Origin of the sequence: Prochlorococcus sp. MIT 1307 (assembly GCF_034092395.1) — a bacterium.
Lineage (GTDB): Bacteria > Cyanobacteriota > Cyanobacteriia > PCC-6307 > Cyanobiaceae > AG-363-K07.
Genome location: NZ_CP139301.1, coordinates 1,322,081 through 1,437,423, shown reverse-complemented (window position 1 = coordinate 1,437,423; position 115,343 = coordinate 1,322,081). Strand labels below are relative to the sequence as shown.

Genomic DNA, 115,343 nt, shown 5'->3' with positions numbered 1-115,343 from the left:
GCGTTCCTCCATCAACAGTTCGAATATTATTTGCAAACCCCAAAATGCTATCTGAATAAGCATCAACGCACCATTGAAGAGCAGCTTCAACCTGCACATTATCCTTCTCGGAATTAACATATATAATTTCTGGGTGCAATGCATCCTTTTCTTTATTCATATAAGTGACATATTCTTTTATTCCACCCTCATAAAAGTAAACCTCCTCATAAGGCTTCCCTTCAGAGTCCAAAGAAGAAGTTCTTTCATCACGAAAAATAATTTTTACGCCGCCATTTAAATATGCAAGCTCTCGCAGTCGTGATGACAACGTGACATAGTCAAAATCAATGCCCCCGGTAAAAACTTCTATATCAGGCTTAAAACAAACAGTTGTGCCGGTTAAACCCTTCTCTGAAATAGGTTGAGCTTCAGAAAGCAAGCTTCCAATGGGAGCACCTTTTTCAAATCGTTGTTGATGAACTTGTTCTTGGCGGCGAACTGTAACTTCGACCCATTCACTAAGGGCATTAACTACCGAGACCCCCACTCCGTGGAGTCCTCCTGAAACTTTGTACCCACCACTTCCAAACTTACCCCCCGCATGTAAAACCGTAAGAACAGTTTCTAGCGCACTCTTCCCAGTACGAGGGTGAACATCAGTGGGAATCCCTCGACCGTTATCTGTAACAGCTGCAGAGCCATCATTACCAAGTACAACAACAATCTGATCACAATGGCCTGCTAAAGCCTCATCCACTGCATTATCAACAACCTCATAAACAAGATGATGCAGCCCTCTAGGACCAGTCGAACCTATATACATGCCAGGTCTTTTCCTGACAGGCTCCAGGCCTTCAAGTACCTGAATCTGTTCAGCGCCATAGGCGGCTTGAACCTTCTGGACCTTGGAGTCTTCGCTCATTCGGGGAGGCAGCAACCAGGAAGGCTTGTTCTAAGAGGCCTCATTTACCAGAAACCTATACCCAGCAATCACAATTTACCACTGGCTTCCACGAAAGTCTCTATTTTCCAAATGCTTCTGTCAATCGTTTATGGCAGGACACAATTAAAAGAAATTAATGCAAGCCACTAAGCCACTAATCATTGTTCTTCTAGGACCAACCGCTAGCGGCAAAACTGAAATCTCGATTGACCTCGCAGCGAAATTAAAACTAGGTATCCATAACATCGATTCTCGTCAGCTGTATGCCGGCATGGACATAGGGACAGCGAAACCATCCAAAGAACAGATGAATAGAGTGAGGCACTACCTGATAGACATACGCAAACCAGATGAACCAATCACCCTTAAGGAATTTCAAGAAACAGCTCAAGCAAGCCTGAAAAACAGCCTAAAAAACAATCCCATGGCGTTCTTAGTTGGGGGAAGTGGGTTATACCTCAAAGCACTTACATCTGGACTTCGTCCTTCAGCCGTTCCTCCAATCCAGGATCTTCGCAAACAACTCTCTGAAATAGGGCAACAAGAGTGCTATCAAATTCTTAAATCCTCTGATCCGAATGCTTCTAAACGTATTGCACCAGCTGATGCAGTACGAACTCAAAGAGCACTCGAAGTACTTTTTGCGACTGGAAAATCAATCACCCAACAAGAAAGTGCTGAACCACCGCCCTGGAAAATTCTTGAGTTAGGGTTAAACCCGAAAAATCTTCGCGAAAGAATTGCCAAACGCACCACTCAGCTATACAAAAATGGCCTAATAGAAGAAACAGAGCAATTAATTCATCAATACAACCAGGATCTTTCTCTTTTACAAACAATTGGTTATGGGGAAGCTTTGAAGGTTATTCAAGGGAAGTTAACACGCACAAAAGCCATTGAAATCACCAATCTTCGCACCAATCAATTTGCAAAAAGACAACGGACCTGGTTTCGTAGGCAACACAATCCAATATGGCTGAACGATGAGGAACCACTGAGAGAAGCACTATCTTTGATCAAGACCGGTCTAGACTCCGTAAAGCAGACATGAGCTTTGATTTCTTTTTGGTCTGCATTGTTCCTTTAACCCACTGAATGCCACCACGTCCTCGTTTTGATCGTCGCGCCCCAGTACGGGAGCTCCCAAACATTAATGATCGCATCAACTATCCCAAACTGAGGGTAGTAGACGCAGACGGAACGCAACTAGGAGTCATCAATAGAGAAGAAGCTTTAGAGGTAGCAAAAGAAAGAGAACTAGATCTAGTTCTTGTTAGCGAAAAGGCAGACCCACCTGTCTGCCGAATCATGGATTACGGCAAGTACAAATTTGAACAGGAAAAAAAAGCGAAAGAAGCCAAGAAAAAATCACATCAGACTGAAGTCAAAGAAGTCAAAATGCGGTACAAAATTGACCAACATGATTACGACGTTCGAATAGGGCATGCAGTGCGCTTTCTAAAAGCCGGTGACAAAGTCAAGTGCACAGTTATTTTTAGAGGCCGTGAAATTCAGCACACTGCTCTAGCCGAAACACTTTTAAGGCGAATGGCTAAGGACCTAGAAGAGCAAGCTGAAGTTCAACAAGCTCCAAAACGCGAAGGCCGAAATATGATTATGTTTCTTACGCCTCGTAAGACACCTCTGGTGAAAAAGGAGCAAAACAACTCTGGGCCTGTTCGGACAGTAAGAACAATTAGTACTCCACCCAGAGTAGGGTCAACCAAAGTGGCTAGTAGCACTAAGGTGAGAGAAATTTAAGGTTATAAAAGATACAAGCCAAATAAACTAAAAAGAAAATAACCCATCAAAAGATAAATTTTTCCAAATTGTTGGATAACCCCTAATCGCAGTCCCCAACTATGATCCTGGAACTGTCACAGTTTCTTGGGACAAAGGGGAGATTGTCACCAGTGCCTCCAGTCCTTATCGTAGCCACATTGCGACCTGGCCCTGCTGCGTGCGATTTCATATTCAGCAAGAAAGCGACATCCCTGCATCGAGCCAGCTCTACAACCAGATCTGTTTCGCAATAGCAGCACGCCATTACCCTCCTGGTCACCGTCTGCCAAGTACTCGACAACTTGCAATGCAGACAGGCCTCCATCGCAACACCATTAGCAAGGTTTACCGCCAACTAGAAACTGATGGCGTAGTTGAAGCAATTGCTGGATCAGGTATTTATGTTCGAGATCAACAAAAACAAAGAGAAGTACGTATCTCTCCGCATATACGAAATAAAGGCGTAAAAGATCTAGATCAAGAAGTCCGCAAATGTGTAGACGGATTATTAAATGCGGGCTGCACCTTGCAACAAACAAGAGAACTTTTAACTCGCGAAATTGATTGGCGTCTCCGTTGTGGAGCAAGAGTTTTAGTAAGCACACCAAGAGAAGACATTGGAGCCTCAATGCTTATAGCGGAAGAGCTTTCTCCAAATTTGGATGTTCCCGTAGAAGTTGTTCCCATGGAGGAGCTGGAAAGCGTACTAGAAAGCTCAACTAACGGAACAGTGGTAACTAGTAGATACTTCCTAAAACCTTTAGAAGAACTAGCTAAACGTCATTCAGTCAGAGCAGTAGCAGTAGACCTCAGTGACTTTAGAAAAGAATTATCAATGCTCAAAGAACTTCGAGCTGGCAGCTGCGTGGGGCTTGTAAGTATTAGTCCTGGCATTTTGAGAGCTGCAGAAGTCATTTTGCACAGTATGAGAGGCAATGAACTGTTACTCATGACAGCAACACCAGATGTTGGCAGCAGATTACTAGCCCTACTTCGCGCTGCTAGTCATGTGCTTTGTGATAGCCCTAGCCTGCCTTTAGTTGAACATTGCCTTCGTCAAAATCGTTCACAACTAATACGCATGCCTCAAGTTCATTGTGCTGAAAAATATCTAAGCGACTCCACAATCGAACAATTACGTAAGGAGATAGGCCTACTTGCTTAATCAGACTTAGTAATCTAAGACCATGCTGTTCAAAACCCTCAAGAGCGATTTAGCCATCATCAGAGAAAGAGATCCAGCCGCAAGAGGGCTACTGGAGATTCTGCTCTGTTATCCAGGGTTTCAGGCCCTTTCTCTTCATCGCTTTAGCCACAATCTTTGGAAATATCACGTTCCACTTGTTCCGCGATTACTAAGTCAATTCACAAGATCACTAACTGGTATAGAAATTCACCCTGGAGCAAGAATTGGGAAAGGAGTCTTTATAGATCATGGCATGGGTGTAGTTATCGGTGAAACAGCAGAAATTGGCAATCGCTGCCTTTTATATCAAGGCGTAACACTGGGAGGGACGGGCAAGGAAAGTGGGAAAAGACATCCCACATTGGCTGAAAACGTTGTTGTTGGGGCAGGGGCTAAGGTTCTTGGAGCTATTAAAGTTGGAGCTAATACAAGGATTGGCGCAGGTTCAGTAGTTGTACGAGACGTAGAAGCAAATAGCACAGTCGTCGGAATACCTGGGCGTGTAGTCCATCAAAGTGGGGTAAAAATAAACCCGTTAGCTCACTCTGCCCTGCCCGACGCTGAAGCAAATGTCATCCGTAATCTCATGGAGCGAATTGACCAACTAGAAAATCAACTCTGTGCTCTACAAATTTGCTTTGAAGATGTCACACAAGGACGTATCCCTCAAGATGTTTTATCAGGGGAATCTCAAAACTTAAAGGATAGAGAAATTATAGAATTTATAGGCGAAAACCCATAAAATCACACCTCTTTAACATTGTTCTCTGTAGGAGCTGGTTGAAACATAAACATAGAGTAAATTACATTTCGACGCATATTTGTCATCATTTCTAAAAACATATCATATCCTTCATTTTTATATTCAATTAAAGGATCTTTTTGTCCATAACCTCTGAGCCCAACTGATTCACGCAGTGCGTCCATTGCTTGCAAATGTTCACGCCATAAAGTATCAATTTGCTGCAATATAAAAAAGCGCTCCGCTTCTCTCATCAAGCCAGGTCTTCCCACCTCAATCTGACTCTCCTTGATATCATATTTATTCCTTAATTGTTCTTGTAAAAAGGCCTTAAGTTCTTCCATGTTCAACCCTTTGACATCTTCTGGATTAAGTTCATCAAGCAAATAAACAAATTGTTTAACCTTTTCAATCAATTGAACAGTATCCCACTCTTCAGGAGGCAAGTCAGGATTGACATAGGCATCCACGATATCATCCATAGTCCTTTCACCATAACCAATTACCTGTTTTTTTAGAGCTCTTCCATCTAGAACTCGTCGCCTTTCAGAATAAACAGCACGGCGCTGATTATTCATTACCTCATCATATTCAAAAACTTGTTTCCGAATATCATAATAATAAGTTTCTACTTTCTTTTGAGCAGTTTCTAATGAGCGTGTAAGCATCCCAGATTCAATAGGCATATCTTCATCAACTCGGAACGCATTCATTAGAGAAGCAACTCTTTCACCACCAAAAATCCGAAGCAAGTTATCACCTAGTGACAAAAAGAATCGAGTACTTCCTAAGTCACCCTGTCTTCCAGATCTGCCTCTTAATTGATTATCAACTCGTCGAGATTCATGCCTCTCTGTACCAATGACATGTAAACCTCCGGCTTCTCGCACCCGAACTTCCTCCTGCAAAACAACAACGTCATACTCTGCTTTGACCATTGCAATTGCCTCTCTTAACGATGCAATATCTGAATCATCAGTTGGTGCTTTTTCTGCAGCTGTAGCAATTCGATCCTCCAACTCGATCATGTTTAAAGCCCTATCTCCCCAAGATTTAACAAGATCCTTTTCTAAAGTAATAAGAAATTGATCTGTTTCCTCCGTTAGGGTACAGGGATATAGACTCCCAATTGCTCGGGCCTCAGTAGATACTTGACTATCACTTTCTTTAGCATTAGCGCTCTTAGCGTCAAATCCAACTGAAGATTTACGGCTGCGTTGTAAAGGAATTGGAGCTTTATGGTCATCTTCAGGTTTAACTAACTTTGATAAAAGAACCTCCCTTAATTTCAGACGAGCCATATAGTCACTATTCCCTCCAAGGATGATATCTGTCCCTCTACCAGCCATATTTGTTGCAATCGTAACTGCCCCAGCACGTCCAGCTTGTGCAACAATTTCTGCCTCTCGTTCGACGTTCTCCGGTTTGGCATTCAATAAGTTGTGAGGAATTTGCTGCTCTGACAGCAAAGAACTCAAAAGCTCGCTTTTTTCAACACTTGTTGTACCTACAAGAACAGGTCGACCTTGTTTATGAACTTCTGCTGTCTCCTTAGCCACAGCTCGCCACTTAGCTGCTTCTGTTTTAAAAACCTGGTCGACCCAATCCTGTCTCGCTATAGGACGGTTAGTTGGTATTACAGACGTCTCAAGCTTATAAGTTTTTTCAAACTCAACTTCTTCCGTCTTCGCTGTACCCGTCATTCCTGCAAGACGTGGATATAACAAGAAAAAGTTCTGATATGTAATCGATGCCAGAGTCTGAGTTTCTGGCTGAATAGTTAACTGCTCCTTCGCTTCAATAGCTTGATGCTGGCCATCACTCCAACGTCGACCTGGCATGACACGCCCAGTGAACTCATCAACAATGACTGCATCACCTTCACGCACAATGTAATTAACATCCCTGACGAATAGCTCTTTCGCCTTTAATGCATTAGTGATGTAATGAGCCCAAGGGTCAGCAGGATCAAATAAATCACGAACAGCAAGGGTCTGCTCAGCTTTGGCAAACCCCTCGTCAGTCAGCGTACATGTTCTTTGCTTCTCATCGACTTCATAATCTCCCTCTGGATCAATCCCATCTTTGCCCATTTCGGCTGCTCTCTGAAGACCAGCTACAACCTCAGCTGCCTTTTGATATTTCTCCTGAGGTCTTTCTATCTGCCCAGAAATGATTAAAGGTGTCCGAGCTTCATCAATAAGGATTGAATCGACTTCATCGATCACACAATATTGAAATTCCCTCTGCACAACTTCATCAAGATCAGTGGCCATATTGTCTCTTAAATAATCAAACCCAAGCTCTGAATTCGTGGCATAAGTGATATCACAAGCATAATTATTTCTTCGTTCAACGGGATTCATTTCCTGCTGAATCAAACCAACAGTTAAGCCAAGGAATCTATGCACTTGTCCCATCCACTCAGCATCTCGTCTAGCCAAGTAATCGTTAACAGTGACAACATGAACTCCTCGACCAGTCAGTGCATTAAGAAAACTTGGCAGAGTAGCCACCAAAGTCTTTCCCTCGCCAGTTTTCATCTCAGCAATTTGTCCCTCATGTAAAACCATTCCTCCAATCAACTGGACATCAAAATGACGCATCCCTAGCACTCTTTTACTAGCCTCCCTAACCACTGCAAAAGCTTCAGGCAAAAGTTCATCTAACAACTCACGTTGTTTGTCTAAATTTCCTGCTTTCTCGAGTTGACCGCGAAACTCTGCTGTTTTTGAACGGAGTTGCTCATCACTTAAAGGAGCAATATCCGCTTCGAGGATATTGATTTCAGTGACAATCGGCTGGTAACGCTTCAGCTTGCGGGCATTGGGATCTCCCAGCAAAACCTTGAGCATGATTTGACCATCTACCAAAAATATTCTTTCAGCCTAACTAGCTCCCTGATTTACTTCATAAGTACAACAAGTAGTAATAGCAAACCAATATTCTATTTTGCAGTGAAGAAAAGCTCAAACAGCAACCAAAATCATAATAATGACTGGGTTGATAGTCTCAACTTTCAAGATTTCAATGCGTTCTCAGGCATTATTACCAAGCACCAGGAGCATGCTGAAGTGGAGCTAAGGCAATGAGTCGAATCAGACTTGTCAAGCATGCTCCTGGTGCCCCAGGCTTGCGTCTATTAGGACTTGGACCAAGATTCCTACCAAGTCGAGGAATCCTCAAGTTAAAGCAACTATTGGATAAACATGCCTTTTGGGCTAAGGGTCGAACAAAAAAACAAATACGTCTATCACTAGCAAGCAGCACTGTTGTTATAAGTCTTTGGCGAGGCAATCGAATGGTTGGATTCGGTCGTGCAACTAGCGATGGAATTTATCGAGCAGTGCTTTGGGACATCGTAGTAGCAGGCGATTTACAAGGACTAGGGCTAGGTCGTGACGTTATTGAAGCGCTTGTATCATCCAAAGCATTAAAAGATGTTGAAAGAATCTATTTAATGACAACAAATAGTGCTGAGTTTTATTTGCAGCTTGGCTTTCAAGAGTGTCATAGCCAAAACTTGCTTGTTATTCGAAATGAACAGGCATAAAAGCTCTTACCACCTACCTATTAGATAAAACCATCCATACTTAAAAAGCAAATTCTCCTTTCACAGGATTAAAACTGAAAAAACACTAAATATAGGTATACATACATAGAGCAGACACTAGATATATTGCTAAGTTGTTCGAGATATATGGCAATACGAGTATGTCGGCTCATACGTCTCACCGTGATTATTTGCTCCAATGTCTGTGTCAAGACATAGTGGATCACCCTCTTGAAACACGGGAAAGCATCATTTCACTCCTTAACTCATTAGTAGATGACCAAAAAGGAGGAAAGCCCCCAGTCTCAAAAAGCTAAATAACAAGGATTTAAGAGGCTGAATCTAAACATCTCCAATCTCAACGTCCTAAAAAATTTTTACCATTTTATAAATGGCTCAGTCCACTGAATTTGCTTTTCTGAGGATTGCTATAGAGATATATGCAGTCCAATTTTCGCAAATGTGTTCTCCGATAAAAAACAACTAAGTGTTTAGCTGCCTATGAGCAGACTTGACACTATTTAATAATGCAACCCATTTATAGATCTTCTAAAAGCTTGTTATCAAAGAGTTTCAAAGAAAGCGGATGAAGAGATTCGAACTCTCGACCCTCTCCTTGGCAAGGAGATGCTCTACCACTGAGCTACATCCGCAAAAGGCAAGAAGAAAAAAATCCCTCAAGCTCAGATCAGCATGCCTTAAATCAGGGGACCTGGTCAATTGAATCGTTCAAGTAGAAGACTTTATTGACTCAATTGCATTCATCAATGAACCCATTTCTAAAGCCTGCAAAGCATAACTCCAACCAAGATTGCTCTTTATTCCTGCCCTCTCAAGAGCCTGATGCATCGTGTCAGTAGTTAATACACCAAAAATCACAGGAACGCCAGTATCCCTAGAAACTGCGGCAATGCCCTTACTAGCCTCTGCTACTACAACATCAAAGTGAGGGGTATCGCCACGGATTACAGCTCCCAAAGTAATTAATACTTGATATTTCCCACTGCGAGCTAAGGATTGAGAAACAATTGGCAGTTCAAAAGATCCAGGTACCCAAGCTAGATCTAATTGATTACTTTCAACAGAAGTATCAATGCCATGTCTTTCTAAGCAGTCCAAACACCCACTAAGAAGCTTATTAGTCACAAGATCGTTAAATCGAGCAACAACTACAGCTATACGCAATCTAGACGCATCAGTAAAGCGTCCTTCAATGGTGGCCATGGTTTCAAAAATATTTCTTGAATTATTACTACCGTAGGGTCTCGAGGGTAGACCGATTTAAATCAACAGAATTTAAGCCTGAAAAAATTAGATGGCTGTAGACAGGCTAAAGCAACTAATTTTTAGAACCCACTAAGTTCAAAGACCAAATGTCTGGTGAGTTACATATTCACCAACAATTGCCTGAATCAGTACTAAGTGGAACCAAACTCCACCAAGGATCTCAATTCTTTTAATGTTCCCATTGCGACGATCAGAAGGATCGGCCTGGGTCATGTAAAGAACTGGTACACCGATTACCAAAAGCAAAGAAGCAAATAGAACAGCGTTCGTTGTAAAGGCGTTAATAACCAGCATTGAAATCGGAGCGGCGGAAAAAGTGCTCTATGCAGATAAATATTCTCACACGAAGACATCAGATTTCAGGAAAAGCCAGGCTCGGTTGTCGCGAGGCTTCACATCCAAAAAGAATCAATGCATTTACTATGCGTCTGTTTGGGGAATGGGGACTTCGATGGCAGCCGACGTAGAGCCCCTGCAAGGCAGTTTATTTGGAGATGCCAAAGCAGTCAGTATCGATTCAAAATATTCTCCATCCAACAATCTGAAGTCAAGCGACGATTTTTCTGATGAGGAGCTCACTAAGGATGCTCAACTACGCCCAAGAAAAGCCAAGTCAACAAATTTCAAGTCAGGCAAGGAATTTTTATCTAGCTCAAACGACAATTCTTCATCCAATTCTGATCTGCCAACGTGGTCCCATCACAACCTGGTTGATATAGAGCTTCTAACACCAGTACTTAAACACTATGTCGAACTTAAAACGGCCAATCCAGAAAGGGTATTGCTCTATAGGCTGGGAGACTTTTTTGAATGTTTTTTTGAAGACGCAATCAAACTTTCACAAATTTTAGATTTAACACTAACAGGAAAAGAAGGAGGAAAAACTATTGGGCGCGTCCCAATGGCGGGAGTTCCCCATCACGCTGCTGAACGCTATTGCGCAGAATTAATACGCAAAGGTCTAAGTGTGGCCATTTGTGACCAACTAGAAAACACACCAAGCAAAGGCAACCTTATTAAGAGAGGAATTACAAGAGTCCTTACTCCTGGAACAGTTATTGAGGAAGGAATGCTCCAAGCTCGTCGTAACAATTGGCTAGCTGCTGTTGTCATAGAAAGCAAAAGCCAAAAACAATCATTGTGTTGGGGACTTGCAACAGCAGATGTGAGTACTGGGGAATTTCTTGTAATGGAAAGAGAGGGAAGCTCATCGCTATATCAAGAACTAAACAAACTCGAAGCTTCAGAAGTTCTATGCTCGAAAAATGAGGTAGAAACACCCAATGATTGGTGCCCAGATCGACTTCATCTCACGCAAACCCAAAAAACACCTTTCAGTCGCCCCGAAGCTGAACTCACTCTTAAAGCTCATTTCGAACTAACAACTATAAATGGCTCTGGCCTTCAAAACTGGCCATTAGCTCTAAGAGCAGCTGGAGGGTTACTAAGTTACTTAAATAACACTAATCCCATCAATGATGCAAGCGAATGCTTTGGAAGCTCAGCAAAAATCCCACTAGATCTCCCCAAAATAACTTTTCAAGAAGATTCTTTAGTTATTGATGCACAAACTCGAAGAAATCTAGAAATAACAAGTACTCAACGAGATGGCCAATTTCATGGCTCCCTTCTATGGGCGATTGATAAAACTCTCACCGCTATGGGAGGGCGGTGTCTACGTAGATGGTTAGACAAACCCCTCATTAAGGCTTCAGACATTCGCGCCCGTCAAGAGATAATTAGTGAACTGGTTGCCTCTCGTGGGCTTCGAAAGTCCATACGCAAATTACTACGCTCAATGGGCGACCTAGAACGATTAGCAGGTCGAGCTGGTGCAGGACAAGCAGGTGCCAGAGATCTTGTAGCAATAGCTGATGGTTTAGATCGGCTTCCTCATCTGGCCGAGCAACTTAAAAGCATTTCAGCAAAAGGTCCATCTTGGCTCACTACTCTTACTCAAGAGAATAAAGAGTTAATGCAATTAGCAGAGCTAATTCATAATCAACTTATAGATAATCCACCTTTAAGTTTAAGTGAAGGTGGACTTATTCATGATGGTGTTGACCAATTGCTTGATGGGCTAAGAAATCAGCTTGATGATCATAATACATGGCTAAAAAGCCAAGAGGAATTAGAAAAAAAATTAAGTCAAAATATAAATCTTCGTTTGCAATATCACCGTACGTTTGGTTACTTCCTCGCAGTCAAAAAATCTAAGGCTAAACAAGTTCCAGAACATTGGATAAGAAGGCAAACTCTCTCCAATGAGGAAAGATTTATCACTCCTGAGATCAAAGCAAGAGAAGGAAAAATATTTCAATCCAGAGCAAGAGCAGCTCGAAGAGAATATGATATCTTTTGCAATTTAAGAGAGATTATAGGCAATAAAGCAAATTCTATTCGCGATTCCGCGAGATCCATAGCTGGGCTAGATGCGTTAACTGGACTAGCAGAAATAGCAGCAACTAATTATTATTGCAAACCAACAATTATTGATGAAAACTCGAAAAATAATTCTCGAATAATTAATATTGAAGGCTGCAGACATCCAGTAGTTGAGCAAATACTAGTTGAAGAATCTTTCAAACCAAATAATGTAAAGCTAGGCTCTGGCACTGATCTCATCATCCTTACTGGGCCTAATGCTAGCGGGAAAAGTTGTTACCTTAGGCAAATTGGTTTGGTTCAATTAATAGCACAAATTGGAAGTTGGGTTCCCGCAAAAAAAGCCTCTCTAAGTATTACAGATAAAATCTTTACTCGTGTTGGGGCAGTTGATGATCTTGCGGCAGGACAGTCAACTTTCATGGTTGAAATGGCAGAAACTGCATACATATTGAATCATGCGACGAATCGATCACTAGTACTTCTTGATGAAATAGGAAGAGGGACTGCAACCTTTGATGGGCTTTCAATCGCATGGTCTGTCAGTGAATTTCTAGCAAAAAAAATACAAAGTAGGACAATATTTGCAACTCACTATCACGAGTTAAATAATTTATCAGACTCCTTAAATAATGTAGAAAACTTCCAAGTCTTAGTAGAAGAAAGCGGAAAAGAATTGCACTTTCTTCACCAAGTAGCACCAGGTGGTGCCAATCGAAGTTATGGAATAGAAGCTGCTCGTCTAGCTGGAGTCCCTAAAGATGTGATACAAAGAGCACATTACCTATTAAATCAGCTACAGAAAAAAGAAATCATTCATGAGTAAAGATATTGAGCTACAAAAACAGGCTATCAACGAAACAGCCTAATTATCTCTTGCAAACTAGGACATAGAGGCTCGCAATAAAGCATTCATTGCTGCTGCGGCCAGTCCCGCTCCACCCCTAGTACCACCTAACGCAATATTGGGTAAGCCACTAAGCGACAAGCGCCTTTTACTCTCAGCTACGCCAATAAAACCAACTGGCATACCAATAATCAAACTAGGAGCGATTGAGCCTTGCGAGACCAAATCTAATAAAGTCTCCAAAGCCTTAGGAGCACTACCTATTAAAACAATAGGTGGAGGTGAAGTGCAGTCAATTGAAAGTTCTTGCCAAGCTCGCTTCATGCCAAGTGCAGTTCGCGTGGTCCCTTCAACAGTCTTTTCAGGAACCCAATCAAGCACTGTACGAACTTTTGCATTAGAAGTTCGTACAGCCATAGGTAAAACGGCCGCTAATGCCATTGCAGTATCTGTAAAAATGTTTGCACCCGACTGCAATGCAAACACTCCTTTTTGACACGCGCCAGGACTAAAGCTAATCAAAGACTTCAAGTCAAAATCTCCGCTGCTATGAATCAACCTTTCAAGAACTTGCTGTTGCAAAGGGTCTAATCCAGTCCAACCTAGTTGCGACTGTATAAAAGCAATACTCTCCAGAAAAATTGGATGATCAATTGTTTTCACTTGCACTGTCGTCAGTCTCAAACATATTTAAAACATGATCTATGAAACAAACCAATGATCTAACTTGAACTATGCCAATACACCTAGTTTGGGGAGATGATTCAGCTGCCAGCGATCGTGCAGTAGAAGCCCTAATTCAAAAAATTATTGATCCTGTATGGACAAGCGTCAACCTTAGTCGTCTAGATGGATCAGACAACTTGCAAGCAAGTCAAGCTCTAGAAGAGGTGCGAACTCCTCCATTTGGCAATGGAGGTAGGGTGATCTTGGTCAAACGCAGCCCTTTTTGTAATGGTTGTTCTAGCGATCTTGCAAAAAGCTTTGAAGAAATTCTTGAACTAGTTCCTAGCAAAACCCACTTAATTCTTAGCAACACAAATAAGCCTGACGGCCGATTAAAAGCTACAAAAGCACTCCAAGCTCTCATCAAAAAAAACCAAGCTTTTGAAAAAAGCTTTGTCCTGCCAGCAATTTGGGATGGCGCAGGTAAAACAAAACTAGTAGAGCGTACAGCTAAAGAATTGGACATTACACTTACAACCGAGGCCACTGCTCTCCTTGTAGAAGCAATAGGAAATGACAGTGGAAAGCTGACTTCAGAACTCAAAAAGCTTTCAATACTCGCGGACACAAGAAAGAACAAAACCAATACACACCAACAAAAGGCTTATATAACCGCAGATATTGTTCAAGCTTTAATTGAAGGTATGGCAACTAATGCGCTGCAAATAGGAGATTCTTTACTAGCAGACAATATTGGAGAAGCACTTGAGCGGTTGAATGCATTACTTGATAAAGGCGAGCCAGCACTTCGCATTCTGGCAACACTCACAAGCCAAGTAAGAGGATGGCTTTGGGTAAGTCTTCTGGAAAAACAAGGGGAAAAAGATGTTGGTGTAATTGCTAAAGCAGCAGGTATTGCAAATCCCAAACGTATTTATGTAATGCGCAAACAACTCCAAGGCAAGCTACCCAATCGCTTTCTCGAATTACTTGGTTGTTTGTTAGATATAGAAGCTGCTTTAAAAAAAGGTATTTTGCCTGCAGATGCTTTCAAAGAGGGTCTACTTAGCGACAATTGCTTTAAGTAAATGCAAACTAAAAGGATTACACCCTTCCTAGGATAATTGGATGGCCTTGTTGGTCCAAAAGTTTGGTGGTACTTCTGTAGGGAGTGTCAAAAGAATCCAAGCAGTAGCAAAAAGAGTTGCTAGCAGCAGGGAATTGGGGCATGAGCTGGTGATTGTAGTTTCTGCAATGGGCCATACAACAGATGAGTTAACTTGCCTCGCAGAAGCAATTAGTAGCAATCCACCTCAAAGAGAAATGGACATGCTGCTGGCAACAGGAGAACAAGTATCAATAGCTTTACTTTCAATCGCACTTCATGAACTGGGTGTGCAGGCAATTTCTATGACAGGCAGCCAAGTTGGAATAGTCACAGAATCTTCTCATGGGCGTGCACGAATACTAGAAGTAAAGACTGAGCGTATAAAAAACAGGCTAGAAGAAGGATATGTTGTTGTGGTTGCTGGATTCCAAGGAACCAGTCTAAGTAGTGGCGGCACAGCAGAAATCACTACTCTTGGCAGAGGAGGATCAGATACTTCTGCAGTAGCTCTTGCAACTGCATTAAGTGCCGATGCATGTGAAATTTACACTGATGTCCCAGGGGTACTAACCACTGATCCACGCAAGGTGGCAGATGCGAAATTAATGCCCAGTTTGAGCTGTGACGAAATGCTTGAACTAGCTAGTTTAGGCGCAGCAGTACTACACCCAAGAGCAGTAGAGCTAGCTAGAAACTACGGAGTCAAGCTGAAGGTGCGTTCAAGCTGGACCAATGATCCAGGAACAACATTAACTAGTGAAAGCAAGCGTTCGTTAGGTCGAGATGGACTAGAGCTGGGACGCCCAGTCGATGGGGTGGAGCTTGTAGAAGGACAAGCAGTACTAGGACTATCTCATGTCCCAGATCAACCAGGCGTAGCAGCAGATTTATTTGAGAAGTTGTCTAATGCAGGTGTCAATGTGGATCTAATCATCCAAGCAACGCATGAAGGCAATAGTAATGACATCACATTTACAGTTAACGAAGAAGAATTACCTAAAGCCCGAACGATTTGTATGAGTGTCCTCTCACAGATGGGGGGAGAACTCTTAGCTCAAAGCGGAATGTCCAAACTAAGCATTAGTGGGGCTGGCATCATGGGACGGCCGGGGATTGCAGCAACACTGTTTGATACCCTTTCCAGAAAAGGAATCAACCTTAGGCTAATCGCAACGAGCGAAGTCAAAGTAAGTTGTGTCATTGATAAATCACTAGGCCCAAAAGGAATGCGCGCAGTGGGAGATGCCTTTGAACTAGATGAACATCAAATCCAAGTAAATCCAGGAGCAAATGGAATTGGAGAGCCTGAAGTCAGAGGGATTGCTCTCGATCCAGATCAAGCCCAAGTAAGCGTCAGAGGCGTTCCTGACAAACCAGGAACAGCGGCTGCATTGTGCACAGCACTAGCAGATGCAGGAATTAGCTTAGATGCAATAGTGCAATCTGAAAGGCAGCAAAAAGATGGCTCACGAGATATAAGTTTCACTCTCAAAAAAAACGATCGTCAAAATGCAGGAAAGGCACTTGCCCCGTTGTTAGCAAAGTGGCCAGGTGCTCAGGTAGAAGACGGGCCCGAAATCACACGAGTGAGCGCAGTTGGTGCAGGTATGCCTGCCACACCTGGGACAGCAGCTCGTATGTTTAGAGCATTAGCTCAGGCAAAAATCAACATTGCAATGATTGCAACTAGCGAAATCCGCACCAGTTGTGTTGTAGCAAAAAAAGATGGATTAGTTGCACTCAAAGCAGTCCATGATTGTTTTAAACTAGGTGAGTAAATGGTAATAACTAGTCACTGAAATGCCCAATCAACTTTTGTCTTAAGTGCTTAATCTTGTCGCGTAACTTCGCAGCATCTTCAAAATTCAACTGTTTTGCAGCCATACCCATTTTTTCTTCTAGTTTATTAATGATCTCTGGCAATGCTTCTAAGGCCATTCCAAGATCTTCTTTATGAATATCATCCGTTGCTTTTGATGCAATTTGAATTAAATCACTATTATTGCCTTCGGCTTGCAATCGTCTAGAGAGCTCAAGGAATGAAAGAATGGAATTACTAGCCTTTCTGCCAGCAGGTCTAGGTACTATCCCATATTTCTCATTATAAGATTTTTGAATATTTCTACGCCTCTCTGTCTCAGTAATTGCTTTCGTCATCGACTCAGTAAGGTTATCTGCATATAAAAGTGCCATACCTTCAACATGCCTCGCAGCTCTTCCAATTGTTTGAATCAAAGATCTTTCAGCTCTAAGAAAACCTTCTTTATCAGCATCAAGTATGACCACCAATGAAACTTCAGGCAGATCTAATCCTTCACGTAGAAGATTAACTCCAACCAAAACATCATATTCACCCAATCTAAGGTCCTGAATAATCTCGATACGTTCAAGAGAATGAATTTCTGAGTGAAGATATCGAACGCGAACACTATTTTCTGAAAGATAATCTGTTAAATCCTCTGCCATTCTTTTTGTCAGAGTTGTGATTAAAATTCTCTGTTTTTTCTTGACTCTGATTCTTATTTCACCCAACAAGTCATCAACCTGACCTTCAGTAGGGCGCACCTCTACCAAAGGATCGAGTACTCCAGTTGGCCTGATAACTTGTTCCGCAACCTCTCCATCACTCTTATTCAATTCCCAATCACCTGGAGTTGCACTGATAAAAACAGTTTGTCTAGCCTTCTTCCAAAACTCCTCACTCTTTAAGGGTCGATTATCGGCTGCACTTGGTAAACGAAACCCATGCTCTATTAGAACCTTTTTTCTTGACTGATCACCATTGTACATTGCTCTTAATTGAGAACAAGTTACATGACTTTCATCAACAACCAGGAGCCAATCTTTTGGAAAGTAGTCTATTAGACATTCAGGAGGGGATCCTTCTGGGCGCCCTGATAAATGTCTAGCATAATTTTCAACCCCATTACAATATCCGACTTCTTTTAGCATCTCCAAATCATAAGTGGTTCTTTGCTCTAATCTTTGAGCCTCTAATAATTTTCCTTGTTCATTTAAACTATCTAATCTTTCTTTTAACTCATTTTGAATAGCCTTGATTGCACTAGAAAGACGATCTTTAGGGGTTACAAAATGTTTCGCAGGGTAAATATTAATGTTCTCTAAACTTTGTAGTATTTCACCAGTAGTTGGATCAACAAAACGAATCGCTTCGATTTCATCACCAAATAGCTCTATACGGACCAATCTGTCATCATAAGCAGGCCCAATTTCTAATACATCTCCTTTCACACGAAAGCGGCCTCGATTTATATCAAAGTCATTTCGCATATATTGATTATTCACTAATTCCCTCAAAACTTGGCGTAAATCAATAACATCGCCAACTTGGAATCCAACCGAAGCTTTTAAATATTCACTAGGAATACCCAAGCCATATATGCAACTAATAGATGCCACAACAATTACATCTTTCCTTTCAAATAGTGATCGAGTTGCGGAATGTCTAAGCATATCAATCTCTTCATTAATTGATGCTGTCTTGGCTATGTAAGTATCGCTTACAGGAACATATGCTTCTGGCTGATAATAATCATAATAAGAAATAAAGTATTCGACAGCATTGTCAGGAAAAAACTCTCTTAGTTCATTACAAAGCTGAGCAGCAAGAGTTTTATTGTGTGCCAACACAAGTGCAGGCCTACCTGTTTGGGCAATTACATTTGCAATTGTAAAGGTTTTTCCCGTACCAGTTGCACCCAACAAAGTTTGATAAGGCTTTCCTGCATTGACTCCCTCTACTAAACGAGCGATGGCCTGTGGCTGATCACCTTTGGGACTGTAAGGAGCAGTTAGTCGATGTTTAGCCATCACATTAATTTCACTAAAAAATAGCCATTGCAGTTGTAGGAATATTGCATGTGATGTTTATTGAATATTGATTTTAAAATCCAATAGCTAAAACGTCGCTACTTTGCATTGACTTCCATTCAAGTGAAATATTCGACAAAGCAATAACTAAAGGAAAAAGATATTGTTAAGTCAAGTTAGAACTGCTTTTTATACAAATTTCAAGCCTCTAGATAATTATCAAGAACACTTTTGGCTCACGGCGAGGGAAGAAGAAAATGAAGAAGTTGCTTCTCTTAATCTTTTAACTACTGCGATCATTTCTAACTCATTACTCAGCCTATTGACAGCAGATCCTATTCCTACGCCAGATGCGCCAACAGCTAATGCCATTGGCACAGTCACTGCTGAAAGGCCTGAAGCACAAAGCAAAGGAATGTCATTACCTGCTTGTTTAAGACTATCAAAAATAGTTTGAGTAGCTGCCAATGTTGGAGCGGCTTTCTCAATCATTCCTAAATTGCCTGCACTTAAAGGCCGCGAACTAGTTCCACCTTCAGTCTGAATTAAATCAGCACCTGCATTACTCAAGTCCAAGGCTAATTGTGCTTGCTCGTGTAAAGGTAAAACATGCGGAACAGTTACAGATAAAACAACATTGGGCAACAACTTTCTAGTTTGAATAGTTAACTGAAAGACCTCTTGTGCGGAAAAGAAACGCCCTCGTGAATAAAAAGAATCAAAATTCCCTATCTCGATCATCGCTGCACCAGCTTCTATGGCTTTAGGGAATAAGTCAGGTTCCACTGCACTAACACAAACTGGCAATCCAGAGGCATGGATTGCTAAATGCACCAAATCAGGTTCACAGGCAACATCAAGCAAATCAGCACCACCACCACCAGCGGCCCTGGCAACCATTTCCACGGAAACAGGGTCAAAATTGCTTAGGCCAGCAATAACCTTAAGGAGAGAACGTTGCTCAAGACTTTGCTGCAATGCAGGAGGTAAATGGTGAAGACGAGCCATTAAAAGACCATCGAACAAACTGATTGTCCCATCCACACCCACCATCTTCTAACAAAATTGATTGAGTTGGTTAACCAAACAACAATGTCCATGTCCACGAGCAACTCAAAACCGTGGACACCATGGCACCTTCGACTGCACAAAAAATTAATTACTAAAAAAAATCTTATTCCCGACGGATCATCTCTGCTGATAGCAGTTTCTGGAGGTCAAGATTCAATGGCGCTACTACAACTAATAGTTGATCTCCAAAGATTGCACAAGTGGAAGTTATACGTATGGCATGGTGATCACGGCTGGCATCAAAAGTCTGGAGATATCGCAAAAGAACTCAAAAGCTGGTGTGAAGAAAAAAACCTGAATTTCTTCTCTCATCAAACAACAAAAGAACTAACCAAAAGCGAAGCTTATGCAAGAAAGTGGAGATATGAACAGTTAGCTAAAATTGCAAAAGATAAGTTCCACACTTGCACTCATATTCTGACGGGTCACACAGGTAGTGATCGAGCCGAGACTTTATTACTTAATCTGGCTAGAGGGTGCGATTTAGCTGGACTTAGCACTCTTCCAGAATCAAGAAATCTTGAGAAAGGTATATATTTAGTCCGTCCATTACTTGATTTCAGTAGAGATGATACAGCCTTAATCTGCAAAGAGATGAAACTACCTATATGGATTGATCCATCTAATAAAAATATTACACTGAGCCGTAATAAAGTTCGTAAAAAAATCTTTCCCATCTTGGAAGAACTCCACCCTGGGTGCAGCATGAGAATGGCATCACTTGCAGAAAGGCTATGTCATTACAAAGAAGATCAAGATGCCATCGCCACTCTTTTACTTCAAGCAATCGAACATCCTCAGGGTCTGTATAGGCAAGCTTTTTCTACACTTTCATTAACCGCAAGAGCAACTTTATTAGCGCGATGGCTAAAACAAAAAGAAGCTCCTGTGCTATCCGCAGCTCAACTTGAAGAACTTAGCTACAAAATTGGCACCAACAAAACTCCAGGATGTTCGCATCTCAGCCAAGGATGGAAAATAAATTGGAAGCGCGAATCAATTGAACTCACGCAAACCCAGTAAACAGTTCAAAGAGAACCATCATTCATTTTGAAATTTTTCAAGAAGCAACCGCTGAGCGCCTCCGTCGTGTACGACCGGTTGGCATCTCAGTTTGAGATTCAACTTGTTGACTCTTAACTACAACTGATTTAGAGGGTGGCTCAACTCCAGGGGCAGATTGTGCTGCAGCTTTAGAAACCTTAACGGGAGTTGCAGCCGATGCACTATCACGCCCAGAACGAGGTCCATCAACCCGCCTAGTAATCGGTTTTGAATCAGTTTCAAGATCTGTCCTGCCTTTATAAACAGGTGTTCCCCCAGGAGCAGGTTGAACTAAGCAAAGTATCAATGGCTCTACTTGCAGCTCACGCCGCATACGTCGAGCTAAACCAGCTTCAACCTCACGCTGCAAACCCATCCAATCAACCTCTATTGAACTTCCACCCGTCTGACGAGCAAGTTGCTTCCAACGATTCTCTAAAACCCAGGTGATCTCCCTCTCAGTCCAAAGAGACATCTTTTTCGCGTCAACACTAGTGACAACACCACGCAAATTCACTCTGGGCGGAGCAACCATTACACCATCAGTACTTACTGCGGCTAAAACTGTGATAACACCATCTTCAGCTAATTGCTGACGTTCTTTCAATACTCGGTTATCAACGATGCCTTCCCTTGAAGCGTCAAGTAGTTCTATCCCAGCAGTCACTGATTCACCTTTAGAGATTGAATCTGGAGTGAGTTGAACAACATCCCCATTCTCAAGAATCAAAATATTGTCCGATGAAATGCCCATAGATTGAGCACTTTTACTATGGCAAATAAGCATCCTGTGCTCACCATGGACAGGCACAAAGAACTTTGGCCTGGTCAATGCAAGCATCAACTTATGGTCTTCTTGACAGCCATGACCAGAAACATGAATACCCTGTGACTTGCCATAAACAACCTTGGCTCCCAGCTTCATCAAACTGTCAATGGTATTGACCACTGAAATGGTATTGCCAGGAATCGGGCTAGCAGAAAAAATAATTGTGTCAGTACTCTTTACTTGAACATGTTGATGCTCTCCTCGAGATATGCGGCTTAACGCTGCCATTGGTTCACCCTGACTACCGGTCATTAACAACAAGGTTTCACGATCAGGTAAATCACGAATTTGTTTAATCGGTACAAATAAATCATCAGGGCATCTCAAGTAGCCCAACTCTCGAGCCTTTGCAACCACATTGAGCATGGAACGACCCATTAGCCCTACTTTCCTGCCATTTTTCATGGCCAGCTCAATGATCATTGCAACCCTATGAGTAGAACTAGCAAAGGTTGTAACGATCACTCGACCCTCTGAGGTCGCTATGTGGCGATCAAGGTTAGGGAATACAGAACGTTCAGACGGCGTAAAGCCAGGCACTTCCGCATTCGTCGAATCTGAAAAAAGACACAGAACACCCTTCTCTCCGTAATGAGCTAATCGCTGAATGTCGAAATGCTCTCCATCTGGAGGCGTATGGTCAAACTTGAAATCTCCAGTAAAGATCACCACCCCAACAGGAGTAGTGATAGCCAGCGAAAAACTATCAGAAATTGAATGGGTGTTGCGAATATATTCAACCGAAAAATGCTGACCAACTTTGACAACCTCTCGAGGAGTAATTGTCTGAATAGTTGTGCAGTTATTGACACCTGCATCTTCCATCTTTCCCTGCAGCATCGACATAGCTAAGGGAGGACCATAAATAATTGGGATCTTGAAATGCTTCAAGTGGTGTGAAATACCACCAATGTGATCCTCATGACCATGTGTAACGATTAAGGCACGAATACGTTTCTGGTTTTCCCTCAGGTAAGTCGTATCAGGCATTACGACATTGACACCATGCATTCCATCGTCGGGGAATGCGAGTCCTGCATCCACAAGCATGAGGTCATCGCCATACTCAAAGACACAAGTGTTTTTGCCAATCTCATGGAGACCGCCAAGAGGAATTACGCGTAAGCAAGGCTCCTTCGTTTTGGAGCTACCAGAAGATCTGGAATTCGAACTATTCAAATTGATGGTACTGGACGTCATGGAAAGAGTATGAAAAAACTACCTGGTGAGAGGTATTGCGATAGCGCAGAACGCAAAGCAAGCTTTTAGAGAAGCCCTGACATTAATGCTTAGGCAACGCAGAAAGAATTTTGGACAGTTCATCTTTCATTTGGTTATTTAAGCGAAGTAAAGGACTCCTAGGAGCTCCAACAGGCCAACCATCAAGCTCTAATGCAGCTTTGACAGGAATTGGATTCGTAGTGGCGAATAGAGCTTTAAAAAGAGGTTGCAACTCCTCATGATATTGAAGAGCAATAGAAACCTGACCCTCGAGATAGGCATTAATCATCGCCTTGAGACGAAGTCCTACCAGATGACTGGCCACACTAACTACTCCAACAGCCCCTACAGACAACATTGGAAGAAGCAAACCATCATCACCACTATAAATAGCTAATTTTGGACCACACTCCATCCTTAATTGCGTAACCTCCTCAGTTGTTCCACTCGCTGCCTTAAAACTGACTACATTCTGACAATCCATCAAACTTGCAACAGTTTTGGGCTCAAGCACACAGCCTGTCCTACCAGGAATGTTGTAAAGCATAAGTGGTAAGTCAGGCGCAGCAGCGGCAATTGCCCGAAAATGAGACTCCAATCCTTCTTGAGGTGGTTTGTTGTAATAAGGAACCACTACTAAGGCACCATGAGCTCCAGACGCAGCCGCTGCTCGCGTAGCTTCTACAGCTTCAGCAGTACTGTTGCTGCCAGTACCCGCCAAGACAAAAATATCTGGGCCAACTGCCTCACGAACTGTTTCAAGTAACTGATGTTGCTCCTTCCAACTAAGTGTGGGTGATTCACCAGTGGTGCCACAAACCACAATCCCATCAGAACCTTGATCGACTAGATGACCAGCAAGACGTGCTGCCAAGGACAAATCTACTCGTCCATCTTCAGCAAAAGGTGTAACCATCGCTGTTAACAAGCGACCAAAAGGAACAGAAGATAATTCAGCAATAGAACTCATGACTTATTTACTAATAATTCTGCAATTTGTATTGCATTAAGAGCCGCACCTTTTCGAATCTGATCACCACATAACCAGAGCTCTAAGCAATTCTTGTTACTGATATCTTGACGAATTCGACCCACTGCAACATCATCTTGGCCAGTAACATCTATGGGCATAGGGAAACGATTCTTTTGAAAGTCTTCAATTAAAGTCACTCCTGCAGCAGAATTTAAAATGTCTTGAGCTTCTTTAAGAGGAAAAGGCTCAACAAACTCAACATTTACTGACTCAGAATGTGCCCTTAGGACTGGAACACGTACACACGTTGCAGTGAACTGCAACTCTGGTAATCCCAAAATCTTTTTTGTTTCATTGACCATTTTCATTTCTTCTTCGCAATAGCTATTTTCTTGAAGTGGTGAATTGTGAAGAAATAGATTAAAAGCAAGTGAATAAGGCAATACCTCACTATCAGGGTTCTCACCATTCAAAACTTTTAGGCTCAGATTTTTCAGCTCTTCCATGGCTTTTGCCCCTGCACCACTAACTGACTGATATGTAGAAACAATTACTCTTCGTATTGGAATGCGTTTTGCTAATGGAGCAAGAATTAAAGCTAACAAAATTGTCGTGCAATTAGGGTTCGCTATCACCCCATGATGATTAAAAACAGTCTCAGGATTCACCTCTGGAACTACTAATGGCACATCTGAATCCATACGAAAAGCACTGGAATTATCAATCATCACTGCACCAGCAGCATTAATAGCGTGTCGCCAATCACGTGACACTGATCCCCCAGCAGAAGCTAAAACAAGATCAACACCTTGAAAAGTCACTTCACTAACCTCTTGCACCTTAACTTTGGTACCTTTCCAAATCTGCACACTTCCTGCTGAACGCTTAGATGCTAATAAGCGCAACTGACTAACAGGAAAAGAACGCTCCTCTAAAAGTCCAATCAACTCTTGGCCTACTGCCCCGCTTGAACCAAGGACAGCAACAATTAGTGGTTTGTTCTGAGGCAGTGGTTTGAAAAACAACGAATTAATGAGGTATAGACCTTTAACAGAAGATTGAGCGACTCAAACGTCATGACCTTATGCAATATAAGGCTCACCCTTCAGCAGTCAAAGCGTTGATGCCACAATACGCGTCAAGGGATTGTCCCGCGCTTAATTAATGTGATTTGTACTGGTCACAATCTCCTATCCCAATGAGTGCTGCTGCATTGCAAATCAAAACCAATGCCTTACCTGGTAGCCGCATTGCGGTGGAATTAGAGATACCAGCTGAACGCTGTAAAGCCAGTTACGAAGAAGCATTATCTCGACTGAGTCGATCAATCAAACTTCCAGGATTCCGTCAAGGGAAAGTGCCAAGAGCGGTAATTCTTCAGCAAATAGGCGTTGCGCGAATCAAAGCCACTGCATTAGAAGCACTATTAGAAACAGTTTGGAGAGAAGCCTTAACAAAAGAATCGATCGAGGCTCTTTGTGAACCAGAGTTAAATGGTGGATTTGAAGCTGTATTTGAAAGTTTTAATCCTTCTGAAATCCTTAATGTCACTTTAGAAACAGATATACCTCCAACTCCAAAATTAAAAGCAACAAAAGGTTTAGAGGCAGAAGCTGAGGCAATCACATTTGACCCTAAACAAGTGGACGAGTTAATCAAACAATCACAAAAACAATTAGCAACCCTAGTACCTGTAGAAGACCGTGCAGCAAGTAAAGGGGATGTAGCGGTTGTTAGTTTCAAAGGTCAATACGAGGATGGTAGTGAGATAAAAGGTGGAAGTGCAGATTCCATGGATATCGAATTAGAAGAAGGTCAAATGATTCCAGGCTTTGTAGAAGGGATAATCAAGATGAAAATTAATGATCAAAAAGTCTTAAAATGCCAATTTCCAGAAGACTATCAAGAAGAAAGTGCTCGAGGGAAAAAAGCAAATTTCGCCGTGACTCTTAAAGACTTAAAAACACGAGAACTCCCAAAATTAGATGATGAATTTGCAAAGCAAGCAAGTGACAAATCAACTATGATCGAACTAAGGGAAGAATTAGAAAATAGACTCAAAGAAGATGCAAAGCGTCGCCATCAGAACAATCGCAAAGAAGCCTTAATCAAGTCACTAGTTAAACAATTAGAAGTTGAACTTCCTAAAACCTTAATTGATCAAGAAGTAAGAAATATAATTGAGCAAACGGCTCACAAGTTTGCCCAGCAGGGTATGGATGTTAAGTCAATATTTACGCCTGATCTTGTTAAATCACTGATGGAATCTTCTCAGGAGGAAGCAAAAGAAAACCTTCGTCGCAAACTGGCACTACAAGCTCTTGCAGAAGAAGAAAAAGTCGAAGTGGAAGACAAAGATGTCGAAAGCAAGTTTCAAGAATTTAAACAAGAGATTTCAACAGAAAAAAATCTTGACCCCAAAAGGCTCCGAACTGCTATTCAGGAAGACTTATTAGAAGAAAAACTTGTAGAGTGGCTAGAAGAAAACAGCAAAATTACAGAAACTGATCCCAAGTCGAACAATGAAGAAGGCAAGGTGAAATCTAAAAAAGCAACTACAAAAAATACCAAGCCTTGAGCTATACCAAATAGATTGATTCCAATTAACCGTATCTCCTCTTGCGCGTGATCAACAATATCCAAACTCATCCCATTCATAATCAATGGCATGGGTACCGCCCTTCCTCAGGCCCAGGAATTCTCCCCACAGTTATTGAGCAATCAGGGCGAGGAGACCGATCATTTGATATTTACTCACGATTACTCCGAGAAAGAATTATTTTTCTCGGCACTGAAGTAAATGATCAAGTAGCAGATGCACTGGTAGCGCAAATGCTTTTCTTAGAAGCCGAGGATCCCGAAAAAGATATACAGATCTATATCAACTCGCCTGGGGGCTCAGTGACTGCAGGACTAGCGATCTACGACACTATGCAGCAAGTAAACCCAGATGTAGTAACTATCTGCTATGGACTCGCCGCAAGTATGGGTGCTTTTCTCCTTTCTGGCGGAGCAAAAAGTAAGCGTCTAGCCCTGCCTAATGCACGAATTATGATTCATCAACCACTCGGTGGTGCACAAGGACAAGCAGTAGAAATTGAAATTCAAGCTAAAGAAATTCTCTTCTTAAAAGACACACTTAATGAACTCATAGCCCAACACACTGGACAACCTCTCAACAAGATTGCTGAGGATACTGACAGAGACCTCTTCCTTTCGCCGCAAGAAGCGGTTGAATATGGCCTAATTGACAAAGTGGTCACCAGTCTCTAAACACTTGAATCGTTAAGGAAGGCTGACGAAGCACTTATCCCGAACGATCCTATGAGCTCAGGCTGACTCACCATTCCGTCAATCCTGTAACTACTATCTGAACTATTCAGCCCGCCGATGGCAAAGTTCGACGCCCATCTGAAATGCTCATTTTGTGGCAAGTCGCAAGAGCAAGTGCGAAAGCTTATAGCAGGGCCTGGAGTTTACATTTGTGATGAATGCATAGACCTATGCAATGAAATTTTGGATGAGGAGCTTTTAGATAGCCAAACCAATGGAAGCTCGAGACAAAGCAATGAAGCTAATCGCAAAAGTTCACCAGCAACTCGTCATAGTGGAAAACCTGCACCCACACTGGCCTCTATACCAAAACCATTAGCAATCAAAACTTTCTTAGATGACCAAGTAGTGGGACAAGAAGCTGCAAAAAAAATCCTCTCAGTCGCTGTTTACAATCACTACAAAAGGCTGGCATGGCAAGGAGATGGCCAAGGTGAAACTGATAAGACAGCCACCAAGTTGCACAAATCGAACATTTTATTAATTGGCCCAACTGGTTGCGGCAAAACCCTTCTTGCACAAACACTCGCAGAACTCCTTGATGTTCCATTCGCAGTAGCGGATGCAACAACACTTACAGAAGCAGGTTACGTAGGCGAAGACGTAGAAAATATCCTGCTTCGACTTCTACAAAAAGCAGATATGGATGTCGATTTAGCTCAAAGAGGAATTATTTACCTAGACGAAATAGATAAAATAGCCAGAAAAAGTGAAAATCCTTCTATAACTAGAGACGTATCTGGAGAAGGCGTTCAGCAAGCGTTGCTGAAAATGCTTGAAGGCACAGTAGCAAATGTTCCTCCACAGGGAGGGCGCAAACACCCTTATCACGATTGCATACAAATCGATACAAGTCAGATACTTTTCATTTGTGGAGGTGCGTTTGTAGGCCTTGAAGATGTAATTCAAAAACGATTGGGTCGTAATTCAATAGGGTTCACGCAAAGCGATAAACATGGAAGAAACGTTATAAATAGAGATTTAAAAGCCCAAGAGGTGCTCCATCATCTCGAACCAGACGATCTCGTGCGCTATGGCCTGATCCCAGAATTTATCGGCCGAATTCCCGTAACTGCTGTCTTAGACCCTCTAGATGCAGAAGCTTTGGAATCAATTCTTACCGAGCCTCGTGATGCACTTGTAAAACAATTCAAAACCCTTCTCAGCATGGACAATGTTGAACTGGAATTTGACAATAATGCTGTTGAAGCTATTGCTCAGGAAGCTCATAGGCGTAAAACCGGTGCAAGAGCATTAAGAGGAATAATTGAGGAATTAATGCTTGAACTCATGTATGACCTGCCATCTAAAAAGAATGTGAAAAATTTCACCATCACTAGAGCAATGGTTGATGAACATACCGGTGGAAAAGTTTTATCACTACCTTCTAAAGAGGAACGCTCAGAACAAGAGCCTGCATAAATACGTGAGTGTCGCCGATCATCTTGAAGTACCAAGGCATCATGGTCTTTTTAAGCATCACGGGATTGATCTAGGCGATGGGACAGTGGCTCATTATCAAGAGGGGCATGAAATTCTTAGAAGCTCAATTCAAGATTTCAGTGCAGGTCAAAATATTAAGGTAATCATTCATGATAATGCTTCCTCAAATGATTTAACTTTACGACGAGCAATTAGTCGAATTGGGGAACAAAGATACAACTTACTTTTCAATAATTGTGAGCATTTTGCAAACTGGTGCAAAACAGGCAAGCATCACAGCAACCAAACAGAAGACTTCCTCAAAAAAAGCAGTCTTGGCGCAATGGCAATAGGAACGATAATACCTGCAGCCTTTTGGACTACTTTAAATCTCCTTTTAAAGCAAGACCTAACTGACAAGTCTACGCAACAAAAAGCTCAGAAAATAACAAAAATCCTTAAAAGATTACGATTAATTCTCATTAATAAGCTTGAATCGACTTTACAAGAATTAGAGGGTTTGATCAATACTAATCAACAATCAAATACAAGTCCATATCAAAACCAAAAAACACAAGCTTTGATCGTGCAAGGACAAAATCTTGGTGATCAATTAAATACTATAGAAAGTGTTGAAGTTGAAATTACTAGGCTCCTTAAGAAAGCAAAGTCTAAAAAATGAGTATTCTTGATATGTCGCAAGCAGCGAATGAGCGAGACCTACCAGCCGCTGCATCACAAATACAGACCGGAACGCTTCGACGAGCTTGTAGGTCAAGAGGCTATTGCAACAACTCTGAAACAAGCACTTATTTCAAATCGAATAGCTCCTGCTTATCTATTTAGTGGGCCTAGAGGAACAGGGAAAACCTCAAGTGCAAGAATTCTGGCCCGCTCTTTAAATTGCCTCTCAAGTACACAACCAACCACTGAACCATGCGGTAGTTGCGAGGTTTGCAACGCTATTTCCTTAGGCACATCACTGGACGTAATAGAAATTGACGCTGCTTCCAACACAGGTGTTGACAATATCCGTGAACTAATTGAAAGGTCTCGTTTCTCCCCTGTCCAAGCTCGATGGAAAGTCTATGTAATAGACGAATGTCATATGCTCTCCACCGCTGCCTTCAATGCACTACTCAAAACACTTGAAGAGCCACCCCCAAAAGTTGTATTTGTACTTGCCACAACAGATCCACAGCGAGTACTGCCAACTATTCTTAGTCGTTGCCAATGCTTTGATTTTAGAAGAATTCCACTCAAAGCACTAACCAAACATCTCGCAATGATTGCTTCTAAAGAAGCAATTTCAATTGAGCCAAAAGCACTTGATTTAATTGCTCAAAGAGCTCAAGGAGGCCTAAGAGATGCTGAAAGTCTGCTGGACCAGCTCAGTCTGCTACCACAGCCAATCCAAATCAATTCAGTTTGGGATTTAATAGGTGCCGTTCCTGAGCAAGAGTTGCTAACACTTGCCAATGCCTTAGCGCAAGAAGACCCAATAAAGCTTTTAATCACTTGCCGACATCTTCTGGATCATGGAAGAGATCCCTTACCAATTCTTCAAGGTTTGGCCTCAATACTTAGAGATCTCGTCCTTCTAAATGCAGCCCCGGATCGTCCTAACCTGGCAAGTGTGTCTCAGGAGTTACACAAAGAACTAGGAGAGCTTGCGAATCAATTGACGCTTGAAAAGCTTTTAGAATGGCAAGCAAAGCTCAAAGGAACAGAAACTCAACTACGCCACAGTATGCAACCTCGACTGTGGCTAGAAGTCTTGTTGCTTGGTCTACTGTCAAGAAGTGAACAAACCCAAAGCAAAATTCAACTTGAGAACAAAGGAAAAATAAAGGATATCAGCCTTATTAAACAAAAATCTGCGCAAGAAAACCAACAGCCAATCGCCCCAATAACTAAGCCATCCGATCAAAAAGTCAGAATCAACAATTCAAGCAATGTTCCAATAAATACTGAAAATGAACCAAAGGAAAATTTGACTGAGCTGTGGCAACAAATTCTTGGCAGTCTCGAGCTTCCTTCTACAAGAATGCTGCTATCGCAACAAGCAAAACTTGTTCGCTTAACTAACAAAAAAGCCTTTATCCAAGTATCAACAAACTGGATGGGAATGGTTCAAAGTCGACTCAGTCTTCTTGAGCAAGCCATACAAACAACTCTTGGAAGTCCTAGAGAGCTGATGCTAGAAAGCTTGCCTGATAATGAATCATTACCAATCAAAGCAGAATTATCTAATCAAACAAATTCTTCAAGCTTTCATTTAAAGAGTCAATCCACAACAAACCAAATAACTCGAAACTCATTGCCTCAAAGCAAAGAAAATACAGATTCAAATACCAGCAATAAGCAAGCTGAGGTAGACAATGAAATTGACAACAAAGCAAAAAATCTAGCTGATTTCTTTAATGGCAAAGTGTTAGATATAGAAATCTAAAAATTTCCCAACCTCATACTTGGACCGTTTGTTGTCCATGATGATTTGTCTTAGCCCATACAAGCTTCTTAGGGAAAACAGCCATTCGAACAGTAACCCAAGGAATTACTACAAACCAATGCCCCAAATAAATGATTGCCATCAATAATCTGAAAGGATCAGGAGAAGGTAATTCAGGCCCTTCACTAATAGTTCGACAACCACGCCAATATGCTAATCCAGAAATACTGAAGGCAGCGATTGAAAGAGGCCAATAAACAGGCATCGTTCTAGTAACTACAGATGTAATTAAATCAAATAAAGAAACAATTGGAAGGGAGTATTGAAGAAGAAAGAAACACATCAAATCCCAACGCTGGAGAAAAGTCAGCCGATTAGACATCAACAAAGGCCAATAATCAAGAAATCGCTGCAAGCCTCCTTCAGCCCAACGTTGTCTCTGTCTCCAAAGACCTGGAATTGTTCCAACACCCTCTTCTTGAACTGGTGGATCCCAAAGAATACCCACCAATGCTCCAGAAATAAGCAAGCGAAAACTAAGATCCAGATCATCAGTAACTGTGTCTTCATTAAAACCTCCACATTGATCAATCACTGGGCGAAAGAGAAGCTGGCCATTCCCTCGTAACTCAACTACTCCCCTTCCTGCTAAACGTCCTTGCTGAATAACTGCATCCATAGCCATTTCCATAGCCTGAAAACTTGTTAAATGATTTTCAGAGGCATTTATCACTGCTTTTCTCAATTGAACAGCTGACCACCCACCAGCTCTTGCATAAGAAACAAGACGATGAAGTGAATCCTGCTGCAATTGAGCATCTGCATCAAGAATCAATAACCAATCACCATGCACCTTGGTTAAAGCCTTATTAAGAGCTCCTGATTTACCGCCACCTGCAGAACTTGACCGCCTAATAACATGAAGATTCTTATGCTGCAAACATAACTTTTCCAAAATTAAGGGAGTTCGATCCTGACTCCCATCATCAATAATCCAAGTAGAAATTTTTTCTTTGGGATAAGAAAGCGAGGCAATATGCGCAACCAATCTTTCAATTACTGCTTCTTCATCTCTGGCCGCAATCAAAACATCAACATTCGGCAAACTTTTTTCATCTATTAATTGAAATGAGCTGGAATTCGACTTGACCAACGACTGTTCACGATCTCGCAAAAAAACAGTCCTCAAACCATGACTGCCTAACAAAAACACCAAAATCAAAACAGGCCAAAGACTACTTTCAGATTCCATCCAATGTGGTGCTGCACCAGCACAACAACAAGCAATCAAGAACAAGGCTGTCTTGCCACGTCGGTACTGTCCAGTCACAGCAACCGCAGCCATGAATATTCTCGCAGTGCAGAAACTCTAAGGGGCTTTGGGTAAGTCCTGCAAAGTTCCATAAGTTGTACCTGGGTAATAGTGTTGAAGAATTTGCGAAGTCTTCCATCCTCGCATTGCCAAATCAATAGCACCCGACTGGGACATACCTACACCATGGCCAAAACCTCCACCAAAAAACTGCCAGGAACCGTCTTTTAATTCATTCACAACAAATAATGTGCTTGGTAAATCAGGAAGAACTCTCCTAATTTCATCTAATTTCAAGACAGTTTTGAAGGATTTGTCTTTAGCCAAAATCTCTAAAGCCAGCACTCTGCCACTAATGCCACGGTCCAAAACCTTTACCTGACCAGGAAATTTATTTGCAACTTTAAAAGAAATCAATGCATTTTTTAACTTTTCAGCATCGAAATTACGTGTCCACCTAAATCGAGAGTGTTGGCGCCCATATGCTCCATTGGCCTTAGTCTTAAGCAAATGAATAGCAGCTTTCTTTTTTAGAGGTAAAGGAAAACTATTCACCCATTCTTTGGAGCCATCTAATCGGGCTTTCAAATATGGAACAGAGGACATTGACCAGGCCTCATTAGCAGAAGCCATAACACCTCCATTACTAGCGTGATATACAGAATGAATTGGCTTATTTCTCCAACTCAAATATTTACCAGCTGTATTAGTAATGGCATTTCTAACCCTTTTACTCGCTTGCCGAGGGTCCTTGTAAACCTGACACTGAGTATCACTACAAAGATGATATCCATCAACAGCAAAGCGATGGCGATTAGCCAAGGCCCAAGTCCTCGCCAATACCGCTTGTGCCGCAAGCGCTGCTGATGGAGCCGCAGGACCAATCTCATGTGGAACAACTCCAAGTAAATATCTTTCAAGTGGGACATGCTCTACGAATGTCCAGCTTCCATATGCATCTTTTTGCAGCCAAAAGGGGCCCATATAAACCCCATCATTGAATTGCACTCCATCTGGAGCTTCTATCTTGATAGGACCAACTAAACGATGCCCACTGGCTCCCTTTAATACAGGTTGAACTTCTGAAGTAAGGGTCTGCTTCCAGGGCAAAGCGTTAATTGCCTTTGGCACTGTTGCTTGATAAGCAGCCCAAAGCTCCCATTCCTGAGGGTGTGCTATTTGCGTTGAAATACCTGCATTCTCTAACTGAAGAGCTACTCGCTCAGCAGACTCAAAGCTTGCAAAAGGTCCAATGACTTGCCTTCTAAGCATTTTAGGCGTCGATAAAGGGACCTTTCGCCAAGAAATTGTGATCTCATGAGATTTGTGAACCAATCCACTTGCATCCTTCAATATCAAAAGTTTGCCAGTACTTTTTAGACGTAGTGATTCAGCCGGTCTTAAATCAGAAGTCCCTCTTCCCAAATAAGGCTTTAAACCAACTAAGAGAGAAGAGTTCTGACCAATAGTTTTCGAATAATCTCCACTAGCTGCCTGTTCAGATAAATCAACTTTTCTTGATGGATCTACAGAATAGTGGCTACACCCAGAGAGAATTGCTGGAATACTTAAGCAAAAAGCACGTAGAAATAACTTTGAAGAAGTCATTCGACTAATAAATTGAGATAGTCAAAGCTGACCAATACTTGCGCAACATATAATGTCTATTTGGTGTGAGGCGGGTCAAAGAAGTAATGTTGTTGATTGTGCTTGCCTTCAGACAGATATGCCAAAGCTAAAGACCCGCAAAGCTGCTGCAAAGCGGTTCAAAGCAACAGGCACTGGCAAGTTCATGCGGCGTCGGGCTTTCCGCAATCATTTGCTAGACCACAAAAGTCCCAAACTCAAAAGACATCTTGCAACAAAAGCAGTTGTAGATGATAGGGATGCTGAAAACGTAAGTCTGATGCTCCCTTACTCCTAAAAAGGACTGGCAACACAATTCTCAAGCCTATCCGCCGACCTAACTTTCTCCACATCGATTTTTCTCATGGCACGTGTCAAAAGAGGCAATGTAGCCCGTAAACGTCGCAACAAAATACTTCGCCTGGCTAAGGGCTTTAAAGGCAGTAATGGAACCCTTTTTCGCACTGCCAACCAACGTGTCATGAAGGCACTATGCAATGCATACCGTGACAGAAGGCGTCGCAAACGTGATTTCAGACGTCTATGGATTGCTCGAATTAATGCAGCTGCAAGAATTAATGGCATGAGTTATAGCCGGCTAATCGGCGGACTCAAAAAAGCAGACATACGTCTGAATAGAAAAATGTTGTCTCAACTAGCTTTACTTGACCCTCAAAGCTTTTCTGAAGTAGTCACTTCAGCTAAAAATTGACCCATAACTAGCTTTTATCTTGCTATTTAGGGGGAATATAAAGCTTTTAAGAAAGTCACTCGTGATGATGTCCATCTATTTTGAAGTCAAAAATTAGCCCATTGTTTGAGCCGAACTGCGAAAGTATTAACTTATGGACACCATTCTTCCACAAACATATCTCATCGGCCTAACTGGCTTACTTGTTATTATTGCCATCTTAGTAGGGCGACAACTTCTTAGAGTTCGTCGCGATGAAGTTAACCTGATTAAACTGGAAAAAGGTGGTGCAAGTTCCTCGAAAGATGCTGCAGAGCTATATGAACTTGCTTCTGTTCAACTAAGAAAAAGATTATATCCACAAGCAACTTCTACCCTTAAAAAAGCCTTAAAGAGACTTGAGGATGAACCTAGCGAAGCAAAAGCTGTTATTGAAAATGCACTAGGTTTTGCATTAGCAGCCCAAGAAGATTTTGAATCTGCAATTCCTCACTATAAAGTAGCAATTAAAGCCAAGGCTAATTACCCGGTAGCTTTAAATAATTTAGCTTTTGCAAAGCAACGCTTAATGCAAGAAGATGAAGCCTCAAAGTTATATAAAGAGGTATTAATTATGGACCCTAAAAACAAAACTGCTTCTAAACGTCTTAAGCAATTGGAAAGGAATATTGCAAACAGTTCAGGAAAAAGTGAAAACGGATTGGGCTTTTGAATTTACCTTACTGCAAGTATTTTTAAAATCTAAGCGTCCGCCTGAATCATTTAATCTTGATGGCTTCCATGCCAAACTTTTAATGCCATCTAAACCTAAAAAAGTTCCACCTGGTTCAATGCCTGCAATTAATTGATTCGAAATTAGTATCAACTCTATCTGATTAGATCTTGCATTTATATTGCCACTAATACTGGTTGTCACCCCATCAATGAGGACCTCACCATGAAGAACAACTATTTGGCCAATCGGCTTTACTTGAGAAAAGAACAATGTCAAATCAAGTTTCGAGCCATCATTAAATGAGCTATAAGTACCACACCATTTTCGAGCAAGTGTCTTTGCTATTTCTTTTGCCCTCTCAATCGAGTCAAAACTCTCTACAGAGCCTTCAATCACAAAAGGTATAACTTCAATTTTTGGTTCAGGCGCAACTTGCATTTCCTGTATCAGAGGCTCATCCTTAATCGCACTAGGCATAGATTGCTCCAACACCGAAGCATTGGCCACCAACAATTGAAAAAAAGGCATTCATTCCACCAGACTGATCCTTGGTGACAAGCTAAGTCCAATCATGGAATCAGGATGTCTCACAAGGCAATTCAAAACCCTCTCATACAGCTCAACGAGTTTCGATGAAAAAAAGCAAGGATCTGCTAACAATCGGCAAGAAAGATTTCAGTAGCAGGCTTTTCACTGGAACAGGGAAGTATTCAAGCGTGGAAGTAATGAAAAAAAGCTTACTTCTCTCAGAAAGCCAAATGGTGACAGTAGCTGTCAGAAGAGTACAAGCTCTGGCCCCAGGTCATGAAGGGCTTATACAAGCAATTGCCTGGTCCAAATATTGGATGCTGCCTAATACTGCTGGTTGCACAAATGCAGAAGAAGCGATTCGTGTTGCACGACTTGGGCGAGAACTAGCAAAACTGTCTGGTCAAGAAGACAACAATTTCATCAAACTTGAAGTGATCCCTGACCAACGTCATTTGCTACCTGATCCATTTGACACCCTTCAAGCTGCAGAACAACTCATTAAAGAAGGTTTCACAGTTTTGCCATATATCAATGCTGATCCACTTCTAGCAAAAAGACTTGAAGAAATTGGCTGCGCAACTGTAATGCCCTTGGGCTCTCCAATTGGCTCCGCACAAGGCATAAGAAATGAAGCCAATATTGGATTGATTATCGAAAATTCAAAAATCCCAGTAATTATTGACGCTGGCATTGGAGTCCCTAGCGAGGCCGCCCAAGCTCTAGAAATGGGGGCTGCCGCAGTGCTAGTGAACAGTGCAATTGCCATGGCTAATGATCCGCCAGCAATGGCAAAAGCAATGGCAAAAGCTGTTCAAGCTGGAAGAGAAGCCTTCCTTGCTGGCCGCATCCCTCAAAAATCAACCGCATTCGCCAGTTCCCCAAACTCAGGGCTGGTTACTAAAAGCAGTAACGGAAAGTAACGGAATGTTTCCTCTAAAGTAATTAATTAAATATTCTCGGCCGAGCGATTGAAATCCAATGTCCGTTACAGAAGAATCAGGCGGACGGCTTAATGCCTTTGCAAAAGAACCCAAAATTGAAGTAATTAGCCAAGAGTCTAGTAATAGGAATAACTTTCAGCTAATAATTTTTAGCCTAGTAATGCTTATAATGGCAATAGTTGGCTATGTGGTTTTCATTAGCTGAAAAGCCTGTAGTAGCTTGACTAAATTGAGCGAGTAGCTCTTTTCTCCAGGAGTGTGGGTTGAAAGTTCTAGTTCTTGGTGGCGACGGCTTCTGCGGCTGGCCTTGTGCAGTGAACTTGGCCGACCAAGGCCACGATGTTTTAATCGTGGACAATTTAAGTCGGCGAAAAATAGATATTGATCTGGAAGTGGAGTCTCTAACTCCCATTTCGAGCATGGGAGACCGCCTTAAAGCTTGGGAAGAAATAGGTGGTCAACCTATGAAGTTTGAGAACCTAGACATCTCAAAAGAATACGAACGGCTGTTAAAGCTTCTCAAACACGAACAGCCAAATGCCGTCGTGCACTTTGCAGAACAAAGAGCAGCTCCCTACTCAATGAAAAGCAGCGCAACTAAGCGCTACACAGTGGATAACAATGTCAACGGGACACACAACCTTTTAACAGCAATTGTAGAAAGCGGCCTAGATATCCACATTGTGCACCTTGGCACTATGGGGGTTTATGGATATGGATCTCACCGAGGAGCCACAATTCCTGAAGGTTATTTAAAAGTAGAAGTTCCTCAGCCAGATGGAACTCGTTTCGAAGAAGAAATACTGCATCCAGCCAGTCCTGGGAGTGTCTATCACATGACCAAAACGCTAGACCAATTACTTTTTCTTTATTACAACAAAAACGACAATGTACGAATAACTGATCTTCATCAAGGAATAGTTTGGGGCACGAATACTGATGCCACTAATAGAGATCCAAGACTGACAAACCGCTTTGACTATGACGGCGATTATGGGACCGTTCTAAACCGCTTTTTAATGCAGGCAGCAATAGGGTATCCACTCACAGTGCATGGAACAGGTGGGCAAACACGTGCTTTCATTCACATCCGAGATTCAGTGAAATGTGTCCAATTGGCCCTTGAAAATCCCCCAGATAAAGGGGAACGGGTCAAAATCTTTAATCAAATGACTGAAAGTCACCAAGTTGGTGAGCTTGCCAAGAAAGTAGCGGCCCTTACAGGTGCGAAACTGAACCACTTACCAAATCCAAGGAATGAAGCTGTAGAGAATGACTTAATAGTTGATAATCGCTGCTTTATTGAACTTGGACTAAATCCAACTACCCTTGATGATGGCTTGCTGACTGAAGTAGTAGATGTAGCGCGACGCTGGTCAGACCGCTGCGATCGCAATCGGATTCCATGCGTATCAGCTTGGACATCCACTCAAGCCAAAGCAATTAAAAAGCCGTCATAAATGGACCTGCTCTCTCCACCATTACGCAAGTGAAGATCGCTTTTTTTACCGAGACTTTCCTTCCTAAGGTAGATGGAATAGTTACGCGTCTCACAAAAACAGTTAAACATCTCATTGCTGCGGGAGATGAGGTAGTCGTTTTTTGTCCTGAGGGATGCCCTAGCAACTACATGGGGGCCAAGGTTGTAGGTGTTCCAGCGATGCCATTACCCCTTTATCCAGAATTAAAGCTTGGACTCCCAGGACCAGCAGTATCAGAAGCTTTAGAAAGTTTTCAACCAGATTTAGTTCATGTCGTAAATCCTGCGGTCCTCGGATTAGGAGGAATATGGCTAGCGAAAACAAATAACATCCCTCTTATTGCTAGCTACCACACACATCTCCCGAAATATCTCGAGCACTATGGAATGGGTATGCTCGAACCATTGTTGTGGGAACTCTTAAAAGCTGCACATAATCAAGCTGTTCTCAATCTATGCACTTCTACAGCAATGGTTAAAGAACTTAGCGAGAAAGGTATTCAACATACTGCTTTATGGCAACGCGGAGTTGACACAGAAGTATTCCGCCCAGAATTACGTAACGATGAAATGCGTCGACGTCTCTTAGGTAATTTTACTGATGAAGGGGCGCTATTGATATATGTTGGGAGACTTTCAGCGGAAAAGCAAATAGAGAGAATTAAGCCTGTATTAGAAGCATTACCTCATACACGACTTGCTCTTGTTGGCGATGGACCTTACCGACAACAACTAGAGAAAGCCTTTGAAAACACTCCAACTACTTTCGTTGGATATCTGGCCGGAGAAGAATTAGCTAGTGCTTATGCTTCAGGAGATGCATTTTTATTTCCCTCTAGCACCGAAACCCTAGGTTTGGTTCTCTTAGAAGCCATGGCAGCAGGGTGTCCTGTAATAGGAGCAAATAGAGGAGGTATACCAGATATTATTTCCGATGGAAAAAACGGGTGTCTCTTCAACCCCGATGGAAACAATCAAGGATCACAGAGTTTAATAAATGCCACTCAAAGATTGCTAAAAAATGATCTTGAACATATATCAATGCGAAAAGCAGCAAGAGAAGAGGCTGAACGATGGGGTTGGGCTAGTGCTACTAATCAATTAAGAGATTATTACCATCAAATTCTTGAAAACCAATCAATAAAAATCGCTGCATAAAGCAATATTAAGCAGCCTGTGGGGGCGGAGTTGGAGAGCCCAGTGGCTGAAAAGGTAGTACTAAGGTTGCCCATCTTTGAGGCCTTTCAGGCCTCTTTTTTTGTGGATGGCGTATTCCAAATGGAACACGAACCACATTTGTTCCTTCAATCTGAAATGACTTCCCACTATTCATTGCAACCTCAAGACCTTCCGAAAAAGAAGGCAGAATCAACTCCTCCTTCTCATGGATAGATGAAGGTTTATCAGACGAAGTGTTGCGAATCATGCTGTCCCCTCCAGCAATGAGTACCGCTGCGGCAAAGATTAGTCAGAAAACATCTCTAGGCAGCGTAATAAAACCAAAAATTCGGTTTTCGATGAAAATTTACCTCTTTTTGGTCTCTTCGGCCAGAGGGTCTATGAATTTATAGTTCGTTGAACTCCTCAAAAGTATTACAACTACAAACCAAATTGCGATCTCCATATGCGTTATCAATCCGAGCAACAGCCGGCCAGAACTTATTTTTACGCTGCTCTATCAATGGGAAAGCCGCTTTAGCACGAGAATATGGGCGATCCCATTCCTCTGCTGTAACAGCTCCCAATGTATGAGGCGCACGTTTCAATGGATTATCCAAAGCATCAAAATCACCTAATTCAATTGCCTTGATTTCTGCTCGTATGGAAATCATGGCCTCACAAAAACGGTCCAATTCTTCAAGACTTTCACTCTCAGTTGGTTCCACCATCAAAGTTCCAGCCACAGGCCAACTAACAGTTGGGGCATGAAAGCCATAATCCATCAACCGCTTAGCAATATCATCAACCTCAATTCCAGCAATCTTTTTAAGTGGGCGTAAATCCAAAATACATTCATGGGCAACTAATCCTTTAAGGCCCTTAAACAGAACTGGATAAAACGGATTTAGTCGATGAGCAATGTAATTTGCAGACAGCATTGCAATTGAACTTGCTTGTCGCAAGCCTTCTGCACCCATCATGCGCAAATACATCCAGCTAATTGGCAAGATTCCTGCACTCCCAAATGGGGCCGCAGAAATAGCGCCAATGCCCTGATTCCCACCACAATTTGCTAACGGATGCCCTGGAAGATATGAAATTAAATGAGCAGCAACAGCGATAGGCCCAACACCAGGTCCTCCACCACCATGAGGAATACAAAAAGTTTTATGAAGGTTGAGATGACAAACATCTGCTCCATACGATCCAGGCTTACAAAGACCAACTTGAGCATTCAAATTTGCGCCATCCAAATAAACCTGTCCACCATGCAAATGAACAACATCACATATATCTCTGATACGTGGTTCAAAAACTCCATGCGTTGAAGGATAGGTAACCATTAAAGCGGCTAATTGTGAGGAATGAGCTTCTGCCTTTTTAGCTAAATCTTCCAGATCAATATTGCCGTATTCATCACAGGTAATAGGCACTACTTTAAATCCAGCCATGACTGCACTAGCTGGATTAGTGCCATGAGCACTAGTAGGGATTAAACAAACATTTCTATGAAAGTCTCCACGCGATTTATGCCAAGCACGTATCACTAATAGTCCGGCAAATTCACCTTGAGAACCTGCATTTGGCTGCAAAGAAACACCCGCAAATCCAGTCAATAAGGCTAACCATGACTCTAAGTCTAAAACTAATTTTTGATAGCCTTTTGATTGATCTATTGGAGCAAAAGGATGTAGAGCAGAAAATTCTCTCCAACTAATAGGAGCAAGTTCAGCTGCAGCATTTAACTTCATGGTGCAACTTCCCAAAGGGATCATTCCATGAATCAATGAAAAATCTTGTGCTACTAAACGCTGGATATATCGCAAAAATTCTGTTTCACTATGGTGAAGGTTAAAAGCAGGCTGAGTTAACCAATTCTTAGTGCGTAAAGGAATTTCAGGAAGCAAAGACTCCAGGTTGAAATTAGTTATTTCTACTGACTCGATAGGTTTCCCAATAGCATTAGCCAATATTTTATGAAGTGTATCTAATTCTTTTTGATCAGTTAGTTCATCAAAAGTAATCCCAAAGCCTTTCGCATCATTGACAGAAGCGCCTAAAGGAAGAACTCTGAGATTTACACCCTCCTCCTCCGCTAATTTGTGAACTTCTAAAGCATTGTCAGCAAAAACTTCAACGGTATCAAAGCGAACCATCTTTACAAGGGAATAGCCAAGCTGAATCAAACAATTTTCGAGCTGAGCACGAAACCTAAGAACTTTCAGAGCTATAGACCTCAAGCCAGATGGACCATGATGCACCGCATAAAACGATGCGATAACAGCCAACAAAACCTGTGCAGTACAAATATTGCTAGTTGCCTTATCCCTTCGAATATGTTGCTCCCGTGTTTGTAAAGCCAACCTCAACGCTGGCTCACCATCTGCATCAACAGATTGACCCACTAAACGCCCTGGAATCTGACGTTTAAAAATCTCTTTAGTTGCAAAAAAAGCTGCATGAGGACCCCCAAAAGCCATTGGGACTCCAAACCTTTGAACACTACCAACGGCTATATCAACTCCCAGATCTCCTACTGGAGCCAATAAAACCTGCGCCAGAGGATCAATGGCTACTGTCACCAAAGCATCAACATTATGGGATTTGGCAATAACATCGGAAGGGTCCCAAAGCTTTCCACTGCGACCAGGCAATTGCAAAAGAATCCCAAAGACTTCATCATTTAATTCAAACAATCTTGGTTCTGAAACCTCTAAACAAATTCCAAGAGGTTCAGCTCTAGTACGCAAAACAGCAAGAGTTTGTGGCAAAACATCTGAATCAACCAAAAATCTTGATCGATCAGAGCTTTTATTTATTGCAAAGGCAAGACTCATAGCCTCTGCAGCCGCTGTAGCCTCATCCAACAATGAAGCATTAGAAATGGGTAAGCCTGTTAGCTCACTAATGAGCGTCTGAAAGTTAAATAAAGCCTCCAGTCTGCCCTGCGAAATTTCTGCCTGATATGGGGTATATGCGGTATACCATCCAGGATTCTCAAGAACATAACGATGAATGGCCGCTGGTGTTGCTGTGCCGTGATACCCCAGTCCTATCAAGGAGCGTCGAACACAATTTTGGACGGCAATTAACCTAAGTTCATCGAGTGCTTGCAATTCTGAACACCCTTCAGGGAAAGATCCCTTCGGTGGTGAGGAGTCAAGAATATCGGCAGGAACAATTTCCGAAATAAATTGAGCCAGGTCAGCATGACCTAATACATTCAAACATTGATTTTGATCCTTTGAGTTGAGGCCAATATGTCTTTCAAGAAAACTAGAAAGGACATTAATTCTCGCCGCCACAGGCTTTTTATCAAGCACGGGCATAAATCCTAAGACCCTTGCAAGATTAAAAAGGCTTTAGAAGAAATGCCTTACAAAAAAAATGATCAAATAATTTTAGTTAGCTGCGAGTTTGCTCTTATACGAGTCAGCATCCATTAAATCCTCCAATTGAGAAGGTTCAGATGGCCTTACTAACAAAAGCCACCCTTCACCATGAGGATCATTTTGAAGGTCTTCTGGACTAGAAAGAACAACTTCATTCCTTTTCAGCACTTCTCCACTAATTGGGGCGTACATGTCCTCAACTGCTTTGACTGACTCAACGGAGCCGAAAGTTTCTCCCATAGTTAAAGAAGTGCCGATATCAGGAAGGTCCACAAAAACTATGTCGCCTAACTGATCTACAGCAAAAGCGCTAATGCCCACACGAACAAACTCGCCATCTAAAGCGGCGTATTCGTGATTGTCAGCAAATCGAAAATGATCTGGGAAATTGAAGGCAATCAAATTGGACCAAGAAAACCTCACCTAGTCTGGGGCAAATCCAAGAATCCTGCCTTAACAAGCTCACAAAGAGCTCTAATTAGTGCAATTTTTATATGTGAATGATGTGTTCCTCCCTGAACATAGAGGTTATATGGAGGTCTTAGAGGAGCATCTGCAGAAAACTCACTAGTGCTTCCATCAATAAAAGTACCTCCAGCCATAATCAAATCATCTGCATAGCCTGGGGTTGAAGAAGGTACTGGATCTAAATAAGAACCAACAGGTGACGAAACCTGAAAGGCCTTGCAAACAACTTGCAAGGCCTTTGGATCACCTAACCGAACTGCTTGAATCACATCATTGCGGCAATCAGGCAATGCTGGTTGGACCTCAAAACCAAGTGCTTGAAAAACTCCTAGGACAAGATCTGCACCAATCAATGCTTCTGCAACCATTTGTGGAGCAAGAAATAAACCTTGAAGCAGAACCCTATTTAAATCAAAACTTATGCCACCATGAATACCAATACCTGGAGAGGTGAGCCGGTAACAAGCCATTTCAACTAAATCAGTTCGACCCGCGACATAACCCCCTGTTGGAACTATTGTTCCTCCTAAATTTTTAATCAAAGAACCCGCAATTAAATCAGCCCCAACCTGACAAGGCTCTTTATCTTCAACCAACTCTCCATAACAATTATCTATAAAACAAATGCAATTAGGTTGTTTATGATGAATATATGCACAGAGTTTTTGAATAGAGTCTATCGACAAAGAAGGCCTCCAAGAATAACCACAACTTCTTTGAATAAAAACCATCCTCCTTTTAATTCCTAAAGCATTTTTTAAAGAAATAAAATCTATTTCTCCATTTTTATCCAAAGGCAACTCTTCATATAAGACACCAAAATCAACAAGGGAACCTTGACCTGAACCACGGACACCTAAGACTTCCCCAAGAGTGTCATATGGACTACCTGTAACAGAAAGTAATTGATCTCCGGGACGCAAAACCCCAAACAATGCAGCAGCTATTGCATGGGTCCCACTGACAAATTGAAGCCTGGCAGCAGCCCTCTCAGCTCCAAGAACTCTTGCAAAAACTTTATCTATTACTTCCCGGCCCAAATCACCATGACCATATCCAGTTGTAGACACAAAATGCTGGGTTCCAACTCGCTCTTGGGTGAAAGCATCCAAAACCTTTTCAAGGCAAGGCATAACTGCTTCTGTTCGCTTTTGCCGCAAGGGCTCTTGTTGTTTAGCAACAGAAAAAACAAGTTTCTTGGCCCATGCTTTAACCAGTTCCTCATTTATTTCAGCTGAAGGAGGTCTAGACACAGCTAATGAAGTACGAGGTTTACAGTTCCTTTAGATTCTTATTCTTAGTTCTCACTTCGCCCACTATTCCATTCGCTTCTGTTCACATCCTCTAAGAAGCGGCATTTGTATAAAACGGAGGTAATCTTGGTTTCAACTGTCCCACCATCTAATAAATCCTCCCGTGAGCTCCGCCTAAGAGCAGGAATAATTTCACGTAGAGAGCCGCTGCCCCCCAGTCAAAGGCCATTTCGAAGCGGCACAACAAGCTTCATGCTCTTTATGCATATAGCTGCTGCCTTTGCACTTCTACCGCGTTTCTGGAGTTGGCAAGGGTTCACAGCTTTTGCAATCCTCTACTGGATAACCGTATTAGGAGTAACACTCGGACTTCACAGGCTGGTTTCTCATCGCAGCTTTGTAGCTCCTCGTTGGCTAGAGAGAGTTCTGGTAATTATGGGAACACTTGCATGCCAGAGCGGACCTATTGAATGGGTTGCTCTACATCGACACCACCATCAATTTTCTGACCAACCAAATGACCATCACGATGCAGGGAGAGGCTTTTGGTGGAGCCACAGCGAATGGATGCTTCATGAAATCCCTGCATTACGACATAGCCACAAACTTGCTGGTGATCTATTAGCTGATCCTTTCTTCCGATGGCTAGATCACTGGTTTCTTCTTTTACAAATACCAATCTTTCTATTGTTGTATTGGTATGGCGAATTGAACCAAGTACATGGAGGAGGCATAGGCCTGGTGCTTTGGGCAATTCCGCTACGCTTAGTGGTCGTATATCACGTCACTTGGTTAGTCAATTCCGCTACACATACATTTGGCTATCGAAATTTCAACTCCCCAGACCTCTCTAGAAATTGCTGGTGGGTTGCTCTACTAACTTTTGGAGAAGGCTGGCACAACAACCATCATGCATTCCCCCAAAGTGCTCGCCATGGTCTGAGATGGTTTGAATTTGATATAACTTGGCAACATATCAAGCTCTTAAAACGTTTGGGTCTTGCTAGAAAGATTCGTCAAGCAAAATATTCTCAAGGGGTTTCTTGATTTTTCATTTCCAAGACTTTTAAGCGTAAATCGTCAAGAAACTCTTTTGTACTTCCAGTGAATTCCTTTCCAACCAGTGTCAAATGAGTGGTGTGCAAATCAATTAGTTCTCCATCTAATTGCTCAGCGCTGTAATCCCTAAGTCCAGCCATTACCTGGGCAAAACGTTCGCGACGCTGAGCTTTAACAATTGGATAAGCAGACATAACCTCATCTCGACAAAGCCTCCAAGATTTACCACAACACAAATATTCAGCCAAAGCAGCACTTAGCAAAGCAGACTCACTTTCTTCAATAAACCAATCGAAACATGATGGTAAAGGCGCTAACCCAAGAAAGATTTCAAACAACTTCCCTGCACTGAGAGGTTGACCATCATCTCCTGTTAATGGAATCGCAGACTCCATAAGCACGGTTAATAATTCAGGGTGAATTTCTCCAAGGCGATCACTAATTGTTTCTATTCCTTCGTGGAGGACAGCATTAGCTTGGGCAAGAGCGAGAAAAACTTCAGGGCCAGGGGAAGCAAGTTTTGCATTGCGCAAATTAGAAATTTGCGAGTTGTGAACCCGCCCAATATCTAGTGATTCTGCTAGGGCGGGTAAGACCTTATGTGACCAACCATTTCGCTCATGCCAAACGTGAATGAGATGCGCCATAGCACGACGCCCATCAAACAACTGTTCACGAAAGCCAGGAGTCACAAAATCAGATTTAAGATCAAAGAAAGAGAAGTAATATCAATTCTTATCAGGTAATGTAGGCGGATATTTAGCTTATCAATGATGGCATATCGCATGATGGGAGCTCCTGCGCCTCTAAGTAAGCCAATTGATTCAGAAAAGGCATTTCAAGTTGCCCAAAAGCTTCATACCCCACCTGTCTCCAATCGCCAATATGAAAAGAAAGAACAAAGGCGCTGGGGAACAGTCGGGTTCATGCTTACCATCCACCTTTTAACAATAATTGCACTACTTCCACAATTCTGGAGCTGGCAGGCAGTCTGCTCAGCCTTGATTCTCTATTGGATTACAGCATGCCTTGGAGTAACACTTGGTTATCACCGTCTTTTATCACATCGTGCTTTTGTAGTTCCTAAATGGCTGGAGCGTTTCTTCGCAACCTGTGGAGCTTTAAGTTGCCAACATGGGCCAATTGATTGGGTAGGACTTCATAGGCATCATCACACTTTTTCAGATATGGATCCAGATCACCACAACAGCCACAAAGGCTTCTGGTGGAGTCACATGGGATGGATGTTCGAACCTATCCCTGCAATGAATGCAGTACCCCGTCTAAGTGGAGACTTGTACAAAGATCCCTACTACCGTTGGCTCAACAAAAACTTCCTACTACTTCAAATTCCTTTAGGAGCAATACTTTTTTGGATTGGAAAAGAAAGCGGAGTAAATGGCTGGAGCATGGTGTTATGGGGAATATTTTTACGTTTGGTTTTGGTTTATCACGTGACTTGGTTAGTTAATTCAGCCACTCACTGTTGGGGAAATGTTGTTTATGACAGTGGAGATTGCTCTCGAAATAATGCCTGGGTTGCTGCACTCACCTTTGGCGAAGGATGGCATAACAATCACCATGCTTTTCCAAACTCAGCACTTCAAGGACTTCAACGAGGACAGATTGACCTAACTTGGCAACATATTCGTTTTTTGCGCGCCTTAGGCTTAGCGAGCAACATCAGACTGCCCGCCGCGTATTAATGTTGTAAATCGGCTGATCTCTAAATTTCAATATCATGGCTAAGCGAGTACAAGTTGTTCTCAACGAGGACGTCCTTAGCCTCGGCAAAGATGGAGATCTCGTTGAAGTTGCTCCGGGTTATGCGAGGAATTTTCTACTGCCCTTTGGGAAAGCGTTACCGGTTACTCCAGCAGTGATGAAACAAGTGCAGCATCGTCGAGCTAAAAAAGCTGAACAAGAGGCTGCTCTCAAACAAGAAGCACTTGACTTCCAAACTGCATTGGTCACAATTGGCCGCTTCACGGTGAAAAAACAAGTAGGCGAAGACGGAGTTCTATTTGGCACTGTGACTAATGGAGATGTTGCAGAGGTCATTCTTGAAGCAACCAAAAAAGAAATAGACCGTCGGGAAATTACCGTCCCAGAAATTCACAGCACTGGAAAATACAAGGTTCAAGTAAAGCTGCATAGTGAAGTTACAGCTGAAATCAACCTTGAAGTTTCAAGCTACTAATCACTTGCAGGGTTGACCTAAGAAATCCAAAGTAAGTCCCCACCCTTCTCAATGGTTCGTATACATGGTGAGCGTCCCACTACCTAATAATGGAGATGCTTCCAAACAGGCATCAAAAAATTACAAACAATCTCCTACCTCAAAAGAACCATATTTCGAAACTCCACCTGATTCAATACCACCACAGAACCTCGAAGCAGAAGAAGCTATTTTAGGAGGGATCCTTTTAGATCCAGATGCCATAAGTAGAGTCGCAGACTTACTACAGCCAGAAGCTTTTTATCTCAATGCCCATCGGGAAATTTTTCGCACTGCCTTGATGCTCCATAGCCAAGGTAAGCCTACAGATTTGACCGCGATGAGCGCTTGGTTAGCAGATACTGGATCTCTTGAAAAAGTCGGAGGTAGCACTCGTTTAGTTGAACTAGTAGAAAGAGTCGCCACCACTGCTTCCATTGAACAAGTCGCAAGGCTTGTCACGGATAAATTTCTTCGTCGTCAGCTCATCCGCTCAGGCAACGAAGTTATCAAACTAGGTTTTGATCAAGGGCTACCAATGGAAGAAGTTCTAGATCAAGCAGAGCAAAAAATCTTCTCCATCAGTCAAGAAAAACCTTCGAAAGGGCTCACGCCAACAGCAGAAATTCTTACAAGCACATTCAACGAAATTGAAAGTCGTTCTCTAGGAACTTCTGTAGCAGGAATCCCAGTCAATTTCTATGACCTTGATGCCATGACCCAAGGTCTCCAACGCAGTGACTTGATCATTGTTGCAGGAAGACCGGCCATGGGGAAAACGTCAATAGTGCTCAATCTTGCAAAAAATGTGGCTCAGCTTCATGGACTGCCGGTCTGCATATTCAGCCTTGAAATGAGCAAAGAGCAACTCACCTATCGACTTCTCTCAATGGAAGTAGGTATTGAAAGTGGGCGACTGAGAACTGGTCGCTTGCAACAAGAAGAATGGCCACTGCTAGGACAAGGTATTAATACTCTTGGTCAACTGCCGATATACATCGATGACAAACCAAATTTAAGTGTGTTGGAAATGCGCTCTCTTTGCCGAAGATTAATTGCTGAACAAGGAAAAGAACTTGGACTTGTAGTGATCGACTATTTGCAGTTAATGGAAGGCTCAACCCCTGATAATCGAGTACAAGAGCTTTCAAGAATCACAAGAGGTCTCAAAGGAATGGCAAGAGAAATGAAAGTTCCAGTTGTAGCTTTATCCCAACTCAGTCGAGGTGTCGAGTCACGCACTAATAAACGTCCAATGCTTAGTGATTTGAGAGAGTCTGGCTCAATAGAACAAGATGCTGATCTTGTTCTAATGATTTACCGCGATGAGTACTACAACCCTGAGACTCCTGATAGAGGTATCACAGAACTAATTGTGACCAAACATCGAAACGGTCCAGTTGGAACAGTAAAACTACTATTTGAGCCTCAATTCACACGATTTAGAAATCTTGCTGCATAGCACCAAAAGACAGCTCATGATGACTAAATGGACAAATTGAGCAACACCAACGAAACCTTTGACGTAATTGTCGTTGGCGGAGGTCATGCAGGCTGTGAGGCTGCTCTAACCACTGCTCGCTTAGGACTATCAACCGCTCTATTTACTCTCAATATCGACCGCATCGCGTGGCAACCCTGCAACCCTGCTGTTGGAGGACCAGCTAAAAGCCAACTCGTCCATGAAGTAGACGCCCTCGGAGGGATTATTGGAAAATTAGCAGATACAACAGCCATACAAAAACGGATTCTTAATGCAAGCCGAGGGCCAGCAGTTTGGGCTCTGAGAGCTCAAACAGATAAACGCTTATATACACAAAAAATGCTTCAAATTTTACACGAGACTCCAAACTTAGCTATTCGCGAAGCGATGGTAACTGGACTTGAAGTAGAAGAAGAGATGGATAAAAATTCTAAAAATAATAGCTCTCTTATAAAAGAAAGAATTGGACAAATTAAAGGAATAAAAACTTACTTTGGAAGCATCTACAAAGCTAAAGCAGTAATTCTGACAACAGGAACTTTTCTAGGTGGGAAAATATGGGTAGGCAACCAATCAATGGCTGCAGGGCGCGCTGGAGAACAAGCAGCAGAGGGTCTGACAGAAGCACTGCAAAAATTAGGTTTCCAAACAAATCGACTGAAAACTGGAACCCCTGCAAGAGTTGACCGAAGAAGCATTCAACTAAATTCTTTAGAGGAACAACCAAGCACTGCCGCAGACCGTTTCTTCTCATTTGATCCCAAGGCTTGGTTTAGTGGAGAACAAATGAGCTGTCATATAACTCGGACTACAAAAAAAACACACCAGCTAATAAAAGAGAACCTACACCTAACACCTATTTATGGAGGTTTTATCAATAGTAAAGGTCCTCGATACTGTCCTTCAATTGAGGACAAAATAGTACGTTTTGCAGACAAAGAATCTCACCAAATCTTTCTGGAACCAGAGGGGGCGAACACTCCGGAGATTTACGTTCAAGGGTTCTCGACTGGCCTACCAGAAAGTATTCAGCTGGAACTACTTAGAACACTTCCTGGCCTTGAAAATTGTGTAATGTTACGCCCTGCATACTCAGTTGAATATGACTATCTGATTGCAACACAATTGCTCCCATCGTTAGAAACAAAAAAGATAGGAGGGCTATTTTCTGCAGGCCAGCTAAATGGAACTACTGGTTACGAAGAAGCAGCAGCTCAAGGATTAGTAGCAGGAGTAAATGCAGCTAGACTGATTAATAGTCAAGAAGCAATACACTTTGGGCGTGAAGACAGTTATATAGGGACAATGATTGATGATTTAGTTAGTAAAGATCTTCGTGAGCCCTATCGCGTATTAACAAGTAGAAGTGAATACCGACTTGTACTAAGAGGAGACAATGCAGATAGACGTCTGACTCCACTCGGCTACAAACTCGGACTGATTGACCACAGGCGATGGCTATTATATCAATCCAAGCAAAAAGCCCTAGAAGATGAAAAGCAGCGTCTAGAAACATACAGACTTAAAGAAAGTGATCCAAAAGCAAAATTAATTACAGAAGAAACTGGTGCGCCAATCAAAGGATCAATTCAATTGGCAGATCTATTGCGTCGACCAGGTTTCCATATAACTGACTTAGCAAGACACGGCTTATCGGACAAAACACTTCCTATAGCGGTTAAAGAAGGTGCAGAAATTGACATCAAATATAGTGGGTACTTAAAACGTCAAACTGCACAAATTGAACAATTTAAAAGACAAACAAAAAGGATATTTCCAGATAATATAAATTTTCAAAAAATAACAACAATTTCTCAAGAAGCCCGAGAAAAATTAGCCGAATGTAGCCCCAAAAACCTTGGCCAAGCAGCTGAATTGCCAGGGGTCAGTAAAGCTGATTTAACTGCACTCCTCGTTTGGCTAAAGCTCAACCATCATCCTGAAGCTAACAAAAAATACGAATTAGATAACAACCAAAGACAATGACATTGATACCTACTCCTCATTTTAGGAGGTGACTCCTGAATAATTCACTACTTATTTCACCTAAACCAGTTTGGGAAGCCCCTACCAATGCTGTCCTTTATGGTCAAGGTCCACAAAAACTACCAGGCCCATGGCAACTCATGCTGCTAGGCGATGGGAGTCCAACTCGTCATCTGCATCTTCTAACTGGGCATGAAGTCCAAATAAAGTTGATTGCAATGGCATACGAATCTTCACCAAACAAAGGTGCTCCAATAGAAACAAAAGAGCTAGCTCCTCCATTACTAAGGCGACAGGTATGGCTTACATGCAATTCTCAAACTCTTGCCTGGGCAGAAAGCTGGTGGAACCACAAAGAAGCCGAATTACACCTTAAAAACAAAGAGCTACCAATATGGAAAAGTCTTACTCAAGGACGATCAGAGCTTTTTCGTGAAGTGGATGGATTGGCGTTAGTAAAAGCTGACTGGCTGGAATCAGAGTTTCAACAAAAAGGTCCTTTCTGGAGTAGGCATTATCGATTCTTTCGACAGGAGCGAGAGCTAACTGTTATTCGAGAAGTTTTTAGTCCTCAACTAGAAAGATGGCTTGGGCCCACCCCTCGCAAAGAACTAGAAATCAACCAAAAATAATGTCTATATTAAATAGAATTATGCTTGACAACTTGCCAACTTTCATGGTTGCCGGATTATAGGTTTAATGAATTACTGACATAGCGTCATGCTTCAACTGGTTAACCCTCACTAATCTAAATCTGACTCCACGCCTCCCAATTTGCAATCAAGCTACAAAGTTCACACAAGGGAGCCAAGTCCAATCAAGGACAAGCAAACACTACCTTAAAAGCTTCTTGCTCTAATGACTACTACACAAAAGATCCAAGCTGCTGAAGCAAGGGTTAAAGAACTTCAGCTATTAATTAGATATTGGAAGGCAAGTGAAGCTTCTTCAGAACATATTGCTTTTGAATTAATACAAGGATTTGTCACTGAAGACTATGAATCAATTGCCTCTTAAACTTATGAACGAATTAACTCCTGATATTTATTTATCGCTTAATAACTACAAAGAAAGTTATGAATTTTATAAGTCTAATCAAAAGACCACCAATATTCACAAACTAAAAATCATTGAAGGTTTGTGGCGTCCTGATATAGAGAATCATAAAAGAGTTGCATAGAGCAAAAAATTATCGTCTTCGACTTGACCTAGGCAAAGGACGCCTTTCTGACCTTCCTGATTCGCGCCTCTTCTCCACAACCTTTTGAGAATCATTATTATCATTAACTCGACCACGTTGCCATCTTTCTAGACGAAAAGAAGATGGTTCTGGCCAAGAATCTTTATCGAAGTTGTCCTGAGATTCTTTAAAAGAAAGAGAGCTAGCCTTTGGAACTCTCCGAGAAATTGCATCTAAAGGTTTCTTACCACTGGAAGAGGTCATCTGAGACTCTGTTTGCCAAGGCTCTAACCAACTATCCTCATCTTCAAGAAACCAGTCAACCTTCTCACCAACCCATCGTCCAACCTTCTCTAAATTCGCACCTGTAAATCCTATTGAATTGCGCCGACGTATACCAGGTCTATTACCAGCTACTCCATCAACAAACTGGCGCCCCGTCTCAATCCATTTGTCCACACGACGATCTAAAGGCTGTCTAAAGCTCTGACGCTTGTAACTTGGCCGGCTTGAATCCATTGAAAAAACTAGCGACGCCTACTTTGCAACCAATGCTCTCGTTGGCACCCAATAAAAGCAATCGAAAGCCCGCTTATCTCTAGCACAAAAAAAAATATATCCATTTAACCCTCATTAGAAGCAGGTTCATAGCTAAGTAAGCAACTCGGATGCCAATTGCCGCCATGGTAAGTATTACAACATTGCTTACAAGCCGCACCACGCAAAAGGCGCTTGTACGGAAAGCGGTTGCTACAACTGGGGCACACAGCCCACCACTTAGGCACATCAACCGGAACAGGAAATTTGTGGCGGACACTCACATGAAACCTTTTTTGAGTGGAATTAATTGCATCCATACGCGCATGAAAGTTGGGACCATGGCTTTCTGAAACACCTAAAACCAAATCAATCCATGCATGGATCATTTCATGGCAAAGAGTACTTTCAGTAGCAGATTGAGGCAGGTTTTCCAAAAGAGGGCGAGACAGAACAATCTCAGATCTATACCTATCACTTATTTTTTGTGTTCGACGATAGAAGCCAGCTGTTTTTCGCAAGCGCCCATCACTCCATCGCACAGACACCATTGGTTTCGATCCAAGAGTTAACGCCTCTTCAAAGTGTTCTCGATTGAAATAATGAAACAATGGTAAAAGTGGCACCAATGGCATTAATACAAGCTGGGCAATGCCCTGCCTAAAACAATTTAAGTCTGGCGAACAATTACTATCTCTGAAAGTCTCTCGTTTCTTCAGTTAATAAGTCAGACTCACTAATCAGTTGGATTAATCAAATGGATGGGGCACTACTAAAGGAGATCGGAACCAAATCACTACTGGTTGGAGCTGCCGGACTCCTAGTCTTTTGGACAGTAAATGCTTTAAAGCTTGTTATCAGCGCAAGAGGCATCAACCCACTGGTGAAAAAATTCTTCAACCAAATAGCTGAAGGCCGAATTGATGCGGCTTACCTCCTAACTTCAAAAAATTATCGTCAACATGTCAGCAGACAGGATTTCTTAAAGTTTCTAGCCGGCTTACAGCTGAACAAATACAGAAATTTAAAATCAGGTCGACCTCGAATAGAAGATAAACAAATCATTTTGACGTTAAAGCTCAAATCCGAAGACAAACAAAATGAATTGCCCTTAGATTTTACTTTCAGAAAAATTGAGGAGAACTGGCGTATAGATCGCATCGTTAAAGTTTGAAGCTCAGCAGTAATTAAAAATTCTTAGAAGTTCTTCGGTGTCCTCATCATTAACTGAACTAATTCAACGTGCTGAAGAGTTACGCAATCTCCTTAATAAAGCTGGGCATGCATACTACGTGCTGGATGCACCATTCATGGAGGATTCCATCTATGATCGTCTGTATAGAGAACTACTAGATCTTGAAGCACAGCAACCAATATTAATTACACCTGATAGCCCCTCTCAACGCATCGGAGAAAAAGCTGAAAAAGGGTTTGAAAGTACCAAACATCGAATACCTTTACTTAGTCTTGATAATGCTTTTAACCTCGAAGAGTTAAAGAACTGGTATTCAAAACTTCAAAAATTAGTTAAGCAAAGGCAAAAAAATAACGTAGAAAGCTCACATTGGGAAATGGTTGGCGAGCTCAAAATTGATGGAAATGCTCTAGCACTAAGCTATTCCAATGGAGTTCTTGTAAAAGCAGCAACCAGAGGAGACGGTTCTCAAGGTGAAGAAATCACAGCAAATGTAAGAACTATTACTTCCGTCCCTCTGTCTTTACAAATAAACAATCCACCTCAATGGTTAGAAGTCCGAGGAGAAGCATTTTTACCAAATCAACAGTTTTCTGCAATCAACAAAGATCGTGAAATCAAAGGCGAAAATCTATTTGCAAATCCTAGAAATGCATGTGCAGGTACCTTGCGCCAATTAGATCCAAAAGTAGTTGCATCAAGACACCTGGACTTCTTTGCTTACTCAATTCATTTACCAGAAAAATGGACAGCTCAAGAAAAGGATTTCTGCACGCCAACCGAACAATGGCAAGCACTGGAATTTCTCAAAGCTGTGGGTTTCAAAGTCAATCCCAACACTGAACTTCTCAAAAATTTCTATGAAGTGCAGACCTTTTTCTCCAAGTGGGAAACTCAAAGGCAAACCCTGGCTTATGCAACAGATGGAGTAGTAATCAAACTCAATAACTTTGACCTACAACAAAAAGCAGGATTTACACAAAAAGCACCTCGTTGGGCAATAGCACTCAAATACCCAGCAGCAGAAGCACCAAGCAAACTAGTAAAAATCACCTATCAAGTAGGAAGAACTGGTGCAGTAACCCCAGTAGCTGAATTCCAACCAATTTCACTCGCGGGGACATCAGTCAGTAGGGCGACACTACATAACGCAGATCGGTTGGCAGCAATAGATTTACACGATGGAGACACAATTATTATTCGGAAAGCTGGCGAAATAATTCCAGAAGTAGTTCGTGTTCTACAAGAACTACGGCCTGCTAACGCAAAAAAAGTACAACTACCTGAGCACTGTCCTGAATGTCAGTCCAAGCTAATTCGAGCTAAAAATGCAGCAGCCACTCGCTGCATAAATACAAGCTGCCCAGCAATACTTCGAGGTGCCCTCAGCCATTGGGTCAGTAAAGAAGCCATGAATGTTGAAGGCCTTGGAAAGAAGCTTATAGAACAATTAGTCCGCCGTGGCCTAGTTAAATCGATTGCCAACCTCTATGAACTAGATATTTCGCTACTAATCAGTCTTGAAAGGATGGGTCCAAAATCTGCAGAGAATCTAATCGCTGCACTATCTGAATCTAAAAAGCAACCCTGGCACAAACAACTCTATGGTCTTGGAATACATCACATTGGGGAAACCAATGCGAAAGCACTGGCTAATGCTTTCCCAAATGTTTCAGAACTAGCAGCCACAATCTGCAAATCACCTGAATTAATTCAGCCGATTTATGGCATAGGGAGCGAAATCATTCAATCTCTAGAACAATGGTTCTCAAATCCAAGTAATCAAGAATTAATTAGACATTTAAAACAATTGGGATTTTCATTGGCTACGACTAAAGAAGAAAGAACAATAAATTCAATTCAAAAAAATGCCCTGTCTAATCAGATAAAAGGAAAAACTTTCGTACTGACAGGAACATTACCCACTCTTAGTCGAAACCAAGCCAAATCTCTAATAGAAAGAGAAGGGGGAAAAGTAACCTCATCAGTCAGCACAAATACTGAATATGTAGTAGCTGGAGAACAAACGGGACGCAAACTCAAAAAGGCGATAGAGCTCGGTATAACAATTATCAACGAATCTGAATTAAAGAAACTGCTCTCCCTCGAAAACATCTCTAATATGTAGTTATTTGAATTAATGACTCCCCCTAAAATTTATTCTTGGATTAAAACTCCTTGCGGGAGAGCTAAATATGCAGAGTTAGAAACTCAAAAAGGCGTCCTGGCTCGCATAAGGCTCGGATGGTTCATAATTTTTGCAGCAATCAGAGATTGGAATCTTACAAATCCAGATCAAGATATCAATTCTGAGGAATCCTGAAGAGCGCGTCTAGCCGCACGAGAAACCAACCAAACAACAGATAATGTGGCAAGTAAACCTACTAAACGTAGAACAGAAGAATAAAAGTCTTGACTACCTGAAAGAACCTGATTAAATCGAGCAATATCTCCAGCTATTGAACCAAGGCCACAAAACAATATAGTTCCAGGCAAAATACCTATCAAGCCAATTGTGTAATCACGGAAACTAACATCGCTTAAACCATAGACAAAGTTCAACAAACTGAACGGGAAGGCAGGAGACAACCGAGTAAGCAAAACCAGTTTCAATCCATCCCGACTGACAGCTTTTTGAACTGCTTGCAATTTTGGTCGTTTAGCAAGACGACGCTGAGCCCAGTCACGTAACAAAGTGCGGCCAAGAAGAAAAGCAACTTCTGCTCCGATACACGCTCCTAAAAACACTAAGAAACTTCCCACCCAAATCCCATAAAGAGCACCTGCAAGCATTGAAGCCCACACTCCTGGCAACAAAAACGTTACCCAAACTGCATATAGAGGAATAAATATTGCTCCTCCTATTGGAGTTTGCAAAAAAGGAAGAAATTGCTCCAACCAAAAACTTGAATCAAACATTATGTAAATAACTCATTCAATCTAAATCAGACAAACGTCTACGAGCCAAAGAAGCCTGCACTTGGACTTCAGACAACTTGGCTCTACATTCAGATACAACATTACCTGGTGCTTTTGCAGAAAAATTAGGATTAGCTAAACGACTAGATAAATCCATAATTTCTTTATCAGCCTTAGCAAGATCCTTATGCAAACGAGCTCGTAAGTCATCAAGATCTACCAAGCCCTCTATAGGCAAAAGAACCTCCAATTCTCCACTAACTCCTGCAAGAGCTTTTACAGATGATTGTAAATTTGCTTCTTGTGGTGATAGAACTTCCAACCTGTTTGCACGGGTAAGAACCTTAATATCCATTGTGGCCTTTTGAAGCGTTACGGCTAGCTCTTTCTTAGAAGTAATAAAACGAACCGGCACTTCTTGAGAAGGCTTCAACCCTGCTACAGCTCTAAGATTTCGCACCAAGCGAATAGAGGCAAATAAATCGCAAAAAGATGTCTCAAGTTCATCATCCAAATAGCACTCATCAAGTTCAGGCCAAGGTTGTAAAGCCAGCAATTTTGCCTCAGGTGCACCAGTGAGGGCATGCCAAAGCTCCTCAGTCAAATGTGGCATCAATGGATGCAGCAATACTAAATACTCACTCAAAACCTTGAATAAAACTTTTCGAGCTGTTATCTGATCCACTAATGCGATTTCTTGATCAACTTCTACTGGATTAAGTCGACGCTTAATCAATTCTAAATACCAATCACAAAAATCATTCCACGCAAATTCATACAAAACCTTTGCCGCTTCACCAAGACCATATGACTTATAACGCTTTGCACTCTCAGCTTTGACTCGAGTTAATCGAGACAAAATCCAACGATCAGCCAACTGCAAAGTTTTGGGGTCTAATTCACCCAACTTTTCAGTTGGTTCACTACCAAGATTTATCAATGCAAATCTCGTGGCATTCCACAATTTATTAGCAAAATTCCTAGCTGCCTCAACAGTTACCGAAGTCTTTTTCTTCCGGTCATAATCCAAACGTATATCTTGGCCAGCACCAGCAACTTCTCGAACTAAAGCGAAGCGAAGCGCATCTGTGCCATAACGGTCAATCAACAACAACGGGTCAATACCATTACCTGCGCTTTTGCTCATCTTTCGGTTTTTTTCATCTCTAACTAACCCATGGATATAGACATCCTCAAATGGCATGCGCCCAGTAAAAACAGCAGCCATCATGGTCATTCTCGCCACCCAAAAGAAAATAATGTCAAACCCTGTGACCAACGTGCTCGTGGGATACCAACAGTCCAAATCCTCACTATTTTCATCAGGCCAACCCAATGTAGAAAAAGGCCAAAGTCCACTTGAAAACCAAGTATCTAAAACATCCTCATCCTGACAAAGGTCAACAGTCTCCCCATATAAATCATGAGCTTGCACAAATGCCTCATCTTCAGATGAGGCAACTACATATGGAGTCTTATCCGTTATCTTCCCATCTGTCTCGCTGACAACAAACCAAGCTGGAATACGGTGCCCCCACCACAACTGTCTACTTATACACCAATCACGAATATCAGTAAGCCAATCGCTATAAACTTTCTCCCAGCGCTCAGGAACAAATCGAGGTTCTCCTTTAACTAAATATCCTCGACATCTAGAGGCTAACGGCTCCATGCGAACAAACCATTGAGTCGAAAGCAATGGCTCAACGGGAACCTTACCTCTCTCTGAATACGGCACACTATGAGAATGTTCCTCTACTTTCACTAAAAAGCCTTCATCCTCTAAAGCAGCAACTACAGCCTTACGAGCCACAAAACGATCTAAACCTTCAAAACGTCCAGCGTTCTTATTCATAGTGCCGTCCTTATTCATGACGGTAATGAGAGGTAATTTGTGACGTTGCCCTACCGCAAAATCATTTGGATCATGTGCTGGAGTGACCTTGACACAACCCGTACCAAAAGCTTTATCAACATGTTCATCTGCCACAATAGGTACTTCACGTCCAACCAGCGGCAAAGTAACGGACAGACCAATGAGATGGCTATAACGTTCATCTAAAGGATTCACTGCAACAGCTACGTCACCCAGCATGGTTTCAGGACGAGTAGTAGCCACTTCAAGAAAAGTAGTTCCATTACTCACTGAACCACTCGTAAGTGGATAGCGAAAATACCAAAGATGTCCATCAACCTCTTTCATCTCAACTTCTAAGTCACTTACAGCCGACCCAGAAGCTGGACACCAATTGACAAGATATTCACCTCTATAAATCAAACCCTGCTGATGTAAAAGAACAAAAGCTTTTGAAACTGCTTGACTAAGCCCTTGATCAAGAGTGAAACGTTGTCTTCGCCAATCAACCGAAAAACCCAAACGTCGTAACTGATCAACTATTCGACCGCCACTTTCAGCTTTCCAAGACCAAGCACGCTCTAAAAAGGCTTCTCGTCCTAACTGCTCTGGGCTAATACCCTCAGCTTTTAGTTGTTTTTCAAGGATAGTTTGCACCGCAATTGAGGCATGATCGGTACCTGGTAAGCAAAGAACGTTCTTCCCTTGCAACCTCTGAAATCTGACAATTGTGTCAATTAGGGCAGTATTAAATGCATGCCCCATATGGAGACTGCCTGTCACATTTGGTGGCGGAATCATCACCGAAAAAGGCTGTCCAGGACTATTTGCATCTGGATGAAAGGCATCTGTTTCTTCCCATACCCTCTGCCAACGACGCTCTGTCCCCGCAGAGTCATATGTCTTAGGCAAGGCATCGGATGCCTTACGCGAAGCGGCCGATCCGTCCAACTCAGTCAAAACAAAATTGAAGAATATTCAAAACCATGCTCGCAAAACACTGTTTAAAAAAAATTTCCAAATCAATCATCTGTCTCAATTGATTTCCAAGGTATAGCAATCACAGCATCCAACTCTTCCCAACAAGTTTGATCAAGCTCGACTCTTTCAATCAACCCCAACTGGTCTAGAAGCTGCTCAGCCTGCTCGAGAGTGATGGAACAAGAATTAATAGGCATAACCAATACCCTCGATTCAGAAGGGTCAGCCATTACCTTCAAGGAAAAATTATAAGCAACTCTCTCGAAAAAAATCCTTCGCATACGAGCCGTCAAAGGAGATCCCAACGCTTCCACAAACTGCTCAATACTCCCTCTTTCTCCAGATAAACCAACATTCAGCGTCATCCAAATCAGAAATTTCACCCAACTATCCAAAGTCCAAAGAGGTTTGAAACTATCTCTTTGTTGTAGAACCAATTCATCCAGGGCAAAATCAAATAATTTGGCCTGAATATCAGCTTGCTGTGATTTTTCCATAACAGACATCTTCACGACTTAAAGTCAGAGTGGAATTGCCTTAAAACTGGCATTACCCATAATCATGGATCTAAACGACCCCGAACTCGAATTTTCCGATCTGGTGTATGCCTATCAAAGCTGGGTGATGGCAATCATTAATGATGAAAAGTTAGAAGGCGGAGAAACGCTTTTAACAGATGAGATTGCTGATGATGCCCTCAATGCTATGCGTTTTCTTCCTGGTGAAGTCACGAGCGCTATTGAAACCAGTCTTGCGCGTGTTTACGACGTGGACTCAGATGAACTAGCTGCTTTGCTCTTTCCTGAGGACTAACATTTCACATAAAACAATATTGGGACAAGCGATAATTCAACCTCAACTTACGAGCTTTAATGGCAATATAATGAACGTGTTAAAGCCAGTCTGTAATTGACATATGAGTTTTTAAATCTTTTATGTTTTTCTTATTGTATAAAATCCTTTAATGACAGGTGTTAATTATTTTTCTTTCCTTTCCTGCCTGCTAACAATCTAAACCCTGCTCCACATGCACAACATTCAGACCCTTCAGGAGGACTAATTAAAAAACCTCCACCACTTAAATCACCGTAATAATTCAGCCTTAAACCTTTTAATAGATCTAATTGCTCAACAGGAGCATATAGCGTTACCCCATCAGTACGAGCTACTGGTATTCCATTGTTTTGACCAGGTTGCAACCGTATATGAAGCCAACCTTCATCACAGGTATCTTCTAACAAATCAAGATGCATAGCACCAGGTTGCCCTGCAAAAGAAGCCTGACGACCTAACTCTGCAGCAGCTGAGGAAGTAATAATCAGACTTATGCCCTTTTTCATGGCAATGTGCTTATCAAAAGGAATGGGCGATCCAGGGTTCGAACCAGGGACATCCTGCTTGTAAGGCAGGCGCTCTACCGCTGAGCTAATCGCCCATTACCACAATTCTGCCCCACCGAGTTCCTCTCAGCAGCATCTAATTAAAAAGCAATGGCCTCCGGTAAGGAACACGACACATCCACAAGGTGGTGGGCAGCACCGTTTGCTCTCACGATTGCCCTGGTAATCGACCTAGAAAGCGGACTAATTAGTGGAACAGCCTTTTTCATTGGAGGCCTTTGGCTTTCGCCCGATCTTGATACAAAATCAATCCCACTAAAGCGTTGGGGCATCCTTCAAGGATTGTGGTGGCCATATAGAAAGGCCATTTCACATCGTTCAATACTTTCCCATAGCCCTGTTATTGGAACATTCTTGAGAGTGGCTTATTTACTTGCTATCACGACTGTCATCCTTTTGTTACTGCACTCTTTAGGATTTACTGACACTAAACAAACAATCCGTTGGCTCAGCGAATTAATCAAACACAACCCTAAACAGAGTCTTATGGTTTTAGTTGGACTAGAAGCTAGTGCTTGGCTTCACCTAATGAAAGATGGTGATCCATTACCAAAGAGATGGTGGAAATAAAGTTATGAATCCTAAGAAAAGCCTTTTAAAGCTTCAATTATGAATTTCGAAAAGCCTATTCAATCAGCAAATGCCATTATTGAGCTAAAAGATATTGTAGCCAAACTACGTTCACCAAAAGAAGGGTGTCCATGGGACATAGAGCAAACGCATTTATCTTTAATCCCATACTTACTCGAAGAAGCATATGAAGTTGCAGATGCAATACGCCATAAAAACGAAGAAAATTTAAAGGAAGAGCTAGGAGATTTACTATTGCAAGTTGTTTTACATGCCCAAATTGCAGAAGAAGGTCAACGATTCTGTTTAGAAGATATTGCAAAGAGTATCAGCCAAAAATTAATCCGTCGTCATCCTCATGTTTTTGGCAATCAAAAAGCAAATAACATAGAAGAGGTTAGAAAAATTTGGGAATCAATAAAAATAAAAGAAAAAAAATTAGACACACCTAAACAAAGCATAAGTGATGATTTAAAAAAGAGAATTCGTTCCCAATCAGCAATTAGTGGGTCGATGCAAATTTCTCAAACAATAACTAAGCTCGGGTTCGAATCTAACAACTTCGAATGCATTTGGGAGAAAGTTAATAAACAGTTAATAGACCTAAAAGAAACTCTGGAGACAAAAAAAGTTACTCATGCAGAAGAAAAGTTAGGCGATCTATTATTCACACTTATAACCATCTCTAATCATAATAAAATCAACCCAGAAGAGGCTCTTGCAAGAAGCAATAAACGTTTTTTAGAACGATTTTCATTCATTGAATCAACTCTGGCAAAGGAAATCTCAAAATACTCATTAAAAGAGCTGAGAGAGATTTGGAAAATCTCAAAAGAAAGCATTAGTCAATCATAAAAGACAATAAAGGCTTACGCTTGTATCAAACAAATTATTTATTTAATCGAGTCACTTAAACTTAAAACCTACCAAGCCAAGTTTCTACAGATCCTCATAATATCTCGATATAGCTATTCAAGCCACACTACTTTGATCATCCTTTGACGATTCACTCAAGCGACTTTCCAACTTAAACAAATTTGAGCTAAATAGATAAATAAGTATTCTCCTTTACATGGCATCACTACCAACAACCTTTAACGACTGGATTGATGAATATCACGAAGGAGTTCGATATGGACTTAACGGAAAAGTCTTAATTGATGAAAACAGCCGACATCAAAGGATCACATTAATAGAAAGCAAGCGTTATGGAAAAGGACTCTTGCTAGATGGGCGTTGGATGACTGCAGAGCATCAAGAAAGGCATTATCACGAATGCCTAGTTCATCCAGCACTATGTAGTGCGAAACATCTCAATCATATTTTGATAATTGGTGGAGGCGATGGGGGAACGGCAAGAGAGTGTCTTCGCCATAAAGGAATAGAGCACTTGGCAATGGTAGAAATTGATAAGCGTGTAGTGGAATTAAGTCAAAAGTATCTACCAAGCCTTGGTGGTGATGCGTGGAGTGATCCACGTCTCCAAATCAACATCAACGACGGCATTACTTGGGTTGCAAACGCAGCAGATGCCTCCTATGACGTTGTAATTGTGGATGGATCAGACCCAACAGGACCTGCGAAGGGTTTGTTTAATCAAGCCTTTTTCAAAAATTGCAAACGAATACTTCGTCCTGGTGGGGTTTTTGCAACTCAAAGCGAATCTCCAGAGGCATTTCGTCAAATCCATATAGAAACTGTGCAATTAATTCGTCGAATCTTTGAATTTGCTGACCCCCTTTATGGATCAGTTCCTATGTATCCAAGCGGGTGGTGGAGTTGGACCTTTGCCAGTACAGATAGTCCCCGTTATAAAAGTCCATTTTCACAAAGAGTCCAACAAGTATCCAATCAATGTGAAATTTGGAGCCCACGGTGGCAACAAGGAGCCTTTGAAGCGATACCTGCCTTTATTGAGAGAGAATTACACAAATGACTTATCAAGAAGTGCACTGCAACGCATCCTTCAACACTGAAGGAGCCATTTTTATGGGTGCCAATCGCATATCCAAAGGATGCAAAGTTGGCATCTTTGGGGTTCCATATGATGGCACTACATCATTCCGACCAGGTGCTCGTTTTGGCCCATCTTCAATTAGAGAAGTAAGCAGCAGCCTTGAAACTTATTGTCCTCAATTAGATCTTGATCTTGAATCACTGGCATTCGCCGATTTTGGCTCATTAAAAATTCCATATGGAGCCCCTGAAGCAGTTGTCAATGAAGTCAATAAAGCGACTCAATATCTATTAGCTCTAGGAATACGACCATTAATACTCGGAGGTGAACATTCCATAAGTGTTGGAGCTGTCAATGCAACTGCTCAGGAAAACCCTGACCTAATCCTATTGCAACTTGATGCACATGCTGACCTACGAAAAGAATGGTTAGGTAGCACCCATAGTCATGCTTGTTCAATGCGTCGCTGTCTCGAAGTTCTTCCCAGTAAACAAATATTCCAATTAGCAATTCGAAGTGGTACCCGCGAGGAATTTCAAGAGCTGAAAGACCAAAACCAACTCATACCACATATACATGGTCAACCAGCAACTTATCTAGAAAAAGCATTAATGCCGCACCTAGGCAAAGCAATTTATCTAACTGTTGATTTAGATTGGTTCGACCCCAGCATCATGCCTGGAACTGGCACTCCCGAGCCTGGAGGTTTTTTTTGGCAAGATTTTGCTGCAATAATCGACGTTCTAAAAAAACATAATCTCGTAGCCGCTGACATAGTGGAATTATCTCCTCAACTGGATCATTCTGGAATCAGTAGCATCCTTGCAGCAAAAGCAACCAGAAGCTTAGTAATGCTTCTGAGTACTTGCACCTAAACGAGCTTAAAAATGAAAACTCTTTTAATTATCAATAGAAACCAATGCACGCCCAAACTCAAGTTGCCTATCAGTACAAACCTCACTAAATTTTTCATCAAATTTTGGCAATGAAGGTGCTCTCTTTGTCCAGTGATGACAAACAGCAAAAGGAGCAATGTCAGGATGAACTTTAATTTTCCTCAGTCGACACCAACTTCCAGTAGATCCTGGGAAGGAAAGACAGTGGTGACAGGTTCTACAGCATTCTTTCGTGGACATACATAATCCGCGAAGTAACCCACCTTAGTTACGGTTCTTGAATTCAGCCATTTCAACTAAAAATCTCTCACTTTCCTTCCGCTTCTGCGAACCACCAACAAGCATCGACCAATCAATCACATAAACGATGGAATTAAAACGTACTCCTCTCTACGAACAATCCCTAAAGGAGGGATGTCGAATCATGCCCTTTGCAGGGTGGGAAATGCCCATTCAATTTTCTGGACTAATTAAAGAACATGAAGCAGTAAGGAATGAAGCTGGTTTATTCGACATTTCACATATGGGGATTCTGCGCCTAGAAGGGCAAAACCCTAAAGACGCTCTCCAATCACTTGTACCATCAGACTTAAATCGAATTGGCCCAGGAGAAGCATGTTACACAGTGCTACTAAACGAAAAGGGAGGCATTATTGATGACTTGATTATTTATGACCTAGGTAACAATAATAATCAAGGATCACTGTTAATAGTCATTAATGCAGCCTCCAGTGATGCTGATATAGCTTGGCTGGAGAAATATCTACAACCAGCCAATATTCAAATATCTGATGAAAAGAAAGATGGAGTCCTAATAGCATTACAAGGGCCAAAATCACAAAAGATTCTTGAAGAATATTTAAATCAATCTCTAAGTAATCTCCCTCGCTTTGGTCACACAAAAATTCAATTTGAAGGAATTAGTAAATCTAAGTATTGTTCGATTTTTCTTGCTCGTACAGGTTATACGGGAGAAGACGGCTTTGAGCTTCTTATGTCTGCTGATGCAGGTCAAATATTCTGGAAAGACCTAATTAATAAGGGCATTCAACCATGCGGATTAGGGGCACGTGACACATTACGTCTCGAAGCAGGAATGCATCTTTATGGAAATGATATGGATACCAAAACAACACCTTTTGAAGCTGGATTAGGTTGGATAGTGCATCTTGAAATGCCTACAAAATTTATCGGAAGAGATGTTCTTGAACAACAAGCAAAAGACGGGGTGCGACAACGACTAGTTGCCTTAGAATTAGAAGGTAGAGCAATTGCTCGGAAAGGTTATCAAGTTTTTGATGACGGGATTTCTATAGGAAAAATCACTAGCGGAACATGGTCTCCAACATTAAATAAGGCTATTGCTCTAGCCTATGTACCAATAGAACATTCCAAAATAGGTAGCAAACTATTAATAGAAGTTCGTAAACAGCAATATCCAGCAAAAATTGTAAAAAAACCCTTTTATCGGTGTGGATAAAAGCATTAGTAAATCTCTTAAAAATATCCCCTACCCCCACCCTATGGGAAACTCATTTTGCCTACAGAAGTCTTTCCCCATGCGCAGCAATGGTTGTGGTGAACTGCGCACCAAGCACATTAACTCGAATGTTCAACTATGCGGATGGGTAGATCGCTGTCGAGATCATGGCGGAGTGATTTTCATTGATCTCAGAGACTGGAGTGGGACAGTGCAGATCACAGTAGATCCTGACCAAGGTGACAAGTTATTTGCTGTAGCTGAAAACCTTAGAAACGAAACGGTGCTCCAAATAAAAGGAAAAGTCAGATCACGACCTAAAGAAGCAATTAATGAAAAACTGAATACCGGCAAAATTGAAGTTCTAGCAAATGAACTCAATGTCTTGAATCAGGTCAAAGGCAACTTGCCATTCACTGTCTCTATTCACGATGAAGAACCTGTCAGAGAAGAACTGAGACTTCGCCATCGCTATTTAGATCTTCGTCGTGAACGCATGAATCAAAACCTCCGCTTACGCCACCTCACGATCAAAACCGCGCGCCACTTTCTAGAAAACGAAGGCTTTATCGAAATAGAAACTCCTGTTCTTACACGCTCTACACCTGAAGGCGCCCGTGATTATCTTGTTCCCTCAAGAGTCTGTGGTGGAGAGTGGTTTGCTCTCCCTCAATCACCGCAACTATTCAAGCAATTGTTAATGGTTGGAGGGATAGAAAGGTATTACCAAGTAGCGCGTTGTTTTCGTGATGAGGACCTCCGTTCAGACAGGCAACCTGAATTCACCCAATTAGACCTCGAAATGAGCTTTATGAGTCAAGAAGAAATTCTTAACCTTAATGAAAAGCTAATCGCAGCAATATGGAAAGAAGTCAAAGGAATCAATCTAAGCCTCCCTTTTCCAAGACTGACATGGCATGAATCAATGGCACGTTATGGAACAGATAGGCCAGATACTCGCTATGGAATGGAATTAATTGAGGTTAATGAAATTGTTAGAGAAATCGGATTCAAAGTTTTCTCTGGAGCGGTCGCTGCAGGAGGCTCAGTGAAATGCATCACTGTTAAAAATGGAAACAATAGTCTTAGTAACGTACGTATTAAACCAGGGGGAGATGTTTTCAGTGAAGCCCAAAAAGCCGGTGCAGGTGGCCTTGCTTTTATAAAAGTACGGCAAGAAGGTGCAATTGATACTATTGGAGCAATAAAGGACAATATCAGCGCTGAGCAAAAACAAGCTCTTCTCAAAAAGACTGGTGCTGAAGAAGGAGATCTTATTTTATTTGGTGCTGGAAAAACTGAAATAGTCAACAAAGCCCTTGATCGAGTCAGACAATTTATCGCAAATGAACTCAAGCTGATTAATCAAGAAAAGAATAAGCAATATCCGAATTTTCTTTGGGTAATTGATTTCCCTATGTTTGAATTTAATACTGAAGAAAAACGCCTTGAAGCATTACATCACCCCTTTTGTGCGCCACATCAAAAAGATTTAGGTCAGAAGCACGAATGGAAAGAAAAACTCCCTAAAGCTCGTGCACAAGCTTATGACCTCGTTTTAAATGGCCTGGAAATTGGTGGAGGGTCACTGAGAATCCATGACCCAGAACTACAAAATCAAGTCTTAAAGACAATCGGACTACCTGAAAATGAAGCAAAAAAACAGTTCGGCTTTTTGATGGAAGCTCTCACCATGGGTGCTCCCCCCCATGGTGGACTAGCGTTTGGCCTAGACAGAATTGTCATGTTACTTGCTGGTGAAGAATCAATTCGAGACACAATCGCATTCCCAAAAACTCAACAAGCTCGTTGCTTAATGACAGAAGCTCCAGGAGCGGCAAAAGACAATCAACTCAAAGAACTTCATGTTGCTAGCACTTGGATAGATCCCGAATAAAAATGCAAAAACTAAATAATCCATCCACTCAAGAAAGGAGTAAAAACACTTAAGAAAGCAGATAAAAAGAGATAACTCACATACATAACTCAATCAATACTGCAATCAGACCTGATCTTTAAAATGGAAACCAAACAAAGTATTACATCTCTAGGAATAAATGGCACTTGGGAATTATGGAGAAAATTGACCAGTCACAAAGAAACCTTTTAATTTTTTTGGTCTAATAGATCTAGGAGGTACTTTAAAGAGTCACTTAGAAGTAAATGGCAAAGTTTGTCTTCGTAACCGGTGGAGTTGTTTCAAGCATCGGCAAAGGAATCGTTGCAGCAAGCCTTGGCCGGCTTCTAAAATCACGCGGCTACAACGTATCAATCTTAAAACTTGATCCTTATCTAAATGTAGACCCAGGGACAATGAGTCCCTTTCAACATGGAGAAGTATTCGTAACCGAAGATGGCGCCGAAACAGACTTAGATCTAGGTCATTACGAACGTTTTACTGACACAGCAATGTCTCGATTGAACAGTGTGACAACTGGATCGATATACCAATCCGTCATTAATAAAGAAAGACGAGGAGACTACGAAGGAGGGACCGTCCAAGTCATCCCCCACATTACTGGTGAAATTCGTGAGCGAATTCATCGAGTAGCTGCTAATAGTGCAGCTGATGTTGTAATAACTGAGATAGGGGGAACTGTTGGTGATATTGAATCACTACCCTTTCTAGAAGCAATTCGTGAATTCAGAGGTGATGTAGGGCGAAATGATATTGCTTATATTCACGTAACACTTTTGCCATTTATTGGCACATCTGGTGAATTAAAAACCAAACCTACGCAACACTCAGTAAAGGAGTTGCGCTCTATCGGGATACAACCAGACTTATTGGTATGTCGTAGTGATAGACCAATAAATAATGAATTACGAAAAAAAATCAGCGGCTTTTGTGGGGTTAAAGACCGAGCCGTAATCCCTTCATTAGATGCAGACAGTATCTATTCAGTTCCTCTGGCTCTCAAAGAAGAAGGTCTATGTCGAGAAATACTGGAAGTGCTTGATTTGAAAGATCATGAATGTGATTTGCAAAATTGGGCAGACATAGTTCACAAGCTTCGTCACCCTGGACCTGCAGTGAAAGTAGCCTTGGTTGGTAAATATGTTCAGTTAAACGACGCCTACCTTTCGGTAGTCGAGGCACTCCGCCATGCCTGTATTGCACAAGATGCCTCTCTAGATCTTCACTGGGTTTCTGCAGAGAAAATCGAGACTGAAGGACCAGAAAGACTTCTGAAGAGCATGGATGCTGTTGTAGTTCCCGGTGGATTTGGAAATCGTGGAGTAGATGGCAAAATCACATCAATCAGATGGGCAAGGGAGCAACGTATTCCATTCCTTGGACTGTGCTTAGGAATGCAATGCGCCGTCATTGAATGGGCTCGCAATCAAGCGGGCCTCATCGGCGCAACTAGCTCTGAACTTGATCCAAACACAGAGCATCCAGTTATTCATTTACTTCCTGAACAACAAGACGTAGTGGATCTAGGTGGAACAATGAGGCTAGGGGTCTATCCTTGCCGACTGAAGTTGGACACAATGGTGCAAAAACTTTATGGCGAGCAAGTCGTTTATGAACGTCATCGACATCGCTATGAATTCAATAACTCATATCGAAATCTATTTATTGAATCTGGATATTCCATAAGCGGTACGTCGCCAGATGGTCGTCTTGTAGAGCTTATCGAGCTAAAAGGACATCCCTTCTTCACAGCATGCCAATACCATCCTGAATTCTTATCACGCCCTGGAAAACCTCATCCTCTATTTAAAGGGTTAATTCAAGCAGCTCAATTACGTCTTCCTGGTTCACCTAATGAAGCAATACAGCAAACAAAATCTGCGGTAGAGAAAGTGTTACCCAAGCAATCTTAATGTCATCCACACTACCGGTTGTGGAGCGATTCCATTCCTTGCAAGGAGAAGGAGCACACTCTGGTCGAAGTGCCTTTTTTATTAGGCTTGCAAGTTGCAACGTGCAATGTTCCTGGTGTGATACTAAAAACTCGTGGTCAAAGCATGTTTCTCAAGAAGAAAGCATCATCCAACTATCAGAAGAGACAATAAAGGCAAGATCAGAAGGAGCGTCTTTTGTAGTGATTACTGGAGGAGAACCATTGCATCACAATCTAGAACCCCTTTGCGATTCAATCAGAAAAGCCACAGCCACCAAAAACCAAATGGCTTTACCCATTCATTTAGAAACTAGTGGAGTGGATCCACTAAGCGGTAGCCCTAACTGGATAACACTATCTCCAAAACGACATGCTCCTCCCCGGATAGCACTGATAAAAGCATGTCAAGAGTTAAAAGTAGTCATACATGACAAAGAGGATTTAGTCTTTGCCGAACATATCGCCAAACAAACCAAAAAAATGAAAGGACCTTTATTATTTCTTCAACCAGGATGGAATAATGAGCAAGGCTTAACCTTGGCTTTTGAATACGTCAAAAGCAATCCTCAATGGAGACTTAGCATGCAAACCCACAAATGGCTCAAAATACGCTAAATCAACGTATTTAGACAGATGAGAAACAATACATCTATTGCCCTTCTTTCAGGAGGTTTAGATTCTGCAACAGCTGCTGCAATAGCCAAAGAAGCAGGCCAAAACGTCATAGGTCTATCGTTCAATTATGGACAAAGGCATCATCGTGAATTAGAAGCTGCAGCTTATATAGCTAATTACTTGGAACTGCATGAGCATCAAACCATCGATATCAACTTGGCAGCTTGGGGCGGCTCTTCTCTAACAGATGTAAAGCAATCAATACCCATTAAAGGAGTAATGAAAGGAGTAATACCAAACACCTATGTCCCTGGCAGAAATACTGTTTTTATAGCTATTGGACTGAGCTTTGCAGAAGCCCGTGGAGCTAATCAACTCATACTAGGAATCAATGCTATGGATTACTCAGGTTATCCTGATTGTCGTGCTGATTATCTTTTAGCATACCAAAAACTTGCCAATCTCTCCAGTAAAGCTGCTCGCGAAGGCCATGGAACAGAACTATGGGCTCCACTTATCCATTGGGAAAAAATACAAATTGTGGAAGAAGCTTTGAGATTGAAAATACCAATCGAGAGAACATGGAGCTGTTATAAAGGACAAAAACAAGCCTGTGGTCAATGTGATAGCTGTCGTATTCGAGATGAAGCATTAAAAAAAGCAGGACGTATAGACCTATGTAGCAATAGCCAATTGTGATAATTCCAAAGCGACAACAATATCGTTGGCAACCACCTGAGCTATTAGCTCAGAAATTAATCAACCAATGGGGAGAAGCTGGCTTTATATGGCTAGATGGTGACGGAAGTCAAATGGGTAGATGGATAACGCTAGCCGCAAATCCAATTGCACAGGCCACCTGTCATGGAATACCTGGAGACAAAAAAGCAGTCAATCCTTTTGAAGTGCTCAGAAACTTAACACCAGGTCACTGGACTGGTTGGCTTGGCTACGAAGCAGGTGCATGGATAGAGCCATGCAATCCATGGAAATCTGATGAAATGGCAACTTTATGGATTGCATCTCATGATCCTATATTGAGATTTGATGTTCACAAACAACAACTCTGGCTCGAAGGCCACAACAAAGATCGGTACCAAAAGTTTGCAACCTGGTTAGAACAAGTTTCCATGCATCAAGAAGATGCTAAAGAATCACAAATAAAGGAGTTATATGGAATTCCCATTGATGCATGGATATGGCTTACAAAAGAAGATGAATATTCCCGCAATGTCAATCTTATAAAAGACTTAATAGCTCGTGGAGACATTTTTCAGGCAAATCTTACAGCCTGCTGCACTACCTCATTAACAAAAAAAATAAATGCTATTGATCTTTTTCAACGGCTCCGAAAAAAGTCTCCATCACCCTTTGGAGGTGTTGTAATAGGTGCAGGAGCAGCAAGAAATGAAGCTATCATCTCCTCTTCACCAGAACGTTTTCTGAAAGTAGAGCCAACAGGTAAAGTCGAAACAAGGCCAATCAAAGGCACTAGACCACGGCATTCTGAACGCAATAAAGATGCGGCTATGGCCATGGAGCTTGTATGCAGTCCTAAGGACAGAGCAGAGAATGTAATGATCGTCGACCTGCTACGAAACGATCTAGGAAGAGTGTGCAAACCAGGATCAATATGTGTTCCCCAATTAGTAGGATTAGAAAGTTACTCGCAAGTTCATCATCTTACTTCAGTAATCCACGGGGACTTAGAGCCGAATAAAACTTGGATAGATTTAATAGAAGCTGCTTGGCCAGGAGGCTCTATTAGTGGTGCACCTAAACTACGAGCCTGCCAACGTCTACATGAGCTTGAACCAACAGCGAGAGGTCCATATTGCGGTTCAATATTGCATATCGACTGGGACGGCACTTTCGATAGCAATATTCTTATTCGCTCCATAATGATGAAAAACAAAACACTACGAGCTAATGCTGGCTGTGGAATTGTTGCTGATTCTGACCCAATTGACGAATCTCAGGAGCTTAAATGGAAATTAATGCCCCTATTAGAGGCATTACAATGAACCATAACCTAAATAACAACATCGCCTGGATCAACGGTGTATGGGGCAATGCAAGCGAACTGGCCATTCCAATCTGTGACCGAGGCTTAACCCTCGGAGATGGAATTTTTGAAACCCTTTTAATTTACAAAGGCAAAGTTCAATTGCTTACCAATCACCTCAATCGCTGGAAGCGTAGTGCATCAATATTAAGGATGGCATCACCTCCTTCAGAAGAGTGGTTGAGACCTCTGATTGATGAGGCAATACAACGACTATCGTTGAACAACAGAAATGGTGTACTACGACTTAATTGGACTAGAGGGGACAATTATTCTCGAAATATCAAAATATCTACAGATAAAAACGAAGCGTCAAGTCATCGTTTTTGGCTCGAAATCAATGATGGCGAACCACAGTTCGAATGCATATCGACGATTATTAGTCGTAATGAGATGCGTAATGCCAATAGTCAAATCAGTAGATGCAAAACATTTGCTTATGGTCAAGCAATCCAAGCAAAATCAGAAGCAAATATTGCGGGTTATGACGATGCTTTATTACTCAGTAATAGCGGCGAGATATCTTGTGGGACAACATCTAATCTTTTAGTCAAGCGTAACAATCAATGGCTAACACCACCCTTAAAAAGTGGGTGTTTAGCGGGAGTTATGAGGCAACAAGGTTTAGATGCTGGAATAATCAAAGAAGAGACAATTAATGCACAACCTTTTCCAAAAGATGAATGGCTACTAATTAATAGTCTTAGCTGTAGAGCTATTAAAAAATTAAATAATCAATATCTAACTATGAATGCTAATCCAAAAGCATTTTGGCTATCTTTATTAGAGATCAAGCTTTTGTGATCAAGCCAATCAAAATGTTATTGGCATCGTGACATTAGCTGGTTGGGGAGCAGATGTTGCCACTTGAAAATCTATATATGGACCAATCATCACAATCGAAGGGGAAGCAAATTCCAGTCTTTTTACTTCTCCAACAAGATCATGCAATGGAGCTTTTAAACATCTCTGTCCAATCACTGTGCCCTGCTGAATAACGGCTGATGTTGTGGATGGATTCAATCCACCTGCGATCAATTCATCAACGATGTATTGAAGATTATGTAGACCCATATAAATAACCAGTCCATCACTCGCCAAAGCAAGGGCCCGCCAATTTACAAAAGGCCGAATTTTATCAATGCCCTCATGTCCCGTAACAAAAGTGACAGAAGAACCCGCGCGTCTATGAGTAACAGGAATTCCTGCATATGCAGGCACCGCAATTCCAGCCGTAACACCAGGAACAACTTCTACAGGGACTCCATGAGATTCTAAATAAGCTGCTTCTTCTGCTCCCCTTCCAAATAAAAAAGGATCCCCACCCTTAAGACGAACTACACAAGAATAGGTGCGAGCCATTTCACGGAGAACAGAATTAATTTTCGACTGAGGGATGGAATGATGGCCTCGTCGCTTCCCAACAAAATATAGTTGACAAGACTTTGAAACCAATTCAAGTAATTCCTGAGGCACTAAAGAGTCGTAAACAAGAGCATCACATTGCCCTAACAAACGTTGCGCCTTAACTGTCAACAAGTCAGGGTCACCAGGGCCTCCCCCCACGAGATACACAGTTCCATATTTATCCTCAGTCATAGAAGCAGTTTCAACAGTTCTTTGAATCCAAGGCAAATTGAATAAATGCCCAGGAAATATCATATTTCTCGCAGTGTGCACAAAGCATGTCAGTAGAAAAAGATCAATGCAAAGAAAAGGTGAGAAAGCCCAAATTTTTTAGCAAAAGTAGTTAGTGAAAAAGCGATTAGCTTATACCCAATGGACCAGTTCATTCGGCATTGCTGAAAATTGCAATTGCAGCTCCTGTCTTACTAAAGCTTGAACCATGGAAAACCATACTGACCATGCGCCAAGACAGGGAATCCATTTGAAACCAATTTCCATCTATTTAAAACCTCTAGGTATCCAAGGAAATGGTTCTACACACATAACTGCATAACAAAACAATTCGCAGCCAATCTCAATGGACCAAAAGGAGGATAATCGGCCTTCGTAATGATCATTTTCAAAACAATTAAAATGTCAATAAGTCCTTTTTTGTAGAGGTCATATGAATCTTCAGATTTTTTGATTCACACATCAAATCAAAGATTCGTAGCAACTACTACTACAACGGCAATAGGAACTGAAGAACGATTTCCTAAAAACATCATCCCAAAGTGTTTGAACGCAAAGAGGAATTTAAAACCTTTCTCCGCAAAATTGGTAGTGGAGAACATACGAGTCGTGGGTTGAGCCGTGAAGAGTCTGCAGAGGCTCTAAAAATAATTCTTCAGGGGCAGGCCACTCCTGCTCAAATCGGAGCATTCATGATTGCGCATCGTATTCGACGACCGGAAGCACAAGAACTCGCTGGAATGATAGATGCCTACTCAGAATTAGGACCAAAACTAACGTCAAAGGAAAAACAGACTCGGCCCATATGCTTTGGCATGCCTTTCGATGGACGCAACCGAACAGTACCCATCTATCCCTTAACAACACTAGTGCTTTTAAGTGCAAAACAACCAGTCGTATTACAGGGTGGAAAGCGTATGCCTATCAAATTTGGACTCACTACAGCTGAACTATTTGAAGTGCTGGGCCTTCAATTAACAGGACTATCAATTCAAGAATTACAAACTTGCTTTGATGAAAATGGACTGGCACTAATTCATCAACCAGATCACTTCCCTTTAGCAGATAGTCTCATTGATTATCGAGAAGAGCTTGGCAAACGACCTCCATTAGCAAGCATGGAGCTCATATGGACCGCTCACAAAGGAGAACATTTACTTGTAAGTGGATTTGTTCATCCTCCCACCGAAGCAAGAGCCTACAAAGCTCTTGCGCTTATTGGAGAAAAAGATCTCATTTCAATTAAAGGCCTTGAAGGTGGAATAGATCTTCCAATAAGTCGTGCATGCATAACAGGGCGTATCACACACAATCAATTCAAACGAACAATCCTTCATGCAAATGATCACGATTGTTCTGGTCAAGATATTGAATGGAGCAATCTAGATGAATGGCGCAAGTTAGCCATACAAGCACTTGAAAATAAAGGCCCTTTCCAAACAGCAGTTCATTGGAATGCAGGGGTCTACTTATGGTTGGCAGGCCAAGCAAAAAGTCTTGAAGCAGGACTAAATAAGGCAGATATCATTATGAGAAAAGGATTAGCAAAACAAACTCTCGAAGAATTAATTTCATGGAGAAAAAAAATCAACGTATTGAGAAAGGCCGAGAAATAGCCCTTAATTCAAAGCTTTTTTTTCATACGATACCGATCAAAACTCACCCCACCTATCTCTAGAGCTTCAGGAGATATGAGTTTCCAGCCACGTCGTAATAACAATGGATAACTCAAAAAACTTGCTTCAGTTAGTAATTCAGTTTGACCTTCTTCCCTAGCTTCTAATTCCAATCGATCTAACAAAGCATTTGCATGACCTCTGCGAGCAGATCGACCACGACAGTAGAGTAGTGCCAACCGGTTTAAAGGATATCTCACAGCAAATGCTTCCAGTTGCTGTTGCTCAACACTAACCCAACCTCTTCCTTCCTCCAGTGATCTATCCAGAAAACCTGGCAACCAAGCCAAGCCAGACCAGGCCTGAATTTGCCTTTTTGTATAAAAACGATCCCCTTGAGATTCAATTGCATCTGAATACACTTCCCTAACAACTTCATGTTCAGAAGCTCGAAGTGGGTGCAATTCATACTTGATCAGCATCTGATTACAACCTCAGCACGTCAATTAACAAGCTGTGTGGGATGGTGAAATGAATCCAGAAACTTACATCTGTGCACTTGCCCAAGGTTCCTACTCTTCTTAGTGCTTTCATAACACTATTAAATGACAGGCTAGGAGAAACAATCGTCTTTCCCTTGCTTCCATTTCTGTTGGAACGATTTACTACTAATGGAAGCACACTTGGCCTTTTAGCAGGAACTTACGCGATTTCGCAATTCGCAGTAGCACCTTTAATAGGTGCTCTGAGTGATCGCTTTGGTAGAAAACCAGTAATTATCACTTGCGTATCCGGTTCGGTAATAGGACTGTTTCTATTTGCGGTAACAGTCAGCCTCAACTGGAATAATTTCTTACCAATTTGGGGGACTGGCCTACCGCTATTACTCCTTTTTATTGCAAGAGTCATCGATGGAGCTAGTGGAGGAACTGCAGCTACTGCTACGGCCGTCTTGGCGGACATCTCCACGCCCGAAAACCGTGCAAAAACTTTCGGTCTCATAGGTGTTGCCTTTGGCCTGGGATTCGTACTTGGACCTGGTCTAGGCACAGCTCTCGCAAGATTTAGTGTCACGCTGCCTGTTTGGGCAGCAACACTATTTGCCCTAATAAACTTGTTTTTAGTCATATGGATACTGCCCGAAACCCTTCCTAAAAAGGCACGTAACTCCTTCATACGCAAAAGAGAACTCAATCCATTTACTCAACTCCGTCTTGTCTTCATCAACCCCTTATCAAGACGACTATGTGTAGCATTCTTTGTTTTTTTCATGGCCTTCAATGGCTTCACAGCTGTTTTAGTCCTTTATCTCAAAGAGGCCTTTAGTTGGACGCCTCAACAATCCAGCCAAGCTTTTGTCATAGTTGGGGTTGTCGCAATGGTCGTGCAAGGAGGATTGATTGGCCCACTGGTGAAGCGTTTCGGAGAATGGCGTCTCACATTGACAGGGATAGGATTCGTTATTGCAGGCTGCATTCTTTTAACTCTTGCTAACACAGAAAATTCAATTCCAATGGTTTTCAACGCTGTCGGCGTTTTAGCGATTGGAACTGGCTTAGTCACACCTTGTTTACGCGCACTAATATCAAGACGATTAAATGCAACAGGTCAAGGAGCTGTGCTTGGGAGTCTTCAAGGGCTACAAAGTTTGGGTACTTTTCTAGGTGCAAGTGCAGCAGGTATTTGCTATGACCTTTTAGGGCAAAGAAGTCCGTTCTATGGCACAACTTGTCTTTTAATAATTGTGATTGCTTTGGTCTCAGGTAATGCATTACCTAGAAACAAAAAGCAACCAATATCTAATTAAAAGATCGCACCCACACACTTCTTAGTGCATGCTAAATAACTTTCTAAGCACCCCTAATACGAAAACACATGTTAATCAATGACTAAAAATATCAAAAAACAAACCACTTACATCAATCGAGAATTGAGCTGGATCGAATTCAACAAAAGAGTTCTTGCACAAGCGCTTGATGAACGAACACCGCTACTAGAGCAAGCAAAATTTAGTGCGATCTTCAGTAACAACCTCGATGAATTTTTTATGGTTCGTGTAGCCTCTCTAAAAACACAAGTAGAAGCTGGCATAACCAAAAAAAGCGAAGATGGAAAAACGCCTGAACAACAACTTAAAGATATTAGATGTGTACTAACGCCCTTACTAAAAAAGCAACAAACTCACTATGTTAAGCATTTAAAAAGCAACCTTTTTAAAAAAAATGTTCAGCTGCTCGATTATGAAGAACTCAATTCTCGCCAAAAACTATGGATTAACAACTATTTCCAAACAGCTATTTTCCCAGTTCTCACTCCACTAGCTGTTGATCCTGCACATCCCTTCCCATTTGTAAGCAATCTAAGCCTAAATGTTGCTGCAATGATAATAGATCCTGAAACAAATCAACGGCAATTTGCCAGAGTAAAAATACCGCAAAAAACTATGGACCGCTTTATATCTATTCCTACCGAATTCAGTGAAATAGAGCCAAAGCCAATTCATATCTGTATACCAATAGAGCAAGTAGTTGGATTTAATTTAAACATGCTTTTTCCTGGCATGAAAATTGAAGAGCACTACTTTTTTCGAGTCACAAGAGATGCCGACCTGGAGCTAAGAGACATTGAAGCCGATGACCTTATGAGTGCTCTTGAACAAGGCCTTCAAAAACGACGGATAGGAGGTGAGGTAGTAAGGCTTGAAGTATCCGAGAAAATGCCAAAGATAATTTTGAATTTGCTAATGGAAGGGATGGCTGTCAATGCAGAAGACCTATATCAGGTTCAGGGCTTCTTAGGACTAGATGAACTATTTAGTTTGACAAAAATCAATCTTCCTAATCTCAAAATTGAATCTCATCAAGGCGTAACTCATAAATCACTCCAAAATAGTCAAAGAGGATTATTAGAAGATGGATCCATCAAAAAAGAAGAATTCAAAAGTATCTTCTCAATAATTCGCAGAGAAGATTTACTTCTCCACCATCCATATGATCTTTTTACAACTTCAGTAGAAGAATTCATAAATCAAGCAGCTGATGATCCGATGGTAATGGGGATCAAGATGACACTATACAGAATCTCCAAAGATTCTCCCATCATTGCCGCGCTAATACGTGCAGCTGAAAACGGCAAGCAAGTAATGGCCTTAGTTGAATTAAAGGCACGATTTGATGAAGATAATAATATTCAATGGGCTAAACATCTTGAACAATCAGGAGTACACGTTGTCTATGGTGTTGTTGGATTGAAAACACACACAAAAATTGCTTTAGTAGTAAGAAAAGAAAAAGAGCGACTAAGAAGTTATTTCCATATTGGAACAGGAAATTATAATTCAAAAACATCTAAACTTTATACAGATCTAAGTTTATTATCTGCACAGCCAGAGTTAGGACAGGATTTAGTGGAGTTATTTAACTATTTAACTGGTTTTTCAAAACAACAATCCTATAGAAAATTATTAGTAGCACCAGTAACATTGAGGGAAAGATTCGAATCTCTAATACGCAGAGAAATTAAACACGCGAAAAACGGAAAAAATGCTCATATAAAGGCAAAAATGAATTCACTAGTAGATCCAAATATTATTAATCTTCTATATGAAGCATCAAGCACAGGAGTAAAAATCGACCTAATTGTCAGAGGAATGTGTTGTCTATATCCAGGTCGCAAAGAAATCAGCGAAAATATTAAAGTCATAAGCATTATTGGAAGATTTCTAGAGCATTCAAGAATTTTCTGGTTTGCCAATAATGGCAAACCAGAAGCTTATCTAGGAAGTGCCGACTGGATGAGGCGAAACTTAGACAGACGCGTTGAAGCAGTCACACCAATTCACTCACCCAAATTAAGCAAAGAACTAGAAGAACTCCTAAGTCTTTATTTCAACGACAATCGAGAAGCATGGGTTATGCAAAGTGATGGCAGCTTTATCCAGCGCCAACCAGAAACAGAAATAAGATGTGCTCAACAGCAATTAATAGAGCGATGGAATAAACAACAAAGCAAAAATACTTAATTCAAGTCTGACTAGGATTATCCTCATCTTCCACTATCAAATTCGTTTTTTTGACTGTATTCTTACCTAAGTGCTATTGAGAAATTTTTGATATTTTTCAAGGGTTACTGAAAGATTTCCAATTTGTTATGTCTACTATCCTTTTTAAGTGCTAAATTCCGGCCAAATCTAAATATAGGAGGCCAGGGTGATGGGGATCCCTCTGGAATCTACACAGGGTACTTCTAGTGCACAATCACCAGAAGCTGTGTTGCCATCAACAAAGAAACAGCGTGGAGAAAAAAGTAATCGACGAGGGAACGGCTCTCGTAATCACCAACGAACTGGTGGCCGACTAGGGACTGATGCGATTGGTTTTTATCTAAGCAGCATCGGAAGAGTTCCACTGCTCACACCAGCTGAAGAAATAGAACTCGCTCACCACGTTCAGAAAATGAAAAAATTATTGGAAGTACCCCTAGAAGAACAAAATCCACGTCAACGGCATCAAATTCGTATGGGGAAACGAGCTAGAGATCGAATGATGGCTGCTAATCTTCGCTTAGTAGTAAGCGTGGCAAAGAAATATCAAAATCAAGGTTTAGAGCTATTAGATCTTGTTCAGGAAGGTGCTATTGGGCTTGAAAGAGCTGTGGACAAGTTTGACCCTGCAATGGGATATAAATTTTCTACATATGCTTATTGGTGGATCCGTCAAGGCATGACACGCGCTATTGACAATAGTGCACGTACTATTCGACTGCCTATTCATATCAGTGAGAAGCTTTCTAAGATGCGACGCATCTCCAGAGAACTGTCTCATCGATTTGGTCGCCAACCAAACCGCTTGGAACTTGCTCATGCAATGGGAATTGAACCCCAAGATTTAGAAGATCTAGTAGCTCAAAGTGCACCATGTGCATCATTAGATGCACATGCAAGAGGAGAAGAAGATCGCAGTACATTAGGAGAATTGATTCCTGATCCTAGTTGTGGAGAACCTATGGAAGGAATGGACCGAAGTATTCAAAAAGAACATTTAGGTGGCTGGTTATCTCAATTAAATGAACGAGAGCAAAAGATCTTGCGATTACGTTTTGGTTTGGATGGAGAAGAACCCTTAACCTTGGCTGAAATTGGGCGTCAAATAAATGTCTCTAGAGAACGAGTCAGGCAATTAGAAGCCAAAGCGATTCTGAAACTAAGAGTAATGACTAATCATCAACAAGCTGCCTAAAATTAGTGTTAGGCAACGCTAACTCAATTGTCATTATTATTGGCTGGATCTGCACAGTTTTATTAGGTGCAGCGATATGTAGAAATTCTTTTCCGAACCAAAAAGAGTTAAGCCGAAAAATAGTCCACATTGGAACTGGTCCTGTTATTCCGCTTGCTTGGTTTCTAGGAATATCAGCAGAATTAGCTATTCCAGTCGCAATTATTATTACCATTGCATTAATTATTAATCACCGAATACGGCTATTACCTGCTCTGGAAGACGTTAATCGTCAAAGTTATGGAACTATTGCTTATGGAATCAGTATTAGCTTTTTACTAATTCTTTTGTGGCCTGATCATGCAGCAGCAGTGACAGCTGGAGTGCTGATGATGTCATTTGGAGACGGCTTAGCAGGTTTAATAGGTCGCCAAGTCAATTCTTCAAATTGGATTATCTTTGGCCAGCGAAAATCACTAGCAGGCACATTGACAATGGGCCTAACAGGAATAATTGTTCTCCTATTAATAATGACATTTAGTGCTTCAGTGATTAGCCCACTATCAATACTCTTAATTGCAGGTTTGGCTATGGGGCTTGAGCAAATTAGCCCATTGGGTATTGACAACTTAACTGTGCCAATTGGAGTGGCCTATGGATGGTTATGGTTGAGTAATTAAGTAAATCCTCTATGAAGATTTACTTAATTACTGACTCTGCTAATTCTTTGAGAAGAATTGCCGTTGTTTTTATATCAATGCATGCATCAGTAATACTTTGACCATAAGTCAAGGTCGATAAGTCTGACACAAGCTTTTGACTCCCCTCTAACAGATGACTCTCAATCATTACACCCATCACATGTGTAGAACCCTGCCGAACTTGCCTAACAACTTCTCTCAAAACCTCAGCCTGTCTTCGATAATCCTTATTGGAATTATCATGACTACAGTCCACCATCACCCTCTCAACAAGACCTACCTGAGACAGTTCTTGAGCTACAGCCTGAACCGCTTCAAGATGATAATTAGTGCCTCTCTTGCCACCTCTTAAAACAAGATGGCCATCAGGGTTCCCCGTAGTACTAACTATTGAAGCTTTGCCCTCTCGATTAATACCCAAGAAATGATGAGGCCTTGCAGCAGCCTGCATGGCATTTATAGCAATAGTTGCAGTGCCATCAGTACCATTTTTATATCCAATGGGCATTGATAAGCCTGAAGCCATTTCTCTATGAGTCTGACTTTCCGTTGTTCTCGCTCCTATCGCTGTCCAACTAATGAGATCAGCAATGTATTGAGGAACAACTGGATCTAGCAATTCAGTTGCGGTTGGCATGCCCTCACGCGCCAAATCCAACAACAACGATCGGGCCATCCTTAAACCAGTGTTGATGTCATAAGAGCCATCAAGATGAGGGTCATTAATTAGTCCTTTCCAACCAACAGTAGTCCTAGGTTTCTCAAAGTACACACGCATCACCACCTCAAGATGCTCTGCATACTTTTCCCTTAAAGGCTTTAATTGGCTTGCGTAATCCTTAGCCGCATCAACATCATGAACTGAACATGGGCCAACAATCACCAATAAACGTGAATCTTGTCCATGAAGAATTGATTGAATTCTTTTTCTAGCAAGAGCAACCGTATGAGTTGCATCAAGATCAATGGGGAAATCCCTATGAAGAGTGCCTGGTGGAACCAACGGCCTCGTCTCCACCACATGTAAATCAGAGGTGGTGGTCATCAAAATCCGTATTCAGCACTATTAAGACTAAGAAAATTTCAAGGTCAAGGCATCAAGAACTTGTATTTCAATATTGAAATTCCCTCAACATGGGAAAGTGGAGAAGAGAATTGGACAATTCTTGCCCACCCTATAAGGAGTTACTGGAATGCTGAGTGCTTATCGTGAGCTTGCTGCAAAACGTGAAGCCCAAGGTATTCCCGCGCTTCCTTTAACGGCAGAGCAAGTACAACAACTAACAAAACTACTCGAACATCCGCCTGAATCCGATAGTGAGGAACTGCTTTTTCTTCTCAGTAATCGCATTCCCCCAGGAGTTGATGAAGCTGCCTACATCAAAGCAACTTGGCTCAGTTCTATAGCAAATGAAATTACAAAAAGTCCACTCATAACACCCCTAGAAGCAACAAGGCTTCTAGGAACCATGATCGGAGGATATAACGTCTCAGCATTAATTGAGATTCTTACCAACAAAAATGAGGATCTTGCGCAATGTGCATCTTATGGACTGAGTCACACCCTTTTGGTGTATGACGCAGTGAATGAGATTATGGAACTTTCAAAAACCAATTATTTTGCTCAGCAAGTTGTAGAAAATTGGGCAAATGCGCAATGGTTCACTTCTAAAAAACCACTTCTAGAAGAAATAACTGTCTCTATTTTTAAAGTAGATGGTGAAACAAATACTGACGATTTATCACCTGCAACGCATGCGACCACAAGGCCAGACATCCCTCTCCATGCTCTCGCAATGCTGGAATCTCGTGACCCGCAAGGTCTTGCAACTATCGAATTATTAAAAGGAAAAGGACATCCAGTCTCCTATGTAGGAGATGTTGTTGGGACTGGAAGCTCAAGAAAGTCAGCAATTAATTCAGTGCTATGGCACATAGGAGAAGATATTCCTTATGTGCCAAATAAACGCGCAGGTGGAGTGATTCTGGGAGGCAAAATTGCACCAATCTTTTTCAATACTGCTGAAGACTCTGGTGCGCTACCAATCGAATGTGATGTAAGTCAATTAAAGACTGGTGATGTCATTACAATACGTCCTCTTGAGGGCACCATTACAAGGGCGAAAGGAGAAGAAAAAGAAGGAGAAATCGTTGCGAAATTTGAGCTCAAACCAACAACAATTAGTGATGAGATACAAGCTGGTGGAAGGATACCTCTGATGATTGGCAGAGCTTTAACTGACAAAGTCAGAGAAAAGCTTGGGTTACAACCCAGTCAATTATTTCTGCGTCCAGGTAAACCAAAAGATCTTGGTAAAGGATTCACACAAGCACAGAAAATAGTAGGTCGAGCTTGTGGCCTTCCAGGAATAAGACCAGGTACAAGCTGTGAACCCCTCATGACAACAGTAGGTAGTCAAGACACAACAGGACCCATGACACGAGATGAAATGAAAGAACTTGCATGTCTGGGCTTCTCAGCTGATCTTGTAATGCAAAGCTTTTGCCACACAGCTGCTTACCCAAAACCCATAGATCTAACAACTCACAAAGAATTGCCAGACTTCTTTGCTGAAAGAGGTGGTGTAGCACTACGACCTGGTGATGGAATTATTCATAGCTGGCTCAATCGAATGCTATTGCCAGATACAGTTGGGACAGGGGGGGATAGTCATACACGCTTCCCGTTAGGCATATCGTTTCCTGGAGGGTCTGGTGTAGTTGCATTTGCTGCAGCAATAGGAGCCATGCCACTGGATATGCCTGAATCAATACTTGTGAGATTTAAAGGGTCATTGCATCCAGACATAACTCTTCGTGATGTGGTGAATGCAATTCCATGGATGGCCATCCAAAAAGGCCTTCTGACTATAGATAAAGCCAACAAAATCAATGTTTTTAATGGCAGAATATTAGAAATAGAGGGTTTACCAGATTTAAAACTTGAACAAGCATTTGAACTGACTGATGCAAGTGCTGAACGTTCATGTGCAGGCTGCACTATTCAACTGTCTGAAAGTACAGTTGCGGAATACCTGCGTAGCAACATTGTCCTTCTAAAAAATATGATCGTACGTGGATATAAAGATGCAAAAACTCTTAGCAGAAGAATTAAAGCAATGGAAAAATGGTTGGCCAAGCCAAAACTAATTTCTGCTGATTCAGATGCAGATTATGCCGAAGTAATAGATATCAATCTCGATGAATTAACCGAACCAGTTCTTGCATGTCCAAATGATCCAGACAATGTCAAGTTACTCAGTGAAGTTGCTGGGAATGCAATACAAGAAGTTTTTATAGGCTCATGCATGACTAATATTGGCCATTATCGTGCTGCAGCTAAAGTTTTAGAAGGAGCGGGCAAAACTAAAGCAAAGCTTTGGGTTTGCCCTCCAACAAGAATGGATGAAGAAATCCTGAAAGACGAAGGTCATTATAAAACCTTTGAAAAAGCAGGAAGCCGAATGGAAATGCCTGGATGTTCCCTCTGCATGGGTAACCAAGCACGGGTTGAAGACAACTCAACTGTATTTTCAACCAGTACAAGAAACTTCAATAATCGACTAGGTAAAGGAGCACAGGTATATCTAGGAAGTGCAGAGCTTGCAGCAGTATGTGCACTGCTAGGTCATATTCCTTCACTTCAAGAATATCAATCCATTGCAGCAAAAAAAATCGCACCTATTTCAAATGAATTGTACAAATATCTTAATTTCAATGAAATCCCAGGATTCAAAGACCAAGGTCGAGTTATTAGTCAAGAAAAAGAAGCAGAGGTTCTATCAGTAAATAAATAAAATGAACAAAAGAAATGTTTTAGATAATAATCTTCGTCCAAGTAAAGCAAATTACAGCATCCGCAAACTACTCAAACAACGTTGGTTAATAGTAGTTATTGCATTAATGCTTACCGGTTTAGGTGCAGCACTTACCGGAGTGTTATTTAAAGCAGGCATTGATGTTCTAAATGATTGGCGATTTAGTCTTTTAGAAAAAATGCCTACATGGTTAGTTTTACCTGTCATGGGTGGCATAGGAGGACTTCTTTCCAGCTCTTTAATAACCAGATTCAGCCCAGCAGCCAGTGGTTCAGGAGTGAGTCACATCATGGCCTTTCTCCGTCATCGAAAAGTACCTATGGGACTACGTGTCGGGCTAGTCAAACTACTTGCAGGCATTATGGCTATCGGTAGTGGTTTTCCTTTGGGACCCGAAGGACCAGCTGTACAAATGGGAGGGTCTGTTGCCTGGAAAATGGCGCAATTATTAAAAGCTCCTATTTCCTTTCGAAGAGTCATTGTTGCTGCTGGGGGAGGTGCTGGCCTAGCAGCCATATTCAGTGCTCCAATAGGAGGATTTATCTATGTAATAGAAGAATTATTGAATTCAGCAAGACCAGTAGTACTCCTATTAGTAGTCGTTACAACATTTTGGGCTGACACATGGGCTGACATACTACAAGCTATAGGACTAGACCCTACAGCTGGAGGCTTTGACAGCAACTTAGGGTTTCAAGTGCAACGTGAATACTCACCCCAAGTCAGTTTTCTACCAATAGATCTTGGATATTTAATTGTACTAGGAATAATTATTGGATGTTTAGCCGAACTCTATTGCCGCTATGTTCTGATCATGCTGCAAATAGGAAAAAACTGGTTTCACAATCGATTAATACTGAAAATGAGCTTATGTGGTATTTGTCTTGGAGGAATATATGCCTATCTGCCAAATGAATTTCATGAAATAACGAAGCTAAAAACAATTCTTGCAGAAGGAAACATCAATATATCAATGGCATTAACTATCTTTGCTGTACTTTTTATTACCACAGGTTTAGCTGCTGCTTCTGGAGCGCCAGGGGGTTTATTTTATCCGATGCTGATTTTAGGAGGGTCAATTGGTTTAGTTTGTGGTGATGGGGTAGAGGCAATTACAGGTCATGTACCTAGCAGCTTCGTATTTGCAGGAATGGGAGCTTTTGTATCAGCCTGTTCACGCACACCAATAACAGCAATGTTTCTTGCATTTGCACTCACAAAAGATCTACTAATTCTTAAACCCCTTCTTATAAGCTGCATCACAAGTTTTTTAATTGCTCGCCTATTTAACGAACATTCCATATATGAACGACAAATAGATATAGACCTCAAACAAGAAAGTTCATAAACCTAATGAGTTACATCACAAAGGCATTGTTTAATCCTTAACAAGACACCCTTTTCAAATATTATCCTTCATCCCTCCAAACTAAAGCTGAACAACGAAACCCTACTTTTTACTCCTACCACGCCATTACCTGGCGCCCTAAAAACTGTACTTGCATTTCCAAGCACCTACTCAATTGGCATAACAAGTCTTGGCTATCAAGTTATTTGGACAACACTTGCACAAAGGTCAGACGTTGATGTCCGAAGACTCTTTACAGATCAACAAGAACGTCAATATCAAAATTGCGATCTTTTCGGACTCTCACTTAGCTGGGAATTAGATGGTCCTATATTGCTGGATCTTTTGGAAAAGCAACAGATCCCTATCTGGAGTCATCAAAGAAAAGATAAAGATTCGATTGTTTTTGGTGGTGGTCCAGTACTCACTGCAAATCCCGAGCCATTAGCCCCATTCCTAGATGTTGTTCTTCTAGGAGATGGCGAAAACCTATTGCCAACTTTCATTGACACAATTCAAAAAGTGAGACATCTACCTCGAGTAGATAAATTGAAAAATTTAGCTCGCATACCAGGTATTTATGTGCCTCAATTATATATTCCTAAATACACCTCTAATGGAACACTCAAAGCAATTCAACCAATTCAAACAGATATTCCTCAGTCAATTAGTAAACAAACATGGCAAGGCAATACTCTTAGTCATTCAACAGTAATTACTCCAGATGCAGCTTGGCCTAACATTCATATGGTTGAAACAGTTCGAAGCTGCCCTGAACTTTGCAGATTCTGCCTTGCAAGCTACCTAACACTTCCATTCCGAAGTTCATCACTAGAAGATGGACTAATTCCTGCAGTGGAAAAAGGGATTAATGCTACAAAACGAATAGGGCTACTAGGTGCATCTGTAACTCAACATCCCCAATTTTCTGACTTATTGAATTGGCTTAATCAAGATTCCTTTGATGACATTCGCCTAAGTGTGAGCTCAGTGCGTGCAGCAACAGTCAATTCTGAAATGACAAAAATTCTTTCTCGTCATGCATGCAAATCACTAACAATAGCGATTGAAAGTGGTAGTGAAAGAATGCGCAAAATAGTAAACAAAAAGCTATCAGAAGAAGAAATTTTTATGGCAGCAAAATATGCAGTCGATGGTGGTTTAAAAAACCTCAAACTTTATGGAATGGTTGGGCTCCCAAAAGAAGAGGAGGAAGATATTGAAGCAACTGCAGATCTATTGTTGCGAGTAAAAAGAAAAATCACTGGTCTCCGCTTGACCCTTGGTGTAAGCACATTTGTACCAAAAGCTCATACACCTTTTCAATGGCATGGAGTACGGCCAGAAGCTGATAAAAGGCTCAGACTACTTGCAAAGCGGTTAAAACCAAATGGTATCAACTTTCGTCCTGAGAGCTACAGATGGAGTCTTATTCAAGCATTAATTTCTCGTGGTGACCGTCGCCTTGCTCCTGTCATAGCTCAAGTACGAGGATCTCACCAAAGTTTTAGTAGTTGGAAAAATGCTTATCGAGCAATGCAAGAAGAGAATAAAAGCATTCCAGAAAATGAACAGCGCACATTACCAAAATTACCTACATGGGAGAATGTCATTCATGAGAATTGGGAAACATCAACAGTCCTCCCTTGGTCACACCTTCAAGGTCCACTGAAGCCAGAGATCCTTATTCAGCATCAGAAACAAAGTCTGAATGAACTGATTGTTTAATTGAATTTAAAGAAATCGCTAGACAACGTAAACCCGCCAAAAGAACCCAACCAGCCATATTAAGACGACTATCAAATAAAGGAATATCAAACCCATGCCAAAATATCAGAGCAAAAGTAGCCGCCCACCAAGCTCTATCAAAAATAGAAGTTCCTAAATAATGACTATTCTTATCCGATACAGTCAAAACACCTCGTCTCACCACTGTAATTAATAAAGCTAGGACTACACCCACGATCAAAAGCATTACTGGCCAACCATGACTTACAGCCACCTCAAGAGGCAAATTGTGAGCATGTCCAGGCCAATAGTTTCTTCGCAATGAATAAAGCACAGGAAAAGCAGCAGCACCCCAACCAAACCATGGTTTTTCAGCCAGAAGCGTTATGGCTTCCTTCCATATAGGCAAACGTGCACTCGCGACAAACCTCTGCTCGGCATGCTTTAAATCAGTTAATCGAGCCCAAATATTCTCTGGCACAATTCTTCGTGCCATCATCTGAAGCTCTGTCTCCACCCCAGGTATAACTGCAAGGCCCAAAGGAATAAAAATCACAAGAAGGAAAGGAAAAAGCCAAATCCATTGAGCAGGGCCTAAAACAAAAGGTATAACTAAAAACAAACCACCCCAAGCATTACGAGAATCAGTTAGAAATAATGATGCAACAATACTCACTGCCAATATGAATATGACATTACGACGTAGACGTTGTAAAAATGGTTGTAGCAAGGCTGCCAAACAAAATGGCCAAACGATCATTAACCAAGCACCAGTGATATTGGCGTAATCAAACAAGCCAGACAAACGTCCATTTGGTTGTCCACCTGGAGCTACAAACCAAACCACCAAACCATTCAACATTTGCCAAGGTCCATGCCAACCCAACCAAAGTTGGCCAAAACCTGTAATGACTACAGGTACAGTTCCTGTAACTAGCCAAAGTCCTGCGCGTCTTCTTGAGACAGAAGTTGTTAGATAAGGCTGAAAAGCCCAAAAACTCCAAAAGTATGGCAACCAATTCGCAAGACCTATCCAAGCCAACCATCCCGACTGAGCACGAAAACAACCAACAATCATCAAAATCGCAGTGCCCAAAAAAGGATAATTCCAGAAATCAGCCCAATAAGAATCCTTCCTTTTCAAACTCCCCAACACCAATGCAGGCAATAAAAACAAACCTGATATAAAGGCACTAGAAGGCAAAAAAAACAAGCCTCCCTGAAAACAAATCCATCCCAATGGATTTGAGGCAACCGGACGATATTTATGCAGCCAAGCAAGAACATGCATGCAAAAACAGCAATTAATCACCTATCATCTCAAAATAATCTCAACGTCTAGCAACGGTAAACCATTCTGAATAAATGAGCTGCAAAATTACTGTGACTAAGCTCAAGAAACTTCACTGAAAAAACTAATATCTTTTTAAAGACAAGCACTACCATTCAACTAAACCAATTGAGACGGATCATAATAAAAACAACTCAAAAATCTGAGGAAATACACTGACTAAAGAAATTGCTGTGATTGGGAGTGGTGCTGTAGGAGCGAGCACAGCATGGTATCTAGCAAAACATGGTCACAAAGTAGTAATCATTGATCCACTATTAAAAAAGCAACCAACCAATAGCCAACTTCCACTGAATGGCACCACCGCATCTCTCGGCGTACTAATGGGATATGTTTTCAGAAAGTCTAGTGGGCGGGGCTGGAGAATGAGAAAACGAAGTATGGAGCTATGGCAAGAATGGAGCACCTTGCTAAATACTCCAGAAACCCCTTTTGCTTTAAATAAACCATTGATGCAATTAGCTAGCTCAGAAAAAGAAGCATTCATAATGGAAAAACTAATAAATGAGCGACAAGGTCTAGGTCTAGAAATATTTCCAATCAGTCCTGAGAAAAAACTTGATAGATTATTGCCGACTCATAAATATGGAGGGTTGATTTCAACTCAAGATGGACGTATCAATCCGCTACAACTCCAAAAATGTCTACTAGGTGCATTAGAGAAGTTAAATGTACAAATAATTTGTAAGCGAGTAATTGAAATCAAACGAGGATCATCTACAAAACCTCGACAATGGTATCTTCATCTATCAAATAAAAAAAAAATAGCAAAGGAGATTATTATCATTTGTGCTCCTCTAAGTAGTGAAGCCCTATTGAAGCCTTTAGGTTATAACGTTCCTATCACCCCAATTCTTGGTCAAGTTATAGATCTAAAATTAAAATCAGATCAAAAAAATTGGTCAGGTTGGCCAGCAGTCCTTTCTCACGAAGGAATAAATCTAATCCCCTACAATCAGAATCGCCTCTTAATGGGAGCCACTCTAGAAATAGGGACTGTGGCAAGCAAAGAGAAGCTAGAGCAAATGAAATCGATGAATGGTACTGCTCCTGACTGGTTAAAAGAAGCAGAAATAATCAACCATTGGTCTGGTCTGCGAGGAAGACCACTCAATTGCCCTGCCCCAATCCTCAAAAATCTAGAACCTGGATTAATTATTGCCACAGGCCACTACCGGAACGGAATTCTACTTGCTCCAGCAAGTGCAGAATGGGTAGTTAACGAAGTCAACAAAATCCATAATTGATAAAGAAATAAAATCTCCAACAACCATACTTTAGTTAATTAAAAGTGACTCAATAAAATCCCTCGAATAGACAATTAATGTTCAAAGACTAGAAAAGTTATTTCGTTTCAGTAAATTCAGCATCAATCACATCATCTCCATCGCCAGTACTACTACTTGTGGAATCAGACCCTGAATCAGCGGTTTGTGTTGCAGCATTAGCTGCACCAGCTTGCTGATATACCGCTGCCCCTAAAGCATAAAGCTCTTGTTGAAGTTCTTCTAGTAAAGACTTCATCGTCTCAAAGTCATCTGTCTCAGTAGCTTCTTTCAGTCTTACTCGCTTCTCTTCTACTTTTGCTTTGGCGTCAGCATCAACTTTGTCACCGAGCTCACCAAGCTGTTTTTCTGTTTGATAAACCAATGTCTCGGCTTGATTCTTAATATCTATACGCTCACGCTTTTCTTTATCTGCTGAAGCATTCGTCTCAGCATCCTTAACCATCTTCTCAACCTCGTTGTCAGAAAGAGTGGAAGCCCCAGTTATTGAAATGCTCTGTTCCTTACCACTACCTTTGTCTTTCGCTGTAACACTCAAAATTCCATTCGCATCAATATCAAACGTCACTTCAATCTGAGGTACACCTCTTGGCGCTGGAGGAATTCCATCAAGACGAAAAGTTCCCAAACTCTTGTTATCAGAAGCCATCTCACGCTCACCTTGAAGAACGTGAATTTCAACATTGGTCTGACCATCCACAGCTGTTGAATAGGTCTCTGACTTTTTAGTAGGAACTGTTGTATTACGAGGAATCATCTTGGTCATAACACCACCAAGAGTTTCAACACCCAATGAAAGTGGAGTGACATCAAGCAAAAGAATATCCTTCACTTCTCCTGCTAATACGCCTCCCTGAATTGCAGCGCCCACTGCAACTACCTCATCAGGATTCACTGTCTGGTTTGGATCTTTTCCAGTTACACGTTTAACTAACTCCTGAACTGCAGGCATACGAGTTGAACCACCTACCATCACAATTTCATCAAGCTCTTCAGAAGACAATTTTGCATCTTTTAAAGCTTGCTCAACAGGCACTCGACAACGATCTATCAAGCTAGAAGCTAGTTCCTCAAACTTGACACGAGTCAAAGTAAGATCAAGGTGCTTAGGGCCCTCTGGAGTAGCCGTAATGAATGGCAAATTAATTTCACTTTGAGTTGCATTTGACAATTCAATCTTGGCCTTCTCAGCAGCCTCAGTAAGTCTTTGAAGAGCTTGCTTATCTTGACGAAGATCAATCCCTTCATTGCTTTTAAAAGTTGCTGAAAGATGATCGACAATTACCTTGTCAAAATCATCACCTCCCAAATGCGTGTCACCGGAGGTTGAGAGGACCTCAAATACCCCATCTCCAACCTCTAAAACAGAAACATCAAAGGTTCCACCACCTAAATCAAAAACCAAAATACGCTCATTGCTTTTTTTATCTAGACCATATGCAAGGGCTGCCGCTGTTGGTTCATTAATGATCCTAAGTACTTCCAGTCCAGCAATTTTGCCAGCATCTTTCGTCGCTTGTCGCTGAGAGTCATTGAAATAAGCAGGAACTGTAATCACTGCTTGACTGACATTTTCGCCTAAATATTTGCCAGCATCTTCGGATAATTTGCGTAAAACTTGCGCACTAACTTCCTCTGGTGAAAATTGCTTATCTAGAATTGGACATTTCAACTTTACATTCGAACCAGATTTCTCAACGCCATAACTGACTTCTTTTGATTCTTCATTCACTTCATCTACGCGACGACCAACAAATCTCTTAGATGAATAAAAAGTATTCTCAGGATTCATAACCGCCTGACGTTTAGCAATCTGTCCTACTAACTGATCTTGATTTTTTGTATAAGCCACCACAGAAGGAGTAGTACGAAATCCTTCTGCATTAGCAATAACAGTTGGCTTACCGCCTTCCATTACTGCCACACAGCTGTTCGTAGTGCCAAGGTCAATTCCAACAACCTTCCCCATGGATCACCAACTCCTAAATTTGTCTTTACATGAATAGGAACATCCTCGGCATTGAGCCCACTTAGAGGCGAGGGGTGGTTCCCGAACAGCAAGAACGGCACCCTGATAAATGAACAGATCTGAAAGATCTAAATGATTAGCGGAAACACCAAACTCGTTGGCTTACTCGGCCAACCAGTAAATCACTCACTCTCACCTGTAATGCACAACGCAGCGATGAAAGACATGGGTCTTGATTGGTGCTACTTAGCCATGCCATGTGAAGCAAAAAACTTAGAAGTAATCGCAAAAACATTACTCAACCTAAATTGCCAAGGTTTGAATATCACAATCCCACACAAACAGAATATTATAAAAAGCTGCAACAACATTAGTCCCCTAGCAAAAAGACTTGGAGCAGTAAATACTTTGATCCCAAATAAAGAAGGTGGGTGGGATGGAATGAATACCGATGTAGAAGGTTTTCTTGCGCCACTAAAAGGAAAAAATTGGAATCAAAGCAAAGCAATTGTGTTGGGTTGTGGAGGCAGTGCAAGAGCTGTCATAGCAGGCCTACAAAATCTAAATATCAGTCAAATCACTGTAATAGCAAGAAGAGAATATTCTTTAAATAATTGCTTAACTTATTTCAAAAAAAATATTTTAGAATCAGAGACTAATTCAACCCTTTTAAAAGGCTTGCTAACAACAAGCAAAAATATTGACCGCTTAGTAGAAGAAGCAGAGTTAATAATTAATACCACTCCTGTAGGAATGAGCTCAAGCAATATTTCAAATAACCATTTAAGTCAATTACCTCTTGGCGAAAAGATTTGGAACCATCTAAGACCAAAAACAATACTGTATGATTTAATATATACTCCAAGACCAACTGCATGGTTAACTTTAGGCAAGCAACACGGTTGTGAAATAATTGATGGGCTCGAAATGCTTATCCAGCAAGGAGCTGCTTCTTTAAGATTATGGAGTAAAAATGATAAAATCCCCGTAGATTTAATGAGATTAGCAGCAGAAAAATATTTAACGACTTAAGATTCAATATTTAAAGGACACGATATGCTCATTCCTATATGGCAAAAATTAATAGGGTTTTTGGTTTATATGCTGCCCTGGAGCGATGCTCTACCTTTCGGCAGATCTCTATTCACTGATTTCCCGTTTTTACAATGGCTAGCACTGCCAGCATTACCATTAATCATTCTTCAACAAGCAATTCCTTTTGGAAACTTGATTTTATTTTTTGTCCTCTTCCTTGCCGTTGCTAGAAATCCCAAAATCCCTTATTTTCTGCGTTTCAACACACTTCAAGCACTCCTAATAGATATCGCACTCATTTTAATCAGTTATGCATTTCAAGTCCTCATTCGTCCCCTAGGCTCAGGACTAATAGTTAATACCCTTTCAAGCACTGTATTGATAGCAGTTCTCAGCATAGTCATTTTTGCTTTTGGAGAGTGCATTCAAGGAAAAGAACCTGATCTACCAGGAATTAGTGAGGCAGTTCGAATGCAGATTTAATTAACAGATCACCACAAAGAGATATTGTGGATACTCCGTCGCTCATTTGAATGAGCCTTTAGTCCTAGTCGGAATCTTATGACTAATCAGCCTTACTACGAAACCATGTATATCCTGCGCCCGGATATACCTGAGGAAGAAGTTGACAGCCACCTCACAAAATACAGCGAGCTAGTCACTGAGTCTGGAGCAGAAGTTTTAGATAGCCAAATGCGAGGGAAACGTAGATTGGCTTACCCCATTTCAAAACACAAAGAAGGTATATATGTGCAGTTAAGCCATAACGGTGATGGCCAGCATGTAGAAATTTTAGAAAAAGCGATGCGGCTTAGTGAAGATGTAATTCGCTATCTAACTGTGAAGCAAAACGGTCCACTTCCAACTCCTAGAGCAGTCACAGGAACTGAGGAAAAAGAAGAAACCAAAGACAAAAAAGAAGAAACTAAAGACAAAGAAACTGTTAAAGAGAAAGAAGAAGAGAAAGAAGAAGAGAAAGAAGAAAAGAAAGATTAATTTATCTTCTGAGCGTTTTTAACTGCAGCCCAAATACGACTAGGCAATCCCCATATATATATAAATCCTTCAGCAGCCTTATGATCAAATTGATCATCCAAGCCATAAGTAGCCATACTTGGCCTGTAAAGACTATTTGTAATAGAACTACGTCCCAAAATAATTGCATTTCCCTTGTGTAAGCGAATCCTTACAAGACCATTCACATGACTTTGAGTACGTTCAAAAAAGCCATCTAAAGCTGTTCTCAAAGAAGTAAACCAGAGGCCTTTATAAACTAAGTCCGACCATTCTCTCTCTAATTGATGCTTGATGCGTAGAACATCTGCTGACAAAGTCAAGCTCTCTAGTTCTTGATGAGCCTTAATCAATAGAAGTAATCCAGGTGTTTCATAAATCTCACGACTTTTAATTCCAACTACTCTATTTTCAATAATATCCAGACGACCAAAACCATGGGTGCCCGCCAATAAATTGGCTTTACGTATCAAAGCTACAGGGTCTAAAGATTCTCCATCAATAGCTATTGGATTACCAGCATCAAAAAGGATTTCAATCTCTTGTGGTTTATCAGGGGCATTATCAATTGAAGATGTAATAGCAAAAACTTCTTCAGGAGGAGTCTGCATTGGATCCTCAAGAGAGCCGGCTTCAATGCTTCTTCCCAATAAATTTAGATCAATTGAATAAGGAGATTTTTTACTGACAGGTGCTGGAATTCCAAATTGCTCTCCATAAGCAATTGCCTCCTCTCTACTCATTCCCCATTCTCTGGCAGGTGTTAAAACCTTTAATTCAGGAGCAAGAGAAGCTATCGCCACATCAAAACGCACCTGATCATTACCTTTTCCAGTACAACCATGAGCAACTGCATCTGCTTTCACCTTCCTAGCGACATCAACCAAACTACTAGCAATAAGTGGTCTCGCTAATGCAGTCGAAAGTGGATAACGGCCTTCATAAAGAGCGTTAGCTCGAATTGCTGGAAATGCAAAATCCTCAATAAAAGGCTTTATCAAATCACCTACTAAAGATTCACTAGCACCTGCAGCTATAGCCTTATGTCGAATTGGCTCAAGCTCATCTCCCTGCCCAAGATCAGCAGCAAAGGTAATGACCTCCTCAACCCCATATTCCTTCTTCAAATAAGGAATGCAAACACTAGTGTCAACTCCACCCGAATAGGCGAGAACAACTTTCGTAGCACGTCCCATCAATAAACTCCTGGATAACAAGTTTTAAGGTCTGCCTATCATTATCTTGCCCAGAAAACAATTTGAATCCAAAATCTAGGAAGAAGGAACACTATGGCAGAAGACAAATTCAATAATGAAAACATCCACTAAACGATTACCTGGATAAGTGGCATAGGATAAAACTCTTTTTCGTAGTATCTGATTGATAAAAATCGTCTTTCCCTTTGTGAATTCCATCAAGTATCTCTTGACAGTACCCAAGAAAAAACGACTAAAAATAAAGGTGAAAAGTTGCGTACACTTACAATAGCCATTACTAAGCAAGCCATTATAAATTCTGCACAAAATAAAGTCAGAAGGCAATGCGTGTAAAAGCTGATTGCTTTTTTGAGCTAATTGAACGATTCTTATTACATCGAACATGGAGGTGTCCCAATGGACGACACGCCACCTGAGAATCAATAGAAGCAAACTGAATTAATGCTCCTGCTCCAACAGTCTTAACCTATTTGTAGGCTCTTCGTCTGGCAAGACAAATGAGTACGTCAAGCCAGTCGTAACTCCTCTGCATCGTTTAGGTGCCCTTAGGAGACAAGCCCAACACCTGAAAGCATGGCCCCAGGCGCTAAATCTCAGATGCTTCCAGCAGTATCAATCAAAAAAAACCGATCCCTTTAAGAAGGGATCGGTTTTTTTAATGACCCAAGCTATAGCTCAACCTTTCTAAAACCAACAAAATACAACCAAAAGCCTAAAACAATCGAAGGTCCAAAAAGAAGCCCAAAAACCAAATAAGGTCGAATAATAAAAGGGTCTGGATGATGTGCACCCCAAGCGCGCAAACCAAAGCTCAGCATCAAAGCAAACGCCCAAGTAAGCGTCATTATGAACAACTTAGAAGTCAACAGAAACATAAAAGAGATCTCAATGCATTATGTTGAGTAATTGGTTTTAAATCCTTACTAATGAGCGCCCTCGAAAAAGTGGACCTTAGTTCACTCGACGGCATCAACCCTGCCCTCACACGTTACGGAAGAACAGAACCCGCTCCGATCTTGCCATTAAGGGAGGAACCGGATTTATTGACCTGGCTAGAAGCCAGTGGAAGACTCATTGCGGATGAAGAATCAGCTTCTCAAGAAGTCAGCACTGTAGAAGAAGAAGAATTATCAGCTTTGATGGGAGAAAAAGAAGATTACAAGACTGATGATGAGCAAACCGAAGAAAATTGGGAAGACTAAGCTTGCTTAGTTATTTGTTAATCAACTAATTACTAAGACAACCTAAATCTTTGCCTTGAGGAATTCAAATAACCATACCACTAAGATAAAAATCAAAAAGGACAAGACTGATGGAAAAGTTTCTTCAGCCTTACTAACTAGCCTAATATTTGCAGCAAGTTTTTCAACAGACTACTATTTGTCAACCAATTTACTTAGCCTGCCACTATTCCTATCAACATTAATTTCACTAATAATCTGTCACTATGGAATCCCAAAATTAAGAGCTCTCAAATTAAAACAAATCATAAGAGAAGAAGGGCCACAAAAACATTACAAAAAATCTGGAACACCAACAATGGGTGGAATTTTAATAATACCTATTGCTCTAATAATTGGGAATTCAATCCCAATTAATGGGTCAAACAAGCAACAACTTTTAGCTATTAGTTTCTTAACTCTAGCCTTCATGCTAATAGGTGCTCTTGACGATTGGCGCAGCCTAACAATGAATAGAAACGCTGGGCTAAAAGCAAAAGAGAAACTTGCTCTTCAGGCCATTACAGGAATCCTTTTTCTAAATTGGGCAAGCTGGCAAGAATGGATAAATACCAAAATCTATTTATTTTCTGACATCTCTCTTGATATTGGGATTTGGGTCTGGCCTCTTGCACTTTTTGTATTGCTAGCAGAAAGTAACGCCACTAATCTCACTGATGGCCTTGATGGTCTTGCAAGCGGATGTAGTGCATTGGTATTTACTGGCTTAGCTATTCAACTGATACTTCGCGACAACCCAAATAACCCAATCATTATATGTTTTTGTATGGCCATGGCAGGAGCATGGCTTGGCTTTCTTTTTCACAATCGAAACCCAGCTAAAGTATTCATGGGAGATACAGGTTCTCTCGCAATAGGAGCAGCTTTATCTGGAGTTGCACTTCTATCAAATAGTTTATGGGCACTCCTAATTATGGGCGGTGTGTTTCTTATTGAATCCCTCTCTGTAATTATTCAAGTATGGGTTTTTAAACTGACAAAACAAATCGCTGGCAAAGGTAATCGAGTATTTAAGATGGCTCCACTTCACCATCATTACGAATTAGCTGGAAACAATGAAAGACTAATAGTGAGAAATTTTTGGTTAGTGACTTTAGGATTAGTACTCATTGGGCTGCTTTTACGCCCTACTCCCTAAAAAATATATACAATGAGCTACTTCACATGGAAAGAAACTGGACTTACTAGTGATTGTGCAAGTTTAGAAGCTATGGCTTCTCGTTTTGAAGAGTCAGCAAAACTTATGCGAAAAATGGCTCAACAGGGTTTTAGATTAAAAAAAAGAAAAAATATTCAACTCATTAGTCACCCAGATCCAAAAATCTTCAAATCATGGGGGTTCATAAATGAAGAGCCTCCTGTTCGACAACTTACTTTGATCTCTGAAGCTGAAATTGACAAATCTAATTACACCTTAGAAAGCAGTTAAGGAAATCAACACATATGTTTATGTTATTCCAATTTCCTAAAAGTAAAGTTATCTCTCTTTTGTCATGAACATACTTCCAAAAACATTAATGCTCCTTGGCAGTGGAGAACTAGGCAAAGAGGTTGCTATTGCAGCTCAAAGGTTGGGATGCAAAGTAATTGCTTGTGATCGGTATAAAAATGCTCCAGCTATGCAAGTTGCTGATCTGAAAGAGGTATTAGATATGAGCGACCCAAAAATCTTAAAAGACAAAATCCGTCAATACAATCCAGATATTGTTATTCCTGAAATCGAAGCCCTAGCAGTTGATTCATTAAAAGAACTTGAAGAAGATGGAATACAAATTATTCCAACAGCTAGGGCAACAGCAATCACTATGAATCGCGAGAAAATCAGAAACTTAGCATCTAAAGAATTAGGGGTAAAAACAGCAAAATTTGCATATGCTTCTAACAAAAATGAACTATTTAAGGCGGCAAAAAATATTGGATACCCAGTATTTATTAAGCCTGCAATGAGCTCTTCTGGTAAAGGTCAAAGCTTAGTAAAAAAAGAAATTGATCTTGAACAGGCCTTTCAAAATGCCATCCAAGGAGCTAGAGGAAAATCAACTCTTGTAATTATAGAAGAATTTATAAAATTTGAACTAGAAATTACTTTACTTACAATTCGTTTAAATAATGGATCAACAGTATATTGTTCACCTATTGGTCATGAACAATATAATGGAGACTATCAATGCAGCTGGCAACCCGCAGAGCTAAATGAAAAACATCTAAAAAAAGCACAATCAATAGCAAAACTTATCACAGATAATCTTGGTGGGGTTGGATTATTCGGAGTTGAATTTTTTATTTCTCAAGATGAAGTCATTTTTTCAGAATTATCCCCTAGGCCTCATGACACAGGCTTAGTAACTCTAATTAGCCAAAATATGAATGAATTTGAACTGCATCTTAGAGCAATTCTTGGGCTTCCAATTCCAGAAATTACTCATCAAAAAGCAGCTGCAAGTAGGGTAATCTTATCTCAAGATATTTATTCTAATGTTTCTTATAAAGGTATAGATAAAGCACTATCAGAAAAAAACACCAAGGTTTTTATATTTGGCAAGCCTAATGCAAGAAAAGGACGGCGAATGGGTGTAACAGTAGCATTCGACGAAACTATTGAGAAAGCCAGAAGTAAGGCAGACCGTGCAGCTAAAAACATTGAAGTAATTCAAGGAAACATTAATTCCGATTAATTTAAAAAAGCCGATAATATTTCAATCCATCTAAAAAACTATTCTTTGAACTAGAAGCAAAAAAAACACGCTGCTGTGAACGTAATTCATCTAAAGATGGATCATGTTCGAAAGGTACAACAGCAGAGGTTAAACCACGTCCTAATTCCGCATCGCCTTGTTGACTAGCTACAACAAAAATCTTCTCCAAAGGCAAACCCCAACGAATTGCAAGATGCCGAATAGCTTCTGTACGAGACGCCCTCAACGGAATAACATCTAAATACCAATGACATCGCAAGTAGGGAAGTGCAGCCTGACTTTGCTGTCTTAATCTCTTTCTAACCAAAGGTAGAATAGCGACATTAGGTTTTCTTAATAAATAACTAATCTTGTAATTACTTTGATGTTGTCTTTCTTGAGGTTTTAAATGATCTTTAAGAGCTGACAAAGCTAGTTCAACTCCAGAACGATCCCAATCAACTCCTATAGAAGATTGCCAAAAAAGATCGGATTGCTCTTCTTTGCCATAATAAATTTCTGTACCAGCACAACAAATCCAAACAGTAACTTCTGGTAAATGAAGTTCCGAATAACGTTTACGTGCTGCTTTCAGTGAGCGACCAGTCAAAACTCCTATTTTGTTTTGTTTTTCTAGGCCAAAAGTTTTTAAACTTTGCCTTAATGTTATCAAACTATTTGTATCTGCAAGCTCCAAATCGCTATCTAAATCAAGAATTAACAAGCGTTCTCCTAATGGACTATTCTTTTGATCTTCTTGGAGAACACGACTACAAGAATTAAACGATTTCAATTGGTCTTGCATCAATGCAAGATAATTACAAACATGAGCATCCCAACTGAAATGTCTACTTACACCCTCAATGCCATTTTGACTCCATCGCTCCCACTTATGAGAGTCTGAACCACCTTCCTCAAGCGAGTCTTGAAGTGATTCTAAATCAGTTACATCTGCTAATAAGCCATTTTTACAACGAGCTAAAATATCCCTTGGCCCACCATCATCAGTTGCCACCATAGGCAAACCACACGCTGCAGCTTCTAACAAAGTCAAGCCAAATGGCTCAGTAAGCGCAGAGTTCACAAATAAACCACGGCGATGAGCCGCCCATCTATAAATTGCAGGAATTTGATCCCGTCGATGATGTTTAGGATATGCAACCTGACCATAAAGGTCATAACGATCAACTAAATCAAAAATCTGCTGGAACACCTCACGTTGTTGCTTCTCTAACTGACGAGGATCTTCTCTACAACCAAGAACAAGCACAAGGTTATGTCTTTGACGTAGTACAGGTGATCGACCATAAGCCTCAACCAAAGCAGGAATATTTTTTCTTCGAACCGCCCTAGAAATAGTTAAAAGTGGTGGTAGCTCAGGGTGTCTCAAAAAAGAAGACAACAATTTATCAACAGTTTTAATTTCAGAATCAGATTGAATTGAATGAAAGCGAGTTGCATCAACCCCAGGAGGAACTACCTTGGCTTTCTCATTAACATAATTACCATATCTCTTATATTGATGTTCAGCTTCTTGACGAGTACTGGTGATTACTAAATTTGAATGAGCTAAGGCTAATTCCTCAGCATCAATTCTACGACTAATCGAATAAGACTGTTCAATTTGATCATGATCAATACCAGCAGCTATCAGCTGACGTTGTTTCTCCCGGCCGAGTGAATGTCCTGTAAAAACAAACGGTATGCCTAAACGTCTAGTTACCAAAGAGCCTACATATCCAGCATCTGCATAATGTGCATGTATCCAATCAGGACGTTGCTCTTCCGAAGAAAGCTTAGAAACTAACTGATCAGCTAAATCATCCAAATAAGGCCATAAAAGCTCCTTACGCAGATATCGTTTAGGACCAAAAGGAAACCTAAGAATATTGGCCCCAGGAGCAATGACTTCTATTGGCTGAGAATAATCAGCAGAAATTCGACGATCCTGAATCAACCTTGTTACTAAATCAACTTGATCAACTTCTGGACGAGAGGCCAATCCCTTAACCAGCTCTAAAACATAAAGTGTTTGCCCTCCTGTATCAGCATCTCGACCTAACTCCAAATCATGAGCCCTGATCAAACCATGTAGGTTCAGATGGAGAAGCTTGAAGCCCATATCATTCACAACCTCCTATGAGGAGTTGAAGGAGCTTTTAGGAGATTTTTAGCCTCACAAACCTAAAGAAAGACTTATAAAATCAAAAACAATTTTTTAGGATTTTGCCAAATTGACTGCAAGAAAAGGGCTTTTAACCTTTAAAGTCCTTAAATCTTCCAAACAAATTATGGAGAAATGCAAAGAAAACCACCCTCAAAAGGCTTGAAATATAAACAAATCATGAAATATATGTCCATTTAGGTTTGAGGAAAATCTTCTGCCAAACAAAAAATCTCTCTCAATCTACTTAAGAAACTTCTAATGGATCATTAGTAGAAGATTTACACAAATGGTGAGCTAAAACTTTTTTTAGATAACGAGCAGTATGACTCGTAGGATGCTCAGAAACTTCTTCAGGGGTTCCTTCAACAATAATTTCACCTCCACGATCTCCTCCTTCTGGCCCTAAATCAATAATCCAATCAGAGCATCTAATCACATCAAGATTATGTTCAATCACAATTATCGAATTTCCTTTATCAACTAACCGTTGAATAACATCCATTAATTTATGAACATCAAAAAAACTAAGGCCAGTAGTCGGCTCATCAATGAGATAAAGAGTTTTACCAGTCGCTCGACGTGACAACTCAGTTGCAAGCTTTACTCTCTGCGCCTCACCTCCAGAAAGAGTAGGTGCAGGTTGACCCAACTTGACATAACCAAGCCCTACGTCTACCAAAGTACGTAATCGATCAGCAGCTTGAGGTATTGCAGAGAAAACATCTGCAGCCTGTTCAACAGTCATCTCTAAAACATCTGCTATTGAAAAACCCTTATATCTCACTTGTAATGTTTCTCTATTAAACCGTGCACCTTTGCATACCTCACACTGCACATAAACATCAGGTAAAAAATTCATTTCAATTACATTTACTCCTTGGCCTCGACAAGCTTCACAACGACCTCCTTTTACATTAAAACTAAACTGTCCTACCTGATAACCCCTAGCCTTAGCTTCGATTGAAGCAGCAAATATTTGTCTTATTGGATCAAAAGCACCCGTATAAGTTGCAGGATTAGAACGTGGTGTCCTACCTATAGGAGATTGATCAATAACAATGACCTTATCAATTGCTTGTATACCTCTCAACTCACCAAGACCTTTTGGAAAAGGCACTTTTAATCCTAAACTATGGTTCAAAGCAGGGTGTAATAACTCATTAATTAAAGTACTTTTTCCACTTCCACTAACCCCTGTAACTGCAATTAATCTACCAAGCGGTAAATCAACATTAATATTTTTGAGATTATTCAAATCACAATCAATTAAACGCAATTTTCTCTTACCTCCCTCTCGTCGTTTTTTTGGAGTTGGAATAAAACGACTACCATTTAAATATTGACCTGTCAGAGAATTTTTAACAGTCAGCAATTGATCAAAAGATCCTTGAGCAACAATCTCACCACCATGCACACCTGCACCAGGCCCAATATCTACTAAATAATCTGCAGCCCGAATAGTTTCCTCATCATGTTCTACAACAACCAAAGTATTACCAAGGTCTCGCAATCGTTTGAGTGTGGCTAATAAGCGATCATTATCTCTTTGATGCAAACCAATACTAGGTTCATCTAATACATAAAGAACTCCTGTTAATCCTGCACCAATTTGAGTCGCCAAACGTATGCGTTGGGCTTCTCCTCCAGACAAAGTCATTGCAGGTCTATCTAAACTCAAATAATCAAGTCCCACATCTAACAAAAAGCGAAGTCTCAATCTTATTTCTTTTAAAACTAAATCTCCAATTTGCATTTGTCTTGATGTTAAAAGTGGAGCAGAGCCCTCCGCAACTCCAACGCCCATTAACATTTCTATCGCGTTAAGTGTTTCATCAACACTTATTGATGTTAGATCAGAAATACTAAACGGGCCTATTTTTACTGCTAAAGCTTCTGCACGTAATCTTTTTCCTGCACAACTAGGGCAAGGCACTAATTCTAAATATTTCTCTAATTTCTGACGAACTGATTCACCATTAGCTTCCTTTAATTGTCTTTCTAAAGTTGGCAAAATCCCTTCAAAAGGCCTCGAATATCCGGTAGTCTTTTTATATCTACTATCCGCCTGTATAAGAATGGGTTCAATACTTCCATGAAGCAAAATCTTTTGTTGTTCTTTGCTTAATTGATTCCAAGGAGTTTTTATCTCAAAACCAAAGGCTTCTCCAACAGAATACAATAACGAAAAATAATATGAGTTATCTTTATCACTCCAAGGAGCAACGGCAGAATACACAGGTAAAGATGGATCAGGAATAACTCTTTCCATCGTGAACTTTCTAAGATGGCCAATGCCATGACAATCAGAACAAGCACCATATGGACTATTAAAAGAAAACAATCTTGGAGAAAGCTCCTCAATTACTGCTCCATGTTCAGGGCAAGCAAAATTTTCTGAATACAATCTTTCGCGATCTACTCCATTAGGCAACATTTCATTTGCTTTAGGCACTACTTCAACAGATGCCAATCCTTCTCCACGTTTCAAAGCAGTGCGTAATGAATCGGTCAATCTCTCCTGAATACCCTCTCTAGCAATTAAGCGATCAACAACTACTTCAATAGTATGAGAATGGTTCTTATCAAGTTCAATATTATCTGATAAGTCTCGAACCTCTTTATTAATACGTACGCGAGCAAAGCCTTCAGCAGCAAGGCCTCTCAACAATTTACTGTGAGTACCTTTCTTTCCTCTTACAACAGGAGCAAGTAACTGATAACGAGTGCCTTCAGGGAGCGTAAGAATTTGATCAACCATCTCATCAATGGTTTGAGGTCGAATATGTCGCTCACATTCTGGACAATGAGGCTCTCCAGCTCTACCAAACAATAAACGTAGATAATCTTGTATTTCAGTGACAGTGCCAACAGTTGAACGTGGGTTATGGCTCGTAGATTTCTGATCAATGGATATAGCAGGAGACAAGCCTTCAATGGCATCAACATCAGGTTTATCAACCTGACCTAAAAACTGTCTTGCATAAGCAGAAAGACTTTCAACATACCGACGTTGTCCTTCAGCAAAAATAGTGTCAAAGGCCAATGAACTCTTACCACTTCCACTAACTCCTGTAAATACAACTAATTGATTTCGTGGAAGGGTTAAATCAATATTTTTCAGATTGTGCTGTCTCGCACCACGAACTCTGATGACGTCCTCTAACAACTCTCCAGTCAAAGTAGTAGAACCGCCCAAGCGCTTATCTATCTCCTTTCCTTTAGGGCGCACCATAGAAGATAAAGAATCAACCTATCAGTCTAAATAGATAGCGAACCTTTTAGGCAGCTTGCTGTTCCAACAAACTCGCTGCATAAAGTCTAGCTTCTTCAAAATTCCCACCTGCAAGCTCGGCTAATTCTGTTTGACGATCCTTTAAATTTGAAAGAGATATAACTTGAGAATTTGTTATTCCATTTTCTACAGATTTAACAACCCGAAAATGATGATCCGCTACTGCAGCTACCAAAGGTTGATGTGTCACACAAAAAACCTGACGAGAACCGGCTAAATCCTTTAAAACAGTTGCAATAGCTCCACTGACACGGCCACTAACTCCTGCATCAATTTCATCAAAAAACAAAGTACTTGAACCATCTACTTGGGATAAAACTGTTTTTAAAGCCAATAAAAAGCGAGACATTTCACCGCCTGAAGCAACATCCATAAGTGGCGCTAAATTTTGACCTGGATTAGCAGAAAATAAAAACTGCACAGTATCAGCACCTTTCTCATTAGGCATAGAAGGATTGAATTGAACCTCAAAACGAACATTTAACAGCCCTAGAAGCCTCAAATATTTCATTAGGTGATTCTCAAATTGAGAAGCTACATCTTGACGAATCTTTGTTAATGCACAATTATTTTGATCACGTTTTTCACGGGCTAATGATTCTTCTAATGCTAATTTTTTGAGTAATTTTTCAATATCATTAGACCTTTGTGAAAGACGCAACTCTTCTCTACGTTCCAACAATTCTGGCAAAGTAAGATTATAGCGACGCTGCAATTTCTTTAAAATAGAAAGTCTTACTTGAACCTCCTCCAAAGTGGAGTAGTCAGTCTCCAACATGGAGCTGTATTGCTTTAGTTCACTAATTAGATTTTCTAAATTATAATGCAAATCAAAAGTTTTATTTAAATAAACAATTAAATCAGAGTCCAATTTAGTCATGTCCTTCAGTAAATTTAAAGAGATTCCTAATTGATCAACTAAAGAAGGATGGTTGTCGGAACCTTCTTGAAGCTTGAAAAACAAATCTTCCAGACCTTCACGCAGTTTCACACCATGAACTAAGCGATCTTGCTCTTTTTCCAGTTTAGAATCTTCTAAAGGATCATCTAATTGTGCATCTTCCAATTCTTCTAATAAACTCTCTAAATCCTCTGATTCTTTTTTAAATTTATCCGAGTCTATTTTGGCTTTCTCAAGTGCTAAAAAGGCTTGATGCCAAATTTGCCAACTACATTTAACCTTGTCTGAAGCTTCTTTTACTCTAATAGAGCCCAACCTATCTAACCAAACAAGTTGATTAGTGGTAGAAGCTAACTGTTGAGTCTGGCCCTGAACAGTTAAATCAATCAATAAGGGTCGAAGAGACGCAATCTGATGACGATTAATAACAACTCCATTAACCCTGCACCGATTAATTAAACGCCCTTCCTTTAAACGCAATTCCCTGCTTATCAATAAATCACTGTCATCAGCATCAAAATCTTCATTTTTTAACCAAGAATCAATTGAATCATTTCTTGAAAAGGAAGCTTCTATATGACCGTACTTTGCACCAGGGCTTAACAAACGAGTTAACGCAACCGATTGACTACCTCCAAATAAAGCGTCTAAAGCATCTAAAAGAATTGATTTCCCAGCCCCTGTTTCACCAGTAAGAACTGTAAATCCTTCCTCAAAAGTCAGTTCTAGACAATCCAGTAAGGCGATATTCTGAAGGCGTAAACCGACCAGCACTGAAAGTACCAATAGCCAAATAAAGGCTAGCGGGTCTTAGCGTGGTTTAGAAGGGGTACTAAAACTAAAGCCATGATGCCTATGGCAGAAGAACTAAGTGATTTCATCGAGGCCGCAGGGTTACTCGAATATGATCCAAAAACGATTACTAATATCTACAAAGGACATCCATTACGTTTATTACGTAGACTGTGGCAAACATTAATACCAATAGGTTTGTTTCTAGTAGGAGTATTAATAGATAAATATACTGGACAATTAAATAATAAGGATAAAGCTAAGTCACGAGCTAAAGAATTCACAGAACTGCTTGTTGAACTAGGACCGGCTTTTATTAAAGGTGGCCAAGCCTTATCTACTAGGCCAGACATTATTCCAAAAGTAGTCTTGGAAGAACTGGCACAACTTCAAGATCAATTACCTGGATTTGATGGTGAATTAGCTATGGCATGTATTGAAGAAGACTTAGGAGTATCTGTGGAAGAAATATACAAAAATCTAGATAAAGAACCAATCTCAGCAGCATCTTTAGGACAAGTTCATAAAGGTACTCTAAGAACAGGAGAAAAAGTTGCAGTCAAAGTACAAAGACCTGGATTAAGAGAACAAATAACACTGGATCTATACATTGTAAGAAATATCGCATTATGGCTGAACAAAAACATAAAATTAATAAGAAGTGATTTAGTAGCTTTAATTGATGAACTAGGTAAGAGAGTTTTTGAAGAAATGGATTACCTTAATGAAGCAGCTAATGCAGAAAGATTTAAAAATTTACATAAATTAAACTTGAAAATAGCTGTTCCTATGATTTATAAAAAAGCTACAAGTAGAAGAGTATTAACCATGGAATGGATTGAAGGCGTTAAATTAACGAATTTAAAAGCAGTTAAAAACTTAGGTATTGACCCAGATGAAATGGTAGAAATAGGCGTCAATTGTAGTCTTCAACAATTATTAGAGCATGGATTTTTTCATGCAGATCCCCACCCTGGTAATCTTTTAGCATTAAATGATGGAAGATTATGTTATTTAGATTTTGGAATGATGAGTGAAGTGACACGAGAATCAAGGATTGGACTGATTCAAGCTGTCGTTCATTTAGTAAATAGAAATTTTAATAAGCTTTCAGAAGATTTTGTGGAATTAGGCTTCTTAGCAAAGGATGTTGATCTAAAACCAATCATACCTGCTTTTGAAAGTGTATTTACTACAGCTCTTGAAGTTGGAGTAAAAAAATTAGACTTTAAAGTAGTTACGGATGATCTCTCAAATGTAATGTACAAATTCCCTTTTAGAGTTCCACCATATTATGCTTTAATTATTAGATCCTTAATCACATTAGAAGGCATTGCGTTAAGTGTAGATCCAGATTTCAAAATTCTTGGCGCAGCATATCCATATTTTGCAAAAAGATTAATGGAAGATCCAGACCCACAATTACGTCAAAGTTTAAAGGAAATGATTTTTGATGGGAAAGTTCTAAGCTGGAATAACCTAGAAGGATTAATTAAAAGTGCTGGCAGCCAAGCAGACTTAAATATTGAAATTTTAATAGAACAAATATTAGATTTCTTATTTTCTAAAAATGGTGGAATTCTAAGAAAAGAAATTGTAGAAATAATAGTCAGAAAAATGGATGCTATAAGTTGGAATTCAATACAAAAATTAAATGGAAGATTACCAAAAATATTAAGGTCTAGAAGAATAGGTATTCGAGAAAATTTGAAAGAAAAGAAAAAATTATTATTACTTAAACAAGCACCTATAAAAGAATTAATAGGTATTGTTAAAAGCCTACCAGGCTTTAAAATACAAATTATATTGAAACATATACCAAGAATTATTCAAGAGCCAGAAGGACGCAAAATGGGAATCAAAGTAGCAAAAGGAATAACAGAAAAAAGTGTTATTCGTTTAATCAAAGTAGCAGCAGGAGTACCTCAATAAATGAAATATAAAGTATTGAATTTAGTTGGATTGTTTTTAGGCTTATCGATGAACCTTTTAATAACATTTCCATCAGCAAAATCAGCTGAAGCTTTATCCCTTGAATATGGAATCTTTAGTCGTACAATTTCTGTAGATTCACTAGATTATTTAGCTAATACTGGAAAAGCCAAAGGAACCTTAAAAAATATCATTAAATTAACAAATCAATCAGAAGAAGAGATTTCAAAAATTTTAAATGAGAATTTTGAACTTCCATTAGTCGTTACTACTAAATTAATGTACAGCAGTATAGGAAAAGTAATTATACTTAGAATAGCAAAAATTATACATCCAAAAAAAATAAAAGATCAATCTATATCTATTCCTGCTATTCGTTCTGGCGTAATAAAAGGAATAGTAATGGGAGAAGGAAAAATAAATTTAATACAATTTTTTAAATCTTATCCAAACAAAACAATAGCAATTAATATCCCTGCTCTGTTTAAAGTATTAAACAAAGTAGAATCCATGTCTGAATTAATCGAATTTTTCTCAAATTCACCTTTAAAAGGTATTCAAAGCACTAAAACAAAGATATGAATAGACTATAACCATCAATTAATCATTACCTAACACAAGATTAAAAGTATCCATGTCCTCATCATCACTCACTCCAAACTGGCCAGGTTTAATAGAAGCCTATAAAGATTGGCTTCCAGTTAATGAAAATACACCTGTTATTACACTTAAGGAAGGTGCAACACCATTAATTCGAATCAAAGCAATAGAAAAATTAATTCAGAAAGATATCAAGGTATATGCAAAATACGACGGATTAAATCCAACAGGGTCTTTTAAAGATAGAGGTATGACAATGGCAATAAGCAAAGCAAAAGAAAAAAAGTGTGAAGCTGTTATATGTGCAAGCACTGGGAATACTTCTGCTTCTGCCGCAGCTTATGCAAAAAGAGCAGGAATGAGAGCATTTGTACTGATTCCAGATGGATATGTAGCACAGGGAAAACTCGCGCAGGCACTAGTCTATGGAGCAGAAGTATTAGCTATAAAAGGAAATTTTGATTGTGCGCTAGATATTGTTCAAGAAATGGCAGAAAAATATCCAATAACACTTGTTAATTCTGTAAACCCTTTTCGATTACATGGACAGAAAACAGCAGCTTTTGAAATAATTGAATCACTTAATGATGCTCCCGATTGGCTATGTATTCCAATGGGAAATGCAGGAAACATTAGTGCTTATTGGATGGGTTTTGAAGAATATTTTCAAGCTGGAAAATCTAATAAATTACCAAAAATGATGGGTTTTCAAGCAAGTGGATCTGCTCCTTTAGTTTTTAATAAGATAATTAAAAATCCCAAAACAATTGCTACAGCAATAAGAATTGGTAATCCAGTTAATAAAGAAAAAGCTTTAGCCGCTAAAAAGAATAGTAAAGGAAGCTTTTTGGATGTAACAGACGAAGAAATAATTAATGCATATAAAATATTAGGAAAAGAAGAAGGAATATTTTGTGAACCTGCAAGTGCTGCATCAGTTGCAGGATTATTGAAACGTAAAGAAGAAATTCCAGAAAGCTCCACTATTGTTTGTGTTTTAACTGGAAATGGATTAAAAGATCCAGATTGTGCAATTAAAAATAATGATGCTGCTTTTTATTCAGGACTGAATCCTGAAATTAAAACTGTTGCTAAAACAATGGGATTTTGAAGATAAGCAACAAAAAAACCTTAGACAAAAGTTTTTCTGTCTGAGGAAATCAAGCCAAAAAGGGGTATCATCCCTGAGGAAAAACACTGAAAAAGATCAATAAAAATCTAAAAAAAGTACAAATAGAAAAAAAGAATAAAATTCAAGATAATTTTCCACTATTTCAATAGAGATTTCCACAGACGAATTATCCGAAACACAAGTTCCAACAAGGGATTTTTTAGTTTTCCTAGAATTCCTCAACACCTACTACTACTCTTTTATTTAATTCTTTCAAAAATTAGAAAAAACAGTAGAAAGTAATGATTTTAGAATTCTTGTATTGAAAAACCTGAGCTGAAAACGTAAGCTGACTTTCCCTTCGTTTTATCGTTAGGTTGACTCGGTGAAACTCATTTGCTCTCAGATTGAACTCAATACTGCTCTACAGCTTGTAAGTAGAGCGGTTGCTTCACGTCCAACGCATCCTGTACTGGCAAATGTTTTACTTACTGCTGATGAAGGAACTAGTCGTTTAAGCCTTACTGGCTTTGATCTTAACCTTGGTATTCAGACTTCTTTTGCTGCTTCAGTAGAAAAAAGTGGAGCTATTACTTTACCAGCAAGGTTATTTGGAGAAATTGTTTCTAAATTATCCAATGAATCACCGGTTGCATTGATATTTGATGGTGATAATGAACAAGTTGAATTAAAAAGTAAGGGCGGTAATTACCAAATGCGAGGAATGTCTGCTGATGAGTTTCCGGAGCTCCCTTTAGTTGAAAGTGGTACATCTTTTAAAGTCAAGGCTCAAGCTCTTTTAAAATCTCTTCGAGGTACCCTTTTTGCAAGTAGCTCTGATGAAGCTAAGCAATTATTAACTGGAGTTCATTTAGCTTTTGATGGAAAGTCTTTAAAAGCAGCAGCAACTGATGGACATCGTCTAGCAGTACTGAATATTAATGATGCATTAGATAATGATTCTTCATTTGATGAACAATCTTTGAATGAAAATTCAACTTTTGCTGTAACTTTACCTTCACGTTCTCTTAAAGAAGTCGAGAGGTTAATATCTGGTTGGAAAAGTGATGCTGTTGTAAGTCTTTTTTGTGATAAAGGTCAAGTTGTCTTTTTGGCTTCTGATCAAGTTGTTACTAGTAGAACACTGGAAGGTATTTATCCAAATTATAATCAATTGATTCCAGAAGGTTTTTCAAAATCAATTATATTAGATCGTAGAATATTTATTTCTGCTTTGGAAAGAATTGCTGTTCTTGCTGATCAGCATAATAATGTTATCAAAATAAGTACAGAAATTAATTCTCAAGAAATACACATTACTGCAGATGCTCAGGATGTTGGTAGTGGTTCTGAATCTATTCCTGCAGAATTTACAGGTGATTCTATTAAAATAGCGTTTAATGTTAGATATCTTTTAGAGGGTCTAAAAGCAATTGATTCAGATTCAATTAATTTATGTTGTAATGGACCAACAACTCCAGCTGTATTGTTGCCTTTAGATGAAAATCAAAGCTTTACTTATTTAGTTATGCCAGTCCAAGTACGTACTTAAAATTGACTTTATCTGAAAAATTATTATTAAGTGACCTTTTAAAACATCGTGTGAGATGTGATCAAGGATTAGACCATGGACCTGGTTTAATGGCTTGGATGCATCCTCCAGTTCATCGCTTATTAGGTTGGTCTTCTCGTCCTTCGCATTTGAATTTATCTAGACATGTTTGGAGGTTAGATCAATTAAGAGGCATAGCTACTACTGAAGTTTTTGTAAAAGGTAAACCTTCTATCCATGATCAAATTACACTTGATAGGATTCCTACTTTATTAAATTCAGATATAGTAAATTTACATGGGGATGTAATAGGATTTATAGTTGATTTGGTTTTTGATTCTAAAAGTGGAAATATTCTTCATTATCTAGTTTCACGTACTGATCCAAGAATTCCAGGAACTAGTAGATGGCGTTTATTTATTGATCGTATTCTTGATCAACAACCTGGTTTGGTTTCTATTAATATCAAGTCATTAGATGATTTACCTATAGCTCGTTCTAGTATTCGTCAAGACATTTTAAGACGTTCACGTGGTTGGAAAGAACAATTTCAAGTATTAACAGATAAGGCAGGAAATAAATTAGAAGGTTGGCTTGAAGAACCTCCATGGGAAGAACGCACTCCATATCGATCACCTATACAAAGTACTTTTGATGTGGATCCATTAGATGATTGGAATGATAACTTCCGAGATGAAGAATCTAAGGATGATTTAGACTCTTCTGAAGAACTCCCATATTCTTCAAGCTCTATAAAAAGTCTTGAAGAACAGGATGATCCTTGGATTTAATCTATGTCTATAAATTTCTCAGACATCAACTTTCAAAAGTTAATTGAAAGTCCTTTGTTTAAGGTTTCTTATGATGTTTCTTTAGCAATAGAAGAAGAAGGCTTAGAAAAAGAGGATTATATAGAAATATGTAGACGTCTTAATAGACCACCTAATCGAACAGAACTTGGTATGTTTGGTGTGATGTGGTCAGAACATTGTTGTTATAGAAACTCAAGGAGTCTATTAAAAAATTTTCCAATTAAAGGATCAAGAATTCTTGTTGGACCAGGAGAAAATGCAGGTGTTGTTGATATAGGTGAAGGTCAACAATTAGCTTTTAAAATAGAAAGTCATAATCATCCTTCTGCTTTAGAACCTTTTCAAGGAGCAGCAACTGGTGTAGGAGGAATTCTTCGTGATATTTTTACTATGGGTGCACGACCTATAGCTTTATTAAATTCTTTAAGATTTGGTCCTATTGATGATGAACATAATATTTCTTTAATGGAAGGAGTGGTAGCAGGAATAGCACATTATGGAAATTGTGTAGGTGTTCCAACTATTGGTGGTGAAGTTTCTTTTGATACAAGTTATTCAGGTAATCCATTAGTTAATGCTATGGCTCTTGGATTAATGGAAACCGAAAAAATTGTTTGTTCAGGTGCAGACGGGATTGATTATCCAGTTATGTATGTCGGTAGTACTACTGGGCGTGATGGTATGGGAGGGGCAAGTTTTGCTAGTGCTGAACTTACAAAATCTTCTTTAGATGATCGCCCTGCAGTTCAAGTTGGTGATCCTTTTTTGGAGAAAGGTTTAATAGAAGCTTGTCTTCAAGCTTTCAAAAGTGGTTATGTAGTTGCTGCTCAGGATATGGGTGCTGCTGGTTTAACTTGTAGTTGTTCTGAGATGGCAGCAAAAGGAGGTTTAGGTATTGAATTAAATCTTGATTTAGTTCCTGCTAGAGAAAAAGGCATGACTGCTTATGAATTTTTACTATCTGAATCTCAAGAAAGAATGCTTTTTGTTGTAAAACCTGATTGTCAAAATGAATTAAAGGATTGTTTTACTAGATGGGGATTACATGTTTCTGTTGTAGGTAAAGTTCTTAAAGAAAATATTGTTCGTGTTTTACATAAAGGCTCTGTAGTTGCTGAATTACCAGCTAATGCTTTAGCTGATGATACACCAATTAATTATCATGATTTACTAGAAGAACCTCCGCTATATATTCAAGAACATTGGAATTGGAATGAGAAAGACTTACCTCAATTTTCTAAAGTTGGAATTAATCTAGACAAAAGATTAAATCAAAAATTAACTTGGAATGAGGTTATTTTAAAACTTTTGGATTATCCAACAATTTCTTCTAAACGATGGGTTTATCGTCAATATGATTATCAGGTTCAATCTAATACTGTTTTATCTCCTGGTATTTCAGATGCTGCAATAATTCGAATACGACCTCAAGATGGGAATAAATCTCTTGAGTCTTCAAAGAGAGGAATTGCTGCTGTAGTTGATTGTCCTAATCGTTGGGTATCTCTTGATCCAGAGAGAGGAGCTGTTGCAGCTGTTGTTGAAGCTGCTAGAAATATAAGTTGTGTAGGGGCTGAACCTTTAGCGATTACTAATAATCTAAATTTTGCTTCTCCAGATACTTCTATTGGTTATTGGCAATTGGCTTTAGCTTGTGAAGGTATAACTAAGGCTTGCCAAATATTAGAAACTCCTGTAACAGGAGGAAATGTTTCCTTATACAATGAGACTCGTCTAGCTAATGGTAAGTTACAACCTATACATCCAACTCCTGTAATTGGAATGGTTGGATTAGTAAATGATTTAGATTTGATTTGTGGACAAGGCTGGAAGCATCCAGGTGATTCAATTTGGCTT

101 protein-coding genes and 2 tRNA genes (2 of these 103 running past the window's edge) are annotated in these 115,343 nt (G+C 40.6%); 65 read left to right on the top strand and 38 right to left on the bottom strand.

The annotated features are described in order from the left end of the window. On the bottom strand, window positions 1-904 hold the beginning of the coding sequence (gene gyrB, locus SOI82_RS07295) for a DNA topoisomerase (ATP-hydrolyzing) subunit B (protein WP_320666785.1). It extends 1,073 nt beyond the left edge of the window; 904 of the gene's 1,977 nt are visible here — the first part of the coding sequence; the start codon lies at window positions 902-904; its stop codon lies beyond the left edge, outside the window. Between the two features lie 157 nt (window positions 905-1,061). On the opposite strand from gyrB, the gene miaA reads away from it, so the two are divergent. From miaA to cysE, 4 genes are all read left to right on the top strand, one after another. Then, on the top strand, window positions 1,062-1,976 hold the full coding sequence (miaA, locus tag SOI82_RS07290) for a tRNA (adenosine(37)-N6)-dimethylallyltransferase MiaA (RefSeq protein ID WP_320666784.1): 915 nt from the start codon (window positions 1,062-1,064) through the stop codon (window positions 1,974-1,976). A 44-nt stretch (window positions 1,977-2,020) separates the two neighbouring features. Beyond that, the gene (gene infC / locus SOI82_RS07285; RefSeq protein WP_320666783.1) at window positions 2,021-2,686 is read left to right on the top strand and encodes a translation initiation factor IF-3; all 666 of its coding nucleotides are present in this window, start codon (window positions 2,021-2,023) and stop codon (window positions 2,684-2,686) included. A gap of 199 nt (window positions 2,687-2,885) precedes the next feature. Continuing rightward, the gene (locus tag SOI82_RS07280) at window positions 2,886-3,872 is read left to right on the top strand and encodes a GntR family transcriptional regulator (protein ID WP_320666782.1); all 987 of its coding nucleotides are present in this window, start codon (window positions 2,886-2,888) and stop codon (window positions 3,870-3,872) included. Between the two features lie 22 nt (window positions 3,873-3,894). After that, on the top strand, window positions 3,895-4,635 hold the full coding sequence (gene cysE, locus SOI82_RS07275; protein WP_414153499.1) for a serine O-acetyltransferase: 741 nt from the start codon (window positions 3,895-3,897) through the stop codon (window positions 4,633-4,635). Between the two features lie 2 nt (window positions 4,636-4,637). Here cysE and secA read toward each other — a convergent pair whose 3' ends face one another. Further along, window positions 4,638-7,490, bottom strand: a complete 2,853-nt coding sequence (gene secA, locus SOI82_RS07270; RefSeq protein WP_320666781.1) for a preprotein translocase subunit SecA — start codon at window positions 7,488-7,490, stop codon at window positions 4,638-4,640. Between the two features lie 233 nt (window positions 7,491-7,723). On the opposite strand from secA, the gene SOI82_RS07265 reads away from it, so the two are divergent. After that, entirely contained in the window at window positions 7,724-8,188 is a 465-nt protein-coding gene (locus SOI82_RS07265; RefSeq protein WP_320666780.1) for a GNAT family N-acetyltransferase, read from the top strand. A 581-nt stretch (window positions 8,189-8,769) separates the two neighbouring features. On the opposite strand, the gene SOI82_RS07260 is transcribed toward SOI82_RS07265, so the two are convergent. From SOI82_RS07260 to psbZ, 3 genes are all read right to left on the bottom strand, one after another. Next, window positions 8,770-8,841 (bottom strand) — tRNA-Gly (locus SOI82_RS07260). A gap of 76 nt (window positions 8,842-8,917) precedes the next feature. After that, the gene (gene ribH / locus SOI82_RS07255) at window positions 8,918-9,412 is read right to left on the bottom strand and encodes a 6,7-dimethyl-8-ribityllumazine synthase (RefSeq protein WP_320666779.1); all 495 of its coding nucleotides are present in this window, start codon (window positions 9,410-9,412) and stop codon (window positions 8,918-8,920) included. 138 nt (window positions 9,413-9,550) lie between these two features. Then, window positions 9,551-9,769 (bottom strand): photosystem II reaction center protein PsbZ, encoded by a 219-nt coding sequence (gene psbZ / locus SOI82_RS07250; protein WP_320666778.1) that lies wholly within the window; start codon window positions 9,767-9,769, stop codon window positions 9,551-9,553. 29 nt (window positions 9,770-9,798) lie between these two features. On the opposite strand from psbZ, the gene SOI82_RS07245 reads away from it, so the two are divergent. Both SOI82_RS07245 and mutS read left to right on the top strand, forming a co-directional pair. Then, window positions 9,799-9,942 carry a hypothetical protein gene (locus SOI82_RS07245; RefSeq protein ID WP_320666777.1) on the top strand — a complete coding sequence of 48 codons (144 nt, stop codon included), beginning with the start codon at window positions 9,799-9,801 and terminating at the stop codon, window positions 9,940-9,942. Further along, a complete protein-coding gene (gene mutS, locus SOI82_RS07240) occupies window positions 9,927-12,686 on the top strand; it encodes a DNA mismatch repair protein MutS (RefSeq protein WP_320666776.1) in 2,760 nt (919 codons plus the stop codon). Before SOI82_RS07245 ends, mutS begins: the two co-directional genes overlap by 16 nt. Window positions 12,687-12,743: 57 nt before the next feature. On the opposite strand, the gene SOI82_RS07235 is transcribed toward mutS, so the two are convergent. Continuing rightward, entirely contained in the window at window positions 12,744-13,370 is a 627-nt protein-coding gene (locus SOI82_RS07235) for a precorrin-8X methylmutase (RefSeq protein ID WP_320666775.1), read from the bottom strand. Between the two features lie 71 nt (window positions 13,371-13,441). On the opposite strand from SOI82_RS07235, the gene holA reads away from it, so the two are divergent. Further along, window positions 13,442-14,461, top strand: coding sequence for a DNA polymerase III subunit delta (holA, locus tag SOI82_RS07230; protein ID WP_320666774.1), 1,020 nt, complete (start codon window positions 13,442-13,444; stop codon window positions 14,459-14,461). A 40-nt stretch (window positions 14,462-14,501) separates the two neighbouring features. Continuing rightward, complete coding sequence (locus SOI82_RS07225) at window positions 14,502-16,259, top strand: aspartate kinase (protein WP_320666773.1); 1,758 nt, start codon at window positions 14,502-14,504, stop codon at window positions 16,257-16,259. 10 nt (window positions 16,260-16,269) lie between these two features. Here SOI82_RS07225 and uvrB read toward each other — a convergent pair whose 3' ends face one another. Beyond that, complete coding sequence (gene uvrB, locus SOI82_RS07220) at window positions 16,270-18,312, bottom strand: excinuclease ABC subunit UvrB (protein ID WP_320666772.1); 2,043 nt, start codon at window positions 18,310-18,312, stop codon at window positions 16,270-16,272. Between the two features lie 219 nt (window positions 18,313-18,531). Further along, complete coding sequence (locus SOI82_RS07215) at window positions 18,532-19,320, bottom strand: DUF561 domain-containing protein (RefSeq protein ID WP_320668380.1); 789 nt, start codon at window positions 19,318-19,320, stop codon at window positions 18,532-18,534. A gap of 90 nt (window positions 19,321-19,410) precedes the next feature. Here SOI82_RS07215 and tilS point away from each other — a divergent pair, with 90 nt between their 5' ends. Further along, window positions 19,411-20,406 carry a tRNA lysidine(34) synthetase TilS gene (gene tilS, locus SOI82_RS07210; RefSeq protein ID WP_320666771.1) on the top strand — a complete coding sequence of 332 codons (996 nt, stop codon included), beginning with the start codon at window positions 19,411-19,413 and terminating at the stop codon, window positions 20,404-20,406. A 37-nt stretch (window positions 20,407-20,443) separates the two neighbouring features. Here tilS and SOI82_RS07205 read toward each other — a convergent pair whose 3' ends face one another. The 3 genes from SOI82_RS07205 to SOI82_RS07195 all read right to left on the bottom strand — a co-directional run bounded on the left by SOI82_RS07205 (window position 20,444) and on the right by SOI82_RS07195 (window position 24,475). Next, entirely contained in the window at window positions 20,444-22,456 is a 2,013-nt protein-coding gene (locus SOI82_RS07205; RefSeq protein ID WP_320666770.1) for a ribonuclease J, read from the bottom strand. Window positions 22,457-22,538: 82 nt separating this feature from the next. After that, a complete protein-coding gene (gene dapA, locus SOI82_RS07200) occupies window positions 22,539-23,447 on the bottom strand; it encodes a 4-hydroxy-tetrahydrodipicolinate synthase (protein WP_320666769.1) in 909 nt (302 codons plus the stop codon). Then, window positions 23,444-24,475 carry an aspartate-semialdehyde dehydrogenase gene (locus tag SOI82_RS07195; RefSeq protein ID WP_320666768.1) on the bottom strand — a complete coding sequence of 344 codons (1,032 nt, stop codon included), beginning with the start codon at window positions 24,473-24,475 and terminating at the stop codon, window positions 23,444-23,446. The genes dapA and SOI82_RS07195 overlap by 4 nt, the downstream gene beginning before the upstream one ends. A 173-nt stretch (window positions 24,476-24,648) precedes the next feature. Here SOI82_RS07195 and tig point away from each other — a divergent pair, with 173 nt between their 5' ends. From tig to SOI82_RS07170, 5 genes are all read left to right on the top strand, one after another. Then, window positions 24,649-26,028: a trigger factor gene (gene tig, locus SOI82_RS07190; protein ID WP_320666767.1), complete on the top strand. Its 1,380-nt coding sequence runs from the start codon at window positions 24,649-24,651 to the stop codon at window positions 26,026-26,028. 47 nt (window positions 26,029-26,075) lie between these two features. Further along, window positions 26,076-26,723: an ATP-dependent Clp endopeptidase proteolytic subunit ClpP gene (clpP, locus tag SOI82_RS07185; RefSeq protein ID WP_414153498.1), complete on the top strand. Its 648-nt coding sequence runs from the start codon at window positions 26,076-26,078 to the stop codon at window positions 26,721-26,723. 117 nt (window positions 26,724-26,840) lie between these two features. After that, window positions 26,841-28,205, top strand: coding sequence for an ATP-dependent protease ATP-binding subunit ClpX (gene clpX / locus SOI82_RS07180; protein ID WP_320666766.1), 1,365 nt, complete (start codon window positions 26,841-26,843; stop codon window positions 28,203-28,205). Window positions 28,206-28,209: 4 nt separating this feature from the next. Next, window positions 28,210-28,887: a lecithin retinol acyltransferase family protein gene (locus SOI82_RS07175; protein WP_320666765.1), complete on the top strand. Its 678-nt coding sequence runs from the start codon at window positions 28,210-28,212 to the stop codon at window positions 28,885-28,887. 27 nt (window positions 28,888-28,914) lie between these two features. Beyond that, window positions 28,915-30,657, top strand: coding sequence for a DNA polymerase III subunit gamma/tau (locus SOI82_RS07170; RefSeq protein ID WP_320666764.1), 1,743 nt, complete (start codon window positions 28,915-28,917; stop codon window positions 30,655-30,657). 13 nt (window positions 30,658-30,670) lie between these two features. Here SOI82_RS07170 and SOI82_RS07165 read toward each other — a convergent pair whose 3' ends face one another. Together SOI82_RS07165 and SOI82_RS07160 are read right to left on the bottom strand one after the other, a co-directional pair. Further along, complete coding sequence (locus SOI82_RS07165; protein ID WP_320666763.1) at window positions 30,671-32,002, bottom strand: glycosyltransferase family 2 protein; 1,332 nt, start codon at window positions 32,000-32,002, stop codon at window positions 30,671-30,673. 24 nt (window positions 32,003-32,026) lie between these two features. Then, a complete protein-coding gene (locus SOI82_RS07160) occupies window positions 32,027-33,577 on the bottom strand; it encodes a SpoIID/LytB domain-containing protein (protein WP_320666762.1) in 1,551 nt (516 codons plus the stop codon). A 118-nt stretch (window positions 33,578-33,695) separates the two neighbouring features. Here SOI82_RS07160 and rpmI point away from each other — a divergent pair, with 118 nt between their 5' ends. From rpmI to SOI82_RS07145, 3 genes are all read left to right on the top strand, one after another. Continuing rightward, window positions 33,696-33,893 carry a 50S ribosomal protein L35 gene (gene rpmI, locus SOI82_RS07155; protein WP_320668378.1) on the top strand — a complete coding sequence of 66 codons (198 nt, stop codon included), beginning with the start codon at window positions 33,696-33,698 and terminating at the stop codon, window positions 33,891-33,893. Window positions 33,894-33,959: 66 nt separating this feature from the next. Beyond that, a complete protein-coding gene (gene rplT / locus SOI82_RS07150; protein WP_320666761.1) occupies window positions 33,960-34,307 on the top strand; it encodes a 50S ribosomal protein L20 in 348 nt (115 codons plus the stop codon). 133 nt (window positions 34,308-34,440) lie between these two features. Next, window positions 34,441-34,998: a tetratricopeptide repeat protein gene (locus SOI82_RS07145; RefSeq protein WP_320666760.1), complete on the top strand. Its 558-nt coding sequence runs from the start codon at window positions 34,441-34,443 to the stop codon at window positions 34,996-34,998. Here the strand turns inward: SOI82_RS07145 and SOI82_RS07140 are convergent. Continuing rightward, window positions 34,966-35,529 carry a hypothetical protein gene (locus tag SOI82_RS07140; RefSeq protein WP_320666759.1) on the bottom strand — a complete coding sequence of 188 codons (564 nt, stop codon included), beginning with the start codon at window positions 35,527-35,529 and terminating at the stop codon, window positions 34,966-34,968. The genes SOI82_RS07145 and SOI82_RS07140 overlap by 33 nt on opposite strands. 104 nt (window positions 35,530-35,633) lie before the next feature. Here SOI82_RS07140 and SOI82_RS07135 point away from each other — a divergent pair, with 104 nt between their 5' ends. Genes SOI82_RS07135 through SOI82_RS07120 form a run of 4 tightly spaced genes read left to right on the top strand, consistent with a single transcriptional unit; the run spans window position 35,634 to window position 39,111 of the window. Beyond that, the gene (locus SOI82_RS07135) at window positions 35,634-36,452 is read left to right on the top strand and encodes a thiazole synthase (RefSeq protein WP_320666758.1); all 819 of its coding nucleotides are present in this window, start codon (window positions 35,634-35,636) and stop codon (window positions 36,450-36,452) included. Window positions 36,453-36,510: 58 nt separating this feature from the next. Further along, entirely contained in the window at window positions 36,511-36,678 is a 168-nt protein-coding gene (locus tag SOI82_RS07130; protein ID WP_320666757.1) for a high light inducible protein, read from the top strand. A gap of 58 nt (window positions 36,679-36,736) precedes the next feature. Continuing rightward, the gene (locus SOI82_RS07125; RefSeq protein ID WP_320666756.1) at window positions 36,737-37,933 is read left to right on the top strand and encodes an NAD-dependent epimerase/dehydratase family protein; all 1,197 of its coding nucleotides are present in this window, start codon (window positions 36,737-36,739) and stop codon (window positions 37,931-37,933) included. Window positions 37,934-37,962: 29 nt separating this feature from the next. Next, window positions 37,963-39,111, top strand: a complete 1,149-nt coding sequence (locus tag SOI82_RS07120; protein ID WP_320666755.1) for a glycosyltransferase family 1 protein — start codon at window positions 37,963-37,965, stop codon at window positions 39,109-39,111. Between the two features lie 7 nt (window positions 39,112-39,118). Here the strand turns inward: SOI82_RS07120 and SOI82_RS07115 are convergent, their stop codons facing one another. From SOI82_RS07115 to SOI82_RS07100, 4 genes are all read right to left on the bottom strand, one after another. Then, entirely contained in the window at window positions 39,119-39,379 is a 261-nt protein-coding gene (locus tag SOI82_RS07115) for a hypothetical protein (RefSeq protein WP_320666754.1), read from the bottom strand. A gap of 139 nt (window positions 39,380-39,518) precedes the next feature. Then, window positions 39,519-42,443: an aminomethyl-transferring glycine dehydrogenase gene (gcvP, locus tag SOI82_RS07110; RefSeq protein WP_320666753.1), complete on the bottom strand. Its 2,925-nt coding sequence runs from the start codon at window positions 42,441-42,443 to the stop codon at window positions 39,519-39,521. A 72-nt stretch (window positions 42,444-42,515) separates the two neighbouring features. Beyond that, window positions 42,516-42,905: a glycine cleavage system protein GcvH gene (gene gcvH, locus SOI82_RS07105; RefSeq protein WP_320668377.1), complete on the bottom strand. Its 390-nt coding sequence runs from the start codon at window positions 42,903-42,905 to the stop codon at window positions 42,516-42,518. Window positions 42,906-42,925: 20 nt separating this feature from the next. After that, the gene (locus tag SOI82_RS07100) at window positions 42,926-44,227 is read right to left on the bottom strand and encodes an aminotransferase class I/II-fold pyridoxal phosphate-dependent enzyme (RefSeq protein ID WP_320666752.1); all 1,302 of its coding nucleotides are present in this window, start codon (window positions 44,225-44,227) and stop codon (window positions 42,926-42,928) included. Between the two features lie 126 nt (window positions 44,228-44,353). Here SOI82_RS07100 and SOI82_RS07095 point away from each other — a divergent pair, with 126 nt between their 5' ends. Then, complete coding sequence (locus SOI82_RS07095) at window positions 44,354-45,274, top strand: acyl-CoA desaturase (protein ID WP_320666751.1); 921 nt, start codon at window positions 44,354-44,356, stop codon at window positions 45,272-45,274. Here SOI82_RS07095 and SOI82_RS07090 read toward each other — a convergent pair. Further along, a complete protein-coding gene (locus tag SOI82_RS07090; RefSeq protein ID WP_320666750.1) occupies window positions 45,259-45,978 on the bottom strand; it encodes a hypothetical protein in 720 nt (239 codons plus the stop codon). The two genes, SOI82_RS07095 and SOI82_RS07090, sit on opposite strands and share 16 nt — an antisense overlap. Before the next feature lie 81 nt (window positions 45,979-46,059). Here SOI82_RS07090 and SOI82_RS07085 point away from each other — a divergent pair, with 81 nt between their 5' ends. The 6 genes from SOI82_RS07085 (at window position 46,060) to SOI82_RS07060 (ending at window position 51,990) form a co-directional block, all read left to right on the top strand. Further along, window positions 46,060-46,992 carry an acyl-CoA desaturase gene (locus tag SOI82_RS07085; RefSeq protein WP_320668376.1) on the top strand — a complete coding sequence of 311 codons (933 nt, stop codon included), beginning with the start codon at window positions 46,060-46,062 and terminating at the stop codon, window positions 46,990-46,992. Window positions 46,993-47,027: 35 nt separating this feature from the next. Then, window positions 47,028-47,486, top strand: coding sequence for a 50S ribosomal protein L9 (gene rplI, locus SOI82_RS07080; protein ID WP_320666749.1), 459 nt, complete (start codon window positions 47,028-47,030; stop codon window positions 47,484-47,486). A 64-nt stretch (window positions 47,487-47,550) separates the two neighbouring features. Continuing rightward, window positions 47,551-48,966 carry a replicative DNA helicase gene (gene dnaB / locus SOI82_RS07075; RefSeq protein ID WP_320666748.1) on the top strand — a complete coding sequence of 472 codons (1,416 nt, stop codon included), beginning with the start codon at window positions 47,551-47,553 and terminating at the stop codon, window positions 48,964-48,966. A gap of 27 nt (window positions 48,967-48,993) precedes the next feature. After that, the gene (mnmG, locus tag SOI82_RS07070) at window positions 48,994-50,973 is read left to right on the top strand and encodes a tRNA uridine-5-carboxymethylaminomethyl(34) synthesis enzyme MnmG (protein ID WP_320666747.1); all 1,980 of its coding nucleotides are present in this window, start codon (window positions 48,994-48,996) and stop codon (window positions 50,971-50,973) included. Between the two features lie 35 nt (window positions 50,974-51,008). Then, window positions 51,009-51,605, top strand: coding sequence for a chorismate lyase (locus SOI82_RS07065; protein ID WP_320668375.1), 597 nt, complete (start codon window positions 51,009-51,011; stop codon window positions 51,603-51,605). A 226-nt stretch (window positions 51,606-51,831) separates the two neighbouring features. Next, entirely contained in the window at window positions 51,832-51,990 is a 159-nt protein-coding gene (locus tag SOI82_RS07060; RefSeq protein WP_320666746.1) for a hypothetical protein, read from the top strand. A 172-nt stretch (window positions 51,991-52,162) separates the two neighbouring features. On the opposite strand, the gene SOI82_RS07055 is transcribed toward SOI82_RS07060, so the two are convergent. Both SOI82_RS07055 and SOI82_RS07050 read right to left on the bottom strand, forming a co-directional pair. Then, a complete protein-coding gene (locus SOI82_RS07055; RefSeq protein ID WP_320666745.1) occupies window positions 52,163-52,672 on the bottom strand; it encodes an RNA helicase in 510 nt (169 codons plus the stop codon). Between the two features lie 104 nt (window positions 52,673-52,776). Beyond that, entirely contained in the window at window positions 52,777-53,325 is a 549-nt protein-coding gene (locus SOI82_RS07050) for a SprT family zinc-dependent metalloprotease (RefSeq protein ID WP_320666744.1), read from the bottom strand. Window positions 53,326-53,447: 122 nt separating this feature from the next. Between SOI82_RS07050 and SOI82_RS07045 the strand changes: the two genes are divergently transcribed. Together SOI82_RS07045 and ligA are read left to right on the top strand one after the other, a co-directional pair. Next, window positions 53,448-53,864, top strand: coding sequence for a hypothetical protein (locus SOI82_RS07045; RefSeq protein WP_320666743.1), 417 nt, complete (start codon window positions 53,448-53,450; stop codon window positions 53,862-53,864). Between the two features lie 37 nt (window positions 53,865-53,901). After that, window positions 53,902-56,013, top strand: coding sequence for an NAD-dependent DNA ligase LigA (gene ligA, locus SOI82_RS07040; RefSeq protein WP_320666742.1), 2,112 nt, complete (start codon window positions 53,902-53,904; stop codon window positions 56,011-56,013). Window positions 56,014-56,180: 167 nt separating this feature from the next. Here ligA and SOI82_RS07035 read toward each other — a convergent pair whose 3' ends face one another. From SOI82_RS07035 to SOI82_RS07025, 3 genes are all read right to left on the bottom strand, one after another. Beyond that, window positions 56,181-56,804: a TVP38/TMEM64 family protein gene (locus SOI82_RS07035; RefSeq protein ID WP_320666741.1), complete on the bottom strand. Its 624-nt coding sequence runs from the start codon at window positions 56,802-56,804 to the stop codon at window positions 56,181-56,183. A 16-nt stretch (window positions 56,805-56,820) separates the two neighbouring features. Then, entirely contained in the window at window positions 56,821-59,619 is a 2,799-nt protein-coding gene (locus tag SOI82_RS07030) for a valine--tRNA ligase (protein ID WP_320666740.1), read from the bottom strand. 62 nt (window positions 59,620-59,681) lie between these two features. After that, complete coding sequence (locus SOI82_RS07025; RefSeq protein ID WP_320666739.1) at window positions 59,682-60,137, bottom strand: protein phosphatase; 456 nt, start codon at window positions 60,135-60,137, stop codon at window positions 59,682-59,684. 58 nt (window positions 60,138-60,195) lie between these two features. Here SOI82_RS07025 and SOI82_RS07020 point away from each other — a divergent pair, with 58 nt between their 5' ends. Next, window positions 60,196-60,453, top strand: coding sequence for a hypothetical protein (locus SOI82_RS07020; RefSeq protein WP_320668374.1), 258 nt, complete (start codon window positions 60,196-60,198; stop codon window positions 60,451-60,453). 161 nt (window positions 60,454-60,614) lie between these two features. Here the strand turns inward: SOI82_RS07020 and SOI82_RS07015 are convergent, their stop codons facing one another. Continuing rightward, a complete protein-coding gene (locus tag SOI82_RS07015; RefSeq protein ID WP_320666738.1) occupies window positions 60,615-60,980 on the bottom strand; it encodes an AIR synthase in 366 nt (121 codons plus the stop codon). Between the two features lie 23 nt (window positions 60,981-61,003). After that, window positions 61,004-61,075 (bottom strand) — tRNA-Val (locus SOI82_RS07010). A 55-nt stretch (window positions 61,076-61,130) separates the two neighbouring features. On the opposite strand from SOI82_RS07010, the gene SOI82_RS07005 reads away from it, so the two are divergent. The 4 genes from SOI82_RS07005 to speB all read left to right on the top strand — a co-directional run bounded on the left by SOI82_RS07005 (window position 61,131) and on the right by speB (window position 64,442). Beyond that, window positions 61,131-61,610: a metal-binding protein gene (locus tag SOI82_RS07005; protein WP_320666737.1), complete on the top strand. Its 480-nt coding sequence runs from the start codon at window positions 61,131-61,133 to the stop codon at window positions 61,608-61,610. A 39-nt stretch (window positions 61,611-61,649) separates the two neighbouring features. After that, window positions 61,650-62,465 carry a nucleoside triphosphate pyrophosphohydrolase gene (gene mazG / locus SOI82_RS07000; RefSeq protein ID WP_320666736.1) on the top strand — a complete coding sequence of 272 codons (816 nt, stop codon included), beginning with the start codon at window positions 61,650-61,652 and terminating at the stop codon, window positions 62,463-62,465. A gap of 217 nt (window positions 62,466-62,682) precedes the next feature. Beyond that, entirely contained in the window at window positions 62,683-63,546 is an 864-nt protein-coding gene (gene speE / locus SOI82_RS06995) for a polyamine aminopropyltransferase (RefSeq protein WP_320666735.1), read from the top strand. After that, entirely contained in the window at window positions 63,543-64,442 is a 900-nt protein-coding gene (gene speB / locus SOI82_RS06990) for an agmatinase (RefSeq protein ID WP_320666734.1), read from the top strand. Before speE ends, speB begins: the two co-directional genes overlap by 4 nt. A gap of 24 nt (window positions 64,443-64,466) precedes the next feature. On the opposite strand, the gene SOI82_RS06985 is transcribed toward speB, so the two are convergent. Then, entirely contained in the window at window positions 64,467-64,703 is a 237-nt protein-coding gene (locus SOI82_RS06985) for a metal-binding protein (RefSeq protein ID WP_320666733.1), read from the bottom strand. 127 nt (window positions 64,704-64,830) lie between these two features. On the opposite strand from SOI82_RS06985, the gene gcvT reads away from it, so the two are divergent. The 7 genes from gcvT to SOI82_RS06950 all read left to right on the top strand — a co-directional run bounded on the left by gcvT (window position 64,831) and on the right by SOI82_RS06950 (window position 73,278). After that, window positions 64,831-65,943, top strand: coding sequence for a glycine cleavage system aminomethyltransferase GcvT (gene gcvT, locus SOI82_RS06980; protein ID WP_320666732.1), 1,113 nt, complete (start codon window positions 64,831-64,833; stop codon window positions 65,941-65,943). Window positions 65,944-66,022: 79 nt separating this feature from the next. Continuing rightward, complete coding sequence (aspS, locus tag SOI82_RS06975) at window positions 66,023-67,840, top strand: aspartate--tRNA ligase (protein WP_320666731.1); 1,818 nt, start codon at window positions 66,023-66,025, stop codon at window positions 67,838-67,840. Between the two features lie 266 nt (window positions 67,841-68,106). Next, complete coding sequence (locus SOI82_RS06970; RefSeq protein WP_320666730.1) at window positions 68,107-69,774, top strand: CTP synthase; 1,668 nt, start codon at window positions 68,107-68,109, stop codon at window positions 69,772-69,774. Continuing rightward, window positions 69,774-70,409, top strand: a complete 636-nt coding sequence (locus tag SOI82_RS06965) for a 7-carboxy-7-deazaguanine synthase QueE (RefSeq protein WP_320666729.1) — start codon at window positions 69,774-69,776, stop codon at window positions 70,407-70,409. The genes SOI82_RS06970 and SOI82_RS06965 overlap by 1 nt, the downstream gene beginning before the upstream one ends. Window positions 70,410-70,427: 18 nt before the next feature. Continuing rightward, window positions 70,428-71,108, top strand: coding sequence for a 7-cyano-7-deazaguanine synthase QueC (queC, locus tag SOI82_RS06960; protein ID WP_320666728.1), 681 nt, complete (start codon window positions 70,428-70,430; stop codon window positions 71,106-71,108). Continuing rightward, window positions 71,105-72,433, top strand: coding sequence for an anthranilate synthase component I family protein (locus SOI82_RS06955; RefSeq protein ID WP_320666727.1), 1,329 nt, complete (start codon window positions 71,105-71,107; stop codon window positions 72,431-72,433). Before queC ends, SOI82_RS06955 begins: the two co-directional genes overlap by 4 nt. After that, window positions 72,430-73,278, top strand: coding sequence for an aminotransferase class IV (locus SOI82_RS06950; protein WP_320666726.1), 849 nt, complete (start codon window positions 72,430-72,432; stop codon window positions 73,276-73,278). The genes SOI82_RS06955 and SOI82_RS06950 overlap by 4 nt, the downstream gene beginning before the upstream one ends. Before the next feature lie 9 nt (window positions 73,279-73,287). On the opposite strand, the gene cobA is transcribed toward SOI82_RS06950, so the two are convergent. Next, window positions 73,288-74,073 (bottom strand): uroporphyrinogen-III C-methyltransferase, encoded by a 786-nt coding sequence (gene cobA, locus SOI82_RS06945; RefSeq protein ID WP_320666725.1) that lies wholly within the window; start codon window positions 74,071-74,073, stop codon window positions 73,288-73,290. Window positions 74,074-74,654: 581 nt separating this feature from the next. Between cobA and SOI82_RS06940 the strand changes: the two genes are divergently transcribed. Beyond that, window positions 74,655-75,728, top strand: coding sequence for an anthranilate phosphoribosyltransferase family protein (locus tag SOI82_RS06940; protein WP_320666724.1), 1,074 nt, complete (start codon window positions 74,655-74,657; stop codon window positions 75,726-75,728). An 8-nt stretch (window positions 75,729-75,736) separates the two neighbouring features. Here SOI82_RS06940 and SOI82_RS06935 read toward each other — a convergent pair whose 3' ends face one another. After that, window positions 75,737-76,210, bottom strand: coding sequence for a GNAT family N-acetyltransferase (locus SOI82_RS06935; RefSeq protein ID WP_320666723.1), 474 nt, complete (start codon window positions 76,208-76,210; stop codon window positions 75,737-75,739). Between the two features lie 71 nt (window positions 76,211-76,281). Between SOI82_RS06935 and SOI82_RS06930 the strand changes: the two genes are divergently transcribed. From SOI82_RS06930 to SOI82_RS06915, 4 genes are all read left to right on the top strand, one after another. Next, a complete protein-coding gene (locus SOI82_RS06930; protein WP_320666722.1) occupies window positions 76,282-77,535 on the top strand; it encodes an MFS transporter in 1,254 nt (417 codons plus the stop codon). Between the two features lie 78 nt (window positions 77,536-77,613). After that, complete coding sequence (gene ppk1, locus SOI82_RS06925; RefSeq protein ID WP_320666721.1) at window positions 77,614-79,749, top strand: polyphosphate kinase 1; 2,136 nt, start codon at window positions 77,614-77,616, stop codon at window positions 79,747-79,749. A gap of 190 nt (window positions 79,750-79,939) precedes the next feature. After that, entirely contained in the window at window positions 79,940-80,965 is a 1,026-nt protein-coding gene (locus SOI82_RS06920; RefSeq protein ID WP_320666720.1) for an RpoD/SigA family RNA polymerase sigma factor, read from the top strand. Between the two features lie 5 nt (window positions 80,966-80,970). Next, complete coding sequence (locus SOI82_RS06915) at window positions 80,971-81,624, top strand: dolichol kinase (protein ID WP_320666719.1); 654 nt, start codon at window positions 80,971-80,973, stop codon at window positions 81,622-81,624. A 19-nt stretch (window positions 81,625-81,643) separates the two neighbouring features. Here SOI82_RS06915 and SOI82_RS06910 read toward each other — a convergent pair whose 3' ends face one another. Next, window positions 81,644-82,690, bottom strand: coding sequence for a 3-deoxy-7-phosphoheptulonate synthase (locus SOI82_RS06910; RefSeq protein ID WP_320666718.1), 1,047 nt, complete (start codon window positions 82,688-82,690; stop codon window positions 81,644-81,646). A gap of 148 nt (window positions 82,691-82,838) precedes the next feature. Here SOI82_RS06910 and acnB point away from each other — a divergent pair, with 148 nt between their 5' ends. From acnB to SOI82_RS06895, 3 genes are all read left to right on the top strand, one after another. After that, window positions 82,839-85,442: a bifunctional aconitate hydratase 2/2-methylisocitrate dehydratase gene (gene acnB, locus SOI82_RS06905; RefSeq protein ID WP_320666717.1), complete on the top strand. Its 2,604-nt coding sequence runs from the start codon at window positions 82,839-82,841 to the stop codon at window positions 85,440-85,442. A gap of 1 nt (window position 85,443) precedes the next feature. Then, on the top strand, window positions 85,444-86,811 hold the full coding sequence (locus tag SOI82_RS06900; RefSeq protein ID WP_320666716.1) for a ClC family H(+)/Cl(-) exchange transporter: 1,368 nt from the start codon (window positions 85,444-85,446) through the stop codon (window positions 86,809-86,811). A gap of 87 nt (window positions 86,812-86,898) precedes the next feature. Beyond that, entirely contained in the window at window positions 86,899-88,539 is a 1,641-nt protein-coding gene (locus tag SOI82_RS06895) for a radical SAM protein (protein ID WP_320668373.1), read from the top strand. Here the strand turns inward: SOI82_RS06895 and SOI82_RS06890 are convergent. Continuing rightward, window positions 88,496-89,830: an O-antigen ligase family protein gene (locus tag SOI82_RS06890; RefSeq protein WP_320666715.1), complete on the bottom strand. Its 1,335-nt coding sequence runs from the start codon at window positions 89,828-89,830 to the stop codon at window positions 88,496-88,498. The genes SOI82_RS06895 and SOI82_RS06890 overlap by 44 nt on opposite strands. Before the next feature lie 233 nt (window positions 89,831-90,063). Between SOI82_RS06890 and SOI82_RS06885 the strand changes: the two genes are divergently transcribed. Continuing rightward, window positions 90,064-91,137 (top strand): FAD-dependent oxidoreductase, encoded by a 1,074-nt coding sequence (locus SOI82_RS06885; protein WP_320666714.1) that lies wholly within the window; start codon window positions 90,064-90,066, stop codon window positions 91,135-91,137. A gap of 97 nt (window positions 91,138-91,234) precedes the next feature. Here SOI82_RS06885 and dnaK read toward each other — a convergent pair whose 3' ends face one another. Together dnaK and SOI82_RS06875 are read right to left on the bottom strand one after the other, a co-directional pair. Beyond that, a complete protein-coding gene (gene dnaK, locus SOI82_RS06880) occupies window positions 91,235-93,145 on the bottom strand; it encodes a molecular chaperone DnaK (protein ID WP_320666713.1) in 1,911 nt (636 codons plus the stop codon). Then, window positions 93,091-93,237, bottom strand: coding sequence for a hypothetical protein (locus SOI82_RS06875; RefSeq protein WP_320666712.1), 147 nt, complete (start codon window positions 93,235-93,237; stop codon window positions 93,091-93,093). Before SOI82_RS06875 ends, dnaK begins: the two co-directional genes overlap by 55 nt. A 40-nt stretch (window positions 93,238-93,277) precedes the next feature. On the opposite strand from SOI82_RS06875, the gene SOI82_RS06870 reads away from it, so the two are divergent. The 3 genes from SOI82_RS06870 to rpsF all read left to right on the top strand — a co-directional run bounded on the left by SOI82_RS06870 (window position 93,278) and on the right by rpsF (window position 95,176). Further along, complete coding sequence (locus tag SOI82_RS06870; RefSeq protein ID WP_320666711.1) at window positions 93,278-94,177, top strand: shikimate dehydrogenase; 900 nt, start codon at window positions 93,278-93,280, stop codon at window positions 94,175-94,177. Between the two features lie 24 nt (window positions 94,178-94,201). After that, the gene (locus SOI82_RS06865) at window positions 94,202-94,663 is read left to right on the top strand and encodes a Tic20 family protein (protein WP_320666710.1); all 462 of its coding nucleotides are present in this window, start codon (window positions 94,202-94,204) and stop codon (window positions 94,661-94,663) included. A gap of 78 nt (window positions 94,664-94,741) precedes the next feature. Continuing rightward, the gene (rpsF, locus tag SOI82_RS06860) at window positions 94,742-95,176 is read left to right on the top strand and encodes a 30S ribosomal protein S6 (protein ID WP_320666709.1); all 435 of its coding nucleotides are present in this window, start codon (window positions 94,742-94,744) and stop codon (window positions 95,174-95,176) included. Here rpsF and SOI82_RS06855 read toward each other — a convergent pair. Next, complete coding sequence (locus SOI82_RS06855; protein WP_320666708.1) at window positions 95,173-96,390, bottom strand: argininosuccinate synthase; 1,218 nt, start codon at window positions 96,388-96,390, stop codon at window positions 95,173-95,175. The genes rpsF and SOI82_RS06855 overlap by 4 nt on opposite strands. Before the next feature lie 689 nt (window positions 96,391-97,079). After that, on the bottom strand, window positions 97,080-97,256 hold the full coding sequence (locus SOI82_RS06850) for a hypothetical protein (RefSeq protein ID WP_320666707.1): 177 nt from the start codon (window positions 97,254-97,256) through the stop codon (window positions 97,080-97,082). Between the two features lie 81 nt (window positions 97,257-97,337). Between SOI82_RS06850 and SOI82_RS06845 the strand changes: the two genes are divergently transcribed. The 4 genes from SOI82_RS06845 (at window position 97,338) to purT (ending at window position 100,327) form a co-directional block, all read left to right on the top strand. Then, window positions 97,338-97,613, top strand: coding sequence for a DUF3134 domain-containing protein (locus SOI82_RS06845; protein WP_320666706.1), 276 nt, complete (start codon window positions 97,338-97,340; stop codon window positions 97,611-97,613). A gap of 55 nt (window positions 97,614-97,668) precedes the next feature. Continuing rightward, window positions 97,669-98,790 (top strand): phospho-N-acetylmuramoyl-pentapeptide-transferase, encoded by a 1,122-nt coding sequence (gene mraY, locus SOI82_RS06840; protein ID WP_414153497.1) that lies wholly within the window; start codon window positions 97,669-97,671, stop codon window positions 98,788-98,790. A gap of 12 nt (window positions 98,791-98,802) precedes the next feature. Then, window positions 98,803-99,081, top strand: a complete 279-nt coding sequence (locus SOI82_RS06835; RefSeq protein ID WP_320666705.1) for a hypothetical protein — start codon at window positions 98,803-98,805, stop codon at window positions 99,079-99,081. A gap of 64 nt (window positions 99,082-99,145) precedes the next feature. After that, window positions 99,146-100,327, top strand: coding sequence for a formate-dependent phosphoribosylglycinamide formyltransferase (gene purT / locus SOI82_RS06830; RefSeq protein ID WP_320666704.1), 1,182 nt, complete (start codon window positions 99,146-99,148; stop codon window positions 100,325-100,327). 1 nt (window position 100,328) lies between these two features. Here purT and SOI82_RS06825 read toward each other — a convergent pair whose 3' ends face one another. The 3 genes from SOI82_RS06825 to SOI82_RS06815 form a co-directional block, all read right to left on the bottom strand. Then, window positions 100,329-102,449 carry an HAD family hydrolase gene (locus tag SOI82_RS06825; protein WP_320666703.1) on the bottom strand — a complete coding sequence of 707 codons (2,121 nt, stop codon included), beginning with the start codon at window positions 102,447-102,449 and terminating at the stop codon, window positions 100,329-100,331. A 289-nt stretch (window positions 102,450-102,738) separates the two neighbouring features. Then, complete coding sequence (uvrA, locus tag SOI82_RS06820; protein WP_320666702.1) at window positions 102,739-105,726, bottom strand: excinuclease ABC subunit UvrA; 2,988 nt, start codon at window positions 105,724-105,726, stop codon at window positions 102,739-102,741. A gap of 46 nt (window positions 105,727-105,772) precedes the next feature. Next, window positions 105,773-107,461 carry an AAA family ATPase gene (locus SOI82_RS06815; protein ID WP_320666701.1) on the bottom strand — a complete coding sequence of 563 codons (1,689 nt, stop codon included), beginning with the start codon at window positions 107,459-107,461 and terminating at the stop codon, window positions 105,773-105,775. 81 nt (window positions 107,462-107,542) lie between these two features. On the opposite strand from SOI82_RS06815, the gene SOI82_RS06810 reads away from it, so the two are divergent. From SOI82_RS06810 to purL, 6 genes are all read left to right on the top strand, one after another. Then, on the top strand, window positions 107,543-109,411 hold the full coding sequence (locus SOI82_RS06810; protein ID WP_414153496.1) for an ABC1 kinase family protein: 1,869 nt from the start codon (window positions 107,543-107,545) through the stop codon (window positions 109,409-109,411). 15 nt (window positions 109,412-109,426) lie between these two features. Continuing rightward, on the top strand, window positions 109,427-109,993 hold the full coding sequence (locus SOI82_RS06805; protein ID WP_320666699.1) for an alpha/beta hydrolase: 567 nt from the start codon (window positions 109,427-109,429) through the stop codon (window positions 109,991-109,993). 52 nt (window positions 109,994-110,045) lie between these two features. Continuing rightward, a complete protein-coding gene (thrC, locus tag SOI82_RS06800; protein ID WP_320666698.1) occupies window positions 110,046-111,122 on the top strand; it encodes a threonine synthase in 1,077 nt (358 codons plus the stop codon). A gap of 385 nt (window positions 111,123-111,507) precedes the next feature. Beyond that, a complete protein-coding gene (dnaN, locus tag SOI82_RS06795; RefSeq protein WP_320666697.1) occupies window positions 111,508-112,674 on the top strand; it encodes a DNA polymerase III subunit beta in 1,167 nt (388 codons plus the stop codon). Between the two features lie 2 nt (window positions 112,675-112,676). Further along, window positions 112,677-113,465 (top strand): RNA methyltransferase, encoded by a 789-nt coding sequence (locus tag SOI82_RS06790; protein WP_320666696.1) that lies wholly within the window; start codon window positions 112,677-112,679, stop codon window positions 113,463-113,465. Between the two features lie 3 nt (window positions 113,466-113,468). Further along, window positions 113,469-115,343 carry the 5' portion of a phosphoribosylformylglycinamidine synthase subunit PurL gene (purL, locus tag SOI82_RS06785; protein ID WP_320666695.1) on the top strand. Its footprint extends 558 nt past the window's final position, so the window shows 1,875 of its 2,433 coding nt (coding positions 1-1,875); its start codon is at window positions 113,469-113,471; the stop codon falls past the right edge of the window.

Coding starts and splice junctions, on each gene's coding strand:
- rplI (WP_320666749.1), top strand. CDS start 47,028: ATGGCTAAGCGAGTACAAGTTGTTCTCAACGAGGACGTCCTTAGCCTC.
- SOI82_RS06870 (WP_320666711.1), top strand. CDS start 93,278: ATGATTAGCGGAAACACCAAACTCGTTGGCTTACTCGGCCAACCAGTA.
- SOI82_RS07115 (WP_320666754.1), bottom strand. CDS start 39,379: ATGATTCGCAACACTTCGTCTGATAAACCTTCATCTATCCATGAGAAG.
- psbZ (WP_320666778.1), bottom strand. CDS start 9,769: ATGCTGGTTATTAACGCCTTTACAACGAACGCTGTTCTATTTGCTTCT.
- SOI82_RS07245 (WP_320666777.1), top strand. CDS start 9,799: ATGCAGATAAATATTCTCACACGAAGACATCAGATTTCAGGAAAAGCC.
- aspS (WP_320666731.1), top strand. CDS start 66,023: ATGCGCAGCAATGGTTGTGGTGAACTGCGCACCAAGCACATTAACTCG.
- SOI82_RS06890 (WP_320666715.1), bottom strand. CDS start 89,830: ATGCATGTTCTTGCTTGGCTGCATAAATATCGTCCGGTTGCCTCAAAT.
- SOI82_RS07165 (WP_320666763.1), bottom strand. CDS start 32,002: ATGGCTGCGGTTGCTGTGACTGGACAGTACCGACGTGGCAAGACAGCC.
- dnaK (WP_320666713.1), bottom strand. CDS start 93,145: ATGGGGAAGGTTGTTGGAATTGACCTTGGCACTACGAACAGCTGTGTG.
- speE (WP_320666735.1), top strand. CDS start 62,683: ATGGCATCACTACCAACAACCTTTAACGACTGGATTGATGAATATCAC.
- SOI82_RS07170 (WP_320666764.1), top strand. CDS start 28,915: ATGAGCGAGACCTACCAGCCGCTGCATCACAAATACAGACCGGAACGC.
- cobA (WP_320666725.1), bottom strand. CDS start 74,073: ATGACTGAGGATAAATATGGAACTGTGTATCTCGTGGGGGGAGGCCCT.
- acnB (WP_320666717.1), top strand. CDS start 82,839: ATGCTGAGTGCTTATCGTGAGCTTGCTGCAAAACGTGAAGCCCAAGGT.
- rplT (WP_320666761.1), top strand. CDS start 33,960: ATGGCACGTGTCAAAAGAGGCAATGTAGCCCGTAAACGTCGCAACAAA.
- SOI82_RS06850 (WP_320666707.1), bottom strand. CDS start 97,256: ATGACGCTTACTTGGGCGTTTGCTTTGATGCTGAGCTTTGGTTTGCGC.
- purT (WP_320666704.1), top strand. CDS start 99,146: ATGAACATACTTCCAAAAACATTAATGCTCCTTGGCAGTGGAGAACTA.
- SOI82_RS06845 (WP_320666706.1), top strand. CDS start 97,338: ATGAGCGCCCTCGAAAAAGTGGACCTTAGTTCACTCGACGGCATCAAC.
- SOI82_RS07140 (WP_320666759.1), bottom strand. CDS start 35,529: ATGCCTTTTTTTCAATTGTTGGTGGCCAATGCTTCGGTGTTGGAGCAA.
- SOI82_RS07045 (WP_320666743.1), top strand. CDS start 53,448: ATGGATGGGGCACTACTAAAGGAGATCGGAACCAAATCACTACTGGTT.
- SOI82_RS07135 (WP_320666758.1), top strand. CDS start 35,634: ATGAAAAAAAGCAAGGATCTGCTAACAATCGGCAAGAAAGATTTCAGT.
- thrC (WP_320666698.1), top strand. CDS start 110,046: ATGTCCTCATCATCACTCACTCCAAACTGGCCAGGTTTAATAGAAGCC.
- SOI82_RS06900 (WP_320666716.1), top strand. CDS start 85,444: ATGAACAAAAGAAATGTTTTAGATAATAATCTTCGTCCAAGTAAAGCA.
- rpsF (WP_320666709.1), top strand. CDS start 94,742: ATGACTAATCAGCCTTACTACGAAACCATGTATATCCTGCGCCCGGAT.
- secA (WP_320666781.1), bottom strand. CDS start 7,490: ATGCTCAAGGTTTTGCTGGGAGATCCCAATGCCCGCAAGCTGAAGCGT.
- ribH (WP_320666779.1), bottom strand. CDS start 9,412: ATGGCCACCATTGAAGGACGCTTTACTGATGCGTCTAGATTGCGTATA.
- SOI82_RS07205 (WP_320666770.1), bottom strand. CDS start 22,456: ATGACGTCCAGTACCATCAATTTGAATAGTTCGAATTCCAGATCTTCT.
- uvrB (WP_320666772.1), bottom strand. CDS start 18,312: ATGGCTAAACATCGACTAACTGCTCCTTACAGTCCCAAAGGTGATCAG.
- SOI82_RS07145 (WP_320666760.1), top strand. CDS start 34,441: ATGGACACCATTCTTCCACAAACATATCTCATCGGCCTAACTGGCTTA.
- tig (WP_320666767.1), top strand. CDS start 24,649: ATGAGTGCTGCTGCATTGCAAATCAAAACCAATGCCTTACCTGGTAGC.
- mutS (WP_320666776.1), top strand. CDS start 9,927: ATGGCAGCCGACGTAGAGCCCCTGCAAGGCAGTTTATTTGGAGATGCC.
- rpmI (WP_320668378.1), top strand. CDS start 33,696: ATGCCAAAGCTAAAGACCCGCAAAGCTGCTGCAAAGCGGTTCAAAGCA.
- SOI82_RS07025 (WP_320666739.1), bottom strand. CDS start 60,137: ATGGAAAAATCACAGCAAGCTGATATTCAGGCCAAATTATTTGATTTT.
- SOI82_RS06970 (WP_320666730.1), top strand. CDS start 68,107: ATGGCAAAGTTTGTCTTCGTAACCGGTGGAGTTGTTTCAAGCATCGGC.
- ppk1 (WP_320666721.1), top strand. CDS start 77,614: ATGACTAAAAATATCAAAAAACAAACCACTTACATCAATCGAGAATTG.
- gcvT (WP_320666732.1), top strand. CDS start 64,831: ATGGAATTAAAACGTACTCCTCTCTACGAACAATCCCTAAAGGAGGGA.
- SOI82_RS06985 (WP_320666733.1), bottom strand. CDS start 64,703: ATGTCCACGAAAGAATGCTGTAGAACCTGTCACCACTGTCTTTCCTTC.
- SOI82_RS06965 (WP_320666729.1), top strand. CDS start 69,774: ATGTCATCCACACTACCGGTTGTGGAGCGATTCCATTCCTTGCAAGGA.
- SOI82_RS06865 (WP_320666710.1), top strand. CDS start 94,202: ATGCTCATTCCTATATGGCAAAAATTAATAGGGTTTTTGGTTTATATG.
- SOI82_RS07085 (WP_320668376.1), top strand. CDS start 46,060: ATGGCATATCGCATGATGGGAGCTCCTGCGCCTCTAAGTAAGCCAATT.
- cysE (WP_414153499.1), top strand. CDS start 3,895: ATGCTGTTCAAAACCCTCAAGAGCGATTTAGCCATCATCAGAGAAAGA.
- queC (WP_320666728.1), top strand. CDS start 70,428: ATGAGAAACAATACATCTATTGCCCTTCTTTCAGGAGGTTTAGATTCT.
- SOI82_RS06935 (WP_320666723.1), bottom strand. CDS start 76,210: ATGCTGATCAAGTATGAATTGCACCCACTTCGAGCTTCTGAACATGAA.
- SOI82_RS06810 (WP_414153496.1), top strand. CDS start 107,543: ATGGCAGAAGAACTAAGTGATTTCATCGAGGCCGCAGGGTTACTCGAA.
- miaA (WP_320666784.1), top strand. CDS start 1,062: ATGCAAGCCACTAAGCCACTAATCATTGTTCTTCTAGGACCAACCGCT.
- dnaB (WP_320666748.1), top strand. CDS start 47,551: ATGGTGAGCGTCCCACTACCTAATAATGGAGATGCTTCCAAACAGGCA.
- SOI82_RS06910 (WP_320666718.1), bottom strand. CDS start 82,690: ATGACCACCACCTCTGATTTACATGTGGTGGAGACGAGGCCGTTGGTT.
- SOI82_RS07015 (WP_320666738.1), bottom strand. CDS start 60,980: ATGAAAAAGGGCATAAGTCTGATTATTACTTCCTCAGCTGCTGCAGAG.
- holA (WP_320666774.1), top strand. CDS start 13,442: ATGCCAATACACCTAGTTTGGGGAGATGATTCAGCTGCCAGCGATCGT.
- clpX (WP_320666766.1), top strand. CDS start 26,841: ATGGCAAAGTTCGACGCCCATCTGAAATGCTCATTTTGTGGCAAGTCG.
- SOI82_RS07035 (WP_320666741.1), bottom strand. CDS start 56,804: ATGTTTGATTCAAGTTTTTGGTTGGAGCAATTTCTTCCTTTTTTGCAA.
- SOI82_RS06920 (WP_320666720.1), top strand. CDS start 79,940: ATGGGGATCCCTCTGGAATCTACACAGGGTACTTCTAGTGCACAATCA.
- SOI82_RS06835 (WP_320666705.1), top strand. CDS start 98,803: ATGAGCTACTTCACATGGAAAGAAACTGGACTTACTAGTGATTGTGCA.
- infC (WP_320666783.1), top strand. CDS start 2,021: ATGCCACCACGTCCTCGTTTTGATCGTCGCGCCCCAGTACGGGAGCTC.
- SOI82_RS06825 (WP_320666703.1), bottom strand. CDS start 102,449: ATGGGCTTCAAGCTTCTCCATCTGAACCTACATGGTTTGATCAGGGCT.
- SOI82_RS07215 (WP_320668380.1), bottom strand. CDS start 19,320: ATGGCTCGTCTTCACCATTTACCTCCTGCATTGCAGCAAAGTCTTGAG.
- SOI82_RS07050 (WP_320666744.1), bottom strand. CDS start 53,325: ATGCCATTGGTGCCACTTTTACCATTGTTTCATTATTTCAATCGAGAA.
- SOI82_RS07160 (WP_320666762.1), bottom strand. CDS start 33,577: ATGACTTCTTCAAAGTTATTTCTACGTGCTTTTTGCTTAAGTATTCCA.
- uvrA (WP_320666702.1), bottom strand. CDS start 105,726: ATGGTGCGCCCTAAAGGAAAGGAGATAGATAAGCGCTTGGGCGGTTCT.
- speB (WP_320666734.1), top strand. CDS start 63,543: ATGACTTATCAAGAAGTGCACTGCAACGCATCCTTCAACACTGAAGGA.
- SOI82_RS07130 (WP_320666757.1), top strand. CDS start 36,511: ATGTCCGTTACAGAAGAATCAGGCGGACGGCTTAATGCCTTTGCAAAA.
- SOI82_RS07005 (WP_320666737.1), top strand. CDS start 61,131: ATGGCCTCCGGTAAGGAACACGACACATCCACAAGGTGGTGGGCAGCA.
- SOI82_RS07060 (WP_320666746.1), top strand. CDS start 51,832: ATGACTACTACACAAAAGATCCAAGCTGCTGAAGCAAGGGTTAAAGAA.
- mnmG (WP_320666747.1), top strand. CDS start 48,994: ATGGACAAATTGAGCAACACCAACGAAACCTTTGACGTAATTGTCGTT.
- SOI82_RS07055 (WP_320666745.1), bottom strand. CDS start 52,672: ATGGATTCAAGCCGGCCAAGTTACAAGCGTCAGAGCTTTAGACAGCCT.
- SOI82_RS06855 (WP_320666708.1), bottom strand. CDS start 96,390: ATGGGACGTGCTACGAAAGTTGTTCTCGCCTATTCGGGTGGAGTTGAC.
- dapA (WP_320666769.1), bottom strand. CDS start 23,447: ATGAGTTCTATTGCTGAATTATCTTCTGTTCCTTTTGGTCGCTTGTTA.
- mazG (WP_320666736.1), top strand. CDS start 61,650: ATGAATTTCGAAAAGCCTATTCAATCAGCAAATGCCATTATTGAGCTA.
- SOI82_RS07225 (WP_320666773.1), top strand. CDS start 14,502: ATGGCCTTGTTGGTCCAAAAGTTTGGTGGTACTTCTGTAGGGAGTGTC.
- gcvP (WP_320666753.1), bottom strand. CDS start 42,443: ATGCCCGTGCTTGATAAAAAGCCTGTGGCGGCGAGAATTAATGTCCTT.
- tilS (WP_320666771.1), top strand. CDS start 19,411: ATGTCCACGAGCAACTCAAAACCGTGGACACCATGGCACCTTCGACTG.
- SOI82_RS06950 (WP_320666726.1), top strand. CDS start 72,430: ATGAACCATAACCTAAATAACAACATCGCCTGGATCAACGGTGTATGG.
- SOI82_RS07265 (WP_320666780.1), top strand. CDS start 7,724: ATGAGTCGAATCAGACTTGTCAAGCATGCTCCTGGTGCCCCAGGCTTG.